The sequence below is a fragment of the Cellulomonas endophytica genome (assembly GCF_004123805.1).
GTDB classification, from domain to species: Bacteria; Actinomycetota; Actinomycetes; order Actinomycetales; family Cellulomonadaceae; genus Cellulomonas; species Cellulomonas endophytica.
The window spans coordinates 1-113,471 of the sequence record NZ_RWJX01000005.1 but is presented as its reverse complement, the minus strand read 5'-3'; the positions used below and the strand labels follow the sequence as shown (position 1 = coordinate 113,471).

The window sequence follows — 113,471 nt, the reverse complement described above, 5'->3', positions numbered from 1 at the left end:
CCCCGGCGGGGTGGGCGTCCCCCCGGGCCCGGGTGCGGCGGAGCGGCCGGGCGCCGTCGTCGCCGCCGGGCCGCGCGGCGGGACGGGGGCGGTGACGGCAGGACCGGGCGCGTCGGCCTCGTCCGGATCGTCGAACAGCGTCGCGACGCGTGCCGCCACGGGCTCGGCCGACGGGGCGGGCGGCGTGACGTCGAGCGGGCCCGGCGGCGACGCGGCGATCGCCGCCGACGTGCAGCGCGCGCTCGTCCGCAGCACCGCCCGGGCCAGCGCGAGGTCGTGGCAGCGCTCGACCCGGACCCCCGCGGCGAGCAGCGGCGGGTAGCGCAGCGTCGTCCGGTCCCAGACCCACCGCGGGGAGTCCCGGGCCTCGGTCGCCGCCACCTCCGCGGCGAGGGCCGCCGCGGGCACGTGCCGCCTGTCGAGGAGCGCGCCGGCGTCGTCCAGGCGCACGAGCGTCCAGCCGCCCGCCGGCCCGCCGGGAGCGCCGGGACCGCCGACGGGGGCGGCCGGAGCGCCGTCGGCACCCGGTGCGGTGCCGGTGCCGGCCGCGCCGCCGCCGGGTGCCGTGCCGGCACGGGGGGCCGGTACGGGGGCGAGGACGACGAGCACGGGCGCGCTCAGACCGTCAGGTCGCGCGCGTACGCGGCCGGGGTGGTGCCGAGGTGGGCGCGGAAGTCGCGGACGAGGTGGGCCTGGTCGGCGTAGCCCAGCTCCGCGGCCAGGTCCGACCAGACGACGTCCTCCCCGCGGGCCGCGCGGTCCGCGGCCTCGACGATGCGCCAGCGCCGCACGACCCACGCGGGACCGACCCCCAGGTGCGCGACGAAGAACCGCTGCAGCGTGCGCACCCCGACGCCGGCCGCTCGCGCCAGGTCCTCGACCCGGACCACGGACCGGTCGCGCTCGGCCAGCCCGACGACCGCCGTCACCTCCCGCGCCTGCGCGACGGCCTCCGCCGGCCGGTCCGCCAGCACCCGCTCGAGCAGGCCCCGCAGCACGGCGACGCGCGCCGGCTCGTCGGCCCCCTCCGCCACGGCCGCCGCGACGTCCCCGCCGCCGGGCACGGGCCCGAGCAGGGGCCCGAGAGGCCTCTCGGCGTCCGTGAGGGTCCGGGCGGGGAGCCCCGTGAGCACCCCGAGGCCGCCGGAGGCCTTGGCCGCGACCGTCCACCCCGTGCCGACGAGGCGCCGCTCGTCGAGCCGGCTGCGGACCCCGTACACGCGGGCGCCGGCGGGGTCGAGCACCCGGCCGTCGCCGCCGAGGGTCCCGACGGAGAGGTGCCCGGCCGGGTGCGTGAGGACGCGCTGCACGTGCACCGCACCGGGCGGCAGCCGCCACCCGACCGCCCAGAACCAGTCGACGACGCCCTCCAGCGCGGCACCGGCCGGGTAGCGCTCGAGCGTCGCGACCGCGCGCATCCCGCCCGGGTCGACGATGCCGCGCGTGTCGTCGGGCCCAGGCACGGCGTCCGGGACGGGCGGCAGGGGGGTCACGTCCCCCACGCTAGGCGCGCCGACCCACACCCACGGCCACCCACCGGCGTCCCGCCACCGGCCGGCCGACCCACCCCTCGTCGGGACCGGTGCCCCGCGCTCCGGCGGTGCCCGCGGCGGACCGGTCCCGCGCGCGCGGCCCCGGTGCCGGGAACGGGCGGGGCCCGTGTCGCGGATCTTCTACCGCCGGGGCCCGGGCGCTCCTAGCGTCGGGGGCATGAGCCACGACACCGACGACATCCCGTACTTCCCGGCGACCGCCCCCGCCGCCCTCGCCGACGCCGCCACCGCCCGCGGCCTGATCCGGCCGGTGCTCGACGACCTCGCGCTCCTCGTCGCCGCGGTCGGGCCGGAGGACCTGGGCCGGCCCACCCCGTGCCACGACTGGGACGTCGCGACCCTGCACGACCACGTCCTGGGCTGGGTCGACTTCTTCGGCGCGGCCTTCGCGGACCCGGCCCGGCGGGGTGAGCGGCCGGACCCCGTCGCGTTCCGGGCGGCGCAGGACCCTCGGGACCCGGCCGACGTCGTCCGTGCCGCGGCCGACCGGCTCGACGCGGCGCTCGAGGGCGGGGTGCTCGACGGGCAGGTCGTCGTGTCGCAGTCCCGCATGGACGGCCCGGCGGCGTTCGGCATGGTGCTCGGCGAGTACGTCGTGCACGGCTGGGACCTGGCCACGGCGCTCGGACGCCCGTGGGCGCCGCCGCCCGCGTCGGCGGAGCAGGCGCACGCGTTCTTCGGCGGCATGATCGCGCCGGAGTACCGCGGGGGCCCGGACGGCTTCTTCGGTGCCGAGGTCCCCGTCCCCGACGACGCCTCGGCCCTGGACCGGCTCCTCGGCTTCGCGGGCCGCGACCCCCACTGGTCGGCGGCCCCCCGCGACGCCGTCGTCTGACGTCCCCGGGGGGCGTCCGAGCGGCAGGACGGCGGCGTCGGGGCGAGCCGCGCGCCGGCCGGACCGTCGGCGAGGACGTCCTCCGGCGGCTCGACGGGACGCCCGGACCACCGGAGGGCGGTCTCGTCGTGGTGCGACGACGCCCGCCGGCCCCGGGGCGGGGACGGCGGGCGTCGGTGGCGGGTCAGGACTCGCGCAGGACCCGGACGGCGCCGGCGGGCACGACGAGGCCGTCGCCGGCCGGCGTGCCCGTCACGAGCTCGTGGCCCGTGACGGGCAGGCGCACCCCGTCGCCGGTGTGGTTGAGCACGACGAGCCACGAGCGCCCGTCCGCGCCGTGGCGGCGGACCACCTCGACGCCCGGCGCGGCCGGCACGTCGGCCCTGACGCCGGCCTCCGCCAGCACCGCGTCGGTGACGGCCTGCAGGCCGTCGGCGTCGACCCGGGTCGCCAGGTACCAGGCGGCGCCGTCGCGGCCCCCGCCCGCAGCCGCCGGGACCGTGCGCCGCGTGAGGGCCGGGCCGCCGGCGAGGTCGCCGTCGGCGAAGGTCCGCACCGCCTCCGTGCCCTCGGCCAGGTGCACCTTCTCCGTCCACAGGTCGGCGGACGTGCCGTCGTCGAGGGTGACCGTCTGCCCCTCGCCCAGGGCCCAGAACTCCTCCGTGCGCACGCCGAGCAGGTCGCGGAAGGCGCCGGGGTAGCCGCCGAGCCGGACGTGGTCGTGCTCGTCGGCGATGCCGGAGAAGTACGTGACCAGCACGGACGCGCCGCGCGCCGCGGCCGCGGCGACGTTGGCGGCCTCGTCGTCGGACAGGAGGTAGAGCGTCGGGGCGACGACGACGTCGTAGCCCGACAGGTCCGCCGACGGCTCGACGACGTCCACCGTGACGCCGCGCCGCCACAGGGCGCGGTAGTGGGCGAGCACCGTCGCGGGGTACGACAGCACGTTCGTCGGGTGGGAGTCGAGCTCCGCGCCCCACCACGCCGGGTAGCTGAACAGCAGCGCCACCCGCGCCCGGACCGTCGAGCCGCGCAGCTCCGCCACGGCCTTAAGGGTCCGCCCCAGCTCGACGGTGTTCCGCCACACGTCGGTGTCCGTGCCGCCGTGCGGCAGCATCGCCGAGTGGAACTTCTCCGCGCCCGCGGCGGACTGCCGCCACTGGAAGAACATGACGGCGTCGGCGCCGCGGGCGACGTGCTGGAAGGAGTTCCGCAGCATCTCGCCGGGCCGCTTCGTGCGGTTGCGCGGCTGCCAGTTCACCGCGGACGTGGAGTGCTCCATGAGGATCCACGGCCGCCCCGCGGCGATCCCGCGGGTGAGGTCGGCGCTGAACGCGAGCTCGACGTGGTCCTCGGGGTCGGCCGCGTCGAGGTAGTGGTCGTTGGCGATGATGTCGAGGTCGCCGGCCCAGGAGAAGTAGTCGAGCCACTTCGTGCGGGTCGAGGCCATGAGGTTCGTCGTCGTCGGGACGCCCGGCGTCACCTCGCGCAGCACGTCGCGCAGCGCGCGGTAGTGCTCGAGCCACGCGTCGGAGGAGTAGCGCGCGAAGTCGAGCTGCTGCGTGGGGTTCGCGAAGGTCGGCGCCGAGCGGGGAGGCAGCACCTCGTCGAAGGAGTCGTAGCGCTGCGACCAGAACGCCGTGCCCCACGCGGCGTTGAGCGCCTCGACGTCGCCGTAGCGGGCCTCGAGCCAGCGGCGGAAGGCGGCGGCGGCGTCGTCGGAGTGGTCGTGGGGGACGTGGCAGCCGAGCTCGTTGTCCACGTGCCACAGCGCCAGCGCGGGGTGGTCCCTGTACCGCTCGGCGACGAGGCGCGTCAGCCGCAGCGCGTGCTCCCGGTACACCGGCGAGGCGACGCGGTAGTGCTGGCGGCCCCCGGGCCACAGGACCGTGCCGTCGGCGAGCACCGGCAGGATCTCCGGGTGCTGGTGCGCCAGCCACGGCGGCGGGCTGGCGGTCGCCGTCGCCAGGGCCACCTGGACGCCGCCGGCGTGGAGGCGGTCGAGCGTCTCGTCGAGCCAGCCCCACTCGAGCGTGCCGGGGCGGGGCTCGATCTGCGCCCAGGAGAAGATCGCGACGGAGACGAGGCTGACGCCCGCCTCCTGCATGAGCGCGACGTCCTCGACCCGCACGCTCTGCGGCCACTGCTCCGGGTTGTAGTCCCCGCCGTAGGCGAGGCCCTCGACCCCGAGGGGCCAGGGGCGGTCGGTGGGCTGCGCGGTCATGCGGGTCCTCTCGGCGACGGTGACGACGGGCGTGCGGATCGTACGGGCGCGGTCCGGGCCGGCGCGGACGGGTCCGGCGCCCGCGGGTCGGGCACGGGCGGCGCCGGAGGGTCCTGGTCCGGTCAGGCCGGGGCGGCGGCGGGGCGCAGGTCCTCGACGCCGTCGAGGAAGCCGTCGCGCAGCGACGACCCCGGCGCGAGGTCGGCCTTCGTCACGGGCCGGCCCAGCGCCGCGGAGGCGTAGATCGCGGTGACGAGCTCGAGGGACCGGTAGGGCTCGGCGGCGACGGGCGGCAGCGGGGCCCCGGTGCGCAAGGCCTCGTAGACGGCCCGCAGGAGGGGGACGTGGCCGCTGGGCTCGTCGGCCTCCGGCAGCGCCCAGGCGGCGGGGGCGTCGGGGTGCGGCGCCCCCGTGCGGTCGGGCGCGGCGGTCAGGCGCCACGACGAGGCGTCGTGGCCGTAGAGGTGCTCCACCTCGACGGTGGCGCGCGTCGTGTCGACGCGGACGTAGCTGGTCTGCCGCGGGGACAGCGAGGTCGTCACGACGGACACGACGGCGCCGTTCGCGAAGCGCACCGTGGCCACGGAGGTGTCCTCGGTCTCGACGTCGCGGTCGAGGCGGAAGGCACGGGCGTCGACCTCGGCCCAGTCCCCGAGCAGGAACCCGAGCAGGTCGAGCTGGTGGATGCCCAGGCCGAGGAGTGGACCGCCGCCCTCGGTCGCCCAGCGGCCGCGCCACGGCACGGCGTAGTAGTCCTCCTGCCGGCGGTACCAGAGGGTGTGGCAGATCCCGACGAGTGGCCGGCCGAGCTCGCCGTCGGCCAGCAGGCGCTGGACGTGCGCGACCGCGGTGCCGGTGCGCTGCTGGAAGACCACGGCGTACTCGCGCCCCGCCGCGCGGGCGGCCTCGAGGACGGCGTCGAGGTCGGCGAGGGAGAGCACCGGGGGCTTCTCGCACACGACGTGCGCGCCGGCGCGCAGCGCCTCCACGGCCTGGTCGCGGTGCAGGCCCGGGGGCGTGCAGAGGTGGACGACGTCGACGGGCGGGGCGTCGGGCCCGGCGGCGTGCGCCCGCTCGCCGGCCAGCAGCGCCGTGAGGTCGTCGTAGGTGCGCGCGACGCCGTACTCGGCCGCGTAGGCGTCCCGCGCGGCCGGGACGGGGTCGGCGGCCGCCACGAGATCCGCGCCCGGGTCGAGGGCGAGGGCCTTCGCGTGGGCGTGCGCGATGGCGCCGGTCCCGACGATCGCCACGCGCAGCGGGCGGTCCGCGGCGAGGCCCGCCCCCGGCGGCGTGGAGGTGCTGGTGGGCTGGCTGTCCTGGCTCACGGCCGCTCCCTCGCGGTGGTGCTCCCGGTCGGTCCGGGTCGGTGCACCACCCTACTGGTAAGCGCTTGCCTGTCCAGGGCCCGGCGGTCTTGACCGGTGCCGCGGCGCCGTGCGAGCGTCCGGCCATGCCCCGCGTGTGCTTCCTCTCCCGCGTCCGCCCCGACCGCCTCGAGGAGTACCGGGCCCGCCACGCGGCGGTCTGGCCCGAGATGCTCGAGGCGCTGCGCGACACGGGCTGGCGCGACTACTCCTTGCACCTGTCGCCGGACGGGCTCCTCGTCGGGCACCTGGAGACGGACGACTACGCCGCGGCGCAGGAGGCCATGGCGCGGACCGCCGTGAACCCGCGGTGGCAGGCGGAGATGAGCGAGTTCTTCGTCGACCCCGGCAACCCCGACGAGGGGTTCCAGGTCCTCGACGAGGTCTTCCACCTCGAGGACCAGCTGCGCGCCGCGGGCCTGCCGACGACCCCGCAGGCCCCGACCGCCTGACCCGCCCCGCCGCCCGGCGGCCCGGCGACGACCCCTGCGCCGGGCCCTGTGCCGGGCCCTGTGCCGGGCCCTGTGCCGGGCCCTGTGCCGGGCCCTGTGCCGCGCGCCCGGGAGCCGTGCGCCGCGAGCAGGGCCCGCGCGCGGCGTACCGGTCTCGCCACCGGGCGGGCCCGGGACCCACCCACCCGACGACCGGGGCCGCCCGGAGGCCGCCCTCCGGCCCGGGCGTCAGCCCCGGGCGAGGGGGAGCAGGTCCGCCACGGCCGCGCGGACGGCGCCGCGGAAGCGGTCGTCGGCGGGCAGGTCCGTGCCGAACACGGGCGCCAGGGCCAGGACCCGGTCCGCCAGACCGGCCTCGTCGCCCGTGACGGCGTCGGCGATGGCGGGCGCCAGCGGGTCGTCGAGGGTCACCGGTCGCCCGGCGACGACGAGCCCGCCCCCCGCCGCCGCCCGCGCGTAGAGCGCCCACGCCGCCACCGCCGCGGCGGCCGCGGTGGGGGTCGCGCCGGCCGCCAGCCGGTCGCGCACGGTCCCGAGCAGCCGCTGCGGCAGCTTCTGGGAGCCGTCCATGGCCACCTGCACGGTCGTGTGCCCGGTCGCGGGGTTGGCGAAGCGGTGCAGCACCTCGTCGCGGTAGGCGCCCAGGTCCGTCCCGTCGGGGGCGACGAGCGTGGGCAGCACGTCCTCGTCGAGCAGCGCGCGCACCCGCCCCGCGAGCTCGGGGTCGGTGACGGCCTCGGCGATCGTCGCGTGCCCGCGCAGCGCGCCGGCGTAGGCCAGCAGGGAGTGCGAGGCGTTGAGGATGCGCAGCTTGGCGCGCTCGTACGGGGCGACGTCGCGCGTGAGGGTGGCGCCGGCGCGCTCCCAGGCGGGGCGCGGGCCGGCGAAGTCGTCCTCCACGACCCACTGCAGGAACGGCTCGGCGACGACGAGCCCCTCGTCGCGCAGCCCGAGCATCGCGGTGGCGCGGGCGCGGTGCGCGTCGGCGGTGGCGGGGGCGATCCGGTCGACCATCGTGGCCGGGAAGCGGACGTGCGCCTCGACGAACGCGCGCAGCTCCGCGGCCCCGGGCCGGCCCGCCACCGCGGGGGCCTCGAGCGCGCCGCGGACGAGGCGGGCGAGGACGGGGCCGTTGTCCGTGAGGTTGTCGCAGCAGACGACCGTGAGCGGCCCGGACCCGGCGCGGCGGCGGGCGGCGAGGCCGCGCAGCAGCAGGCCGACGGGGGTGCGGGCCGGGCGCGGCTCGGCGGGCGCGGCCGTGGGCGCGTCGAGCTCCTCCGCGAGGGCGGCGACGTCGGCGGCGAGGTCGGCGTCGGCGAGGTCGGGGCCGCCGTCGGGCCCGCGGCGGTAGCCCTTCTCCGTCACCGTGAGCGTGACGACGTGCGTGTCGGGCCCCGCGAGCGCCGCGAGCACCGCCGCGGTGTCCCGGCCCGGGAAGGACGCCGCCCGCAGCGACCCGACGAGGCGCAGGGCCGCCGTCTCCGCGCCGGCCGCGCTCTGTCCCAGCTCGAGGACGCCGTAGAGCCCGTCCTGCGGGGCGAGCTGCTCGGCGACGCGGGCGCTGCGCTGCGTGACGCCGTGGATGCCCCAGCGGTCGTCGCCGGTGGCGGCCGCGGCGTCCTCCGTGCAGACGGCCTGGTGGGCGCGGTGGAACGCGCCGAGACCGAGGTGCACGATCCCCGTGCGCAGCGCGGCGGGGTCGACGGCCGGGCCGCGCACGCCGTCGGGCAGGCCGCCACGCCGAGCGACGAGGGCCGCCAGGGTCGCGGCGGACAGGCGGGGGTCCTCGGGCGTGGCGGTGGTGCTCATGCGGGTTCCCTCCGGGGGGCGGGGCGGGCGTCCGGGCCGGACGCGGGGTCGAGCAGGCGGTCGGACGTGCGGTCGGGCGTGCGGTCGGGCCCGCGGTCGCGCGTGGGGTCGGACGTCCGGTCGGACGGGGGTCCGGGCGCGGCGTCCGGCGTCCGTCGGGACGGCGCGTGGTGCCCGTCGCCCGGCCGGGGCGCGGGTGCGGGTGCAGGTGCGGGCGCGGGCGCGGTGGAGTCGCGCACGACGAGCTCGACGGGCAGCCGCGTGCGGGGCGGGTCGGCGCCGCCCCCTGCCGCGCCACCCGCCGCGTCGAGCAGCAGGTCGACGGCGGCGGCCCCGAGCCGGCGCAGGGGTGCGGCGACCGTGGTGAGCGCGGGGGAGACGAGGGTGGCGGCGGGCACGTCGTCGAAGCCCACGACGGACACGTCCTGCGGCACGCGCACGCCGTGGTGGCGGAGGCGGTCGACCACGCCGAGGGCGACCAGGTCGTTGAACGCCAGCACCGCGGTGACGCCCGCGGCCACGGCGAGGTCGCCCGCCCCGGACCCGCCGGCGACGACCGGCCGCACGTGGCCCAGGTCGACGACCGTCAGGTCGGGCACCTCGGCGACGAGGTCCGCCAGCACCTCCCGGCGACGGGCGTCCGACCAGGACGTCGAGGGCCCGCCGACGTACCCCAGCCGCCGGTGGCCGAGCCGCACGAGGTAGTGGACCGCCTGCCGGACGCCGTCGGCGTGGTCGACCCCCACGGACGCCAGTCCCGGGGCCTCGCGGTTGACGAGCACCACCCGCCCGCCCGCCGCGCGTGCGGCGAGCGCCTCGGGGTCCATCCGCGGCGAGCACAGCACCACGCCGTCGACGCCCGCCTGCAGCCCGGCGACGACCTCGGCCTCGAGCTCGGGGTCCTCCTCCGCGTCGGCGACGAGGACCGCGTGCCCGCGGGCCCGGGCGCGGGCCTGCATGCCCTTGGCGACCGCGGCGAAGAAGGGGTTCTCCAGGTCGGGCACGACGAGCCCGAGCTGCCCGGTGCGTCCCGTGACGAGCTCGCGCGCCGCCCGGTGCGGGTGGTAGCCGAGGTCCCGGGCGGCGCGCAGGACGCGCTCGCGACGGGCGGTCGTGACGCCGTCGGGGCTGGCCAGGGCGCGGGAGGCGGTGGCGGGGGAGACCCCGGCGGCCCGCGCGACGTCGCGCAGCGTGATGGGCACCGGTCGCCTCCTCGTGCCTGCGGTGGTGCTGCGGTGGTCCTCGGTGGTCCTGCGGTGGCCCTGCCGTGGTCGCTGCGAGGTCGTCCCCCGTGGCGGCCGGTGGTGCACGACCTCCGGTCGGGGTCTTGGCCGGTGCGGTGCCGTGCGGCTAGGGTGAAAGCGATTGCAGCACGGCCATGGGCTGCGCGGCAAGCACCGGCGGCGCCGCAGGGCGACGTCTGCGATCGGAGCGTCGGGGCAGTGGTGCCCCGGCGTCCCGGGACCAGTGAATGCGTTTGCAGGCCGACGGGGGCCGGACGCTCGACGGAGGGCGACGACGTGACAGCGCTGCAGGGGACGACCACGGCCGCGGCGGAGGGCGACGGGGGGCGGTGGACGCTGCACCCCGAGCGCGGGCTGCCCGCCGACCCGGTGCTGCGCCCGCTGGCGCGCCGGGTCTACGAGCACGTCCGCGGGCTGCCGGTCGTGTCGATGCACGGGCACGTGGACGTGGGCCTCCTCGAGCGCGACGAGGCCTTCCCCGACCCGGCGACGCTCCTCGTCGTGCCCGACCACTACCTCGTCCGCATGCTCGTGTCGCAGGGCGTCCCGCACGACGCGCTGGGCGTCCCCCGTCGGGACGGCGGCGCCGTGGAGACCGACCCCCGCGAGGTCTGGCGCACCTTCGCCTCCCACTGGCACCTCTTCCGCGGCACGCCGACGCGGTTCTGGATGGAGCACGTGCTCGTCGAGGTCCTCGGCGTGACGCAGCGCCTCTCGTCGGCGACGGCGGACCGGGCCTACGACGAGATCGCCGCGCGGCTGGCCGCCCCCGGCTTCCGCCCCCTGGCGCTGCTCGACCGCCTCGGCATCGAGGTCCTCGCGACGACCGACCCCGCCGACGCGGACCTCGCCGCGCACGCGGCGCTCGCGGCCCGCGGCTGGGGCGAGCGCGTCGTCCCGACCTTCCGGCCCGACGCCGTGCTGCACGCCGACCGGCCGACGTGGCGCGCGGACGTGGCGCGGCTGGGCGAGCGCGCCGGCATCGAGGTGACCGGCCTGCGCAGCCTCGTCGCGGCGCTCGAGGAGCGGCGGCGGGCCTTCGTCGCCGCCGGCGCCCGCGCCACCGACCACGGGCACCTCACCGCCGACACGACCCCGATGGACCCCGCCGAGGCCGACCGCGTCGTCGTGTCCGCCCTGCGCGGGGAGGTGACGGCCGGGGCCGCGCACGCCCTGTCCGCGCACCTGCTGCTCGAGATGGCGCGGATGTCCACGGAGGACGGGCTCGTCATGCAGCTGCACCCCGGCGTGCTGCGCGACCACGACGCGGGCGTCTTCGGCGTGCGCGGACCCGACGTCGGCTACGACATCCCCGTCGCCACGGAGTACACCCGCGCCCTGCGCCCCCTCCTCGAGCGCTTCGGGCACCACCCGAACCTCTCGCTCGTGCTCTTCACCGTCGACGAGGACGCCTTCTCCCGCGAGCTCGCCCCGCTGGCCGGCGTCTACCCGTCCGTGCGGCTGGGCGCGCCGTGGTGGTTCCTCGACACGATGGAGGGGATGCGCCGCTTCCGCGAGGCCGTCACCGACACCGCAGGCTTCTACAACACGACGGGCTTCGTCGACGACACCCGGGCGTTCCTGTCCATCCCGGCCCGCCACGACATGTCCCGCCGCGTCGACGCCGGCCACCTGGCGCGTCTCGTCGCGGAGCACCGTCTCGACCTCGACGAGGCGCTCGAGGTCGCGACGGACCTCACCTACCGCCTCCCCCGCGCGGCCTACCCGCCCCTGCGCTGAGACCCCGCCCGGCCCGCCGGGCCCCCGCCCCCACGACGAGATGCCGGTTCCGGTCGCTCCGCTGCGCAGCCGAGCGGCCGGAACCGGCATCTCGTCGTGCACGAAGGGCCCCTGCCGTCACCTCGCGCTCCGTCGTGCACGACGAGCCATGCCGTCCCCTCGCCCTCCGACGAGATGCCGGTCCGGGTCGCTCCGCTGCGCGGGTGAGCGGCCGGGACCGGCTCTTCGTCGTGCACGAGTGGCCCCGGACCGGCACCTCGCCCTGCGACGAGGTGCCGGTCCGGGTCGCTCCGCTGCGCGGGTGAGCGGCCGGGACCGGCGTCTCGTCGTGCGGACGAGAGAGGGCGCCGGAGGCCCGGAGAGGGCGGGGCGAGCGGGGCCGCTCCCTGCGTCAGGTGACGGCGCCGAGCTGCCAGGGGACGAACTCGTCGGCGCCGAGGTCGAGCTCCTCGGACACGGTGGTCTCGCCCGAGGCGACGGCGAGGATGCGCTCGAAGAGCTCCTCGCCGACGGACTCGACGGTGGCGGTGCCCGTGACGATGCGGCCGGCGTCGAGGTCCATGTCCTCGCGCATCCGCTCGTAGGTCTCCGTGTTCGTGGCGACCTTGATGGACGGCGCCGGCTTGCACCCGAGCACGGACCCGCGACCGGTCGTGAAGACGACGACCGTCGAGCCGCCCGCGACGATCCCCGTCACCGACACGGGGTCGTAGCCCGGCGTGTCCATGAACGTCAGGCCCTTCTCGACGACGGGCTCGGCGTACTCGTGCACGGCGACGAGCTCGGCCGTGCCCGCCTTGGCGACCGCGCCGAGGGACTTCTCGAGGATCGTCGTGAGGCCGCCCGCCTTGTTGCCGGGGGAGGGGTTGTTGTCCATCGTGCCGCCGCCGGCCGCGGTGTACCCCTTCCACCAGTCGAGGCGGTCGAGCAGCCGCTGGCCGACCTCGCGGGAGACCGCCCGCCGCAGCAGCAGGTGCTCGGCGCCGAAGACCTCCGGGGTCTCCGCGAGGACGCTCGTGCCGCCCTGCGCGACGAGCAGGTCGGACGCGTGGCCCAGGGCCGGGTTGGCGGTGATGCCGGACAGGCCGTCGGAGCCTCCGCAGTTGAGGCCGAGCACGAGCGCGGACGCCGGTGCCTCCTCGCGGCGCAGCGCCTCGATGCCCGGGAGCATCTCCTGGATCGCGGCGACGCCGGCGCGGACCGTCGCGCGGATGCCGCCCGTCTCCTGGATGACGAGGCGCTGCACGGGGATGCCGAGGTCGTCGATCCCGTCGAGCAGGCCCTCGACCGGCAGCATCTCGCAGCCCAGCCCCACGACGAGGAGCCCGGCCATGTTCGGGTGGGTGGCGTAGCCCCGCAAGGTGCGGCGCGTGACCTGGGCGCCCTCGCTCGTCGGCACGAGGCCGCAGCCCGTGTCGTGCGTGAGCGCGACGACGCCGTCGACGTGCGGGTACGCCTCGAGCACGGGCCCGCGGAACTGGTCCGCGATGAGGCGTGCCGTCGAGGCCGAGCAGTTCACCGAGGTGACGATGCCGACGTAGTTGCGGGTGCCCCAGCGGCCGTCGGCGCGGCGGTAGCCCTGCCACGTGCGCGGCACCGCGGCCGGCGGCAGCTGCACGCGCGCCGTGCCGAACTCGTACGCGCGGTCGGAGTCGTCCATGCCGAGGTTGTGCGAGTGCACGTGCTGGCCGGGGACGATGTCGGCCGTCGCGCGCCCGATCGACTGGCCGTACTTGAGCACGGGGTCGCCGGCGGCGGCGGCGCGCACGGCGAGCTTGTGCCCCCGCGGCACGGTCGACCGCACGACGACCTCGGTGTCCGCGCCGCCGTCGGGATCGGCGACGAGGAGCCGCGTGCCGGTCCGCACGTCCTGCGTCGCGACCGCCACGGTGTCGCCCGGCCGCAGCCTCAGCGCCACGGCCGCGAGCGGGACGGGGCCGGCGAGCGCGGCGTCGGCCCCGGCGACGGGTGCCGCGGGACGGGTGCCCAGGGCGACGGCGACGGGCGTGCCGGGGGTGGGCTCGGCAGGGGCGGTCGGCATCGGTCGCGTCCTCGGCAGTGGCGTCCCGGTCGCGGCGGACCGGCCCGGCGCGGGGTGCGCCGGGTCCAAGATAGCGTTTTCTCAGCGCTCCTGACCAGGCCCCCGCCGGGCCTCGACGACGGTCCAGCGGTCCTCGGCCCGGCCCCGGCCGGCCACCGGTCCCAGCGCGACGCGCTCGCCGGCCCGCCAGGTGCCCCCGGCACCGGGGTCCCGGCGGACGGCCCGCCGCGACCCGTCCGCCGCCTCGAGCTCCCGGCCGTCCACGGCCACGCGGGCGGGGGCGAGCCGGCGCCCGGTGCGGACCTCGCACAGCACCACGGTGTCGCCCCCGCGCACCACGCGGCGTGGGTCGGCCGGCTCGCGGGTGAGCACCGGGGGCGGGGTGGCGTGGTGCGGGTGGACGAAGAGGCCGCGCCACCGGGCGCCGTTCGTCGCGGCCCAGCCCGTCGCCGCGTCGTCGTGGACGAGGCGCACCGTCCGGCCGGGGGAGTTCGGGTCGTGCACGAGGACGGTGGTCGTCGGGCCCCGCCGCTCCCACCCGAACGCGACCACCTGGTGGTTGTCGCCGGCACGGGGGAGCGCCCGGGCCACGACGAGCCCGAGGACCGCCGGGCGGCCGGCGTCCAGGAGCGCGACGAGGCGCGGCACCTCGTCGGCGACCGTCCGGCGCTCGACCCCCGCCAGCGGGCCGAGGTCGCCGTCCGGGAGCAGCGACCAGGCGAGGAAGCGCAGCGCGGAGGGGTGCGCGAAGGACCGCAGCTGGCGGCGCAGGACCGCGCGGGCGAGGACGTGCTCGTCGGGCGGTACGCGGGAGGGCGCCCACAGGTCGGCGGGGAGCCGGGGCGCGGGCACCCCGGCCACGAAGTGGTCGAGCGCGAGCGCCGCCATGCCGCCGCACCGCCCGGCCGTCGCCAGGCGGCGGCCGCCCGGCAGGCGCACGAGGACGTTGACGAAGGCGTTGGGGAAGGGTAGGCCGTGGACCGCGGGGTCGAACGCCGTGGTGCCGGCGCCGTCGGGCAGGGGGACGCGCACGTCAGGCTCCTCCGGGGTGGCCGAGCGCGCCCCACGCCGCGTAGGTGGCGACGGCCGCCGCGTTCGACAGGTTCATGGACCGGCGCCCGGGCAGCATCGGGATGCGGACGGCCGCCGTGATGCGCGGGTGGGCGAGGACCTCGGGCGGCAGGCCCGTCGGTTCCGGCCCGAACAGGAGCGCGTCGCCGTCGCGCCAGTCGACGGCGGTGTGCCACGTGGTCGCGGCGGTCGTGAACGCGTGCACCCGGGCCTCCGGCAGCCGCGCCAGGAGCGCCTCGAACGAGGGGTGCACCTCCACGTGGGCCAGGTCGTGGTAGTCCAGGCCCGCGCGGCGCAGGCGTGCCTCGTCGAGCGTGAAGCCCAGCGGCTCGACGAGGTGCAGGGCCGCGCCGGCCCCCGCGCACATCCGGATCGCGTTCCCGGTGTTGCCCGGGATCCGCGGCTCGTGGAGCACGACGTGGAGCACCCCCCGATCCTCCCACCGGTCGGCGCCCGCCGGCGGGCCCGCACCGCCCGGGGCCCGGGCCCTAGGGTCGTGGCGTCCGCGGCCCGTGGGCCGCCCCCTCGTGCGAAGGTGCCCGATGCCCGACCTGTACCGCCCCGACCCCGCCCGCTACGGCGCCATGACCTACCGGCGCACCGGCCGCAGCGGGCTCGACCTGCCCGCCGTGAGCCTCGGCCTGTGGCACAACTTCGGCGACGTGGACCCGTTCGAGCGCCAGCGGGCCACCCTGCGCGCGGCGTTCGACCTCGGCGTCACGCACCTGGACCTGGCCAACAACTACGGGCCGCCCTACGGCTCGGCGGAGGAGAACTTCGGGCGGCACCTCGCGCTGGACCTGCGGCCGTTCCGCGACGAGCTCGTCATCTCGACGAAGGCCGGCTACGACATGTGGCCCGGCCCCTACGGCGACCACGGCTCGCGCAAGTACCTGCTGTCCTCGCTCGACCAGTCCCTGACCCGCATGGGCCTCGACTACGTCGACGTCTTCTACCACCACCGCCCGGACCCCCGGACGCCGCTGGAGGAGACCATGGGCGCCCTCGCCCAGGCCGTCCGCTCGGGCAAGGCGCTGTACGTCGGCGTCTCGAACTACTCGCCGTCGCAGACCCGCGCCGCGCACCGGGTGCTCGCCGACCTGGGCGTCCCGCTCCTCATCCACCAGCCGAGCTACTCCATGTTCAACCGGCACGTGGAGCTGCCCGAGGACGGGACCGGCGAGTCCCTCCTCGACGTCGTCGGCGACCTCGGCGTCGGCACCATCGTCTTCTCGCCGCTCGCCCAGGGGCTGCTCACGGACCGGTACCTGTCCGGCGAGGTCCCGGCGGACTCCCGCGCGGCGACGAGCCGCTTCCTGTCGGCGGAGAAGATCTCGCAGACGTACCTCGGCCGCGCCCGGGCGCTGGCGGAGGTGGCCTCCGGCCGCGGGCAGACGCTCGCGCAGCTCGCGATCAGCTGGGTGCTGCGCGACGAGCGGGTCACCTCGGCGCTCGTCGGGGCGCGCTCCCCGGAGCAGCTGCGGGACACGGTCGCGGCGCTCGCGGCGGGCCGTCTGACCGACGAGGAGATCGCCGCGATCGAGCCGCACGCGGTCGACGGCACCGCGCGCTGACGCGGGGTCCGGGGTCGCCGCCCCGTCGGCGGCGACCCCGGCGCCCGTCGGCGCCGGGCCGGCGCTCAGGCCGGCGAGAGCTCCGCGTCGTCCGTGGCCGCGAGCGCCGCGAGGACCCCGTCGGCGTACCGGTCGAGCTTGGCGGCGCCGACGCCGCTGATCGTGCCGAGGGCGGCCCGGTCCGCCGGCCGCCGCTCGGCGATCTCGCGGAGCGTCGCGTCGTGGAAGACGACGTAGGCCGGGACGCCCGCCTCCTTCGAGGTGGCCGCGCGCCAGGCCCGCAGCGCCTCGAACCGCGTGCCCGCGGCCCCGTCGAGCCCCTCCGCCGCGCGCGGCGCACCGCCGGCGCCGCCGCGCCGCCCGCCGGAGGACCGGCGCCGGGCCTCCTCGCGGCGCAGCGGCACGGTCGTCCCCCCGCGCAGCACGTCGCCGCTGCCCTCCGTCAGCCGGAGCGTGCCGTAGCCCTCGCTGTCGACGCCGAGCAGCTCGCGCGCGAGCAGCTGCCGCACGACGCCCCGCCACTCCGTGTCGGACAGGTCCTCGCCGATGCCGAAGGTGCTCAGGGACGCGTGCCCCAGCTGGGTCACCCGAGGCGTGATCTTGCCGCGCAGCACGTCGACCACGTGGCCGACGCCGTAGCGCTGGCCCCGCTGCTCGAGACGGACCACCGTCGACAGGAGCTTCTGCGCCGCGACGGTGCCGTCCCACGTCTGCGGCGGGCTCAGGCACACGTCGCAGTTGCCGCAGTCCTGCGACTCCTCGCCGAAGTACGCGAGCAGCTGCCGCCGCCGGCAGGTGACCGCCTCGCACAGGCCGAGCATGGCGTCGAGGTGCTGGGTGAGCCGCCGCCGGTGGGCCGCGTCCCCGTCGGAGGTGTCGATGAGGCGCCGCTGCTGCACGACGTCCGCGAGCCCGTACGCGAGCCACGCGGTCGACGGCAGCCCGTCGCGCCCCGCGCGGCCGGTCTCCTGGTAGTAGCCCTCGAGCGACTTGGGCAGGTCCAGGTGCGCGACGAAGCGCACGTCCGGCTTGTCGATGCCCATGCCGAACGCGATCGTCGCGACCATGACCAGGCCGTCCTCGCGCAGGAACCGCGCCTGGTTCTCCTGCCGCACGCGGCGGTCGAGCCCCGCGTGGTACGGCAGCGCCGGGATGCCCTCGGCGGCGAGAGACGCGGCGGTCTGCTCCACCGAGTTCCGCGACAGGCAGTAGACGATCCCGCAGTCGCCGGCGTGCTCCGTGCGCAGGAGCTGCAGGAGCTGGGCCCGCGGGTTGTCCTTCGGCTCGATCCGGTAGCGGATGTTGGGCCGGTCGAAGCTCGCGACGACCTGCCGGGCGTCCTCGAGGCGCAGGCGCTGGGCGATCTCCGCGCGCGTGGCCGGGGTCGCCGTGGCGGTGAGGGCGACCCGCGGCACGTCGGGCCACCGCTCGTGCAGCACGGCGAGCTGGAGGTACTCCGGCCGGAAGTCGTGCCCCCACTGGGACACGCAGTGCGCCTCGTCGATGGCGAACAGCGCCACCGTGCCCGCGTCGAGCAGCGCCATCGTGTCCCGGGCCATGAGGCGCTCGGGCGCGAGGTAGAGCAGGTCGAGCTCGCCCGCCACGTAGGCGTCCTCCACCTCCCGCCGGGCCGCCGGGTCCTGGGAGGAGTTGAGGAAGCCGGCGCGGACCCCGAGCGCGGCCAGCGCGTCGACCTGGTCCTGCATGAGGGCGATGAGCGGCGACACCACGACGCCCGTCCCGGGCCGCAGCAGCGACGGGAGCTGGTAGCACAGGGACTTGCCGCCGCCGGTCGGCATGAGCACGAGCGCGTCCCCGCCCTCGACGACCGTGCGCACCACCTCGGCCTGCTCGCCGCGGAAGCTCTCGTACCCCCACACCTCGCGGAGCACGTCCACGGCGTCGCGCCCGACGTGACCGGAGGCCGCCGCGCGCGGTGCGCCGGCCTCCGGGGCCGGACGGGCGGGACGGGAGGGCCGTGCCGGGTCGGCGGTGACGGACGAGGGGGGCCGTCGGCCGGCGGCGGCGGGGGTGTCGTCGGCCGGGGGCGCCGACGCCTCGTCCGCCCAGGGGTCGCCCGGCGGCTCGTCGACCAGGAACGGCAGGTCGGCGTAGGGGTCGCTCGTCACCGCACCAGCGTAGGCGGCGCCACCGACGCGCCGGCCCTGCCGCCCACAGGCGCGACGACCGCCCGGGGCCGTGCCCCCGGTGGACGGGCGCGATGAGTCCGCGCCGCCGCCGCGGTCTGCACCCGCATGAGCATCGTGAGCGGGATCCAGAGCGTGTCCGTCGAGGTGCAGGACCAGGACGGGGCCCTCGCCTTCTACCGCGACGTCCTCGGGTTCGAGGTCCGCGCCGACGTGGAGGTGTGGCCGGGGGCCCGCTGGCTCGAGGTCGCGCCGCCGGGCTCGCCGATCGGCGTCGCGCTCCTCACCCGGGCGAGCGGGCTGCCGATCGGCGTGCGCTACCGCACCGAGGACGCCGCCGCGGCGCACGCGACCCTCACCGACGCCGGCGCCGCGCCCGACGAGTACCTCGTCACGGACTTCGCCCCGCCGATGTTCACCCTCGCGGACCCCGCCGGCAGCACGCTCGTCCTCGTCGAGGACACCCCCTCCTGACGGCGGCCCCGGCCGGTCGTCCAGGACTCGACCGCCCGGCCCGACGGTCCCCGCCCGCGGACCCATCCGCGCGGCCGCTGGCCCCCAACCCTGACGAGATGCCGGTCCGGACCGCTCCCCAGCACCGCACGCCGTTCGCAACCGGCATCTCGCCGCACAGCAGGAGCGCGGGGCGACGAGGAGCAGGGCCCGGCAGCGCTCGGCCAGCGCGGCGAGCGGGTCCGGCGCGCTCGCGGCGGCGGCGCGGGTCCCGCGGACGGGCGCCGTCAGGTCCGACCGCCGCAGGCGCGCAGCGGGGACACCGGCGCTGACCGCGTCGGCGCTGCGGAAGGGTCCGGGCAGGAGATCGGCGGGAAGGGGCGCAGGTCGTCGCACGCACCGATGGGACCTCGGTGCGGCCCGCACCGTGCGGTCGCCGACACGTCCGCACGAGGCGCGGACGACCCCGCGGGTCTGTGGTCGCCCCGACGTCGCGACCCCCGACGAGGTCCTCGTGGTCGCCCCGACGTCGCGACCCCCCGACGAGGTGCCGCTTCGCGTCGGGTACGGCGGTCTACGAGCAGCCGGAACAGGCATCTCGTCGGGAGGGAGGGGCGGGGCGGCGGGCGTCGGGCCGGGCGGGTACCGGTCCGTGGCCGGACGGCCCTGACCCGACGAGGTGCGTCCTCGCGTGGGATACGACCGGGGGCGAGCGGCCGTGACCGGCATCTCGTCGGGGAGGGAGACGTCGGCTCCGCGGGGGACGACGACGGCCCCGGCACGGTGTGCCGGGGCCGTCGTCACGCGCGGGGCGTCACTGCACGTCGTCGTCGACCCAGTCGAGGGTCTTCTGGACGGCCTTCTTCCACAGGCGGTACTGGCGGTCGCGGTCCGTCGGGTCGATGTCCGGCGTCCAGCGCTTGTCCTCCGCCCAGTTGTCGCGGACGTCCTGCTCGCCGCCCCAGAAGCCCACGGCGATGCCCGCGGCGTACGCGGCGCCCAGGGCGGTCGTCTCGGCCACCTTCGGACGCACCACCGGCACGTCGAGGATGTCCGCCTGGAACTGCATGAGCAGGTTGTTGGCGGTCATGCCGCCGTCGACCTTGAGCTCCTTCAGCGCCACGCCGGAGTCGGCGTTCATGGCGTCGAGGACCTCGCGGGTCTGGAACGCGGTCGCCTCGAGGGCGGCACGGGCCAGGTGGTTGCGGTTGACGTACCGCGTGAGGCCGACGATCGCGCCGCGGGCGTCGGAGCGCCAGTACGGGGCGAACAGGCCCGAGAACGCCGGGACGATGTACGCGCCGCCGTTGTCCTCGACCTTCGAGGCCAGGTACTCGACGTCCTGGGCCTCCATGAAGAAGCCGAGGTTGTCGCGCAGCCACTGCACGAGCGAGCCCGTCACGGCGATGGAGCCCTCGAGCGCGTACACCTGCGGGGCGTCGCCGATCTTGTAGGCGACGGTCGTCAGGAGGCCGTTCTTCGAGGGGACCGGCTCCGTGCCCGTGTTGAGCAGCATGAAGTTGCCGGTGCCGTACGTGTTCTTGGCGGTGCCGACCTCGAAGCAGGCCTGGCCGAAGGTGGCCGCCTGCTGGTCGCCGAGGATGCCCGCGATCGGCACGCCCGGGACCATGCCGCCCTGACGCCCGTGCCCGTACACCTCGGAGGAGGAGCGGATCTCCGGGAGCATGGACAGCGGGACGCCCATCTCCGCGGCGATCTCCTCGTTCCACGTGAGGGAGTCGACGTTCATGAGCATGGTGCGCGAGGCGTTGGTGACGTCGGTGACGTGCACGCCGCCGTCGACGCCGCCGGTCATGTTCCACAGCACCCAGGCGTCCGTGTTGCCGAACGCCAGCTGGCCCTTCTCGGCCTTCTCGCGGGCGCCCTCGACGTTGTCGAGGATCCAGCGGATCTTCGGGCCCGAGAAGTACGTGGCCAGGGGCAGGCCCACGCGCTCCTTGTAGCGGTCGTTGCCGCCGCCGAGCGCCGCCAGGTCGTCCGCGATCTTCTGGGTGCGGGTGTCCTGCCAGACGATGGCGTTGTAGACGGGCTTGCCCGTCGTGCGGTCCCAGACGACCGCGGTCTCGCGCTGGTTCGTGATGCCCACGGCGGCGATGTCGTGGTGCGTCTTGTTCGCGCGGGTGAGGGCGAGGGCGACGACCTCGCGGACGTTGTTCCAGATCTCCTCGGCGTCGTGCTCCACCCAGCCGGCGCGCGGGAAGATCTGCGCGTGCTCCTTCTGGCCCACGGAGACGATGGAGCCGCTGTGGTCGAAGAGGATCGCCCGGCTGCTCGTCGTGCCCTGGTCGATGGCGATGACGTACTGCTCGGCCATTCGTGCCTTCTTTCGTCGTCGGTGTCGAGAGAGGGGCGTGCGGGTCAGGCGGGGATGTACCAGCGGGCGACGAGGCCCGCGAGGATGCCACCCACGGCGGGGCCGGCGACCGGCACCCACGCGTACGCCCAGTCGGACGTGCCCTTGCCCTTGATGGGCAGGAAGGCGTGGGCGATGCGGGGGCCGAAGTCACGGGCGGGGTTGATGGCGTACCCCGTGGGGCCGCCGAGGCTCGCGCCGATCGCGACGACGAGCAGGGCGACCGGAAGGGCGCCGAGCTGGGCGGGGTTCTGCGAGAACGCCAGCACGACGAACACGAGCACGAAGGTGCCCAGGACCTCCGTGACGAAGTTCCACCCGTACGAGCGGAGCTCGGGCCCGGTCGAGAACACGCCGAGCTTGACGGCCGGGTCGGCGTCCTGGTCGAAGTGCTTCTTGTAGGCGAGGAAGGCCAGGACGGCGCCGACCATGGCGCCGAGGACCTGCACGACCACGTAGAGGAAGCCGTTGGCGACCGTGACGGGCACGCCCTCGGCGAAGGTCTCCGCGCCGCTGGCCCAGATGCCCAGCGTCACGGCGGGGTTGAGGTGGGCGCCCGACTTGAACGCCACGTACACGCCGGCGAACACGGCGAGGCCCCACCCGAAGTTGATGAGCAGCCAGCCGCCGCCGAACCCCTTGGTGCGGGGCAGGATCACGTTGGCGACCACGCCGGCTCCGAGGAGCAGGAGCATGGCGGTGCCGAGGAACTCGGAGACGAGTGCGTCCCCGATGCTGATGGAGTCCATCGCAGGCCCTTCTGTCGACGTCGTTGTCCGTGCACGCCCCGGGCGGCAGGTCCGCGGGGCGGTGGTGCCCGCCGGGACCGCTCCCACGCCGGGCGTGGGGCGGTGCGGCGGTGGTCGGCGGACGGGAGGGGACGTCCACCGGCCTCGGGCCGGCCGGCGGCCTCACCCGGACGCGGTGCGCGCGTCCGACGGGGCCGCCGGCCGGCCGGGTCTAGGTGCCGACCGGGGTGGCGGTGCCGCGCCCGGGCGGGGACCCGGGCTTGAGGCCGGCCCCGGGGTTGCCGCCGGGGCCGTCGGTGCCGCCCAGGGGCAGGAGCGGCGTGATGTCGTCGGCGGCGAGCCGCACGCGCTCGGCGGTGGCGTCGTCGGGCTGCTGCGCGGCCCGGTCCTCGGCCTCCGCACGGGCGACGTACGCGTCGATCTCCCGCTGCCGCGTCGCCGCGTCCCACCCGAGCACCGGCGCGACGAGGTCGGCGATCTGCTCGAGCGCGCCCACGCCCTTGTCCGCCTGCTCGTAGTTGAGGCGGGTGCGGTGCATGAGCACGTCGTCGAGGTGCAGCGCGCCCTCGTGGCTGGCGGCGTAGACGATCTCCGCGCCGACGTACGCCGGGGCGTGCTCGAGCGGCAGGGCGAGCGAGGGGTCCTCGTCGCACAGCTCGAGCAGCTCGGGCAGCAGGGACCCGTACCGGTGCAGCAGGTGGTCCATGCGGAACTTGTCCCAGCCGTACCGGTCCCCGATGGCCTTCGAGCGGCGCTGGAAGACCGACAGGCCCTCCGCGCCGACGAGGGGCAGGTCGTGCGTGAGCGAGGGGAGCGTGGTGGCGCGGGAGCCGATCGCGAAGTCGACCGCGTCCTTGGCCATCACCCGGTACGTCGTGAGCTTGCCGCCGGCGATGACGGTCAGGCCCGGCGTCGGCGACGCGACGGTGTGCTCGCGCGAGACCTTGGCCGACGAGGTGCCCTCCTTCGTCCCCGGCTGGAGGAGGGGCCGCAGCCCCGCCCACGTGCCGATGACGTCCTCGCGGGTGAGGGGCCGCGCCAGCACGGTGTTCGCGTGCTCGATGACGTAGTCGATGTCCTCGGAGGTGGCGACGGGGTGCGTCAGCTCCTGCTCCCACGGGGTGTCCGTGGTGCCGATGACCCAGTAGCGCGACCACGGGATGATGAAGAGGACCGACTTCTCGGTCTGCAGGATCAAACCGGTGTTGCCCGCGATGCGCGAGCGCGGCACGACGATGTGGATGCCCTTGCTCGCGAGCACGCGCAGCCCGCCGTCCGTGCCGGCGAGCTCCTCCGTCTGCTCCGTCCACACGCCCGTGGCGTTGATGACCGCGCGGGCGCGCACGTCGAGGTGCTCGCCCGTCTCGAGGTCGACGAGCTCGGCACCGGTGACGGCGCCGGCCTGCGTCGTGTGCATCTTCACGACCTGCGTCCGCGACGCGGCGTGCGCGCCGTAGGAGACCGCGGTGCGCACGAGCGTCTCGACGAGGCGGGCGTCGTCGACGCTGGCGTCCCAGTACCGGACGGCGCCGATCGCGGCGTCGTGGCGCAGGTCGGGGAACAGGCGCTCCATGCCCTTGCGGGTGAGGTGGCGGTGGATCGGCATGGCGCGCTTGGCGCCGTTCACCGAGGCGAGCGTGTCGTACAGCGCGACGCCGGCGCCGACGTAGGCGCGCTCCCAGACCCGGTGCTCCAGCGGGTAGAGGAAGGAGACGGGCTTGACCAGGTGCGGGGCGATGCGCTGGATGAGCAGGTCGCGCTCCGTCAGCGCCTCGCGGACGAGGTGGAAGTCGAGCATCTGCAGGTAGCGCAGGCCGCCGTGGACGAGCTTGGACGAGCGCGAGGAGGTCCCCGCCGCCCAGTCCTGCCCCTCGACGACCGCGACGGACAGGCCGCGGCTGACCGCGTCGAGCGCGATGCCCGCACCGGTCACGCCACCGCCGACGACGAGGACGTCCAGCTCCGCGTCCTTGTCCGTGCTGCGGCGGAGCCGGTCCAGGGCGTCCGTGCGGGCCTGCTTCGTGAGCGGCGCAGTTCTCATGCGGGTCCTCTCGTCGTGCGTCGTCGCACCGGTCGGGCCTGGGTCCGCGCCGTCCGGGTGCTCCCCGGGGGCGCGAGGCGTCGTGGGGCTCGCCTGGCGTCGTGCTCGACGCGTATCGTCGCGATGTCGCGAACGTTCGCGCAACTGCGATGAACAGACGTGCAGCGGTGGCGCCGGGACGGGGGATGGCTACCGTCGTGCACGGTGGACGTCCGTGCAGCGCGGCACGGTCGAGGGCGAGGGGGTCGGGCCCGTGAGCGGAGTGGAACGCGAGCAGGACGTGCTCCGTGCCGCCTCGATGTACTACCTGCAGGACCTGAAGATGGAGGTCATCGCCCGGCACCTCGGCACGTCGCGCTCCACCGTGTCCCGCCTCATCAAGCGGGCGCGCGAGACGGGGCTGGTCGAGATCACCCTGCGGCCGGCGAGCACGCGTGCGCCCGGCCTGGGGCGGACGATCACCGCGACCTTCGGCATCGACGCCTACGTGGTGCCCGTGCCGGACTCCGCGGGCCAGGTGGAGCGCCTGGACCAGGTGTCCATGACGGCCGCGCGGCTCCTGTCGTCGTGGTTCGACTCCGACATGGTGCTGGGCGTCGCGTGGGGGACCACCCTGGCGACGGTGTCCCGCTTCCTCGTGCCCAAGCCCACCCGGGGCTCGGCCGTGGTCCAGCTCAACGGCGCCGCCAACATGCGCACGTCCGGCGTCGAGTACGCCAGCGACCTCATCTCGAGCTTCGGCTCCGCGTTCGGCGCCGCCGTGCACCACTTCTCCGTCCCGGCGTTCTTCGACTTCCCGGCGACGAAGCGCGCCATGTGGCAGGAGCGCTCCGTGCTCCGGGTCCTGGACATGCAACGACGTGCAGACATCGCGCTGTTCAGCGTGGGTGCGGTGGCCGGCGCGGTGCCCTCGCACGTGTACGCGGCGGGCTACCTCGACGAGCAGGACGTCGCGACGCTGCACCAGGAGGGCGTCGTGGGGGACGTGTGCACCGTGTTCCTGCGCGCCGACGGGTCGTGGCGCGACGTCCGCCTCAACGCCCGCGCCACGGGCCCCACCCCCGAGGAGCTCGTGCGCGTCCCGCGGCGCGTCTGCGTCGTGGCCGGGGACAACAAGGTCGCGCCGCTGCTGGCCGCGCTGCGCGCCGGGGTCGTGACGGACCTCGTCATCGACGAGCTCACGGCGACCCGGCTCCTGGAGCACGCGCAGCCGCGCGCGGCGGGCCGGGGCCGGGCGGCGCCGGCGCGCACCGGCACCGCGGGCTGAGCCGGAGCGCGACGGGCGGCGCCCGCACCGGGGGTCCGCGCGGGTCCGGGCCCCCCGGCCCGGCGGCGCCGCCCCGCGCGTGACGGTTAGGGTCGGCGGCCGTGAGCCCGTTCCACGTCCGCCCCGCCCGGCCCGCCGACGTGCACGCCATCCACGACCTCGTCGAGCCCTACGCCACGGACCGCATCCTGCTGGCCAAGGAGTGGGTCGGCCTCTACGAAGCCGTCCAGGAGTTCCTCGTCGCCGAGGGGCTCCCCGAGGGCGGGGCCGGGTCGTCGGGCGCCACGGCAGGTGCACCGGCCGCCGGGCTGCTCGGCTGCGGGGCCCTGCACGTCATGTGGTCGGACCTCGCCGAGATCCGCACGCTCGCGGTGGCACCCTCGGCACGCCGGCAGGGCGTGGGGCACGCGCTCGTCGACGCCCTCCTCGCGCGGGCGCGCGGCCTGGGACTGTCGCGCGTCTTCTGCCTCACGTTCGAGGTCGACTTCTTCCGCACCCACGGCTTCCGCGAGATCGCCGGCACGCCGGTGACGCCCGAGGTCTACGCCGAGCTGCTGCGCTCGCACGACGACGGGGTCGCGGAGTTCCTCGACCTCGCGCGCGTGAAGCCCAACACCCTGGGCAACACGCGGATGCTCGTCGAGCTGTAGGCGCCGCCGGGCCGCCGCCGGATCGCCGCCGAGCCGCCGCCGCGCCGGTGGTTCAGGACGGCAGCGCGTAGGCGGGCGGGTCGTCGTCGCCCGGCCCGGGACGCCCGACGACGAGGCCGTCGGCCACCAGGGCGGCCAGGCACCGGCGCAGCTGGGCGCCGTCGGGCCAGACGCCGGCGACGACGTCCTCGGGGACCGCGCCCGGCGCCTCGCGCAGCAGGGCCATGACGCGCCCCCGCACCTGCCGGTCCGACCCGGTCCAGGACTGGACGCGCCGCCGGTGGGCGTGCGCGTCGGCCGGGCGGCCGGCGGTGCGCCAGGCGCACAGGTGCTCGACCGGGCAGTCCCCGCAGCGCGGCGCCCGCGCGGTGCACACCAGGGCCCCCAGCTCCATGGACGCGGCGGCCCAGGCGGCGGCCCCGGCGTCGTCGTCGGGCAGCAGCGCCTCCGCCGCCCGCGCCTCCGACGCCGTCAGCGCCGGGGCCGGCAGCGCCTGCCCGCCGAGCGCGCGCGCGACCACGCGGCGCACGTTGGTGTCGAGGACGACGGAGCGCCGCCCGAACGCGAAGGCGAGGACTGCCCCGGCGGTGTACGCGCCGACGCCGGGCAGCGCCAGGAGCTCCTCGGGCGTGCCGGGCACGCGTCCGCCGTGCCGCTCGACGAGCGCCCGGGCGCACTCCTGCAGCCGCAGCGCCCGGCGCGGGTAGCCCAGGCGGTCCCAGGCGCGCAGCACGGCGTCCGTCGGGGCGGCGGCGAGGTCGGCCGGCGTGGGCCATCGGTCCATCCACGCCGTCCACGCCGGCTCGACGCGCGCCACCGGCGTCTGCTGGAGCATCACCTCGCTGACGAGGACGCCCCACGGCGTGCGGTCCGCGGCGCGCCACGGCAGGTCCCGCCGGTGCTCGCCGAACCACGCGACGACGAGCCTGCGCACCTCCGCGACCGTCCGGTCCGCGGGCGCGGGGGCGGGCGCGGCGGCGGCCGGCACGGAGGGCGCGGGCGGAGGCACCGCGTCATCCTGCCCCAGCCCGCCGACCCGGCCGACCCTCCCGACGGTCCCGATGGTCCCGACGGTCCCGACGGTCCCGACGGTGCGTCGGGTCCGTGCGGGTCGCGGCCAGCGCCGGGTCGTGAGGCGCCCGCCCGCCCCGCGAGCCCGCCCCGCGAGCCCGCCCCCCATGCCCTTCGGCCGGCGGATCGCGTCGGGACGGAGGTGGCGCGGCGTGCCCCCGTCGTCGGCGGTCCCCGCGGCCCTACCGTGGTCCGCGCCGGGACGGGGCCCGGCGGGACCGGCGCCCGGCACGGGGCGCGACGAGGGACGGAGGCCTGCCGTGGGAGCACCCGCACGTCCGCTGCCCGCGCGCGTCTACTGGGTGCGCCGCGCCGTCGTCCTCGGCCTGCCGCTGCTGCTCGTCGCGGTGCTCGTCGTGTGGCTCGCCACCGCCGGGGCCGACCCGGGCGCGCCGGAGCGGGGCGGCGGTGCCGAGGGGCCGGCCGCACCCGCCGCCGGGGGCACGACCGGCGACGCCGACCCCGCGGGCGCGGGCGCGGCGGCCACGCCGACGGCACCCCCGCCGACCCCCAGCCCCAGCCCGACCACCGTCGGCGGTGTCGCCGTCTGCGCACCCGCCGACCTCGCGGTGACGCTCACGCCCGCCGCGCCCGAGTTCCCGGCGGGTTCCGACCCGACCTTCGAGATCGGTCTGAGGAACACCGGCGACGCGCCGTGCCTCGTCGACGCCGGCGAGGCCCACCGCGAGCTCGTGCTCACCAGCGGCACGGACCGCGTCTGGTCGAACAAGGACTGCGCGCCCGCGGACGACAGCCGCCCGCTGCTCCTCGCCGCCGACGCCGTGGACACCTCGACCCTCGCCTGGCCGCGCGAGCGGTCCGCGGCCGGGTGCCCCGGCGGGCTGCCCTCGCCGGGGGCGGGGACCTACGCCCTCACGCTGCGGGTCGGCGGCGTGGACGCGGCACCCGCGGTCTTCACCCTCGGCTGAGCGCGTCGAGGACGGGCGCCGTCAGACGTAGCGCTCGAGGATGCTCGACTCGGCGAGGCGGGACAGCCCCTCGCGGACGGCCCGGGCCCGCTGCTCGCCGACGCCCTCGACGGCCATGAGGTCGTCGATGCCCGCCGCGAGCAGCTTCTGCAGCCCGCCGAAGTGCGTGACGAGCCGGTCGACGATCGTGCCCGGCAGGCGCGGCACCTTGGACAGCAGGCGGTAGCCGCGGGGCCCGACGGCGGCGTCGAGCGCGTCGCCGCCTCCCGGGAGCCCGAGCACGCGGGCGATGAGGGCCATGTCCAGCAGCTCGGTGGAGGTGAGCCCCGCGAGCGCGTCGAGCACGGACGCGGCGTCCGTGCGCGTGAGGTCGAGGTAGTCGCGGGCCACGAGCTCGCGGTCGGTGCTGAGGCCGCCGACGAGCTCGTCGAGCTGGAGGGTGAGCAGGCGCCCGTCGGTGCCGAGCTCGACCGTGTAGCCCTCGATCTCCTCGGAGATGCGCCGGACCATCTCCAGGCGCTGCACCACGGCGGAGACGTCCCGGACCGTGACGAGGTCCTCGATCTCCAGCGCCGACAGGGTGCCGCTGACCTCGTCGAGACGGCTCTTGTAGCGCTCGAGGGTGGCGAGGGCCTGGTTCGCGCGGGAGAGGATCGTCGTGGAGTCCTCGAGCACGTACCGCTGGCCGCTGACGTACAGCGCGACGATGCGCATGGACGCCGACACGGTGACGACGGGGAAGGCCGTCTGCTTCGAGACGCGCTCCGCGGTGCGGTGCCGGGTGCCCGACTCGGACGTCTCGATGGAGGCGTCGGGCAGCAGCTGGACGTTGGCGCGCACGATGCGCGAGATGTCCCGGTCGACGACGACCGCGCCGTCCATCTTGCACAGCTCGCGCAGGCGGGTCGCCGAGAACTCGACGTCGAGGACGAAGCCGCCCGACGACATGGACTCCACGGTGCGGTCGAAGCCCAGCACGATGAGCGCGCCCGTGCGGCCGCGCAGGATGCGCTCGAGGCCGTCGCGCAGCTCGCTGCCGGGGGCGACGGCGACCAGCGTCGAGCGCAGGAGGTCGTCCGTGCCGGGGGCTGCCACGCGTGCATGGTACGGGGCCGGTCCACCGCGACGGAGGGCCTGCTCGTGACCGCTACCGGCCGCTGCCGGCCCCGGCCGTGGCGTCCCGGTCGAGGCCGAGGCCCACGACCGCCGCGGCCAGGTCCGCCACCGGCAGCACGGTCAGCCCCTCGGGCGGGGTGAGGCCGTCGGTGCCGTGCGCGGGCACGACCGCCCGCGTGAAGCCGAGGCGGGCCGCCTCCGCCAGGCGCCGGCCCAGCCCCGAGACGGTCCGGATCTCCCCGGCCAGCCCGACCTCGCCGACCGCCACGAGCCCGCGCGGCAGCGGCAGGTCCTCGCGCGAGCTCAGCGCGGCCAGCGCCAGGGCGAGGTCGGCCGCGGGCTCGACGGCGCGCGCGCCCCCGACGGTGGACAGGTAGACGTCCTGGTCGGCGAGCCGGGTGCCGAGTCGCCGCTGCAGCACGGCCAGCACCATGGCCAGCCGCGAGGCGTCGACGCCGGACGTGGTCCGGCGCGGGTTGGGCGTCATGCTCGGCGCGACGAGCGCCTGGACCTCCGTCGCCAGGGGCCTCCGGCCCTCGAGGCTGACCGTGAGGCAGGTGCCCGGCACGTGGTGGAGCGCCTGGGAGACGAACAGGCCGCTGGGGTCGGTCAGCCCGACGATGCCCTGCTCCGACAGGTCGAAGCAGCCGACCTCGTCCGTGGGGCCGTAGCGGTTCTTCGTCGCCCGCAGCAGCCGCAGGCGCGAGTGGCGGTCCCCCTCGAACTGGCACACCACGTCCACGAGGTGCTCCAGCGTCCGCGGCCCGGCGACGGCGCCCTCCTTCGTCACGTGTCCGACGAGCACGACGGGCATGTCGCGCGACTTGGCGGCGGCGATGAGGGCGGCCGCGACCTCCCGCACCTGCGCCACGCCGCCCGGTGCGCCCTCGACCTGGGCCGAGGCGATCGTCTGGACGCTGTCGACCACGAGGAGGTCGGGGTCGCTCGCGGCCACGTGGCCCAGGACGGTCGCGAGGTCGGACTCCGCCGCCAGGAGCAGCCCCGGGTCGAGCGCCCGGATCCGGCCGGCACGCAGCCGGACCTGCCCGGCCGACTCCTCCCCGGTCACGTAGAGCACGCGCCGCCCGGTGCGGGCGGCCCGGGCGGCGACGTCCAGCAGCAGGGTCGACTTGCCCACGCCGGGCTCGCCCGCCAGGAGGATGACGGCGCCCGGCACGAGGCCGCCGCCGAGCACGCGGTCGAGCTCGTCGACGCCCGTGGGGCGCGCCCGGGCGGTCTCGACATCCACCTGGTCGATCGGCAGGGCCGGGGTGCGCGAGGGCGCCACCGCCTGGGTCCGGGGTCCGGCCGAGGGCGCGTCCTCGACGAGCGTCCCCCACGCCTGGCACTCGCCGCAGCGCCCGGCCCACTTGCCCGTGCCCCACCCGCACTCCGTGCACCGGAAGGCGGGACGCCCCGTCCGGTCGGCCCGCCGCACGCCCGCTGCTGTCATGCGGCGCAACCTACGGCCCGCCACCGACACGCCCCGCCCGCCGCCCCGCCCGCCGCCACGCCGGGCGCGTCCGGGCGGGGTCCGGGGCCCGGGACGGCGGCGTCGCTAGGCTCGCCCGCGCCCGGACGACCACGCCGCGGCGGGAGGCGGAGGGGCACGTGACGGACAGCGACCCGGGTGCGTCGGGCACCACGGCACCGGCACCGGTGTGGCGGCGTCCGCCCGTGCTCGTGGCCGCGGGGGCCCTCGTCGCCGCCGGGCTCGTCGCGGCGGTGGTGCTGCCCGGTCGCGGCGGTGACGTCCCCGCGGCCGCGCCGCAGCCGACGGTGACCCTCGTCGCCCCGCTGCCGACCCCGACCCTGCCGCCCGCGGCGCGCCCCGCCGGCACGGCCCTCACCGCCGTGCTGCCGGCCACGGTGCTGGCGTACGCGCTCACGGGCTCGGCCCCCGACGGCGAGTGGCCCCTGCGCGGCGCCCTCGAGGCGTGGCAGGACACCCTCTCCGACGGGGCGTCCACGGCCACGGTGCGCGTCGGCCAGTGGCGCACGCCCGAGGAGGCGGCCGCGGTCGCCGGGGAGCTGGCGGCGGGGGTCGCCGCGGCGGGCGGCACGGTGGCCGCGCCCACGGAGGTCCTCGTGGGCGGGGCGCCCGCCGGCACGCGCACGGACGGCACCGCCGCCGACGGCTCGGGGGTCGCCGTGTGGTCGAACGGCACGGTCGTCGTCCTGCTCACGGGCCCGGCGGCGGACGTCGCCGCGCTCGCCGACGCCTACCCGCTCTGACGCACCCGCCACCCGGCTCCCGGGTCGCGCGGTCCTCAGGTCGCGGGGCGCAGCACGTAGCCGACGCCCCGCAGCGTGTGCAGCATGGGCGTCCGCCCGCGGTCGATCTTGCGGCGCAGGTAGGACACGTACAGCTCGACCACGTTGCCGCGGCCGGGGGTGTCGTCGCGCCACACGCGGTCGAGGATCTGCGTCTTGGACAGCACCCGGCGGGGGTTGGCCATGAAGTAGCGGAGCAGCTCGCGCTCCCGCCGCGTCAGGCGGATCTCCTCCCCGTCGCGCTCCACGCGGCCCGCGGCCTCGTCGAGCCGCAGCCCCCCGACGACGAGGACCTCGCCGCCGTCGGTCCCGTCGGCCAGGGGGTCGTCGGACCCGGGACGGGAGGTGCGGCCCGGGGCGTCCGCGCCGTCGGGGAGGGGCGCGGCGCCGGGGCGCCCGGTCGTCGTCGTCATGCCCCCACCCTCGGCGGCGACGCTGGGGAGCGGCTGACGCGGTCCTGGGCGTTCCCTGGGACGCGGGTCCGCCGCACCGCTGCGCCACCCGGGAGCGGTCCGCCGACCGGGTGAGGCCGCCCCGGTCCGGTCAGGTCCGGCGGCGCGCGGCCGACAGGACGGGGGACGTGCCGACCCCTCGCCCCCCGGAGCCCTCCCGATGAACCTCGACCCGCGCCGCTCGCTGCGCGCCCGCCTCCTCGCCGCCTTCGTCCTGGTCTCGGTGCTGACCGTGGGCCTGGGGGCCTACGCCGTGTCGAGCATGCGGACGCTGGACCAGCGCGCCACCGACGTGCAGACGCTCGGCGCCGTGCCGACGGACGCCGTCCGCGCGGTCGAGGTCGGGTACTGGCAGGCGCAGGCCGCCTCGGCGCGGGCGGGCCTGCCGGGGATGCCGGAGGAGGAGGCCGCCCGCCTGGGGGCGGAGGCCGCCGAGCTCGGCGCCGCGATGCGGGAGGACCTCGACGCGGCCCTGGCGCTGCCGCTCACGGCCGCGGCGCAGGACGCGCTCGAGACCTTCGGCACCCTCGTCGACGAGCGGGACGCCGCCGTCGCCGAGCTCACCGCGGCGGCCGCCGCCGGGGACGTGCAGACCTTCCGCGAGAGCGTCGCGACCGTCGGCTCCCTCGAGCAGCGGATGGGCGAGAGCCTGCGCGACGCCGCCGGGGCCTCCCGGGCGCAGGCGTCCGCGACGGCCGAGCAGGCGCACGCCGCCTACCGCGCCGGCCTCGTGACGACGGTGCTCGTGGTCGTCGCGCTCACCGTCCTGTCCCTCGCCCTGGGCGCGGTCGTCGCCCGCCGCGTCGGGGCGCCGCTGCGCCGGTTCGTCGCCGTCCTGGACGCCATGGCGGCCGGGGACCTGTCCGCCCGCGCCGACGTCACGGGCTCCGACGAGATCGCCGGCATGGGCGAGGCCCTCAACCGCGGCCTGGAGGCGATGTCGGACGTGGTCCGCGTCGTCGCACGCTCCGCGGACCGCCTCGGCGGCGCCGCGCAGGGCCTCACCGCGTCCACGGGCACCATCGTCGAGAGCCTCGCCGACGCCTCCGAGCGGGCCGACGTCGTCGCGGGCGCGGCCGACCAGGTCAGCCGCAACGTGCAGACCGTCGCCTCCGGCGCCCAGGAGATGGGTGCCAGCATCCGCGAGATCTCCCGCAACGCGAACGAGGCCGCCACCGTCGCCGCGCACGCCACGGAGCGCGCGCTGGCGACGAACGGCCAGATCGAGCGGCTCGGCGCCTCGAGCCAGGAGATCGGCAACGTCGTCAAGACGATCACCTCCATCGCGGAGCAGACGAACCTGCTGGCGCTGAACGCGACCATCGAGGCCGCCCGCGCGGGCGAGGCCGGCAAAGGCTTCGCCGTCGTCGCCGGCGAGGTCAAGGAGCTCGCCTCCGAGACCGCCCGCGCCACGGAGGACATCGCCCGCCGCGTCGAGGCGATCCAGGCCGACACGGCGAGCGCGGTCGACGCCATCGCCGAGATCAGCGAGGTCGTCGCCCGCATCAGCGACTACCAGACGACCATCGCCTCCGCCGTGGAGGAGCAGACCGCCACGACCCAGGAGATGACGCGACACGTCGGGGAGGCGGCGGGCCGCTCCTCCGAGATCGCGGGGAGCATCTCCGGCGTCGCCGAGGCCACGCAGCGCTCGAGCGCGGGCGCGGGCAGCGTGGAGGGGTCGGCCCGGGACCTGCTCGCGATGAGCGGGGAGCTCCAGCAGGCCGTGCGGCACTTCGTCCTCTGACGCCTCGGGCGGGCGACGCCGGAGCCTGGTCCGCCGTCGTCCGCCGTCGGCCGGGACCGTCCCCGGCGGGGGCGCCGTGCACCGGGTGTGAGCATCCCGTGGAGCCCCGGCCCCGGCACGGGCGGGTGACCTACCGTGGGCGCGTGACGTCCTCGCCCCCGACCCGGACCCGCGCGGGACGCCCGCGCGGACCCGTCGGGGTGCCGCGCGCCGGGGCCCCGGGCGGGCCCGGCGACGGCACGGCGTGGTCGCTGCCGCCGTCGCAGGAGGACCGGCCCGCCCGGCGCTCGCGGCCGGGTGTCGCGGCGCTCGCGCTGGCGCTGGCGCTCGCCGCCGCTGCAGCCGTGTGGGCGTCGTGGTGGGCCTTCGTCACGACGACGACGGGCCAGGCGGTCGACGAGGCCGCGTTCCGGGGCGCGACGTTCGGCCGGTCGCGGCTGTGGACGGTGGCGAGCGACGTGCTCGAGGTCGTGTCCGTCGGCTCCGTGGCCGCGGTGCTGCTCGGCGCCGCGGCGATCGCGCTCGCCCGTCGTCGGTGGGGCCTCGCGGTCCAGGTGGCGCTGCTCATGGGCGGCGCCAACGTCACCACGCGGCTGCTCAAGCACGTCGTCCTCGAGCGGCCCGACCTCGGCGTCTCCTACGCCGGCGCCGAGAACGCGCTGCCCAGCGGGCACACGACCGCCGCCGCCTCCGTCTCCGCCGCCCTGCTCCTCGTCGTGCCCCCGCGGGTGCGTCCGTGGGCGGCCCTGCTCGGTGCGGCCTTCACCGCCGCCACGGGCTTCTCCGTGCTCGTCGGGCAGTGGCACCGGCCCTCGGACGTGGTGGCGGCGCTCGCGGTCGTCCTGGTCTGGGGCGCGGCCGCCTGCGCCCTCGTCGCGCTCGCCCCCCGCCGGGTGGAGCCGCCGGCCGTCGGCCGGGCCGACACCGCGGCGGTGCCCCGGGCCGACCTCGCGACCGCCGGCGCCGGGCGGGGCCGCGGCGTCCGCCGCGCGGTGACGGGCCTGCTGCTCGTCGCGGGCCTCGTGCTCGCCGCGGTGGGTGCCCTCGCGCTGGCGCGCACGGCGGAGGTCGTCCGCACCGCGGGCGCCGTCCCCGACGGGCGCGCCGACCTCGTGACGTCCTACCTCGGGGCGGGCTCCGGGGTCGTGGGCGCGAGCGCCCTGACGTTCGCCCTGCTGCTGGCGCTGCGCCAGGCGGCGGGCGAGCGGCCGCCCCGCCGGGGCTGAGGGCGGCCCGTCGTCCCCCGGCCCGGGCGGGCGTCGGAGCCGGGCGCCGGGCAGCGTAGGGTCGGGCCGCACCGCGGCACCGGCCGGGCACGGCCGGCGGCGCCGGTCGCCGGAGGGCGGACCCCGCCCGCCGGCAGGGGACGACGTGGGCAGGGACGGGACCGACAGATGGCGGCAGGACGCAAGCTCGTGATCGTGGAGTCGCCGGCGAAGGCGCGCACGATCGCCGGGTACCTCGGCGAGGGCTTCGACGTCGAGGCGAGCGTGGGGCACATCCGCGACCTGCCCCAGCCGTCGGAGCTGCCGGCCGACATGAAGAAGGGCCCGTTCGGCAAGTTCGCGGTCGACGTCGACCACGGCTTCGAGCCCTACTACGTGGTCGACGCGGACAAGAAGAAGAAGGTCGCGGAGCTCAAGCGGGCCCTCAAGGAGTCCGACGAGCTCTACCTCGCCACCGACGAGGACCGCGAGGGCGAGGCCATCGCCTGGCACCTGCTGCAGGAGCTCAAGCCCAAGGTGCCCGTGCACCGCATGGTCTTCCACGAGATCACCCCCGAGGCCATCCAGCGCGCGCTGGGGGCCACCCGCGAGCTCGACGAGCGCCTCGTCGACGCGCAGGAGACCCGGCGCATCCTCGACCGCCTCTACGGGTACGAGGTGAGCCCCGTCCTGTGGCGCAAGGTGGGCAAGGGCCTGTCCGCCGGTCGCGTGCAGTCCGTCGCCACGCGCATGGTCGTGGAGCGCGAGCGCGAGCGGATGGCCTTCGTCGCCGCGGACTACTGGGACGTCACGGGGACCTTCGCGGTGGCCGACGCGGCCGAGCCGACGTTCGGTGCACGGCTGACCTCGCTCGGCGGGCGCCGGGTGGCCTCGGGCCGCGACTTCGACGACCGCGGCCGTCTCCGGACCGCCGAGGCGGTGCAGCTCGACGAGGGCGCGGCGCAGGCCGTCGTCGCCGGGCTCGCGGACGCGCAGGTGAGCGTGCAGAGCCTGGAGACGAAGCCCTACTCCCGCCGCCCGGCCGCCCCCTTCACCACCTCGTCGCTGCAGCAGGAGGCGGGGCGCAAGCTGCGCATGTCCGCGCGGCAGACGATGCGCACGGCGCAGGGCCTGTACGAGAACGGCTACATCACCTACATGCGGACGGACTCGCCCGCGCTGTCGACGCAGGCGATCGACGCCGCGCGGCGCCAGGCGGCCGAGCTGTACGGCTCGGAGTACGTCCCGGACACCGCCCGCATCTACACGAGCAAGGCCAAGGGCGCCCAGGAGGCGCACGAGGCCATCCGGCCGGCGGGGGACCACTTCCGCACGCCCGCCCAGGTGGCGCGCGAGCTGTCGGGGGACCAGTACAAGCTGTACGAGCTCATCTGGAAGCGGACCGTCGCCTCGCAGATGGCGGACGCGAAGGGCCAGACCGCCTCCGTGCGCCTCGCGGCCACGGCGGCCCTCGCCGACGGCCCGACGACGGCCGTGTTCTCCGCGTCGGGCACCGTCATCACCTTCCGCGGCTTCCTCGCCGCGTACGAGGAGAGCCGCGACGTCGACCGGTACGACGCCGGGGCCGCCGAGGCGGCGCCGGCCGAGGGCAAGGGCGAGGCGCGCCTGCCGCGCATGGCGGAGGGCGACCCGCTCACCGCGACGGACCTCACGGCCGACGGCCACCGCACCTCCCCGCCGCCGCGCTACACGGAGGCGAGCCTGGTGAAGGCGCTCGAGGAGCGCGAGATCGGCCGCCCGTCGACGTACGCGGCGACGATCTCCGTCATCCAGGACCGCGGCTACGTCACGAGCCGCGGCCAGGCGCTCGTGCCCTCGTGGCTCGCGTTCGCCGTGGTGCGGCTGCTCGAGGAGAACTTCGAGCGGCTCGTCGACTACGACTTCACGGCCGCGATGGAGCAGGACCTCGACGAGATCGCGGCCGGGAGCCGCGACCGGAGGGCCTGGCTCGAGCAGTTCTACTTCGGCGACCGCTCGGGCACGCCGGAGGCCGGGGGCCTGCGCGGGCTGCTGGAGAACCTCGGCGACATCGACGCCCGCGAGGTCAACACCATCGAGATCGGTGACGGCGTCGCCCTCCGGGTCGGGCGGTACGGCCCCTACCTGGAGGACACCGCGGGCGTCACCGGGAGCACCGCGGACGGCACGCCCCGCCGCGCCGCCGTGCCCGAGGAGCTCGCCCCCGACGAGCTCACGCTCGAGAAGGCGCTGGAGCTGCTGCGCACGGAGCCCGAGGGCGACCTCGTGCTCGGGGAGGACCCCGCGACGGGCACGACGGTCGTGGCGAAGAACGGCCGCTACGGCCCCTACGTCACCGAGCTCCTGCCCGAGCCCGAGCTCGACCCGGGCCTCTCGGCGGCCGCGCGGAAGAAGGCGCTGGCGGCGGCGCCCAAGCCCCGCACCGCGTCGCTGTTCAAGTCGATGAACCTGCAGACGGTGACCCTCGAGGACGCCCTGCGGCTGCTGTCCCTGCCGCGGGTCGTCGGCGCGGACCCCGAGACCGGGCAGGAGATCACGGCGCAGAACGGCCGCTACGGCCCGTACCTCAAGCGGGGCACGGACTCGCGGACGCTCGCCTCGGAGGAGGCGCTCTTCGACGTGACGCTCGAGGAGGCGCTGGCCATCTACGCCCAGCCCAAGCGCGGCCGCGGCGCCACGGCCGCCCCGCCGCTCAAGGAGCTCGGGGAGGACCCGACGAGCGGCAAGCCCATCGTGGTGAAGGAGGGCCGCTTCGGCGCCTACGTCACCGACGGCGAGACGAACCGCACGCTGCCGCGCGACGCGACGCCCGAGTCGCTGACCCGCGAGCAGGCCGTGGAGCTCCTCGCGGAGAAGCGCGCGGCCGGCCCCGCCAAGAAGAAGACCCCGGCCCGACGCACGACGACGCGGGCCAAGGCGGCGTCGAAGTCCTGACCGGCGCGGTCACCCGCCCGCGCCCGCCCCGGCCGGGCGCTAGGTTGGCGACCATGGCACTCACCGAGGACCCGCGCTCCGCCCCGCCCGTCCGCTGGGGGATCATCGGCACCGGCGGGATCGCGGCCGCGTTCGCCGACGCCGTCCGGGCCCACACGCGGGCGCAGATGGTGGCCGTCGGCTCGCGCCACCGCGACCGCGCCACCCGCTTCGCCACCGCGCACGGCATCCCGACGGTGCACGTGGGGTACCGCGACCTCGTCGAGGACCCGCAGGTCGACGTCGTGTACGTCGCCTCCCCGCACTCGGAGCACCGCGAGCACGCGCTGCTCGCGATCCGGGCGGGCAAGCACGTCCTCGTCGAGAAGGCGTTCACGCGCAACGTGGCGGAGGCGGAGGAGGTCTTCGAGGCCGCCCGCGCCGCCGGGGTCTTCGTCATGGAGGCCATGTGGACGCGCTTCCTGCCGCACGTCGCCGCGATGCACCAGGTCATCGCCGCCGGTGAGATCGGCGAGATCGTCTCCGTCCGCGCCGACCACGGGCAGTTCTTCGCGCACGACCCGAAGAGCCGGCTCTACGCCCCCGAGCTGGCCGGCGGCGCCCTCCTCGACCTCGGCGTCTACCCCGTGTCCTTCTCCCACGACGTGCTCGGCGTGCCCGACCGTGTCACCGCGGTCGGCGCCCTGACGTCCACGGGCGTCGACGGGCACCTGACGATCGCGCTGGGCTACGGCGAGAAGGCGCAGGCCACCCTCTCGACGACGCTGTGGGCCCGGACGCCGACGACGGCCTCCGTCGCGGGCACGGAGGGCTACATCGGCATCGCCGGTCCGTTCTACGCGCCGACGTCGTTCAAGGTCTCCCGCCGCGACGGCCGCGAGTGGACGTTCGACCAGAAGCTCGCGATGGGCCTGCAGTACGAGGCGGCCGAGGTCGCGCGCTGCATCGACGCCGGCGTCACCGAGAGCCCGCGGATGACGTGGGCCGGCACGCTCGACGTCCTGCGCACGATGGACGAGGTGCGCCGCCAGGTCGGGGTCGCCTACCCGGGCGAGGCGCCGACCGCCTGACAGGAGTCCCCGGCGCCCGGGGGACGGGCGCCGGGGCGTGTCACCGGTCGCGGCTACTGTGACGCCGTGCCCCTCGCCGACGCCCCCGCGCCCCGCCGGGGGCTGTTCGTGTCCTTCGAGGGCGGGGACGGCGCGGGCAAGTCGACGCAGGTCGCGCTCCTGGGGGAGCGCCTGGCGGCGGCGGGCCACGAGGTCGTGCTCACGCGCGAGCCCGGGGGCACGGCGCTGGGGCGCACGCTGCGCACGGCAGTGCTGCACGGCGAGCACCTCGACGCCCGCACCGAGGCGCTGATCTACGCCGCGGACCGCGCGCACCACGTGGCCAGCCTCGTCCGGCCCGCCCTCGCCCGCGGGGCCGTCGTCGTCACCGACCGCTACCTCGACTCCTCCGTCGCCTACCAGGGCTCGGGCCGGGACCTCGGCGCCGACGAGGTCGAGCGCCTCTCCCTCTGGGCCGTGGACGGCCTGCTGCCCGACGTGACGGTGCTGCTCGACCTCGACCCGGACGTCGGGCGCGGGCGGCTGACCGGCGAGCCCGACCGGCTGGAGAGCGCGGGGGACGACTTCCACCGCCGCACGCGGGAGGCGTTCCTGGGTCGCGCGGCGGCGGACCCGGGCCGCTGGCTCGTCCTCGACGCCACGCGCCCGGTGGCGGAGCTGGCCGCGGCCGTCGGTGAGCGCGTGGGGGCGGCGCTGGCCACGGCGGTGCGGTCGTGAGCGTCTGGTCGGACCTCGTCGGGCAGGAGCCCGCCGTCGAGGTGCTGGCGGAGGCCGCGGCCGACCCGGCGCGCATGACCCACGGCTGGCTGCTCACGGGCCCGCCCGGGTCGGGCCGGTCGAACGCGGCCCGCGCCTTCGCCGCGGCGCTGCAGTGCACGCAGGGCGGCTGCGGGGTGTGCCACGACTGCACGACCACCCTCGCCGGTCGCCACCCCGACCTCGAGGTGGTCGCCACGGAGGGCGTCGTCATCCGCGTCGACACCGTGCGCCCCCTCGTGCAGCTCGCGCAGCGGGCCCCGGCGCAGGGGCGGTGGCGCGTCCTGCTCGTCGAGGACGCCGACCGGCTGAACGACTCCAGCGGCAACGTGCTGCTCAAGGCGATCGAGGAGCCGCCGCCGCGCACGGTCTGGGTGCTGTGCGCCCCGAGCCCGCAGGACGTGCTCGTCACGCTGCGCTCCCGGGTGCGGCACGTGGCGCTGCGCGTCCCGCCCGTCGACGCGGTCGCGGGCCTCCTCGTCGCGAGGGACGGCGTCGACCCCGCCGTGGCCGAGAGCGCGGCGCGGGCCGCGCAGAGCCACGTCGGCGTGGCGCGCCGCCTGGCACGGGACCCCGAGGCGCGGGCCCGCCGGGCGGCCGTGCTGAGCATCGCGGCGCGCATCCGCGGCGTCGGGGACGCGGTGCTGGCGGCGGGGGAGCTCGTCGAGACGGCGCAGGCCGACGCGGCCGCCGCCACGGGGGAGCGGGACGCGGCCGAGCGCGCCGAGCTGCTCCGGGTGCTCGGGGCGGACCCGGACGCGCCGACGGTGCCGCCGGCGGTGCGCGGCCAGGTGCGTGCCCTCGAGGAGGAGCAGAAGCGCCGGGCCACCCGGGCCCTGCGGGACGTGCTCGACCGCGCGATGGTCGACCTGCTGTCCCTCTACCGCGACGTGCTCGTGGTGCAGCTCGGCGCCGGCGTCGACCTCGTCAACGTCGATCACGCGGCCGACGTGGCGGCGCTGGCCGCCGCCGGCACGCCGGAGCAGACCCTGCGGCGCATGGACGCGGTCGGCACGGCCCGGACCCGGCTGGAGGGCAACGTCGCGCCGCTGCTGGCCGTGGAGGCGATGGCCGTCGCGCTGCGGCCGCAGGGGTGACGCACGCCGTCCCACCAGGCCGTCGTCCCTCGAGCCCGCCGCCGCGGCCGTCGTCACCTCCGACGACCTGAGCCGGGGCGTGGGCGACGGCCGGCCCCCGGCGGGCCTCCGGTTACCGTGAGGCATGCTCTCGCGCGCCTCGCGGGTCGCCGTCGCGGCGCTCGCCCTCCTCGCCCTCGTCGCCTGCTCGGCCCCCGTGCGGCAGACGACCGTGACGCAGGCCCCGAGCGCCGCGGCCCCCGCGACCGGCACGGGCGAGCTCACGGAGCAGGTGCCCGCCTGGGCGGCGTGCGGCGACCTCGAGTGCGCCACGGTCGAGGCGCCCCTGGACTGGGCGGACCCGGAGGGCGGGCGGATCACCCTCGCGCTCGCACGCCATGCCGCGACGGGGGAGAGGAGGGGGACGCTCTTCGTGAACCCCGGCGGCCCGGGCTCCTCCGGCGTGGACTTCGTCCCGCAGGCGGTGCAGACGTTCAGCCCCGAGCTGCTCGAGGCCTACGACCTCGTCGGCTTCGACCCGCGGGGCGTGGGGGCCTCCACCCCGGTGCGCTGCGTCGACGGGCCCGAGCTCGATGCGATCACGGCCGCGGACGTCGACCCGTCCGACGCCGGGCTGGCCCGGGCCGCCGAGACGTGGGCGCGGGTGGGCGCGCAGTGCCTGGAGCGCACGGGCGAGCTGCTGGGGCACGTCGACACGGTCAGCGCCGCGCGCGACCTCGACCTGCTGCGCACGCTCGTCGGCGACGAGACGCTCACCTACCTCGGGTACTCCTACGGCACGTCCCTCGGCGCGACCTACGCGGCGCTCTTCCCGGACCGCGTCGGGCGGCTCGTGCTCGACGGGGCGCTCGACCCCACGCTCACCTCGACGGAGCTGTCGGCCGGCCAGGCGGCGGGCTTCGAGGGCGCGCTGCGCGCCTACGTCGCCGACTGCCTCGGGACGGACGGCTGCCCGCTGGACGGGGACGTCGACGACGGCATGGCCCAGATCCGCGAGATGCTGGACCGGGCCACCGCGGGGCCGCTGCCCACGGGCACCGACCGGCGCCTCACCGGCGCGCTGGCCTTCTCCGGCATCGCGGTGACGCTCTACGTGCAGGCGGCCTGGCCGACGCTGACCGAGGCCCTGCGGGCGGCGCTGCTGCGGGGGGACGGCTCGCTGCTGCTCACGCTGTCCGACGCGTACTACGGCCGCGAGGCCGACGGCACGTACCCGAGCAACATGTTCGAGGCGTTCTGGGCCATCGGCTGCGCCGACGGGCGCGCACCGTCCGACCCCGCGACGATGCGGGCCGACGCGGCGGCGGTCGAGGCGGCGGCGCCCACCGTCGGCCCGTGGTTCTCCTACGGCGGTGTGACGTGCGCGCAGTGGCCGACCCCTGCCGCCGAGCCCCTGCCGTCCTACGCCGCCGAGGGTGCGGACCCGGTCCTCGTCGTCGGCACGACGAACGACCCGGCGACCCCGTACGTCTGGGCCGAGCGGCTGGCCGAGACCCTGTCGTCGGGCGTCCTGCTCACCTACGAGGGCGAGGGGCACACGGCCTACAACCGCTCCCGCCCGTGCGTGGCCGGGGTCGTCGACGCCTACCTGCTCGAGGGCGAGGTGCCCGCGGAGGGCACCCGCTGCTGACGTCGTCGCCGGCCTCGCGGGGGACTCCCGGGTGACGCGCCGCGCTCGCTTTGGAGCCTGGCAGGACCTCCGGGTACAGTGGGCGCGCTCGCGGCGCCCCGGTGCCGCGACGCCGCCTTAGCTCAGTCGGCAGAGCGTCTCACTCGTAATGAGAAGGTCAAGAGTTCGATTCTCTTAGGCGGCTCCACCACGAAGGCCTCGTGACCTGCAGAGATGCGGTCACGGGGCCTTCGTCGTACCGGCCCGACCGGGGTCTCGAGAGCCCGGTGATGCCGAACTCGGAGCCGACGGTGGTCGTGGTCGGTGAGAAGGTCGACGAGACGTCCCTGGTCTCCGTCCCGATCGGCCTCCGGGGTGAGCGCGGAGCGGTGACCCGCTCGTGGCGGTCGTGCTCCCGGACCAGCCGCTCGACGAGCAGCCCCTGCAGGACCAGCAGGTCCCCCGCCTCGTCCCCGCCGTCACGACCTGGTCCGCTCACTGCCGACGAGTGCGATGCACGCGGGGCCTCGAGCCCGAGGGAAGGAGCGCTTGACGGGCCGCGACTAACGCGCGTAATCTCCCCCTCAAGCGACCACCTAACGCGCGTTAGCAGGCCGCGGAGCTCACCGACACGGGCTGAGCGCCACCCACCGAAGAGTCGATGTCGACAGGAATGGTGTGCCATGGCCGGCGATGGAGCGAGGGCGGTCCGCATGGGCGACATCGCCCAACGAGTCGGTGTGTCGCGGACGGCCGTGTCCTTCGTCCTGAACAACCGCGACGACACGAGCGTCTCCCCTGCCACCCGTGCGCGGATCCTGCGAGCCGCCGAGGAGCTCGGGTACCGGCCGCACGCAGCCGCGCGGGCGCTGGCTGCTCAGCGGTCCGGACTGGTGGGTCTGGTGACGGAGATCGTCACGAGCCCGTTCGGCATGGAGACGGTGAAGGGAGCGCAGGACCGGTCGTGGCGGGAAGGGAAGTTCCTCCTGATCGCGGCGACGGAAGGCAATCCCGAGTTCGAGCAGGCGGCGATGGAGAAGCTGCTGGAACAGCGTGTGGAAGGCCTGATCTACGCCTCGGGCTCCCATCGCGAGGTGACGCTGCCACCGATCGCCCTCGACGTACCGACGATTCTCGTCCACTGCTTCGACGCGCACGGTCGTCTGCCGTCGATCGTCCCCGACGAGGAGGGCGGAGGGCACACGGCGACGCGCCACCTGATCGAGGCCGGTCACCGACGGATCGGGTTCATCAACCTGGAGCCCGACACGGCGGCAGCGCGGGGCCGGCTCGCCGGCTACCGCCGGGCCCTGACCGAGGCGGGCGTCGTGCCCGAGGACGGCCTCGTGGTGTCGGTCGACTCGTCCGCGGACGGCGGCTACCTGGGTGCGTGCGCCCTGCTGGACCTCGCCGACCGCCCCACGGCGTTCTTCTGCGGCACCGACCGCATCGCCATGGGTGCCTACGACGCCATCAAGGAACGTGGCCTGTCGATCCCCGCCGACGTCGCCGTCGTCGGGTTCGACAACCAGGAGCTGATCGCCGCCTACCTGCGGCCGAAGCTCACCACGGTCGCGCTGCCCTTCCACGAGATGGGCACACGCGGTGCCGAGATGCTCGGCACCGCTCTCGCAGCAGGGCAGCCGATCGTCCCCGGACAGGTGACGGTCGGCTGCCCGCTGGTCGAACGCTCGTCGGTCTGAGGTCCAGTCAGCCGACGAGCTCTCTCCCACCCCTTCGCTCGCAGCAGAGAAATGGAAAAGCGCAACATGATGACACGCTCCTTGATGTCCCGCCGGGGGCGCGCGCTCGGCGCGCTCGCCCTGGTGGGCGCCCTCGCCCTGACCGGGTGCGCCGCCGGCACCGACGCCACGGCCACCGCCGACGGCACCCAGCTCCTGCAGATCCCGCGGGAGGACATGGCGACCTTCACCCGGAACTTCAACCCGTTCTCGCCCAACGCCGCACCCATGACGCAGCAGGCGATCTACGAGCCGCTGCTGGTCTTCAACCCCAACGACGGCACGACCACGCCGTGGCTCGCGACCGGGTGGACCGCCGCGCCCGACGGCACGGGTCTCACCTTCACGCTCCGCGACGGCGTCCAGTGGTCGGACGGCGAGCCCTTCACGGCGGCGGACGTCGCCTTCACGTTCGGGCTGCAGAAGGACGTCGCCGGCGGCTACGAGTACCTCGACACCGTCACGGCCGACGACGACCGCACGGTGACGTTCTCGTTCACCAGGCCCTTCGCGCCGGCGCTGTACGAGCTCGGCCGGCAGGTGATCGTGCCCCAGCACGTCTGGGAGGGCATCGACGACGCGGCGCTGGAGACGAACGAGACCCCCGTCGGCACCGGCCCGTACACGGAGGTCGCCAGCTTCCAGAGCCAGGCCTACAGCCTCACGAAGAACCCGCACTACTGGCAGCCGGACAAGCAGAAGATCGAGGGCGTGCAGATGCTCGCCTTCGCCGGCAACGACCCCGCGAACCTGGCGACGACCAACGGCGAGACGGACTGGGCCGACCAGTTCATCCCCGACATCGAGAACGCCTTCGTGGCCGACGACCCGGAGAACCGGCACTTCTGGTTCCCCGCGACCGACGGCGTCATCAACTGGCAGCTGAACACGACGAAGCCCCCCTTCGACGACGTCCGGGTGCGCAAGGCGCTGAGCATGGCCGTCGACCGCGAGTCCGTCACCGAGGTGGCGATGCAGGGCTACACCCACCCGGCCGACTGCACGGGGCTGTCCGACGGGTACGACGCCTGGCGCGACGACGCCGTGGCGGGGGGCTGCGACTGGACCGAGCGTGACGTGGACGGCGCCAACGCGATCCTCGACGAGGCGGGGTACGCCCGCGGAGCGGACGGGACCCGGACCATGCCCGACGGCTCCCCGCTGTCGTTCGACATCTCCGTCGGGGCGACGTCGTCGGACTGGCTCTCGGCGGCGAACATCATCGACCAGAACCTCGACGACGTCGGCATCGACGCCACCGTGAACGCGCCGGACTGGTCCGCCGTGGTCGCCGGCTACGAGGACGGCAGCTTCGACACCGGCATCGTGTGGAGCAACATGGAGCCGACCCCGTACCAGTTCTACCGCGGGGTGATGTCCACGGAGACGGCCGTGCCCGTCGGTGAGCCGGCGACGCAGAACTACCACCGGTTCGGCCTGCCCGAGGCGGACGCGCTGCTGGCGACCTTCGCGGCCGCCACGGACGAGGAGAGCCAGCACAGGGCGATCGACCAGCTCCAGGTCCTCTTCGACGAGAACGCACCGGTCGTCCCCCTGTTCCCCGGCCCCCGGTGGGGCGCCTACAACACGACCCGCTTCACGGGCTTCCCCACCGAGGAGAACCCGTACGCGACCCTGTCGACCCGGAGCGCCACCACCGTCCTGGTGCTGACCACGCTCGAGCCGGTCGTCGCCCCGTAGCTCTCCCGCCTCCTGGGCAGCTGGACACCCGACGGCGCCTGCGCCGGCCCGCGCGCGGGCGCCGCCGGGTGCGCCGCACCGACACAACGGAGTGAATGCCATGCGATTCGTCGTCAGGCGCCTGGGCTTCTACCTGGTCGCGTTCTGGGTATCGGTCACCCTCAACTTCCTGCTCCCCCGCTTCATGCCCGGCGATCCCGTCTCGCGGATGCTCAGCCAGTCCCAGGGGCGGATGACGCCGGAGCAGGTCGACCAGATGCGGGTCCTGTTCGGGCTGGACCAGCGCCCGGTCTGGCAGCAGTACCTCGGCTACTGGCACAGCGTCTTCACCGGCGACATGGGGGTCTCGATCTCCCGGTTCCCCACCCCGGTGACCGAGGTCATCGCCAGCCAGATCGGCTGGACGGTGCTCCTCGGCGGCACCGCTCTGCTCATCGCCGTCGTGATCGGCAACGCCCTGGGCATCCTCGCCGCCTGGCGACGCGGCGGGGTGCTCGACTCGGTCCTGCCCCCGGTCCTGGTCTTCGTGGGGTCCTTCCCCTACTTCTGGCTCGCCATGGGCGCGCTGTACCTGTTCGGGGTCACGCTCGGCTGGTTCCCCCTGCGGCACGCGTTCACCGCCGGACTGACCCCGTCCGGGTCGCCGGTGTTCCTCTCCGACGTCGCCGCGCACCTGGTCCTGCCGGCCGCGACGATCGTGCTGGTGTCCATCGGCGGCTGGATGCTGGGCATGCGCAACACCATGATCGCCACGAACTCCGAGGACTACATCGTCATGGCGGAGGCCAAGGGGCTGCGACCGGCACGCATCATGCTGCGCTACGCCGCCCGCAACGCGACCCTGCCGGCGGTCACCTCGTTCGGCATGGCCATCGGCTTCGTCGTCGGCGGCGCCCTGCTCACCGAGGTCGTCTTCGCCTATCCCGGCGTGGGGTACCAGCTCCTCGGCGCCGTCTCCGCCCTGGACTACCCGTTGATGCAGGGCATCTTCCTGACCATCACGGCCGCCGTGCTGGTCGCGAACTTCCTCGTCGACATCGTCTATGTCCGCCTCGACCCGCGCGTGCGGGTCTCCTGACCCGGGAGGAGGAGTCCTCATGTCTGCCACAGACCCCACCGAGGTGCCGCTGCTGGTCGCCACCGACCACCGCGGGACCCTGAGCGGCCCCACCGCACCGGCGGCGCCGGACCTCCTGCCGCGGCGCCGGGCCCGTCAGGGCCTCGTCCACAGCCTCGTCGCGAACCGCAAGGCGCTGACGGGGATGATCCTGCTCGCGCTCTTCGTCGTCGTGGCGCTGCTCGCCCCCCTCCTGGCCCCGGGCGACCCGTCGACGATCACCTCGCTCGGCGCCCAGCCGCCCTCGGCGCAGCACCTGCTCGGCACCACCCCCAAGGGGCAGGACGTGCTGGCCCTGACCATGTGGGGGGCGCGCAGCTCCCTGCTCGTGGGCTTCGTCGTGGGCCTCGCGGCCACGGCGATCGGGCTGCTCGTCGGACTGTCCTCGGCCTACTTCGGGGGCCGCGCCGACAACGCGCTGTCCCTGCTCACCAACGTGTTCCTGCTCATCCCGGGCCTGCCGCTCCTGGTGATCCTGGCGGCGTTCCTGCCGACGGGGATGGTCACGGTGATCCTGGTCCTGACGTTCACGGGCTGGGCCGGGTCGGCCCGGGTGCTGCGGTCCCAGGCCCTGTCGATCCGCGGGAAGGACTTCGTGGCGGCGGCGATCGTCACCGGTGAGCGCCCGGCCTGGATCATGTTCCGCGAGATCCTGCCGAACATGGCGTCGATCGTGATGATCACGCTCATCGGGTCGGTCATCTTCGGCATCGGCGCCCAGGCCGGCCTGGAGTTCCTCGGGCTGGGCGACGTCAGCGTGGTCAGCTGGGGCACGAACCTGTACTGGGCGAGCAACGACGGCGCGCTCATGTCCGGCACGTGGTGGGCGTTCGTCCCCTCGGGTGCGGCCATCGCCTTCGTCGCGTTCGCGCTGGCGCTCATCAACTACGGCGTCGACGAGGTCACGAACCCGCGGCTGCGGGCCACCCGCCGCACGACGAGCGCCCGTCGACGGGCGCTCCGCCCCGCCACGCACCCGGAGGTGAACCGATGAGCACGCACCCGTCGCGGGACGACGCACCGGTCCTGGAGGTCACGGACCTGTCCGTCGAGTACCACGGCGAGCACCGCACGGTGCGCGCGGTCGACCGGGTCAGCTTCACGATCGGCCGGGGGGAGATCTTCGGGTTGGCCGGGGAGTCCGGGTGCGGCAAGAGCACCGCCGCGAACGCGGTCATGCGGCTGCTGCGCGAGCCGGCCGCGATCACGGGCGGAACCATCCGGTTCCAGGGACGGGACGTCCTGGCGCTCGATGCCGAGGAGCTGCGCACGCTGCGGTGGCGGGAGGTGGCGATGGTGTTCCAGTCCGCCATGAGCTCCCTCAACCCCGTCATGACCGTCGGCGACCAGATCGTCGACATCTTCACCACCCACGAGCGCCTGCGGAAGTCCGTGGCGCGGGAGCGGGCGGCCGAGCTGCTCGAGCTCGTGCGCATCGACCCCGGGCGTCTGAGGTCCTACCCCCACCAGCTGTCCGGCGGCATGCGCCAGCGCGTGGTGATCGCCATGGCGGTCGCCCTGCGGCCGCAGCTGCTCATCATGGACGAGCCGACGACCGCGCTCGACGTCGTCGTCCAGCAGGAGATCATGGCGCAGATCGCGGAGCTGCAGCGCTCGCTGGGGTTCTCCGTCCTCTTCATCACCCACGACATGTCGCTCATGATCGAGCTCTCGCACCGGATGGCCGTCATGTACGCCGGCCGCTTCGTCGAGACGGCCCCGGCCCGGGACCTGTTCGCCCACCCGCGGCACCCCTACACCCGCGCCCTGATCAACGCCTTCCCGCCGCTGTCCGGCCCGAACACCCCGCTGGTGGGCCTGAGAGAGGGCGTGCGGTTCACCGACATCCCGGACCTGCGGGAGGAAGCGCCCGGCCACTGGGTCGCGCCCGTGCCGGTGGGCACCGTCATCGATGGAGGACGAGCATGAGCACCGCAGCGCCGGCCACGAGCACGAGGACCGACCCCCCGGCGGCGCCGGACGCCGTCATCAGCCTCCGGGGGCTGAGCGTGGACTTCCCGGTCGGCGGCCTGTTCTCGCGCACGGTCGTACGGGCGCTCCGCTCGGTCGACCTGGACGTCGAGCGCCGGGAGATCATGGCGCTGGTCGGCGAGTCGGGCAGCGGCAAGAGCACGATCGCGCGCTGCATCGCGCGGCTGGAGAAGCCGACCGCGGGGCAGATCCTCGTCGACGGCGTCGACGTGCTCCGCAGCGAGCCGCGACGCGCGTCGAGGGCGTACCGCCGCAAGGTGCAGATGATCTTCCAGGACCCGTTCGGCTCCCTGAACCCGGCCCACCGCGTCCACCAGTTCCTCGAGCGCGCCGCCCGGCTGCACGGTCGGGCCACGGGCGCCGAGCAGATGCGCGAGCTGGTCGAGGAGCTCATGGCGACGGTCGACCTGCCCGCGGAGATGCTGGAGTCGCGCGCGTTCGAGCTCTCCGGTGGCCAGCGTCAGCGTGTCTCCATCGCCCGCGCGCTGGCCGTGGGGCCCGAGGTGATCCTGGCCGACGAGCCCACGTCCATGCTCGACGTCTCGGTCCGCATCGGCGTGCTCAACCTCATGCGCCGGCTGCGCGACGAGCGCGGCATCTCGATGCTCTTCATCACGCACGACCTCGCCTCGGCCCGGTACGTCGCCGACCGGACGACCGTCATGTTCGCCGGCGAGCTCGTCGAGAGCGGCGCGTCCATGGCGCTCATGGCCCGGCCGGCCCACCCGTACACGCAGCTGCTGCTGTCGGCCGTGCCGGACCCGTCGCGGGCCGGCAGCTACGACCCCGCCGAGCGGGCGAGGCTGCGCGCCGCCGTGCTCGAGGCGGACTCCTGCCCGTTCGACGGGGACCCGGGCCCGACCTGCAGCCGCACGGAGCCTGTCCGGCACGACGTCGGGCCGGCCGCTGACCGGCACTGGGTCCGCTGCCACCTCTACCGGCCCGCCGCGGACGTCGCCTCGCGTGCCCTGGCCGTGGACACGGTGGACCCGACCGACCCCGCCGCCCGCTGACCCGCTCCCGCACCGATCGACGCCCCACCCGCTCCAGACCCTCAGGATCCTCGTGAACCCGACTCCCACCGCGCCGGCGCCCGGCGCCGAGCCGCTCGCCGCGGCCGCCACCCCGCACCTGCGACCCGTCGCCCACTTCACCGCACGGGACACCTGGCTGAACGACCCGAACGGGCTGCTCCACCACGCCGGGGTCTACCACCTCTTCTTCCAGAACAACCGCGAGGGGAGCACCTGGGGCCCCATGTCGTGGGGGCACGCCACCTCGACCGATCTCGTCACGTGGTCCGAGCACGAGGTCGCGATCCCGAACACCCCCGAGGAGAACGTGTTCTCCGGCAGCGCCGTGGCCGACGTGCGCAACACCGCCGGCTTCGCGGGCCCCGGGCAGACCGCGCTCGTGGCCGTCTACACCAGCGCGTACACGAGCGCGTCGAGCCGTCCCGGGATCCAGGCGCAGTCCCTCGCCTACAGCCTCGACGACGGCCGGTCCTGGACCCGGTACGCGGACAACCCCGTGCTGGACACCGGGTCCTCGGACTTCCGCGACCCGAAGGTCTTCTGGTACGGCGGCGACGACGGCCACTGGGTGATGGTCGCGGTCCAGGCCGTGGACCGCCAGGTCGTCGTCTACAGTTCGACGGACCTCCTGCACTGGGCGCCGGAGTCCACGTTCGGACCGGCCCACGCGGTGGAGGGCATCTGGGAGTGCCCCGACCTGTTCCCGCTCGCCGTCCCCGGGACCGACGACACGAAGTGGGTCCTCGTGGTCAGCCTGAACCCGGGCGCGGTCGCCGGCGGGTCAGGCACCCAGTACTTCCTCGGGGACTTCGACGGCTCCACCTTCACCGCGGACCGCCTCTGCGACTCCACCGAGCCGGCCGACCACGACTGGCTGGACTACGGCCGCGACTACTACGCGGCGGTCTCGTTCAACGACGCCCCCGACGGTCGTCGGCTGACGATCGGGTGGGCGAGCAACTGGGACTACGCCAACGACACCCCCACGCACCCGTGGCGGTCCGCGATGTCCCTCGTCCGCGAGCTGCGACTGGTCCGGTGCCCGGACGGGCGCCTGCGCGTCGCGCAGCACCCCGTGCTCCCGCAGGCCCCGAGCGCGGTCCGCGTGTTCGACCTGGAGGTCCCTTCGGCTCCGGGCGACCGGACCGAGGTCGTCCTCAGCTCGGGTGACCCGGACGGCGGCACGCTGACCATCGCCCTCGACGGCGACGAGCGCACGGTCACCCTCGACCGCACCCGGTGCGGCGCGGTGGACTTCCATCCCGCCTTCCCGTCCGTCGACGCCGCCCCGCTGATCGGCGGCGACGGGGCCACCACCCACCTGACGATCGTCGTCGACGGTTGCATCGTCGAGGTCTACGTCGACGGGGGCCTGGCCACCCTGACCCAGCAGGTCTTCCCCCACCAGCCGCTGACCACGCTGCACCTGGAGCCGTCCCCCGCCCGGTGACCGCCGACCGGGAGTGCAGCCCGCAGCGACATCCCTGTGAACAGGAGCAGCATGCCGTCGCCCATCCCCACCGGTGAGCTCCTCGTCATCGGGGAGGTCGTCGCCGACATCGTCCAGCCGCTCGCCGGCCCGCCGGCCACCCACCCCGGCGGAAGCCCGGCGAACGTCGCCCTCGGGCTGGCGCGCCTGGGCGACGACGTGACGCTGCTGACGCAGATCGGCGACGACGCCCACGGCGACCTCATCCGTGCTCACCTCCGTGGGAACGCGGTGCAGGTGCTCACCGCGCCGGCTCCCGGGCCGGGCCGTGCTGCCACGCCGTCCGCCATCGCCCACCTCGACCACACCGGCGCCGCGACCTACACCTTCGACATCACCTGGACGCTGCCGGTGATGGCTCCGCCGCGTGCGCCCCTGCACGTCCACACCGGATCCGTCGCAGCGCTGATGGCGCCCGGCGCCGACGCCGTCCGGTCGTTGGTCGAGCAGATGCGCGGCCGGTGCAGCATCAGCTTCGACCCCAACATCCGTCCCGCGCTGGTGCGCGACCACGGGGACGGCGTCGCCCGGGTCGAGCAGCTGGTGGGGCTGAGCGACGTCGTCAAGGCCAGCGACGAGGACATCGCCTACCTCTACCCCGGCACCGACCCGGTCCGGATCGCGCAGGACTGGCTGCACCGTGGACCCGCGGTCGTCGTGGTGACGCTCGGCGGCGAAGGGTCCGTGGTGGCGACGCGTGCCGGTGTGGTGCGGATCGAACCGACCGTGGTCACGGTGGCGGACACCGTCGGCGCGGGTGATGCGTTCATGTCCACCCTCGTCGACGGGCTCGGTCGGAGCCGGCTGCTGGGGGCCCGGCAACGCGCCGAGCTGAGCGGCATCGGCACCGAGGTCGTGCAGCGGGTGGCGCGGCGGGCGTCCCACGCGGCCGCCATCACCGTCGCCCGCCCGGGCGCCGCGCCACCGTTCCTGCACGAGCTCGACGAGACCGAGGCCCACGCCCGGTAGACCGCGGCGGGGACCTCGACCTGCAGGCCCCGTCCGTCGGACGGGGCCTGCGTCGTCCCGGGCCGGCGTCGCCCCGGACCCGCGTCGTCCCGGCCCTCCGTCGCGCCGCGCCCGCCCGACGAGGTGCGCGGCGGGCGTCGGGGGAGGACCGTGGTCCGCGGCGGACCGGCGACGGGGGACGGTGGGGCATGGGCGGCAGCGACCGGCGGCAGGCGGCGCTCGTGGCGGCGGCGGTCCTGGCGGCCTACGCCGCGGCGACGGCCGCGGTCGTCGCGGTCGCCGAGCGGTGGGAGCGCCGCGCGGACCGCTGACGCGTCCGGCGCCGCGCGGAACGCCGACCCGGTCGTCGACGTCGGCCGCCCGGGTCAGGCGCCGGCCGCGCCGCCGGTCACCAGCGCCTGGATGGCCGTGACGGCGCCGCCGCGGGCCCACTCCGTCCGGTCGTGCCCGCGCACGACGAGCGGCACGGGCGCGGCGTCGGGGTCGCGGTGCTCGGCCAGCCCCGCCGCCACGGCGTCCGCGGCGACCTCCGCGAGCCGCACGCCCTCGCCACCGAGCACGACCGTCCGGGCCAGGGTGAGGTTGGCGACCGTCGCCACCAGCAGCCCCAGCGCGCGGCCCGCGTCGCGGACGGCCTCGGTCGCGCCCGGAGCACCGGCCGCCGCGAGGTCCAGCGCCTCGTCGTAGCCGACCCAGCGCCCCACGGCGGCGGACACCTGGCCCTGCACGCCCCACAGGGACAGCAGCGCGGAGGCGCACCCGCGGTGGCCCTCGGAGCAGCGGGGGCCGGCGGCGTCGAGGGGGTGGTGCCCGACGAGCCCGAGGCCGGAGTCGGGACTCGTGACGAGGCGCCCGTGCACCACGAGCCCCATGCCGACGCCCGCGCCGATCGTCACGAGGGCGAAGGTGTCGTGCTCGCGCCCGGCGCCGAACCAGCGCTCGGCCTCCGTGCGTGCGACGAGGTCGTTGTGCACGACGACGGGCAGCCCCGTGCGCGCCGCGAGGGCGTCCCGCAGCGGCACGTCGGCCCAGTGAGAAGGGGGCGCGCGTCACCACCGCGCCGTCGCGGACGTTGCCGCCGACGCTGACCCCCACCCCGTCGACGGGGCGCCCGCCGGCACCGGCCGACAGCTCGTCGACGAGGACCGCGACGGTCGCGACGACGGCGTCCGGGTCGGTCGCGGGCAGCGGGCGGGAGCGGGAGGCGAGGACCGTCGCCCGCAGGTCGGTGAGGACGGCGTGCGCGCTGTCCCCGGTGACGTTGACGCCGACGAAGCGGTGGGCGTCGGCGGCGACGTCGAGCGGCTGGACCGGGCGGCCGCGGGCGCCGGCGGAGGCGGGCAGGGTCGCGGGGTCGACCTCGACGAGCAGGCCGCTCGCGAGCAGCGGCTTGGTCAGCCGCGTGAGGCTGGCCTGGGACAGGCCGGTGCGGCGCGCGAGCTCCACCCGTCCGAGCGGGCCGTGCAGGAGCACCTCGAGGGCGACGGCCTGGGCCGACCCGTCGAGCGGGGACCACGTCGTCGCCACGCGCACTTCCTTCCGCCTCGGTAGGGCCGCTCCCGGCGGAGCCGCCGCGGCGCGGGCTGCTCGTGACGCCCGTCACCCGTCTTGACGTTCTTTCCTTGCAGCGCAAAACTAAAGCCGTCGCCCCGCGGTGTCCATCGTCGACCACCGCCCGCCGCCCCGACGAAGGAGTCCACCGGTGACCACCCCTGCCCCGACCGCCGCGCCCGCGACGGCCCCGCCCGACGCCGGCGACGCGCTCCAGCTCCGCGCGGCCGGCGTGGCGCTCGTGCTCGACGTCTCCGGCGACCGGTTGCCCCGCGTCCTGCACTGGGGTCCGGACCCCGGCCCGCTGACGGCCGAGGACGTCGCCGCCCTGCGGCTGGCCCTCACCCCCGGCACCGCGTCGGCGCAGGTCGACGTCGTCGTGCCGCTCTCGCTCGTCGCCGAGCAGTCCGCCGGCTGGATGGGGACGCCCGGGCTCACGGGCCACCGCGACGGCCGCGACTTCTCCACGCGGTTCGCCGTCGGCGGGGTCGAGCACGAGAGGCCCGCCGCCGACCCCGTCGTGGCGCACCGGGTGCGGGTGGCCGCCGCCGACGACGTCGCCGGCCTGGCGCTCGAGCTCGTCGTCGAGATGCTGGTCTCGGGCCTGGTCCGCCTGCGCGCCGCGGTGACGAGCACGGGTGCCGGCGTGTTCGACCTCGCCTCGCTCGAGGTGAACCTGCCGGTGCCGCTCGAGGCCGACGAGGTCCTCGACCTCACGGGCCGGCACCTGCGCGAGCGCACGCCCCAGCGCCACGCCTTCACCCTCGGCACGCACCTGCGCGAGACGCGGCGCGGGCGCGGCCACGACGCGAGCCTGCTCGTCGCCGCGGGGCGGAAGGGCTTCGGCTGGCGGGGCGGCGAGGTGCGCGCGGTCCACGTCGCGTGGCCGGGCAACACCCGCACCTACGCGGAGCGGAACAACACCGCGGTGAGCCTGCTCGGGGGCGGGGAGCTGCTCCTCGCCGGCGAGGTGCGCCTGGCCCAGGACGAGCGCTACGAGGGCCCGTGGGTGTACGGCTCGCTCGGCGACGGCCTCGACGACCTCGCGAGCCGCTTCCACCGGTTCCTGCGCGCCCGCCCCGAGCACCCCCGCGCCGCGCGACCCGTGCTCGTCAACGTGTGGGAGGCCGTGTACTTCGACCACGACCTGCCGCGCCTGAAGGCCCTGGCCGACCTCGCGGCGTCGGTCGGCGTGGAGCGGTACGTCCTCGACGACGGGTGGTTCGGCTCCCGGCGCGACGACACCTCCGGCCTGGGGGACTGGGTCGTGTCCGACGAGGTCTGGCCCGACGGCCTCGGCCCGATCGTCGACCACGTCCACGGCCTCGGGATGCAGTTCGGGCTGTGGTTCGAGCCCGAGATGGTCAACCCCGACTCCGACGTGGCCCGCGCGCACCCCGAGTGGATCCTCGCGCCGGGGGAGCGCCTGCCGGTGCCGAGCCGGAACCAGCAGGTGCTGAACCTGGCGCACCCCGGGGCCTACGCCCACGTCCGCGACCAGATGCTCGCGGTCCTGGGCGCCTACGAGATCGACTACGTGAAGTGGGACCACAACCGCGACCTCGTCGAGGCCGGCCACCGCTCCTCGGGACGTCCGGCCGTCCACGAGCAGACCCTCGCCGCCCTGCGGCTCCTGGCCGAGATCAAGGCGGCCCACCCGGGGCTGGAGATCGAGTCGTGCTCCGGCGGCGGGGGCCGGGCCGACCTCGGCATCCTCGCGCTGACGGACCGGGTCTGGACGTCGGACTGCATCGACCCGCTCGAGCGCCAGCAGATCGAGGCGTACACCTCCCTCCTGCTGCCGCCGGAGCTCCTGGGCTCGCACATCGCCTCGCCCGTGTCCCACACGACCGGCCGGGCGCACGCGCTGGACTTCCGCGCCGGCACGGCGTTCTTCTCCCACCTCGGCATCGAGTGGGACATCACGACGGCGACCCCGGAGGAGCTCGACCGGCTCCGGGAGTGGGTCGCCGCGCACCGGCGGCACCGGGCGCTCCTGCACACCGGCACGGTCGTGCACGACGAGCGGCCCGACGGCGCCCACGCCGTGCGAGGGGTCGTCGCGCCGGACGGCAGCGAGGCGGTGTACGCCCTCGTCGCGCTGACGACGAGCGTCATGGCCCCGCCCGGGGCCTTCCGCCTCCCGGGTCTGGACCCGGCGGCCCGCTACCGGGTGCAGCCGCTGGCCCCCGGCACCACGCTGGGGGGACGCACCTCCAGCGCCATGACCACGCCGCCGTGGTGGTCGACCGGGGTCACCCTCCCCGGCGCCCTCCTGGCCTCCGCCGGGGTCCAGGCCCCCGGCCTGCACCCCGAGCAGCAGGTCCTGCTGCACGTCACCCGCGTCGACGACGACACGAGCACCGCCCTCACCACGAGCACCGTCCTCACCGAGGAGGCACCGTGAACCGCCCACCCACCCGCCCACCCCGACGACGAGGACGTGCCGCCGCCGGTGCGCTCCTCGCGACCGCGCTCGTCGCCCTGGCCGGCTGCGCCGGCTCCGGCGGCGGCCGCACCGAGATCACGTTCTTCCAGTTCAAGTCCGAGGCCGTCACCTACTTCGAGGACCTGGCGGCGCAGTTCGAGGCGGAGAACCCCGACATCCGCGTCGTCGTGCAGAACGTCCCCGACCCGGAGACGGCGCTGCGGACGCGGCTGGTCAAGGACGACGTCCCCGACGTGCTGACGCTCAACGGCAACGGCACCTTCGGCGAGCTCGCCTCGGCCGGGATCTTCACGGACTTCTCCGAGGACCCGCTGCTGATGAGCATCAACCCGGCGTACGTCGAGGTCGTCCAGGCGCTCGGCCAGAGCACGCCCGGCGCCGTCAACGGCATCCCCTTCGCCGCCAACGCCTCCGGGGTGCTCTACAACGTGGAGCTCTTCGAGGCCCAGGGCGTCGAGGTGCCGACCACGTGGGAGGAGCTCGTCGCGGCCGCCGAGACGTTCCAGGCCGCCGGCATCACCCCGTTCTACGGGATGCTCGGCGACGCGTGGACCGCGCAGTCCCCGCTCGCGCCGCTCACCGCCCAGGACGCGCCGGAGGACTTCTTCGAGCAGCGGTTCGCGGGGGAGACGACCTTCGCGGAGGGCTGGCGGCAGCCGCTGGAGAAGCTGGCGACGCTGTACGGGTTCACGCAGCCGAACGCCGGCGTCGTCGGCTACCAGGACGGCACCCGTGCCTTCGCCGAGGGCGAGTCGGCGATGCTCCTGCTCGGCTCCTACGCCGTGCCGCAGATCCGCTCCTTCGAGCCGGCCTTCACCGTCGGGTCCTTCGCGTTCCCGGCGACGGACGACCCGGGGCGCACCACGCTCGTGTCGGGCGTGGACGTCCTCGTCACCACCGGTGCCGACGCGCCGCACCCGGAGGAGGCGCAGCGGTTCGTCGAGTTCCTCCTCCAGCCCGACGTGGTGCAGGAGTACTCGGAGGACCAGGTCGCCGTCCCGGCGATCGCCGGCGCGAGCAACCCCGACCCCGCCCTGGAGGGCGTCCAGGAGTACATCGACTCCGGGCGGATCCAGGGCTTCACGGACCACCAGTTCATCCCCGCGATCCCGCTCCCGAACGTCCTCCAGCAGTACCTGCTGGACGGCGACCTCGAGGCGGCGCTCGACGGGCTCGACAGCAGCTGGGACCGCGTCGCGCAGCGACGCACCTGGGGACTCGGGGCGGTGCAGTCATGAGCACGACGACAGGCGGGTCGACCGCGGTGGGGCAGACCCCCGACCGCTCGCGCGGCGGGGCGGGTGCGCCGCCCTCCGGCCGGGGGACGCGGGGGCGCGGCTCGCGCGCCTACCTGTGGATGGTGCTGCCGGCATTCCTCCTGTTCTTCGCCTTCCACACCTTCCCGGTGCTCCAGGGCGTCTTCTTCAGCTTCACCGACTCGCCCGGCTACGGCGAGTGGGGCTTCGTGGGGCTGTCGAACTACACCGCCCTGTTCACGGACCCGCGCATCGGTCACGCCTACCTGTTCACGGCGCAGTTCGCGGTCGTGGCGACGATCCTCACGAACGTCCTCGCCCTCGCGATCGCGGTGGGGCTCAACGGGAAGATCAAGTTCCGCACCACGCTGCGCGCGGTCTACTTCATCCCCTACGTGCTGGCGATCCTCGTCGTCGGGTACGTCTTCCAGTACCTGTTCACGTTCTCCATCCCGGCGATGGCGGAGGCGCTCGGCGTCGAGGCCCTCACCACCTCGATCCTCGCGGACGAGAGCTGGGCGTGGGTGGCGATCGTCGTCCTCGCCGTCTGGCAGAGCACGGCCTTCAGCATCGTGCTCTACCTCGCGGGCCTGCAGACGGTGCCGGCCGAGCTCTACGAGGCCGCCTCGCTCGACGGCGCCAGCGCCGCCCGGCGGTTCCGGTCCATCACGTTCCCGATGATCTTCGGGTTCTTCACCATCAACATGGTGCTCTCGCTCAAGGGCTTCCTGCAGGTCTTCGACCACATCTTCGCCCTCACGGCCGGCGGGCCGGGCACCGCGACGGAGTCCGTCGGCGTGCTCATCTACCGCGGCGGCTTCCAGGGCGGCGAGTACGGCTACCAGCTGGCCAACGCCGTCCTCTTCATGATCGTCATCATCGCGTTCGCCGTGTTCCAGCTGCGCGTGCTGCAGGGCCGGGAGGAGCAGGCATGAGCACCCAGACCATCGGCGGGGCAGGACCCCGTCCCGGCGCCGGGCTGCCGCCCGAGGGCACCGACGGGCCGCGCCGCTCCCTGCTGCGCCGCCGCCCCCGCGAGGGCGAGGACGCCGGCCCCGCGAACCCGTGGCTCACGGCGCTCCTCGTCGTGCTCGCGCTCACCGTGTTCGTGCCGCTGTACTTCGCGGTGGTCACGGCCCTGAAGACGCCCGCGCAGCTCGGCGGCACGGGCTTCGGCCTGCCGACGGAGATCCGCTGGGCCAACTTCTCCGACGCGTGGCGGCTGACGGACTTCCCGCGGGCGGCGCTGAACTCGGCCGTCATCACCGCGGGCACCCTCGTCCTGACGCTGCTGACGAACTCCATGGTCGCCTACGCCATCTCCCGGAACATGCACCGGCGGGGCTACAAGGCGCTGTTCTTCTACTTCATCTCGGCGCTGTTCGTGCCCTTCCCGATCCTCATGCTGCCCATCGCGAAGCAGACGGCGATCCTCGGCCTGGACAACCAGGTCGGCCTCATCCTGCTGTACACGGTCTACGGGCTGAGCTTCAACGTCTTCGTCTACGTCGCCTACATCCGCTCGATCCCCATCGAGCTGGAGGAGGCCGCGCGCATGGACGGGGCGTCCACCTGGACGGTCTTCTGGCGGATCATCTTCCCGCTGCTGTCGCCCATGAACGCCACCGTCGGCATCATCACCTGCGTGTGGGCGTGGAACGACTTCCTGCTCCCGCTCGTGATCGTCTCCGACCCGGGGGCGGCGACGCTGCCCCTGCAGCAGTACGTGTTCCAGAGCCAGTTCAGCCAGAACTACCCGGTCGCCTTCGCGTCCTACCTCATGGCGATGCTCCCCCTGCTCGTGGTCTACGCGGTCGCGCAGCGCTGGGTCATCTCCGGGGTGACGCGCGGGTCCGTGAAGTGAGGACGCCCGTGACCCCGAGCACGACGAGCACGACGAGCACCACGAGCACGACGAGCGGCAGCACCCCCGTCGCGGCGGGCGCCGCCGCGGCGGGGGGCTCGGGCGGGGCCGGCAGCGCCCCCGCCTGGTGGACCCGCGCCACGGTGTACCAGGTCTACCCACGGTCCTTCGCCGACTCCGACGGCGACGGCCTGGGCGACCTCGGCGGCATCCGCGCGCACCTGGACCACCTCGAGGCGCTCGGCGTCGACGTCGTGTGGCTCTCGCCGGTGTACCGGACGCCGCAGGACGACAACGGCTACGACATCAGCGACTACCGCGACGTCGACCCCGCGTTCGGCACCCTCGCCGAGCTCGACGCGCTCATCGGCGACCTGCACGCGCGCGGCATGAAGCTCGTCATGGACCTCGTCGTCAACCACACCTCCGACGAGCACGCGTGGTTCGTGGAGAGCGCGTCCTCGCCGGACAGCCCGAAGCGGGACTGGTACTGGTGGCGCCCGCCGCGCGACGGCATGGCCCCGGGGGACCCCGGGGCGGAGCCGACGAACTGGCGCTCGTTCTTCTCCGGCCCGGCATGGGAGCTCGACCCGGCGTCGGGCGAGTACTACCTGCACCTGTTCAGCCGCAAGCAGCCGGACCTCAACTGGGAGAACCCGGAGGTCCGCGAGGCGGTCTACGACATGATGCGGTGGTGGCTCGACCGCGGGGTCGACGGCTTCCGCATGGACGTCATCAACCTCATCTCCAAGCACGTCGGTGCCGACGGGTCGCTCGCGGACGGGCCGCCGATCGCCGGGGGACCGCTCGGCGACGGGTCCGCGGAGTACACGTGCGGGCCGCGCATCCACGAGCTCCTCGCCGAGATGCACCGCGAGGTGTTCGCCGGCCGGGACGCCGAGCTCCTCACGGTGGGGGAGATGCCCGGCGTGACGGTCGAGGACGCGCGCCTGTTCACCGACCCGGCGCGTGCCGAGGTCGACATGGTCTTCCAGTTCGAGCACGTCGGGCTCGACCACGGCCCGGGCGGCAAGTTCGACGTCCGGCCCCTGCGGCTCACCGACCTCAAGGCGTCGTTCGGGCGCTGGCAGGCGGGCCTGGCCGAGGTCGGCTGGAACAGCCTCTACTGGGACAACCACGACCAGCCGCGGGTGGTGTCCCGCTTCGGCGACGACTCCGACGCGCACCGCGTCCGCTCGGCCTGCTGCCTGGCCACCCTGCTCCACCTGCACCGGGGGACGCCGTACGTCTACCAGGGCGAGGAGCTCGGGATGACGAACGCGCCCTTCGCCGGCATCGGGGACTTCCGCGACATCGAGTCGCTGAACTTCCACGCGGAGGCGCTGGCGGCCGGGGCCGACGAGGCCGAGGTGCTGGCCGGGCTGCGCGCCATGGGCCGGGACAACGCCCGCACCCCCGTGCAGTGGGACGACTCCGAGCACGCCGGCTTCACCACCGGCACGCCCTGGATCGCCGTGAACCCGAACCACACCACGGTCAACGCCGCGGCGGCCCGCGCGGACGAGCGGTCCGTGTTCCACCACCACCGCCGGCTCATCGCGCTGCGGCACGAGAGGGCGGTCGTCGCCCTCGGCGACTTCACGATGCTCCTGCCCGACGACGAGACGGTCTACGCGTTCACGCGCCGGCTCGGCGACGAGACGCTGCTCGTCGTGTGCAACGTCTCGGGCGGGCCGGCGCGTGCCGCGGTGCCCGACGCCGCCGCGTGGGCGGGGGCCGAGGAGCTCAGCGGGACCTACTGGCCCGACGAGGACCCGTCCCCGGACGTGGAGGCGGCGCTCGCGGCCGGGGCGCTGGCCCTGCGCCCGTGGGAGGCGCGCGTCCTGCGCCGACGCGGCTGACGGGACCGGCGGGGGCCGGGGAGGGGCGAGGGCCCCGTCCCCGGCACTCCCCGTGAAGGGATGCTGCCGTGGCCGGGCGCCACGCCGCCGAGCGGGCCCGGCGCACGGGATGCCGTCCCGCCGCTGCAGCATCCCTTCCGGGAACGGGTGGCATGGGGGAACGGGTGTCCTGGGGCGACCGGGGCGGGGCGTTGCTGTCGTCGTCGCCGCCGGCGTCCTAGCCTGGGGCCCGTGATCGGCTCCCTCGAGGGTGTGGTGCTCGACTGCCCCGACCCGCGCGCCCTGGCCCGCTTCTACGCCGAGCTCGTCGGCGGCGAGATCGTGCGCTTCGGCGAGGACTGGGCCGAGGTGGTGCCCCCGGTCGAGGGTCACCGGCCCCTGCTTACCTTCCAGCGGGTCGACGGGTACCGGCCACCGGCGTGGCCGGGCCAGGACGTGCCGCAGCAGGTCCACCTCGACGTGAAGGTGGCGGACCTGGACGCCGGCGAGGCCGCGGTGCTGGCCATCGGTGCGACGGCGACCGGCTCGACGACGCCGACCTTCCGCGTCTACCTCGACCCCGCCGGCCACCCGTTCTGCCTGGTCCGGCCGCAGGACTGACGGCGCCCGCCCGGCCGGGCCCCGTGCGCGCGGGGCGCCGGCCGCCGCACGGGGCGTGGCAGGATCGGCGCGTGCGGACGGCGGGCGGCTGAGTGGGGGCCGTCCTCGCGGCGCTCGGCACGATCGGGGCGGTCATCGCGCTCGGCGCCCTCGTGGCCCGCCTCGGCGTGCTGGGGGAGCACGCGGCACCGGTGCTGGCGCGGACGGTCTTCACCGTCGCCACCCCGTGCCTCATGGTCACCACCGTCGCCCACGCCGACCTCGCCGCCCTCGTCTCGCGCTCGGCCGTCGTCGTCTGGGGCAGCACCGCGCTCGTCGCGGTCGTCGCGGCGCTCGTGCTCCGGCTCGCCCTGCGCCGGGACGCCGCCGACGTCACGGTCGGCACGCTGGCCGCCTCGTACGTCAACGCGGGCAACCTCGGCCTGCCCCTGGCGGTGTACCTGCTGGGGACGCCGCTCGCGGTGGTGCCGACCCTGCTGTTCCAGCTCCTCGTGCTCGCGCCCGTGGGTTTCGCCGTGCTCGACGCCCACCGGGCCCGGGGCGCCGCGGCGGCCGGCGGGGTGCGGCCGCCGTCCGGGCCGCGGGCGCTCGTGCGGCGCACGTTCAGCAACCCGATCATCGTCGCCACGCTCGTCGGCCTCGTGCTCGCCGCCCTGCCCTGGGACCTGCCCGAGACGGTCTACGCGCCGTTCGCGCTGGTGGGGCAGGCCGCGGCGCCGGTCGCGCTGCTGACCTTCGGCCTCTCGCTCGGCGCGCCCCGCGGCACGGGCGCCGGGACGCCACGGGCGGACCTCGCCCTCGTCGTCGTGCTGCGGTCCGTGGTCCACCCGCTCCTCGCGGCGGGTCTGGCGCGGCTCGTCGGGCTGGACGACGGCGAGACCCTCGCGGTCGTGGCGATGGCGGCGCTGCCCACGGCGCAGAACGTCCTCGTCTACGCGCTGCAGTACGGGCGGGGCCAGCCCCTCGCGCGCGACGCCGGGCTCGTCACGACGGTCCTGGCCGTCCCCGTGCTCCTCGTCGTGGCGGCCGTCCTGGGCTGAGCCGCGCCCCGGCGGCGCGCCGTCGGGAGGGTTCACCCGGACGGGGTCCGAGCCGCGCCGGGCGCGACCGTCGGCCAGGGACCCACGTCCCGGGACCGCGGGGTCCGGGAGCGCGAAGGTCGCCCGGTGGGCAGAGGGAGAGCGGCGGCGAGCCGGGGCGGACGCGTCGCAGGGGCGACCCCGTGAGCGCCGTCCTCCAGGCCCTCGGCGTCCTCGGGGCGGTCATCGCCGCCGGGGCGGTGCTCGGCCGGCGCGGGACGCTCGGCCCGCACGCCCCGGCGGTGCTCTCGCGCGCGGTCTTCACCGTCGCGACGCCGGCCCTCATGCTCACGACCGTCGCCCACGCGGACCTGCACGTGCTGCTGTCGCGCGCCACCGTCGCCACCTGGGGCAGCACGGGGCTCGTCGCCCTCGCCGGGGCGCTCGTGCTGCGGCTCGTGCTGCGGCGCCCGGCCGCGGAGACCGTCGTCGGCACGCTGTCCGCGTCCTACCTCAACGCCGCGAACCTCGGCCTGCCGCTGGCCGTCTACCTGCTCGGCAGCCCGCTCGCGGTCGTCCCGACGATGCTGTTCCAGCTCCTCGTCCTGGCGCCCCTGTCCTTCGCGGTGCTCGACGAGGCGCAGGCCCGGGCGGACCGCCGGCGCCCCGCACCCGTCCTCGAGACCGTCGGCGGACGGACGACGGGCGTGACGGGCGCGAGGGGCACGGCGACCGCGACGAGCACGCCGGGCGCCGCCGCCGCAGGTGCCGACGCCCCCGCCGGCGCCCCGCGTCCCCGCGCGGGTGCGGTGCTGCGCCGCACGCTGAGCAACCCGGTCAGCCTCGGCGCGCTCACCGGTCTGGTGCTCGCGGCCCTGCCCTGGCGCCTGCCGGAGGTCGTCCTCGAGCCGTTCGCGCTCGTCGGGGCGGCGGCCGCACCGCTGGCGCTGCTGAACTTCGGCCTGTCGCTGGGGGCGCGCCGGGTCGCCGGGGACCGCGCGCCGCGGGCCGACCTGGCCCTCGTCGTCGGGCTGCGCCTGCTCCACCCGCTGGTGGCCGCCGGGCTGGCGACGCTCGTCGGGCTGGAGGGGCCCGCGCGGCTGGCGGTCGTCGCGATGGCCGCGCTGCCCACGGCGCAGAACGTGCTCGTCTACGCGGTGCAGTACGGCCGCGGCCAGCCCGTCGCGCGCGACGCCGGCCTGCTCACGACCCTGCTGGCCGTCCCCCTGCTCCTCGTCGTGACGACGCTCCTGAGCTGACCCCGGGGGCCTGCGCCGCCGGCGGGCGCGCGGCCTCCGCCGACCCCGGCACCCCGAGCGCGGCGACCACCGCGCCGGCCAGCATCAGCCCCGCGCACACGAGCATCGCGGTCCGGTGCGCCGGCGCCAGGACCGCCGGGTCCGTCAGCCCGCTGCCGACCCCGGACACCAGCGGCAGCACCGCCACGGCGAGCAGCCCGGCCACGCGCGCCACCGCGTTGTTCACGCCGGAGGCGGTCCCGGCCAGCGCGTCGGGCGCGGCGGCGAGGGCCGTCGTCGTGAGCGGCGCGACGAGGGTCGTCATGCCCAGGCCGACGAGCAGCACGCCGGGCAGCACGCCGGCGAGATACGTGGTCCCGACCCCGACGGGCGCCAGCAGCACCAGCCCGACGGCGCACAGCAGCGGCCCGACCGTCATCGGCAGCCGCGGCCCGAGGCGGGTGCCCAGCGACCCGGCGGTGGGCGAGAGCACGAGCAGCAGCAGCGTCATGGGCAAGGACGCGAGCCCGGCGGCGAGCGCGCTCCACCCGACGACCACCTGCAGGGTCGTCGTGAGGAAGAACCCGAGGCCGGTGATCGCGGCGTAGACCACGAGGGTCGCGGCGTTCGTGGCCGCGAAGGGCCGCCAGGCGAAGAGCGCGGGCGGCACGAGCGGGTCGGCGGCGCGCCGCTCGACGACGACGAGGAGGCCGAGGAGCGCCACCCCGGCGACGAGCCCCGCCAGCGCGTCCGTCGTCACCCGGCCCGTGTCGCCCCACCGCGTGAAGCCCCACGTGAGGCCGGCGAGCCCGAGCGCCCCCACGACGGTGCCGGCCACGTCGAGCCGCCCCCCGCGCGGGTCCCGCGACTCGGGCACGTGCCGGAGGGTGGCCAGCACGACGAGCGCCGCCAGCGGCAGGTTGACGGCGAAGATCCAGCGCCACGACACGGAGTCGACGATCCAGCCGCCGAGGAACGGGGCGATCGCACCGGCGATGGCGCCCAGGCCCGACCACGCCCCGATGGCACGGGCGCGGTCCTCGCCGGCGAACGTGGACTGCAGCAGGGCGAGGGAGCCCGGGGTCAGCAGCGCGCCGCCGACGCCCTGGAGCACGCGGGCGGCCACGAGCGCGCCGCTCGTCGGCGCGAGCGCGCACGCCAGCGAGGCCACCGCGAACCACACGACCCCGACGAGGAACACGCGCCGCCGGCCGAGCCGGTCGCCGAGCGAGCCCGCGAGCAGCAGGAACGCGGCGAGCGTGAGGCCGTAGCCGTTGATCGTCCACTGCAGGTCGGCGGTGCGGGCGCCGAGGTCCTCGGCCAGGCGGGGCAGGGCGACGACGACGACGGTTGCGTCGACGAACGCCAGCGCCGAGCCGAGGACCGTGGCGGCGAGGACCCACCGGCCGGGGCCGGAGCGCAGCGGGATCGGGGTGGGGAGGGGCACGGGCACACTGTCCTCCCTCGCCCGTCCCGGCGTCAGGGGTCCGGCTCGGGACCCGGCCGCAGGACCTCAGCGCGGGGCGACGGGCAGGACGAGGCGGACGCGCTCGCCGCGCAGGTCGGCGCGGAAGCCGTCGTCCTGCACGACGACGCGCTCGAGCCGCAGGCCCTCCGGGAGCCCCTCGATCCCGTGCTCGACGGTGACCAGCCGGCGCACGAGGGCGCCGAGGGGGCGCGCCAGGAACGACGGCCCGCCGAGGTCGACCGAGGTCGGCTCGACGACGAGCCGCCCGGCGACGACCTCGACCGTGCCGCTCGCCACCACGTCGAGGCGCCGGCCGGCGACGACGACCGTGCGCTCGACCACCGCCTCCCCGCCGGCGCCGGCGCGCAGGACGACGTCGTCGCCGAGCTCGGCCGCGACCACGGCGAACGGCACGGTCCCGGACACGGACATCGCCGCCGCGACGAGCCCGTCCGCGCCGGTGCGCACACCACGGCCCGAGGCGGTGACGTCGGTGAGCGTCGAGCCGGGCAGCGCCACGGTGCCGGCGTCGAGGGCCAGGTCGCCGAACCAGAGCTCGCCCTCGACGAGGTCGGACGGCGGCACCCCGGCGCCTCCGGACGGACCGGCGGTCGCCCCCGCCCCGGGGGAGGGCAGCGCCCCGGGCGCGCGGCCGGCGTCCGCGGGCGAGGTGACCGCCCAGAAGGTGACCACGAGGGCGACCACCAGCAGCAGGGTGGCGGCGGCCGCCCCGAGGAGTCCGTCGCGGACGCGGGGGTTCATGGCGCCAGCGTGGCCCCCTCCGCGCCGGCCCGCCGGGCGGTGCCCCCGCCGGGCCGGTAGGAAGGGCGCATGGCTCCCGTCCTCGGCTTCCACGCCTCGCACGAGCAGCTCCACCCCTCGGTCCTGCTGCGCGCGGTCCAGCGCGCGGAGCGGGCGGGCTTCGACGCCGCCATGTGCTCGGACCACCTGGCCCCCTGGAACACGCGGCAGGCGCACTCGGGCTTCGCGTGGGCGTGGCTCGGCGCCGCGCTCGCGACGACGGACCTGCGCTTCGGCGTCGTCAACGCCCCCGGCCAGCGCTACCACCCGGCGATCATCGCCCAGGCGATCGGCACGCTCGGCGCCATGTTCCCCGGCCGCTTCTGGGCGGCGCTGGGGTCGGGGGAGAACATGAACGAGCACGTCACGGGCGAGCAGTGGCCGCCCAAGGACGTGCGTGACGCCCGCCTGCGCGAGTGTGTCGACGTCATCCGCCGCCTCCTGGCCGGCGAGGAGGTCAGCCACGACGGCCTCGTCACCGTCGACCGGGCGCGGGTGTGGACGCTGCCCGACCCGGTCCCCGCCCTCGTCGCGCCGGCGGTCACGGTCGCGACGGCCGAGCGGGCCGCGGAGTGGGCCGACGGCCTCGTCACCATCAACCAGCCGATCGAGGTGCTGACGGACCTGGTCGCCGCCTACCGCGGCGCCGGCGGCCGCGGGCCCGTCGCCCTCCAGGTGCACCTGCAGTGGGGCCCCGACGAGGACACCGCGCTGCGCGTGGCGCACGAGCAGTGGGGCTCCAACGTCCTGCAGCCGCCGCTGTGCTGGGACCTCGACGGCCCGGAGGCGTTCGAGCAGGCGACCGCGTTCGTCCGGCCGGAGGACGTGCGCAAGGGCGTCGTGATCTCCGCCGACCTCGACGAGCACGCCGACCAGCTCGTCGAGTACGCCTCGCTCGGCTTCGACGAGATCTACCTGCACCACGTCGGACCCGAGCTCGACGCCTTCGTCGACGCGTTCGGCGAGCGGGTCCTGCCGCGGGTCCGCGAGGAGGCGCCGTCCGCCGGCGTCCCCGCCACGGGCGGGCCGACGACCGGGCGCACGGCGATCGACGCCGAGCAGGCCGGGACGCAGGTGCGCGCGTGAGGATCACCGAGACCGGCGACCTGTGGTGGAAGAACGCGGTCGTCTACTGCCTCGACCCCGAGACGTTCTTCGACTCCGACGCGGACGGCGTCGGCGACCTCGCCGGCCTCGCCCAGCGGATCGACCACCTCGCCGAGCTGGGCGTCACGTGCCTGTGGCTCATGCCGTTCTACCCGACGGCGGAGAAGGACGACGGGTACGACATCACCGACCCCTACGGCGTCGACCGGCGCCTCGGCAGCCCCGGGGACCTCGTCGAGCTGGTCCGCACCGCCCGCGACCGCGGCATCCGCGTCATCGCGGACCTCGTCGTGAACCACACCTCCGACCAGCACCCGTGGTTCGTCGCCGCGCGCTCGTCGAAGGACAGCCCGTACCGCGACTTCTACGTGTGGCGCTCCGACCCGCCGCCCGACACCTCGGCCGAGGTGGTGTTCCCCGACCAGGAGGACTCCATCTGGGAGCTCGACGAGGGGACCGGCGAGTGGTACCTGCACCGGTTCTACAAGCACCAGCCGGACCTCAACATCGCCAACCCGCTCGTCCGCGACGAGATCGCCAAGCTCATCGGCTACTGGCTCGAGCTGGGGCTGTCGGGCTTCCGGGTGGACGCGGTGCCGTTCATGATCGAGGCGACCGGTCTCGACGAGGAGGAGGCGGCGGCCTACGGCGACCCGCACGAGTACCTGGCCTCCCTGCGCCAGCTGCTCAGCCGCCGCTCGGGCAGCGCGGTGCTCCTCGGCGAGGTCAACCTGCCCTACCCCGACGCCGTGACGTTCTTCGGCGACGGGCACGGCGACGAGCTGACGATGCTGTTCGACTTCGTCGGGAACCAGGCGATGTACCTGTCGCTGGCCCGCGAGGACGCCACGCCGCTCGTCGACGCCCTGCGCGCCCGCCCCGAGATCCCGAAGGACGCCCACTGGGCGACCTTCGTCCGCAACCACGACGAGCTGACGCTGGACAAGCTCTCCGAGGACGAGCGCGCCGAGGTGTTCGCCGCCTTCGGCCCCGACGAGGACCTGCAGCTCTTCGGGCGCGGCCTGCGCCGGCGCCTGCCCCCGATGCTCGACGGCGACCCGCGCCGCCTGCGCCTGGTGTACTCCCTGCTCTTCGCCCTGCCCGGCACGCCGACGCTGTTCTACGGCGAGGAGATCGGGATGGGCGAGAACCTCGACATCCCGGGCCGGCTGTCCGTGCGCTCGCCCATGCAGTGGAGCGACGAGGCCAACGGCGGCTTCTCCACCGCCGACCCGGCGGACCTGGTGGCACCGCTGACCACGGGCGGGTACGGCCCCGAGCACGTCAACGTCCGCGCCCAGCGCCGCGACCCGGACTCGCTCCTGGCGCACGTGACGCGGCTCGTGCAGCGCTACCGCGAGTGCCCCGAGCTGGGCTGGGCGCCGCTGCACGTGCTGGAGCAGCCGCACGCGGCGGTCCTCGCGCTGTGCAGCACGGTCGACGGCGAGACGGTGGTGACCCTGCACAACCTGGGCCCCGACGCCGTCACCGTGCCGGTCGACCTGTCGGACCGCGGCAGCGACCGGCGGCTCCTCGTCGACCTGCTGGCCGACGGCGAGGTGCACCTGGACGACGGGGCCCGCGCCGACGTGCCCCTGGACGGCTACGGCTACCGGTGGCTGCGCCTGGCCGGCCCGGGCATGCAGCGCTTCCTGTAGCGGCGTTCCCCCCGGTGGCGGGAGCCGACGTCGCCTCTCGCGGGGTCGACGCCGGTCGTCGGGAGCCCTCGTCGCCGGCGGACCGGAGGTCCTAGGGTCGGGAGATGGACGGTGCCGTTCGGAGCGTCGACGCGTGGCGGGTCGCGCCGCTGGGCCCCGTGACGTGGGACCTGTTCGCCGGGCTCGCCGAGCGCCACAACGGCGTGTTCGGGGGGTGCTGGTGCACGTACTTCCACCTGCTGCCGGACCCGCCGGAGCGCCGGGAGATCGGCCACCGCGAGCTCAAGCGGCGTCTCGTCGAGCAGGGCCGGGCGCACGCGGCGCTCGTCCTCGACGCGTCCGGGCCCGACGGGGCCGACGAGGCGGTCGCGTGGGCCGAGTTCGGGCCCGTCGAGGAGCTCGCGAACATCCACCACCGCAAGCAGTGGGAGAAGGAGACCGTCGTCCGGCCGGACTACCGGATCACGTGCCTGTTCGTCGACCGCCGCTACCGCCGCACGGGGATGGCGGCCGTCGCCGTGCGTGGCGCGCTCGCGCTCATCGCCGAGCAGGGCGGAGGGCTCGTCGAGTCCTACCCGCACGACCTGCCGCCGGGCAAGAAGACCTCGTCGTCGTTCCTCTACAACGCGACGCGGACGATGTACGAGCGGCTCGGGTTCACGTACCTGCGCCCGAAGGGCCAGGGCAACTGCGTCATGAGCTCGATGGTGGCGAGCACGACCGGGACGCCGGCGGCCTGAGGCGCTTCGGGGTGGCCGGTCCGCCCATCCCTCAGCGGCGGGCGCCGCGGGGGAGGGTGCCCAGCTCCTCGGCGAGGACGAGCGCCGCGGCGCCGACGGCGGCGGCGTCGGCCAGGTGGCGGGAGAGGGCCACGGCCACGCCGTGCCGCTCCGCCGCCTGGAACTCGGCGTCCAGCCGCCGCTCGACGACCTGCGCGTAGAGGGACCCCGCCGTGCTGAAGGACGGGCCGGCGAGCACGAGGGAGTCCAGGTCGAGGAGGTTCGCCAGCGTGACGGCGGCGTCCGCGACGTGCTCGGCGGACTCCTCGACGAGGGCGAGCGCGAGGGCGTCGCCCTGCACCGCGGCGGTCGCCAGCGCCCCGAAGTCGGCGTAGGGGTCACCCGTGGCGGAGAGGCGGGCGCTCGTCGTGGCCCCGGCGGCGACGGCGGCGCGGGCCCGGGCGACGACGGCGCGCGGGGCGGCCAGCTCCTCCAGCACGGGGCCGGCGCCGGCCGCGTCCCGGCGCAGGCGCATGAGTCCGAGCGGGCCCGTGTTGCCGCTCGCGCCGCGCAGGACCGCACCGCCGACGACGACGCCCGCCCCGATGCCGGCGCCCATGTAGAGGGTGCAGTGCGCGGCCGTGCCCGCGCCGGCGCCGCCCCAGTACTCGCCGATCGCGGCGGCGGTCGCGTCGTTGTCCAGCACCACGGGCAGGCCGACGGCCTCGGCGAGGGCGTCCCGGACGGGGAAGCCGTGCCACCGGCCGAGCGTGCCCGAGCCGAGCACCGCGCCCGCGTCGAGGTCGAGCGTCCCGGGGACGGCGAGCCCGACGCCGACGACGCGCTCCGGGGGCAGGCCGGCGACCCGCAGCAGCGTCCGCACGTGGTGGGCCACCGCGGCGACGACGTCCGGCGGTGCGTCGTCACGCGCCCCGCGGACCCGTGTGCGGGCGACGACGTCCCCGCGGGCGTCCGTCACGACGACGACGAGCCAGTCCTCGCCGAGCTGGACGCCGACGCCGCACCGGGCGGCCGGGTCGATCGTGAGCATGACCCGGGGCTTGCCGCCGGTCCACTCCTTCGCGCCGGACTCGCGGATCAGGCCCTCGTCGAGGAGTGCGCGGACCGCGTGCGAGATGGCGGCCTGCGTCAGGCCCGTGAGGCCGGCGAGCTCGACGCGGCTGATCGGGCCGCGCGTGCGGACGAGGTCGAGCACGAGCGTGCGGCTCGAGCGCGTCCGCCGGGGCGGACGCGCGTCGTCCCGGACCCCGTGCACAGGGGCGAGCATCCCACGCGGCCGGGGCGCCGCCGCGTGCCCCGCCGTCCCCCGCGCGGACGTCACCCGGCGGGGGTGGCGGCGCGCCCGGAGGATAGCCCGCCGGACGGCTCCCGCCCCGGGTCGCGGCGTGCCATGCTGCCGGGCGTGAGCGCCGTCGACGAGGACCGCGAGGCCGCCGCCGTGCGTGTGGGGGTGGCCCTGCTCCCCGCCGACGAGGCCGGCGCGCTGGAGCCCTTCTACGCCGACCTGCTCGCCGGCATGGAGGAGCGGCTCGACGGTGCCGGCGCCAGCGTGGTGCTCGTCGTCGTCCCCGAGGTCGCGGACCAGGTGCGCGCGTACCGCCGGTGGGCCGCGGACGGCCTCGTCGACGCCGTGCTCGTCTCGGACCTCGTCGACGCCGACCCGCGGGGCGCGGCCTGCGCGGAGGCGGGGCTGCCGGCCGTGGTGCTCGGGGGCGAGCCGGGCTCGGGGTGGGTCGTCGACTACGACAACGCCGGGGCGATGCGGACCGCGGTGGGGTTCCTCGTCGGGCTGGGGCACCGGCGCCTCGGGCGGGTCTCCGGGCCCCAGCGCCTGCGGCACACCCGCGCCCGCGGGGAGGCGTTCCGATCGGCGCTCGACGAGGCCGGCGCGGAGGGCACCTGCGTCGAGGGCGACTACGGCACGGGCTCCGGCCGGGCGGGGACGGCGGCGCTCCTCGACGCCGCCGCGCCGCCGACGGCGATCGTCTACGACAACGACCTCATGGCGCTCGGCGGCCTGGAGGAGGCGGCCCGGCGTGGCCTGCGCGTGCCCGAGGACCTGTCCCTGCTCGCCTGGGACGACTCGGCGCCCAGCCGCACCGCCCACCCGCCGCTGTCCGTCGTGAGCCGGGACGTCCACGAGCTCGGCGCGCTGACCGCGGAGGTCCTGCTGGGGGCCGTGGCGGGGGAGCCGCCGCAGGCCCGCCGCGCCCCCGGGGCCCGGGTCGTGGCGCGCGGCTCGACGGCACCCCCGCCGCCGGCCTGACGGCCGGCCGCCCACCCGGACCCGTCAGAGGGCCGTCGCGTGGACGACGAGCGCCTGCGCCGGCCACAGCACGGGCGGCTGCAGCCCGACCGTGGCGAGCACCCGTCCGGGCAGGACGACCTCGCCGCGGGACAGCCACGGCGGCGTGATCCACCCCCACCGCGCGGGCCCGACCTCGTCGCGGACGCGCACCCGGTAGCGGCGGTCGGGGTCGAGGCCGTGGAGCCGGACGGGCTCGGGGCGCGCGTCCTCCAGGCTCGCCACCGTCGCGATCGTCCAGACGCCGGCGGACCGGTCGGGGGCGACGACGCCCGTGACACGCAGGGCGGGGTCCCGCACGTCGGCGTGCACGAGCGTCCCCGTGTGCAGGAGGGGGCGCAGCTCCGTGTAGAGCCGCGCGAAGGCCTGCAGGCGCGCGACCTCGTCGGCGTCGCAGCCGAGCAGGTCCCACTCGAACCCGGCGGAGCCCATGAGGCTCGTGGCGAGACGGAAGGACAGGTCGACCGTGCGGCCGGAGCTGTGGGCGGTCGGAGGGCCGACGTGCGCCCCGACGAGCTCCAGCGGCAGCAGCAGGGTCGTCCAGCGCTGCACGTCCTGGCGCTCGACGGCGTCGTTGGAGTCGCTCGCCCACACCCGGTCGGTCACCTCGAGGACGCCGAGGTCCGCGCGCGCGCCGCCCGACGAGCACGACTCGATCTCGAGCCCGGGGTGCCGCTCGCGCAGCGCGGCGAGCAGCCCCAGCGTCGCCCGGGTCTGGGCGTGCACGCCCGGCCGGCCCGCGTGCCGCGCGTCGACGAGGTCCCGGTTGTGGTCCCACTTGAGGAAGTCCAGGCGCAGGTCGGTGACGAGGGCGTCGAGCCGCTCGAGGACGTGGGCCGCGGCCTCGGGGTGCGCGAGGTCGAGGACGTGCTGCGTGCGCCACGACAGGTGCGGCGCGGGCGGGACCTGCCGGGGGTCGTGCAGGAGCCAGTCGGGGTGCGCCCGGGCCAGGTCCGAGTCGAGGGAGACCATCTCGGGCTCGACCCACAGGCCCATCTGCATCCCGAGCGCGTGGACGCGGTCGGCCAGGGGCGGCAGCCCGTCCGGCCACACGTCCGTGTCGACGGTCCAGTCGCCGAGGCCCTGCGTGTCGTCGCGGCGCCGCAGGAACCACCCGTCGTCGAGGACGAAGCGCTCGACCCCGACCTCGGCGGCGCGCTCCGCCAGGCGCAGGACGGTGGCCGGGTCGTGGTCGAAGTAGACCGCCTCCCAGGTGTTGAGGACGAGAGGCCGCGGGGTGCGCGGGTGGTGGGGGCGGGCGCGCAGGTAGGTGTGGAACCGGGCGGTGAGGCCGTCGAGGCCGGACCCCGACCAGGCGAACCAGGCCGTGGGCGCGGCGTAGGTCGCGCCGGGGGTCAGGTCGACCTCGCCCGCGCGCAGGTGCTCGCCGGCGCCGAGCACGACGGGCTGGTCGGGCAGCCGGTCCGTGCGGTACGTGACGTCGGCCGGCCACGCGAGGTGCACGGCCCACAGCTCGCCGTCGCGGTCGCGCGGGTCGGTCGCGGAGAGCGCGAGGAGCCAGGGGGCGTCGTGCCCGCCGCGCCCGCGCCGCGTCTGGCGCGCGACGGGCCCGTGCGGCAGGTCGGCGGTGGCGGGCGCCTTCTCCCGCGTCCACCGCCCGTGGAACGTCGTGGTCCGTGCCACGAGGGCCGGCACGGGCAGGGTCGCCTCGAGGGCGTGGACCCCCACGGGTGCGGGGGCGCCGGCGTCCAGCGCGACGGCGTGGTCCACGCCGAGCAGGCCGCCGGCCTCGAGGTGGAGCCGGGCGGTGAGGGTCAGCCCGAGCGAGGTGTCACGGGCGGTGACGGTCACGGCGGTGCCCGCGGGGTCGGCGTCGACGGCGACGGAGGACCAGAGGGCGGTCACCGCGACCCCGTGGCGCGCGAGCACCAGGCCGGGCCGGCCCGACCAGCCCTCCGCCTCCTGCGGCACGAGCGCGGGCAGCCAGGCCGCGTCGAGCGTGCCCGGGGGCGTCTGCCGGGCGGTGGCGAGCGCGAGGGCGGCGAGGTCGGCGTCCGTCAGCCCGCCCAGGTCCGCGCCCCAGTGGTGCACGACGGGCAGACCCGCCCGGGCGTGGGCGAGCACGAGGGCGACGCCGTCGCGGCGCAGGACCGTCCAGGCGGGCGGGTCGGTCGGGTCGTCGCCGGCGGGGCCGAGGTGGCCCCGGGCGGCGTCGGACGGGGACGGGGTGCGGGACGGCAGGGTCGTGGTCACGGGGCGGGCTCCGGAGGGATGAGGGTGGGCAGGGGACGGGGACGCGGTGCGCGCGGGTCAGGCGGGGGTGAGCGCCCGGGGGGCGGGCAGGGCGGCGCGGCCCAGCGGGGACCGCAGGACGACGAGGCCCGCGCCCGTCGCGGCGGCGGTCGTCGGGGCGGCGGACAGACGGACGGACACCGGCCGCAGGAGCCGCGCCAGCGCCCCGCGCTCGGCCGCGCGCCCGACCTCGCGGGCGTACAGCTCGCCCGCGGCGGCGAAGGCGGGGCCCCCGAGCACGACCGTGGCGACGTCCACGAGGTTCATCATCGTGACGACGGCGTCGCCCAGGCGGCGGGCCGAGGCGAGCAGGAGGGCCTCCGCGGCGCGGTCGCCGGTGGTCGCCGCGCGGCCGACCCGCCCGAACTCCTCCAGGGTGGCGTCCGGGTCGCCGGTGAGGCGCAGGCGCACGGCGAGCGCCGGGTCGGCGCGGGCCTGCCCGACGACGGCGGCCGGGCCGGCGGTGGCCTCGGCGCAGCCCCGGTTGCCGCAGGGGCAGGCGGCACCGGCGGGATCGAGCGGCAGGTGCCCGATCTCGCCCGGGTTGGCGGCGCCGCCGCGGTAGACCTGGCCGTCGACGACGAGCCCCCCGCCGATGCCCTCCGCCATGTAGAGCACGCCGAAGGTGGCGGTGCCCAGGTCGGCGACCGCCTGCTCGCCGAGGGCGGCGGCGGCCGCGTCGTGGTCGAGGAGCACGGGCAGGCCCAGGCGGCGGGCGAGGGTCGTCGCCAGCGGGAAGTCGCGCCAGTCCGGGGTCGGGCGGCCGACGCGGACGACGCCCCGGGGGCGGTCCTGCGGGCCGTGGGTGACGAGGCCGACGCCGAGCACGCGCCCGCGGTCGACGCCGCTGGCGAGCAGGGTGCGCTCGACCTGCGCCGCGACCTCGTCGAGCACCGCCCCCGGCGCGCGGTCCCCGGTCCCCGGTCCCCGGGCGTCGGCCAGGCGGCGCCCCGCGAAGTCGAGGACGACGACGGTCGAGCCGCAGCGGTCGAGCTGCACCCCGACGGCGGCGCGGGCCCCGCCGTCGAGCGCGAGCAGCCGCCGGGGCGAGCCGACCGCGGCGCGCACCCGCCCGACCTCCCGCACGAGCCCCTCCGCGACGAGCTCGCGGACGGCGTGGGTGATCGTCGCCGGCGTCAGCCCGGACCGGGCGGCGAGCTCGACGCGGCTGACGGTGCCGTGGGTGCGCAGGAGGTCGAGCACGAGCGCGCCGGTGGCGGCCCGCGGCGGCGCGGGCGGGCCGGCCGGCGCCGGGCGGACGGCGCTCGGCGCGACGGCGGGCAGGGCGGCGGGCAGGGCGGCAGGCAGGACGCCGGGCACGGCGAGGGGGCCGGGGTGGGACATCGACGTCCTCTCGGTCGGGGCCGCCTCGGTGCGGCACATCCAGCACCCTACCTATCTTGACAGCCTTAATTTAAGTCCGTAACGATATCGCCGAGCCGCAACGCAGCGGCGTGGACCAGTCCGCCGGCGGGGACGCCGGCGGGCGCGGGAAAGGACCAGCGATGCTCCTCAGGTCAGGCCACACCCAGCCGCGGCGCCGTGCGACGGTCCTGCGGGCCCTCGCCGGCGCGGCGGCCGTCACCCTCCTCGCCGCGGCCTGCGGCGGGGGCGGCGGCTCCGGCGCCGCGTCCTCCGGCGCGTCCGGCGCCGCCACGCTCGTCGCCTACACGGGCCAGTCGGGCGACTACCAGATCAACTTCAACCCGTTCTCGCCGTCGTCGATCGGCGGCATCGGGACGATCTACGAGCCCCTCTTCTTCATCAACAAGGCGCAGGAGGGCGAGCCCGTCCCGCTGCTCGGCACGGAGTACGCCTGGAACGAGGACGGCACGCAGCTCGACGTGACGCTCCGCGAGGGCGTCACCTGGTCGGACGGCGAGGCCTTCACGGCCGACGACGTCGTCTTCACCTTCGGCCTGCTCAAGAGCACGCCCGCCATCAACAACATCGGCTTCGACGGCGACGTGACCGCGACCGACGACACCCACGTCCGCTTCACGTTCCCGGCCCCGGCGTTCGTCCTCGGCCCGGGCATCCTCACCGGCGTCGTCGTGCCCGAGCACCTGTGGGCGGACGTCGACCCGACGACCTTCGTCAACGAGACCCCCGTCGGCACCGGCGCGTACACGCTCGACGACTTCAAGCCGCAGGCCTTCACCTACGTCGCGAACCCCGACCACTGGGGCGGCGAGCCCGCGGTGAAGGGCATCCGCTTCGTCTCCCTCTCGGGCAACACGGCGGGCGCGGACGCCATCGCCAACGGCACGGTGGACTGGCAGACGGGCCCGGTGCCCGACATCCAGAACGTGTCGACGAACTTCCCGGACTACGACACCCTCACCGCCAGCCAGAACCAGATGGTGCTGTCGACCTGCTCGAACGCCGAGCTCGGCTGCACCGGCCCGCAGACGGACCCCGCCGTCCGGCACGCCCTCTACCTCGCGATGGACCGCACGCAGCTCAACGCGCTGGCGTTCGAGCAGACGGCGTCGGAGATCTCGCCGACGTTCGCGCTGACCTCGAGCCAGACCGCGTTCATCACGGAGGCGCTCGACGAGCCCGTGGCGCCCGAGAAGGCCGACCCGGCGGGCGCCGGCGAGGTCCTCGAGGCCGCCGGCTGGGCGAAGGGCTCCGACGGCATCTACGCCAAGGACGGGGAGCCGCTGCGGCTCACGGTCGAGGTCGTCACGGGCTGGACGGACTACATCACGGCGCTCCAGACCCTCACGGAGCAGGTCCGCGCCGCCGGCATCGACCTGCAGGTGGCTCAGTCGTCGTGGAACGAGTGGACGGAGAAGAAGGGGCAGGGCAGCTTCCAGCTCGCCATCGACTCCCTGTGGCAGGGCCCGGCGCCCGACCCGTACTACCTCTACTCCTACTTCTTCACCTCGACGAACACCGCCCCCGTCGGCGAGGCGGCCGGCAACAACTACAGCCGGTTCTCGGACCCCGAGGTGGACGCGGCGCTCGACGAGCTGCAGGCCCTCCCGCTCGACGACGCGGCGGCGCGGCAGCCGATCTTCGACCGCATCCAGGCGCGCGTCGTCGAGGAGATGCCCTACGTGCCGATCCTCACCGGCGGCACCACGAGCGAGTGGAACACCGCGCGCTTCACGGGCTGGCCGACGGAGGACGACATGTACGCGTTCCCGGCGGTGTGGTCCGCGCTCGACGCCGCGCAGATCTTCAAGACGCTGGAGCCCGCGCAGGGCTGACGCCGGGCCGGCGGGGCGGGCACGTGCCCATCACCCCCGCCCCGCCGGCCGACGTCCCCGCCCGTCCCCGTGGCCCGGCGCGCCCCCGCGCCGCCGCCGCGCCCACCCCGGGAGCCGCTCGTGAACTACGTCCTGCGCAAGCTCGCCTTCTACGCCGTGGCCCTGTGGGCGGCGGTGACCCTGAACTTCCTCATCCCACGGCTGCTGCCCGGCAACCCCGTCGACATCCTGCTGGCCAAGCTCCAGCAGCGCGGCGGGACGGTCACGCCCGAGACGCGCAAGGCCTACGCCACCCTGCTCGGCGGCGACACCGACAGCCCCCTGCTCGAGCAGTACGCCGGCTACCTGCGGAACCTGCTGACGGGCGAGCTGGGCACCTCCGTCACCTACTACCCGACGCCCGTGTCGGAGGTCATCGGCACCTCCATCGCGTGGACGATCGTCCTCGTCGGCATCGCGACGGTCATCGCCGCGATCGTCGGGGTGGTGCTCGGCGGGCTCGTCGGGTGGCGCCCGGGGACGTGGCTCGACTCGCTCGTCCCCATGACGACCCTGCTCGCGGCCGTGCCGTACTTCTGGCTCGCGCTCGTGCTGGTCTACCTGCTCTCCCGGATCCTCGGCCTGTTCCCCTCCCAGGGCGGGTACGACGTGGTGCTCGACCCGGGCCTCAACGGCCCCTTCCTGGCCTCGGCCCTGGAGTACGGGTTCCTGCCGGCGCTCACCATCGTCATCGCGTCCGTCGGCGGCTGGCTGCTGGGGATGCGGAACATGATGGTCTCGACGCTCTCGGAGGACTACGTCCTCACCGCCCGCGCGAAGGGCCTGCCCGAGGGCCAGATCCTGCGCCGCTACGCCGCGCGCAACGCCGTGCTGCCGTCCGTGGCGGGCTTCGCGATCTCGCTGGGCTTCGTCGTGGCCGGCTCCGTGGTCACGGAGCAGGTCTTCTCCTACCCCGGCATCGGCTCGAAGCTGCTGGCCGGCGTCACGAACAACGACTACGCCCTCATGCAGGGCGTCTTCCTCTTCATCACCCTCGCGGTCCTCGGCGCCAACCTCGTCGTGGACCTGCTCTACGGGCTCGTCGACCCGCGCACGCGGGCGCGGACCTGAAGGAGGACGACCCGTGACGAACCTGCGTCCCGAGACCACCCTGCCCCTCGGCCCCGTGGCCGACGAGGGCGCCGCGCCCGCCGGCGCGGGGGCCCCACCGGCCGCCGCCGCCCCCGGCCCGGCCGCCGCCCGGCCCCGCGCCGCCTGGCGGCTCCTCCTGCCGACGATGACGCCGTGGCTCGCGGTGGGCCTCGTGCTCATCGGCCTCATCACCCTGCTCGGGGTGGTCGGGCCCTGGCTCGTCGGGGACCCCGCGACGATCCGCGACATCGGCCTGACCGGGCCGTCCGGGGACCACTGGCTCGGCACGACCCAGACGGGTCAGGACGTGCTCGCCCAGCTCGCGCACGCCACCCGCGGCTCGCTGCAGATCGGCCTCATCGTCGGGGTCCTGGCCACGGTGCTCTCGGCGTTCTTCGGCATCTACGGCGCGTACCTCGGCGGGGTCGCCGACGAGGCGTTCTCGCTGCTGTCCAACGTCTTCCTCGTCATCCCGGGGCTGCCGCTCGTCATCGTCATCTCCGGCTTCGTGCCGCGGGAGAGCCGGGGGCTGTGGACCATCGCGGTCGTCCTCGCGCTGACGAGCTGGGCGGCCTCCGCCCGCGTGCTCCGCGCGCAGACGCTGTCCGTGCGCTCCCGCGACTACGTGGCCGCGTCACGGCTGTCCGGGGAGCGGCCGTGGCGGGTCATCGTCGTGGAGATCCTGCCCAACCTCCTGCCCGTCCTGGCCTCCCAGCTCGTCTACGCGATCATCGCCGCGGTGCTCGGCGAGGCCGGCCTGTCGTTCCTCGGCCTCGGCGCCTCGAACTCCTCGACGCTGGGCACGATGCTCTTCTACGCGCAGAACGGCTTCGCGCTGCCGCTGGGGGCGTGGTGGTGGTTCGTCCCGCCGGGCCTGGTCATCGCGCTGCTGGGCATGGGGCTCTCGCTCGTGAACTTCTCCATCGACGAGATCATCGACCCGCGCCTGAGGAACGCCCGGACCGCGCGCCGCCGCACCCGGCAGGCCGCCCGCCGCGACCGCGCCGCCGGCCGCCGCGGCACGGGTGCCACCGCCCCCGCCGACCCCGCCGCCGTCCCCGCTCCCGCCGAGGTGATCCGATGACCGCGACCGCCTCCCGCCCGGCGAGCCTCGTCGAGGCCGTCCCTCCGGCCGCCGGCCCCGCCCGTGAGCCCGTCCTCACCGTCCGCGACCTCACCGTCGTGTACGAGACGGAGCAGCCCGTCACCGCCGTGCGCTCCGCGAGCCTCCAGCTCGGCCGTGGCGAGATCCTCGGCCTGGCGGGGGAGTCCGGCTGCGGCAAGACGACCCTGGCCTACGCGATCAACCGCCTCCACCAGCCGCCCGCGCGCATCGCCGGCGGGTCCGTGGTCTTCCACGACCGCGACGGCACGGACCTCGACCTGCTCGCGCTGCCCGACGCCGCGCTGCGCCGGTTCCGGTGGTCGAAGCTGTCCATGGTCTTCCAGGGCGCGATGAACTCCCTGAACCCGGTCATCACGATCGGCGCGCAGCTCGACGACACCCTGCGCGCGCACGACCGGCGGACGGGGCGCGCGCAGCGGCGGGAGCGCTCGGCGGAGGTGCTGCGCCGCGTCGGCGTCGACCCGGTCCGGCTGAGGTCGTACCCGCACGAGCTGTCCGGGGGCATGCGCCAGCGCGTCATGATCGCCATGGCGATGCTGCTGGAGCCGCAGATCATGATCATGGACGAGCCGACGACCGCGCTGGACGTGGTGGTCCAGCGCGACATCCTGCGCGAGCTCGTCCGGCTGCGCGACGAGCTGGACTTCGCGGTCGTCTTCATCACGCACGACCTGCCGCTGCTGCTCGAGATCAGCGACCGCATCGCCGTGATGCTGCGCGGCGAGGTCGTCGAGCTCGACACCGCCGAGCGCCTGCGCCTCGGCGCGGCGCACCCGTACACGCGCCGCCTGCTCGGCTCGTTCCCCAGCCTGTCGGGGGAGCGCGGCGCCTTCATCCGCTCGGGCGTGGGCGCCGACGCCCCCGCCACCACCCCCGGGGAGCCGGCATGACCAGCGTGCACGTGACGAACCTGACCAAGGACTACGCGCTGCGCGACGGGCTGCGCCGGCGGACGCTGCGCGCGGTCGACCGCGTCTCCTTCGACCTCGTGCCGGGCCGCACGGTGGCGCTCGTCGGGGAGTCGGGGTCGGGCAAGTCGACGATCGCCAAGCTCCTCACGCGGCTGGAGCGCCCCTCGTCGGGACGGGTGGACGTGCTGCTCGACGACCGCACGCCCGTGCGCGGGTCGGTGTACCGGCGGCACGTGCAGATGGTGTTCCAGGACCCCTTCGCCTCGCTCAACCCCTTCCACACCGTCGAGCACCACGTGGCCCGGCCCCTGCGGCTGCACGGCCGCACCCACGACGCCGCCGCGACCCGCGCCCGGGTGCTGGAGATGCTCGAGCGGGTCAACCTCGACCCGGCCGAGGCCATCGCGGCGCGCCGGCCGCACGAGCTGTCGGGCGGGCAGCGTCAGCGCGTCGCGATCGCGCGGGCGCTGGCCCCGGGGGCGCAGGTGCTCGTCGCCGACGAGCCCGTCTCCATGCTCGACGTGTCCATCCGCCTCGGCGTGCTCAACCTGCTCGGGCGGCTGCAGCGGGAGGACCGCCTCGCGGTCCTCTACATCACGCACGACCTGGCCACGGCGCGGCACTTCTCCGACGAGATCCTCGTCCTCTACCGCGGCCGGGTGGTCGAGCGGGGGCCGGCGGACGCCGTCATCCTCGACCCGCACCACGACTACACGAAGCTGCTCGCGCTCGCCGCGCCCGACCCGGACCGCGCCACGTCCCTCGTCCGGACGGAGACGCCCGACCGCAGCGGCATCGACAACAGCGTCTGCTACGACCACGGGCTCGGGGCGTGGGTGCACGTCGACGAGGCCGAGGCGGCCGCCGCGCAGGCGCACGCCCCGGTGGCGAGGGCCGTCGGTGCCTGAGCCGTCGGCCGCCACCGCCGTCGTCGCCGCCACCCCGGCGCCCGGCTGGGGCGACGACGGGTGGCCGCTCGTCGCCGCGTCCGCCCCGGCGGGGGAGGCCGTGCCGGCCCCTGTGTCGCGCGGCAGCGCCGGGGAGGCGATCGCGGCGGCCGCCGCGGCCCGTGCGGGGCGGCCGCCCCTGCGCCTCGTCGACGGCCTGGCGTTCGGGGGCGACTACAACCCCGAGCAGTGGCCGCGGGAGGTGTGGCACGAGGACGTGCGGCTCATGCGCGAGGCCGGCGTGACCGTCGTGACGCTCGGCGTCTTCGCGTGGGGCACGGTCGAGACGTCCGACGGCGTGCGGGACTGGGCGTGGCTCGACGAGGTCGTCGACCTCCTGCACGCGCACGGCGTGGCGGTCGACCTCGCGACGCCCACCGCGGCGCCGCCCTCCTGGCTGCTCGCGGCGCACCCGGACATCGCCCCCGTGCTCGCCGACGGCTTCCGCGAGCCGCCTGGCGGCCGCAACGCCTGGTGCCCGAGCCACCCCGTCTACCGCCGGTACGCGCTGCGGCACGTCGAGGCGCTCGCCCGGCGGTACGGCCGGCACCCCGCGGTCCGGCTGTGGCACGTGGGCAACGAGCTCGGCGGCGGCAACGCCCGGTGCTTCTGCGACCGCTCCGCGGCGGCGTTCCGGGGCTGGCTGGAGCAGCGGCACGGGTCGCTCGAGGCGGTGAACGCCGCCTGGGGCACCCAGCAGTGGGGCCACCGCTACGGCGCGTGGGAGGAGGTGCTGCCCCCGCGGGGCCGCCACGGCGCCCCCAACCCCGGCCTCGCGCTGGACTTCGAGCGCTTCTCCTCCGACGCCCTCCTCGGCCAGTACCTCGCGGAGAGGGCGGTGATCGGGCGGCACTCCGACGCGCCTGTCACGACGAACCTCATGGTCGGCGCGGGGGCGCAGGTCGTCGACTACGCCCGCTGGGCGCCGCACCTCGCCGTGGTGACGAACGACCACTACACGCTCGTCGACGACCCCGACCGCGCCCAGGACCTGGCGTTCGCCGGCGACCGCGTGCGCGGCATGTCGCCCGGCCGTGCGCCCTGGCTGCTCCTCGAGCACTCCACGGGCGCGCCGAGCTGGCAGCGGCGCAACCGCGCGAAGGACCCCGGCGAGATCGTCCGCGACGGCCTCGCGCACGTGGCCCGCGGCTCCGACGGGGCCATGTTCTTCCAGTGGCGGGCCTCGACCGCGGGGGCCGAGCAGTTCCACTCCGCGATGGTCCCGCACACCGGGACGCGCTCGCGGGTGTGGCGGGAGGTCGTCGAGCTCGGCGGGCACCTGCGCGCGCTCGCGCCCGTCGCCGGCTCCCGGGTGGAGCCCGCCCGGGTGGCCTTCGTCGTCGACGACGAGGCCGGCTGGCACCTGCAGGGAGGTCTCAAGCCGCACCGCGACCTGCGCTACGGCCGCGAGCTGCGCGCCTGGTACCGCCCGCTGTGGGAGCGGCAGGTCCTCGTCGACGTCGTGCCGCCGGGCACGGACCTCGACGGCTACGCGCTCGTCGTGGTGCCGGGCCTGCTCGTCGTGGACGACGCGGAGGCCGCGAGCCTGGCCGCCGTCCCCGCGCGCGGCGGGTCCCTCGTCGTGACGTACCTGTCCGGGGTCTGCGACGCGCGCGCGCAGGTGCGCACGGGCGGGCACCCCGGTGCCTTCCGCGACGTCCTCGGCGTGTGGTCCGACGAGTTCCTGCCCCTGCAGGTCGGCGAGCGCGTCGCGCTGGACGACGGCGGGCACGTGGAGGACTGGACGGAGCGCGTCGAGCTCGACGGGGCCGAGGCCGTGGTCAGGGTGGCGGACGGCGTGCTCGCCGGGCTGCCGGCCGTGACGCGGCGGTCGGTCCCGGCGGCCGGACCAGCGGCCGCTGACGGTGCGGCCGGCGCCGCCTGGTACGTCTCCGTGCCGCTGCCGCGCGCGTCCGTCGACCGGGTGGTGGAGCGTCTCGTCGCCGAGGCCGGGCTGCCGCGCGTCGCCGAGGGCCCCCCGGGGCTCGAGGCCGTCCGCCGCGTCGGCGGCGACGCGGCCTGGCTCTTCCTCCTCAACCACACCGACGCGGACGTCACGGTCGCCGCCGACGGCACGGACGCCCTCGACGGGTCGCCCGCCGGCCCGTCGGTGCGCGTCCCCGCCCGTGGCGTGCGCGTGGTGCGCGAGGGGCGGACCGTGTCCCCCTGACGGCCGCCCGCACGCCTCACCCCGCGCCGCTGCACCGGCGGCGCCGCCACGTCATCCGCCCCCGCCTCCGGCACCCGCCCCGAGCCCCTGGAGCCCCCGTGCAGCGCCTCACCCTCGTCGACGGCTGGACCGTCGTCCCCACCGCCGGCCCCGTGCCCGACGCGATCACCGCGGCGGGACCGGTCCCCGCGGCCGTCCCCGGCTGCGTCCACACGGACCTGCTGGCCCTGGGGCTCGTCCCCGACCCCTACCTCGACGCCCACGAGCACGACCTGCGCTGGGTGCACACGACGGACTGGCGCTACGCGCGGGCGCTGCGCCTGGACCGGGCCGCCGACGACGAGCGCGTGGACCTCGTGCTCGAGGGCGTCGACACCGTCGGCACGGTCGCGCTCGGCGGGACCGTGCTGGGGGAGACGGCGAACATGCACCGCTCCTACCGCCTCGACGTCCGTGCGCTCGCCGACGGGACGGAGCGGCCGCTCACGGTGGACCTGCGCTCGGCGACGGCGTACGCCGACGAGCTGCGCGACCGGCTCGGCCCGCGGCCCAGCGCGTACGCCGACTCGCCGTTCAACTTCGTGCGCAAGATGGCGTGCTCCTTCGGGTGGGACTGGGGACCGGACCTGCGCACCGCCGGGCTCTGGAAGCCCGTGCACGTCGAGCGGTGGCGCACCGCGCGCCTGGCCGCCGTCCGGCCGCTCGTGGGCGTCGACCCCGACGGCACCGGCCGCGTCACGCTCCACGTGGAGGTCGAGCGGTCGGGCCTCGTCGCCGACGGGCCGCTCGCGGTGCGGGCCCGGGCGCACGGGGTCGCCGTCGAGGGCGTCGTCGCGGCCGGGGAGAGCGGGACGGTGCTCGTCGTGGAGGTGCCCGACGCGCCCGTGTGGTGGCCGGCCGGGTACGGGGGGCAGCCCCTCGTCGAGCTGGTGGTGGAGCTCCTCGCCGGGGACGGGGCGGAAGAGCCGCTGGCCACCTGGTCCCGGCGGATCGGGTTCCGCACGGTCGCGCTGGACACCTCCGACGACGAGCACGGCAGCCGGTTCACGGTCGTCGTCAACGGGCGGCCCGTCGCGGTCCGCGGTGCGAACTGGATCCCCGACGACCACTTCGTCACGCGGCTGACGCGCGAGCGGGTGGCCCGCCGCCTCGACCAGGCGCTCGGGGCGCACCTCAACCTCCTGCGGGTGTGGGGCGGCGGCGTCTACGAGAGCGAGGACTTCTACGAGCAGTGCGACGAGCGCGGGCTGCTCGTCTGGCAGGACTTCCTCCTCGCGTGCGCCGCGTACCCGGAGGAGGAGCCGCTGCGCTCGGAGCTCGAGGCCGAGGCGCGCGAGAACGTCGTCCGGCTCATGCCGCACCCCTCGCTCGTGCTGTGGAACGGCGGCAACGAGAACCTCTGGGGGCACGAGGACTGGGGGTGGAAGGACCGCCTCGGCGACGCCACCTGGGGCCGCCTCTACGCCACGGAGCTGCTCCGCGACGTCGTCGCCGAGCTCGACCCCACGCGGCCCTACAGCGACAACAGCCCCTTCACCCCCCGCCGCGACCCCGCGGAGGTGCACCCGAACGACCCGGACCACGGCAGCCACCACCAGTGGGAGGTGTGGAACCGTGTCGACCACACGCACTACCGCGACGAGGTGCCGCGCTTCTGCTCCGAGTTCGGCTACCAGGGCCCGCCGGCCTGGCGGACGCTGCAGGAGTGGGTGCACGCCGCGGACGGCGGCCCGCTCGAGGCCGCGCCGTACCCGCAGGAGGACCCCGTCTTCCTCGTCCACCAGAAGGCCGACGACGGAAACGGCAAGCTCGCGCGCGGCATGGCGCCGCACCTGGGCGTGCCCGAGGGGTTCGTCGACTGGCACTGGGCCACCCAGCTCCAGCAGGCCCGCGCCGTCCGGTACGCCGTGGAGCACTACCGGTCGTGGTGGCCGCGGACGGCGGGCTCGATCGTGTGGCAGCTCAACGACTGCTGGCCCGTGACGTCGTGGGCGGCGGTCGACTCGCAGGAGCGCCCGAAGCCGCTGTGGTTCGCCCTGCGGGACGCGCACGCGCCGCGGGCGGTGTCCGTCGTGGAGCGCGAGGGCCGCTGGGTGCTCGCCGCCGTGAACGACACGGACGAGGCCTGGTCCGGCACGGTCGCGCTGCGCCGGGAGACGCTCGACGGCGCGGTGCGGGCCGAGGCCGTCGCGACCGTGGAGGTGGCGCCGCGGGCGGTGGCGGTCGTCGCCCTCGAGGACGCGCTCGTCGTGCCCGCGGACGCCGCCGACGAGGTGCTCGTCGCCGAGCTCGACGGCCTGCGCGTGTGCCGGACCTTCGTGGAGGACCTCGAGCTGCGGCTGCGGCCCGACGCCCTCGAGGCCACGGCCGAGCGCACGGCGGAGGGGTACCGGGTGCACGTCGTCGCCCGCTCCTACGCCGGCGACGTCACGCTGCACGCGGACCGGGTGGCCGCGGACGCGACCGTCGACCGCGCGCTCGTGACGCTGCCGGCCGGGGCGTCGACGACCTTCACCGTCCGGACCACGGCCGACGTCGACCCGGCCGTGCTCGTCGCCGCGCCCGTCCTGCGGTCCGCGAACGACCTGCGGCCGGCGGTGGCCCCGGCGACCCCCTGAGCCCGTGGGCCGCCCGGGGCGTCGTGCCCCGGGCGGCCGGTGGGTCCGTGGGGGCCTCTCAGGCCGCGGGGGCCGCGCCGTGCAGGAGGAGGAACCCGAGGGGGCGGAGCTCGACCGCGAGGGCCCCGTCGGTCGCGGTGAGCGCCCCCTCGACGCGCGCGAACCGGTCCGGCGCCGCCGGGTGCGCCCGGCGGTCGACCGGGTGGTCGCCGAGGTCCACGGTCCGGAACGTCGCACCCGCCCCCTCCGGCAGGCGGACCACGACCGTCCGGGGCGCCGCGCCGTCGCGGTTGACCAGCGAGAGGGACAGGCCGCCGTCGGCACGGCGGACGGCCAGCACGTCGACGAACGGGATGTCGCTCTCGGCCAGCGCGACGTCCATGGGCTGGGGCACGTCGTAGGTCGGGCCGTCCAGGTCCACCCTCAGGACGGTCCCGCCGACGAACGTCTCGTACAGGCCCATGACGTCGATGCCGGGGTCGGCGTAGACGACGCCGGCGCCCTTCTTGTACGAGTTGCCGTGCATGAAGCCGTTCGGGCTCGCGATGGTCACGCGGTCGCTGCAGCGCGCGAGGGTGTTGAGGCAGGCGGCCGCCCAGGCGGCCCCGCCGACGTTGTCCGGCATGATCCGGTCCGCCGGACGCCCGGACGGAGCGCCGACCGGCGTCCACTCGGTCATCGCGATCTCCACCGGCGGCAGGTCCGGCCGGCGCTCCGAGCGGTCGAAGACCTCCGCCAGCGCCGGCAGGAACCGGCGCTCGGCGGAGACGAGCAGGCCCATGAGCGCACGGTCGACGGTCTCGTCGGACGCCGGGTCCTCGGGGAAGTCGCCGGCGATCGCGACCCAGTGCACCGAGACGAGGTCGACCTCGTCGGCGGCCTGGCGGGCGAGCTCCGCGTGCCAGAACCCGTCGGCGGACACGTCGTGGTGGCGCGGGTGGTCCACGTCGAGCAGGTCGAACCAGTTGCCCTGCGCGAGCAGCCGCAGCGGGATCGGCGACGCCGCCCGCATGGCGTGCGCGAACTCGACGAAGCGCCGGGCGTTCTCCTCCGACCCGAAGTTCCCGCCCTGGAACTCGCCCCAGGGCTCGTTGCCGACCTCCCACAGCGTCACGCCGAAGGGCTCGGGGTGGCCGTTCCGCGCCCGGAGCGCGCCCATGGGCGTGGACGCGTCGCCGTTGCAGTACTCGACCCAGGCCGCGGCCTCCTCGGCCGTGCCGGTCCCGGCGTTCACGGTGATGTGCGGCGCGGCCCCGATCTGCCGGCACAGGGAGACGTACTCGTGCGTCCCGATCAGGTGGTGCTCCAGCCCGCCCCAGGCCTGCACCTCGAGCGCCGGGCGCAGCTCGACGGGCCCGATGCCGTGCCGCCAGTGGTGGTAGCTGACGAAGTTGCCGCCGGGCCAGCGCAGCTGCGGCACGTGCCCGCGCGCGATCGCCACGACGTCGGGGTCGATGCCGTCCACCGCGTCGACGGGCAGCAGGGACACGCGGTCGAGCCCGAGGTCGACGTCCGTCCCGGCCAGCCACCGCACGACGAGGTCGAGCGGCTCCCGGCGTGCGACGGCGCCCTCGGCGGTCTCCAGGGTCGCCTCCAGGTCGGTCCACCGCCGGCTCGCCAGCGGCAGGCGCGCGACGGCCAGCACCTCGCCCCGCGGCCCCGCCGCCGTGGTGTGGCGGCGCAGCAGCTGCACCTCCACCTCGCCGCCGGTCTCGCGGGTCGCGCGCGCGACGACGGCCAGGCGCAGGCGGCGCTCGCGGTGCGCCGGGACGAGGACGACCTGGCGCACGCCGGACGGCCCGGCCGCCAGGTCCGTGACGCCGGCCTCGCGGCTGCCGCCGAAGAGCCGGACCGCGTGCCCGATCCGCCCGACGCTCGCCAGCACCCGGCCGGCGCCGACCCGCGCCCAGGGCAGCGGGATCCCGGCCGCCGTCTCGTCGTCGAACAGCGCCATGCCCCAGCCGCTCACGCCCTCCGGCGGCCACCAGCGCTCGAACGGCGCGTCGCTGCCCGTGGCGGCGGCCTCGTCGACGACCGCGCCGTTCGCCAGCAGCGGCTCGAGCTGGCCCTCGCGCAGGAACGCCTTCCGCGCGAACGTCGGGTTCATCACCACCTCGGCGGCCACCCCGCCGGAGGTCGCGCCCGCCATGTGCTCGAAGAAGTTGGACAGCAGCGCGGCGGGGACCACGACGCCGGTCGGCCCCCCGACCACGGCATGGGTGGGCCGGTCGTCGGGCGCGTCGGCCGGGCCGTCGGTCGTCGGGTCGGTGCGGGTGCTGGACGTCATCGTCGCTCTCCTGCGGTCGGGACCGTCGGCGATTCCATCGTTGGAACCGCGCGGTCCACGGTAGCGGGTGCGCCGCTCGTCCCCGGGCGCGAGGTCGTCGCGAGGTGCCGGCTGGCCCCTCCGACGAGATGCCGGTCCCGGTCGTCGAGCCGCGGCGGGTGGCGACCGGACAGGGCATCTCGTCGGGAGGTGGCGAGGAGGGGTGCGGTGGTGCCGGGACCGGAGGGGGAGCACCATCCGGGGATGGCCGTGGTGACGGAGCCGGGACCGGGTCGCACGGGGCTCGACCGCGACGAGCACCTCGCGCTCGTGCCCGAGGTCGAGGCGCTCGTGCGGCGGTGGGTCACGGCGGCGGCCGGGCACCCGGTCGACCCCGCCGCGGAGCGGCTCGCGGACCTCCTCGCCGACCCCGACGGGCTGACGTTCGCGGTCGGCTTCGTCGACGGGGTGGTCCGGCCGGAGGACGACCGGGCCGCCGCCCGGGCCCTCGCGCGCCTCGCGCCCGGGGTGCCGGCGTTCCTGCCGCCGCACCTGCGGGCCGCGGTGCGGGTCGGCGGTCGGGTGGCGCCCGTGCTCCCGCACCTCGTCGTGCCCGTCGCGCGGCGCGTGCTGCGGGGGATGGTCGGGCACCTCGTCGTCGACGCGGACGGGCCGCGGCTGGGTGCCGCGCTCGAGCGGCTGCGCGCCGAGCCCGGCGTCCGGCTCGACGTCAACCTGCTCGGGGAGGCGGTGCTCGGGCGGCGCGAGGCCGACCGGCGGCTCGCGGCGATCCGGCGGCTCGTCGAGCGGCCCGACGTCGACCACGTGTCCGTGAAGGTGTCCGCGGTCGAGGGGCCGCACAGCCCCTGGGCGTTCGACGAGACGGTGGCGCAGGTCGTCGAGCGGCTCGCCCCCCTGTACGCGGCGGCCGCGACCGCGGACCCGCCCACCTTCGTCAACCTCGACATGGAGGAGTACCGGGACCTCGACCTCACGCTGACCGCGTTCGAGCGGCTCCTCGACCGGCCGGAGCTGCTCGGGCCGACGGCGGGGGTGGTGCTGCAGGCCTACCTGCCCGACGCCGTCGCGGCGATGCAGCGCGTGCACGCCTGGGCGGCCCGGCGGTGCGCGCGCGGGGGCGCCCCGGTGAAGGTCCGGCTCGTCAAGGGCGCGAACCTGCCCATGGAGCGCGTCGAGGCCGAGCTGCACGGGTGGCCCCTGGCGACCTGGGGCACGAAGCGGGAGACGGACACGCAGTACAAGCGGGTGCTCGACCTCGCGCTGCGGCCCGAGCACGCCGCCCACGTGCGCGTCGGGGTGGCCGGGCACAACCTCTTCGACGTCGCGCACGCGTGGCCGCTGGCCGGCCGGCGCGGGGTCCGGGACGCCGTCGACGTCGAGATGCTCCTCGGCATGTCGCCCGGGCAGGCCGCCGCCGTCCGCGCCGACGTCGGCCGCCTCCTGCTCTACACGCCCGTCGTGGCGCCGGAGAGCTTCGACGTCGCGATCGCGTACCTCGTCCGGCGGCTCGACGAGGGCGCGTCGACGGACAACTTCCTGTCGGCGGCCTTCGCCCTGCAGGACGACGAGGGGCTCCTCGCGCGCGAGCGGGACCGGTACGTCGCGTCCGTGGAGGCGCTCAAACGACGCCGTGCCGTCCCCGCACCGGGGCGTCGACCGCTACGCCGCGACCGGCCGACCCGGCCCCGGGTGCCCTGTCGGCACGCCCGACACGGACCCGGCCGTCGCGGCGCACCGGGCCCGGGCGCGGGACGTCCTCGTGCGCGTGCCCGGCTCCCGCCTCGGGGTCGACGAGGTGCGGGCGGCCCGGGTCGCCGACGCGCACGCCCTGGACGCGCTCCTCGTCGGGGCCGCCGAGGCCGGACGGGACTGGGGCGCGCGTCCCGCCGCCGAGCGGGCTGCCCTGCTGCACCGCGCCGGCGAGGTGCTCGAGGACCGCCGCTGGCAGCTGCTCGAGGTCATGGCCGCCGAGGCCGGCAAGACGCTCGACCAGGGCGACCCCGAGGTGTCCGAGGCCGTGGACGTCGCGCACCACGTGGCGAGGCTGGCCGTCGGGCTCGAGGCGGTGGACGGGGCGCGGCCGGTGCCCGTCGCGCTCACGCTCGTCACGCCGCCGTGGAACTTCCCCGTGGCGATCCCCGCGGGTGGCGTGCTGGGCGCGCTCGCGGCGGGGTCGGCCGTGGTCCTCAAGCCCGCGCCGCCGGCGGAGCGGTGCGGGGCGCTCGTCGCGCAGGCCCTCTGGGACGCCGGCGTGCCGCGCGAGGTGCTGCGGCTGGTCCAGGTCGACGAGGAGACGCTCGGCCGGCGGCTCGTCGCGCACCCCGCGGTGGAGCGGGTCGTGCTCACGGGCGCGTGGGAGACCGCCGGGCTGTTCCGCTCCTTCCGGCCCGACCTGCCGCTGCTGGCCGAGACGAGCGGCAAGAACGCGGTCGTGGTGACGCCGAGCGCCGACCTCGACCTCGCGGTGAAGGACGTGGTCGCCTCCGCCTTCGGGCACGCGGGGCAGAAGTGCTCGGCGGCGTCGCTCGTCGTGCTCGTCGGGCCCGTCGGGCGCTCGCGGCGGTTCCGGGACCAGCTCCTCGACGCCGTGGCCTCGCTCGTCGTCGGGACGCCGGAGGACGTGACCGTGCAGATGGGGCCCCTCGTCGAGCCGGCCGCCGGCAAGGCTCTCGCCGGGCTCACCGCACTCGGGCCGGGGGAGCGGTGGGCCCTGCGGCCGCGGGCGCTCGACGCGACCGGCCGTCTGTGGAGCCCGGGCGTGCGGTCCGGTGTGCGGGCGGGCTCGGCCTTCCACCGCACGGAGCACTTCGCCCCCGTGCTCGGCGTGATGACGGTCGGGACGCTCGACGAGGCGCTGGCCGTCGTGAACGGGGTCGACTACGGGCTGACCTCGGGGCTGCACACGCGGGACGCCGACGACCTCGAGCGCTGGCTCGCCGGGGCGCACGCGGGCAACCTCTACGTCAACCGCGGCACGACCGGGGCGGTCGTCGGGCGGCAGCCCTTCGGCGGCTGGAAGCGCTCGGCGGTCGGACCCGGCGCCAAGCCCGGCGGCCCGGACCAGCTGCTGCCGCTCACGGGCTGGGCCGACGCCCCGGCGACGACGGGCCGCCCGGTGACGCACCCGGCGGTGCGGGGACTCGTCGCCGCGGCCGCACCCCTGCTGGACGCGGCCGCGCGCGCCCGGCTCGAGCGCTGCGTCCGCCAGGACGCGCTCGTGGCGGCCGAGCACCTCGCGCCCGTCGACCTCGCCGGGCTGCGCGCCGAGCGGGACGTCCTCCGGCACCTGCCCGTGACGGCCGCCCGGGGCGGCGGGCCCGTCGAGGTGCGCGCGGGGGCGGCGGCGCCGCTCGTCGACGTCGTGCGCGTCGCGGCGGCGGCGCTCCTCGTCGGGGCACAGGTCTCCCTCTCCGTGCCGCACCCGCTCCCCGGGGCGGTGGTGGCCGCCCTCGCCCCCGGGGCGGCGATGCGGGTCGAGGGCGGGGCGGACTGGGCGTCGCGGGTGGCGGCCCGCGGGGGCGTGCGCGTCCGGCTCGTCGGTGACGGGGACGGGGCGCTGGCCCGTCGGCTCGTCGCGGCGACCGAAGGGCGGCCGGAGGTGACGCTCTGGTCCGGGCCGGTCGCGGAGTCCGGGCGGCTCGAGACGCGGCCCTTCGTGCTGGAGCAGTCCGTCAGCCTCACCGCCCACCGCTTCGGCACGCCGGACCCGCTCGCGCGGGACGCCCGCCTCTGACGGGCGCCGGGAGCGGCACCGCCGGCGGTCGACCGCGGGGGCGTCGCCGCCGAGGGGCGGCGCCGCAGCCGCCGTGGTGCGATGGCGACGTCGAGGGGCGGGGACCAGGGGGTACGGGTGCCGGGGACGCGGGGCGGGCAGGGCGGGGACGGGCCCCGGGTCTCGGTGCGCGCGGGCCTGCCGATCGGCATCGGCGTCATGGCGGCCGTCGACGAGATCGTGTTCCACCAGGTGCTCGCCTGGCACAGCTTCTACGACCGCGGCACCCCCGAGCTCGGCCTGCTCACCGACGGGCTGCTGCACGCGGCCGAGCTCGTGCTGCTCGTCGCCGGGGTGTTCCTCGTCGCGGACCTCGCGCGCCGGGGGCTGCTGGTGGGGCGGGCGGCCGTCGGCGGGGCGCTGCTCGGGGCCGGTGCCTTCCAGCTCTTCGACGCCGTCGTCGACCACAAGGTCCTGCGCGTCCACCAGGTCCGCTACGGCGTCGACCCTCTGCCGTACGACCTGGCGTGGACGGCGTCGGCGGTCGTGCTCCTCGTCGCGGGACTGCTCGTCGTGAGACACCGGTCGCGGGTGCGCGGCGGCGGCCCGGGGGCCGGCGGCACGGACGCGCGATGAGCGGCCTGTGGGCGCCGGCGCTCCTCGTCGTCGTGCTGGGGGGCGCGTACGCGGTCGCGCTGGCCCGACGGCCCGCCGGACGACGGGCGTGGGGCGCGGCCCGGCCCCTCGCGTGGGCGGCCGGCGTCCTCGTCGCCGCGGCGGCCGTCAGCCCGCCGCTCGTCGCGCTCGCGGCCCAGGACCACCGGGCGCACATGGCCCAGCACCTGCTCCTGGCGATGTACGCGCCGCTCGGGCTCGTCGTCGGGGCGCCCGTGACGCTGCTGCTCGGGTCCCTGCGGCCCCCGGCGGCGCGCCGGCTGGTCCGCGTGCTGCGCAGCGGGCCCGTCCGGGTGCTCACGCACCCCGCCGTCGCGGCGGTGCCCGCGACCGGCGGCCTGCTCGTCCTGTACGGCACGCCGCTGTACAGGGTGACCCTGTCCTCGCCGCCCGTGCACGCGCTCGTCCTGGCGCACCTGCTCCTGGCGGGGTGGCTGTGGACGTGGTCGGTCGCCGCCCCGGACCCGGTCCCGGGGCGCCCGGGCACCCGGGTGCGGCTCGCCGTGCTCGTCGTCGCGGCCGGGGTGCACGCCTGGCTGGCCAAGCACCTGTACGCGGGGGCGACGAGAGCCGGGTCGGACGGGGCCGCCGCCGGTCCCGCCGATCACGCTCACCACGCCGGTGCCGGGACCGCCGCCGCCGTCGAGCCCCTGACCGGGCACGGGGCGGAGGCCCTGCGCGAGGCCGCGCGCCTCATGTACTACGGCGGCGACGTCGCGGAGCTGCTCCTCGTCGTCCTCGTGCTCCTCGCCTGGTGGCGGCGCCCCGACCGCCGGGCCGGCGCCCCTCAGGCCAGCAGCGGCAGGCGCCCGACGATCTTGTCGACCCGGTTCCGCGGCCCGACGATGCTCACCGCGTGGTACTCCAGGCTCTCCGGAGGCGACCCGGCCACGGCGGCCAGGTACTCGTCGTAGACCCGGGTGGTCTGCGCCGCCACGGGCATGTCGGCGACGAACACCCCGAGCGACGCCGCCGCCCGGTCCCGCACCTCGCGCAGCCGCCCCGCCGGCGCGGCGAGGACGGAGCAGCCCGCCCACGGCAGGCCCGGGTGCCGCGAGCCCCCGGCGTCGGTGCCGTCCGGCCCGAGCAGGCCGGTGACCCCCGCGGCCGTCGCCGCCGTCACGCAGGCCGCCGCGTTGACGGCCCGGCCGGCGGGCAGCGCCTCGTCGACGACGACCACCCACTTCAGCCGCGCCGAGCGGGTCGGCTCGTCCGTGCGCACCTCGTCGGGGGCGAACCCGACCGCCGCCGCGCCGTCCAGCGCCGGGTCGCCCGGCCCGCGCCCGGCCTCCCCGCGCGCACCCCGGCCGCCCTGCGCCGTCCGTCCGTCCTGCACGTCCTGCACGCTCATGTCCCGTCCCTCCGACGTCCGTGAGGCGCGACCATAGGTGCCGGGACGGGCCGTGAAGGACGGATCCGTACGACGTACGGCGAGAGGTGGCGGACGGTGGAGCTGGACGATCTGGATACGGCGATCCTGCGCGAGCTGGGGGTCGACGCACGGCGGACGAACCGGGACGTGGCGGCGGCGGTGGGGGTCGCGCCGACGACCGCCCTGGACCGCACGCGGGCCCTGCGGGAGCGCGGCGTCATCCGCGGGGCGCTGCTCGACGTCGACCTCGCGGCGATCGACCGGCCGGTGCAGGCGCTCGTGGCCGTGCGGATCCGGCCGCCGTCGCGCCGGGTCATCGAGGCCTTCCGCACCTGGGTGGCGGCGCTGCCGGAGACCGTGGGCGTCTTCGTCACCAGCGGCAGCGACGACTTCCTCGTCCACGTCGCCGTGCCGGACAACGAGCACCTCTACGCGTTCGTCATCGACCGGCTCACGGAGCGGCCCGAGGTCGCGGACGTGCGCACCTCGGTCGTGTACGAGCACCTGCGCAACCCGGTGGTCGTGCCGCCGCGGCGCGGGGCGTCGCGGGCGGCCGCGCGCCGGCCCGGTCCCCGCGGCGCCGGGCGGCCCTGAGGGGCCGCGGCGGATCGCCGGGGCCCGGAGCGGCCGCGGGAGCCGCCGGCTCCGACCCGTCGCCCCTGGCGCTGCTCGCCGTCGGGGCGGCGCGTAATCAGTCGGCGGCCGGCTTGCGGGCGCGGCTGGGCTGCACGCGCGGGGGCTCGCCCGGCATCTTCGGGTACTCCGGGGGGTAGGGCAGGTCGCCCAGCCCCTCGTCGTGCTCCTGCCGGTCCGCGAGCTCGAGGGCGGAGTCGAGCCGGTGCCGCACCGGCGCCCCGGCGACGAGGGGCGCGAACAGGTCGCCGACCTCGGCGAACCGCGCGGGCATGGTCGTGACGTCGACGTCGTCCGGGTGCACGTCGGCCACCTCGTCCCACCGCAGCGGCGCCGAGACGGTGGCGCGGGCGTTGGCGCGCACGGAGTAGGCGCTGGCGATCGTGCGGTCCCGCGCCATCTGGTTGTAGTCGACGAAGATCCGCTCGCCGCGCTCCTCCTTCCACCACCTCGTCGTCACGGCGTCGGGCAGCCGGCGCTCGAGCTCGCGGCCCAGCGCGATCGTCGCCCGACGGGCCTGCGTGAAGGTCCACTCCGGCTCGATGGGCACGAACACGTGCAGGCCGCGCCCGCCCGAGGTCTTGGGGTGCCCCTCGAGCCCGTGCTCGGCGAGCAGCTCGCGCAGGTGGGGCGCCACCCGGGCGGCGTCGGAGAAGTCCGTGCCGGGCTGCGGGTCGAGGTCGATGCGCAGCTGGTCGGGGTGGTCCACGTCCTCGCGCGTCACGGGCCAGGGGTGGAAGGTCAGGGTGCCGAGGTTGACGAGCCACGCGACGACGGCGAGCTCGGTGGGGGCGACCTCGTCGGCCGTGCGCCCGCTGGGGAACCCGATCCGGGCCGTCTCCACGTACGGCGGCGCCCCCTGGGGCAGGCGCTTCTGGTAGAAGGCGTCGCCCGTGCTGTCGGACCGCGTCGACAGGCGCGCGCCCTCGAACACGCCCTTCGGCCAGCGCTCCAGCGTGGTGGGCCGGTCGCGCAGCGCCCCGAGGAACCCGTCGCCGACGGCGAGCACGTACTCCATGACGTCCCGCTTCGTCAGCCCCCGGGCGGGGAAGACCACCCGGTCCGGGGAGCTGAGGCGCACGGTGCGCCCGCCCACCTCGAGCTCGACCGCTGCGCCCTCCGACGTCGCCATGGCGTCACGCTCCCACGGCGGAGGGGCCTGGACCAGGGGTGACGCGCGGGTGGGCCGCCGTCCCGGAGCCCGGTGCCGTGCCGGGGTCGGGTCCGGGGGCGGACCAGGGGATCCCCCGATGTCGGCGGGCGCCCCGGCGCGGCAGGCTGGGGTCATCGACGACCGCGCGGGACACACCCGCGCAGGAGAGGACGGACCATGTCCGGCTACGGCTACCAGGCGCCCCTCGGACGGCAGGGGCTCATCCGCCCCCGCCACGGGCGCCTCCTCGGCGGGGTGTGCGTCGGGCTGGCGCACCGCTTCGGGATGAGCCCCGCGCTCATGCGCGTCATCTTCGTGGCGACGCTCTTCCTCATCCCGGGGAGCCAGATCCTCGTGTACCCGATCCTGTGGATCCTCATGCCCAGCGAGTCCTCCGTCTGGCGTCCGGCCGCCCCGCGCGGGTACTGACGGGCCCGGCCGTCGGGACGGGCTCCGGGACGGGTTCCGGGACGGGCGAAGGTCGACTGCAGGACGGGCGCCGGACGGGTCCGCACGGACGCGGACGGGGCCCCACGGGCACGGCCGGGGCCTGAGGCGAGCGGGCGCCGGCGGCGGCCCTGCCGGGCGGATCCGGCCGGCATCGGGCACCCTGGTCGGCGTGGGAGACGTCCGGGACCTCAGGAGCGCGGCCAGCCTGCGCCGTCGGCGAGGGCCCGTCGTCGCCGACCAGGTCGTGCTCCCGCCGGCCACCACCTCGCCGCGCGTCGCCCGGCACTGGGTCATGCACCGCGTGGCCGCCGCGGGCGTGCACGGGGTCGCGAACCAGTACGCCGAGCTGCTGACCGGCGAGGTCGTGGCGAACGCGGTCGTGCACGGCCCGCCGGAGGGCTCGGTCCTCGTCGAGCTCAGCCTCGACGCGACGAGCCTGCGGGTCTCCGTCACCGACGAGGGCCACGGCCACCCCGTCCCGCAGCACCCCGAGCCCACCGCGACGAGCGGGCGAGGCCTCGCCATCGTCGAGGCGCTGTCGACCGCGTGGGGCACGAACACCGCGTCCTCCGGCGGCACGACGGTGTGGTTCGAGCTCGAGATCGACTAGGTCGGGGGCGGTCCGGCCGCTCGTGGCGCCCACCGGGCGGGGGTGCGGAGGCGCGCCCGGGGCCGGTCGCGGCGTAGGTTCGTCCCCCGGAGCACCCGGCCGACGACCGGCGGGTGCGCACCCGGACGACGAGAGGGACGCATGAGCACGGGCACGACGACGGGCCCCGGGGCGGGCGGCGAGGGCGCCGCGGCCCCCGTCCGCGCACGGCTGCGGCCGGACGGCACGGGCGAGCTGACCATCGCCGGCACGGTCGAGCCCCTCCAGGGGGCCGACCTCGCGGCGGTCGGCGCGGCGGTGACGGAGCGCGTCGCGCGGCTCGCGGCGGTCGAGGGGCGCCCCGTGCCCGTCGAGGTCCGCGACCCGGACGGCCTCTGGTGGCTGCTCGTGCACCCGGACGGCCGGGTCGACGAGGCGCCGACCCCGCCCGGCCCCGACGCCCCGCCCACCCCGGCCCCGCGCGCGGCCGGCGCCGGTGCCAGCCGGCACTCCGGGCCCGCCACCGGCACCGCGGCGGCGGGCGCCCGCCCGTCCGGCCGGCGCGAGCAGGACCTGCCGACGCTCGACGACCTCCTGGCCCAGCGGCGCTCGGAGGCCACCGGCGGCGCCGAGTGGGGCTGGCGCCGCGCGGTCCGCACCGTCACCGGCGGCCGGGTCGCCCCCGGCCCGGGCCGCGCCGAGCGGCGCCACCGCGACGCCGTGGCGTCGGTCCGGCGCCACCTCGACGGCCCGCGCACGGTCGTCGTCGTGAACCCCAAGGGCGGCGCGACGAAGACGACCGCGACGCTGCTGCTGGCCGCGACCTTCGGCCTGCACCGCGGCGGCTCGACCCTCGCCTGGGACAACAACGAGACCCGCGGCACCCTCGGCTGGCGCTCCGCGCACGAGGGGCACACGCGCACGGCGGTCGACCTCCTGCGCGACCTGCCGGGCCTGACGCGGAGCCGCAACCTGCGCCTCGGCGACCTCGACGGCTACGTGCGCAGCCAGCCGCGCATGCAGTTCGACGTGCTCGCCTCCGACGAGGACGCCGCCTCCGCCGCGTCCGTCGACGCCGACGCGTTCCACGCCCTGCACGCCGTGCTCCAGCGGTACTACCGCGTGACGGTCGTCGACACGGGCAACAACATGCGCGCCTCGAACTGGCAGGCCGCCGTGGAGGTGGCCGACCAGATCGTCGTGGTGTCCACCGTCCGGGAGGACACCGCGCAGTCGGCCGCCTGGGCCCTGGACGCCCTGCGGGCCACCGGCCACGACGAGAAGGTCCGCCAGGCCGTCACCGTCCTCGCCGCGCCGGCCGCGACCGTCGACCGCGACCTGCGCGACCGGCTGCGCACCCACTTCGGCGCGCTCACCCGCGCGGTCGTCGAGGTCCCGCACGACGAGGCGCTCGTCTCCGGCGGCCCCCTGCAGTGGGACGCGCTGCGGCGGCCGACGCAGGACGCCTGGCTGCACGCGACGGCCGTCGTCGCCGAGGGCCTCTGACCGGTCCGGGCACCGGGTCGCGGAGGGGGCGCGGGATGGACGCCGACGAGGTGCTCCGCGTCCTCGACGCCCTCGCCGCGGCGGGCGCCCGCGCGTGGGTGTCCGGCGGCTGGGGCGTCGACGCGCTCGTCGGCCGGCGCACGCGACCTCACCGGGACCTCGACCTCGCGCTCGACGCCGCCGACGAGGCCCAGGCGCTCACGGCGCTGGCGGCCCTGGGCTACGCCGTCGAGACCGACCACCGCCCCGTGCGCGTCGAGCTCGCCGCGACCGGCCAGCGATGGGTCGACCTGCACCCGGTGGCCTTCGCCGCCGCCGCTGATGCCGACGCCCGTGCCGGTGCCGGCGCGTCGCCCGGCGACGGCGTCCAGGCGGGGCCGCCCGGGACGGTGTTCCTCTACCCGGCCTCGTGCTTCGTGACCGGCACGGTCGCCGGGCGCACCGTCGGGTGCCTCGACGTGGCGCAGCAGCTGCGCTTCCACTCGGGCTACCCGCCCGGCGCGGTCGACCTCCACGACCTCGCCCTGCTGCACGCCCTCGCGGAGGACCGTCCGCCCGCACCGCCCTGACCATTCCCGCCCTCGCGTCGCCCGGTCGTCCGGCTCACGACCCCGTGATCCGGTGGCTCCGCCACGCGCGCGCACCACCGGATGACGTGCTCGCGCTGCCGGCCGGCCGTCCGGCGGGACGTTTCGGCGCCGTCATCCTGCGGCTGGAGTTGCCGGCGCAGCGGTCGGATGGCGGCGCCACTGCGGCGATGACGCAGCCGGGGGACGGTCAGACGGCGTCGAGCTCGGCCCAGGCCGTGCGGAGGCGGGCGCGGGCCCGGCTGAGGGCCGCCTCGGCACCGCCGGTCGAGACGCCGAGGACGGCGCCCAGCTCGGCGCCGGTCAGGCCCTCCCACGCGTGCAGCAGCAGCACCTGGCGGTCCCGCGGCGAGAGGCGCAGCAGGGCGCGGCGGACGGCGTCGTCCGTGACGGCGAGGTGGGCGGGGTCGTCGTCGACGGGCTCGTCCGGCACGTCGGCGACCGGCACGGGGCGGTGCCGACGGCGGTGGTTCGCCAGCACGAAGCCCGCCGTCCGGTACAGCCACGGCAGCTCGGCGCCCTCCGGCACGTCGCCGCGGCGGCGCCACGCGACCGTGAGCACCTCCGCGGTGAGGTCCTCCGCCTCGTCGCGGGCGCCCCGGCGCAGCAGGTAGCGGTGGACCGCCGGCAGGTGCGCGGTGACGAGGGCCTCGAACCACGCCTCGCCCCGGTCGGCGGGGGGAGCGGCGGGAGCCGTCCCGGGATCGGGGCCGTCCGTGCCGACCTCGTCCTCGCGGTCGTCGGGCTCCGGCCGCATCGTTCCGGGAGGGTCGACGAGGTGCCCGCGGACGCTCACCAGCCGCGGCCGGGCGGGACCCCCGGCCGCCCGGGTCGGTGCCGCGGCCGGCGGCGGCGCGTCGTGCGCGGCGGCGCCGGCCGGTGCGGCCGCGGTCCTCGGGTCGTCTCCCACACCTGCACTGTGTCGGGGGGCGACCCGTCCTTGCACGGGTGCGCCACATCCGTCGTCGAACCGTGACCGCGCCGACCCGGGCGCGGGCGGCGCGGTGGGGTGCAAGGGCGGGCTGGGTCGCGACACAGAGGGGGTGGACGGCCGGGCACCCCGGTCGACGCGTGTCACGAGGAGACGACGGTGGACGGGACGACGAGGGGGACCGGGCCGGACGGCGCCGTGCCCGAGGACCGCAGGGGCGGTCCGGGCGGCGACGGGCCGGGCGCCGGGCAGGACGACGGGCAGGGCGCCGTGCGCGGCGACGAGCCGGGCGCCGGGTACGGCGACGAGCCGGGCGGCGCGCCGAGCGGCGACGGGCGCGACGACGGGCCGGTCGAGGGCGAGGAGCTCGTCCGGCTGCGCGCGGCCGACCCGGCACGGGGGACGCCGGTGCCGGAGGCCGCCGTGCGTGAGCGGGTCGCGGACCGCACGGGGGTGCCGCTCGCCGGCACGTCCCCGGCCGCGGCGACGTCCGGTCCCGACGACCCGACCTCCGCGGGCACCGACCCGCACGGCGTCGTGCCGCTGGCGCCGCGCCGGCGGCGGCGGGTCTGGCTGCCGGCGGCGGCCGCGGTCGCGGGAGCGCTCGTCGTCGGGGGAGGGGGGTACGGGATCGGCGTCGCGCAGGGGGGTGACGGCGGCACCGTGATCACCGCCGCCCCCGCGCTGACGCTCGGCGACGCCTCCGCCGCCGGCGGGCAGGACGCGGCCGCGGGCTCCGCGGCGCAGGTCGCCCCCGCCGGCCCGGCGACGGGCGGGGCGGCGCCCGAGCGGCTCGCCGTGGCCGGCGCGGACGCCGCGATGATGCCCTGGGGCGGTGGCCGCACCGTGTTCACCGGCTCCGGCCTCGGGGACGCGACGGGCTCCGCGCCGGCCTGGGCCTACGACGCGAGCGGCGTCGTCGACGCGGCGACCGCCGAGCGGGTCGCGGCGGCGCTCGGCGTCACCGGGACGGCGACGGCGCAGTACGGCACGTGGATGGTCGGCCCGACGGACGGCTCCGGCCCCAACGTCATGGTCTGGGACGGCGGGTCGGTCGGCTTCAACCGGCCGGTCGACGAGGGCTGCCTCGACCCGGCGGCCGCCGGCGGCGAGGCGTGCCCGGCCTCCGACCCGGACGCCTCGGCGCAGGCCCTGCGGGACGCGATGCGCGCGGTCGGCCTGGACCCCGACGGCTGGGCGGTCACCGCCACGTCCGACGGCACCGGCGTGACCGTGCAGGCGTTCCGGGTCGTCGAGGGCCGGCAGGTCGGCGACCCGTGGTCGGCGTGGGCGGTCGGCGGCGAGCTCGTCAACCTCTCGGGCTCCCTCGCGGCGCTCGCCCCGCTCGGCGACTACCCGACGATAGGCGCGCAGGAGGGCGTCGAGCGCCTCAACGACCCGCGGTTCGGGTCGGGCGGGCCGGTGTGGGCGGCCGACGCCGGGGTGGCCCAGGAGGGCGCGGGCGCCGGCGACGCGGCGACCTCGTCGGTCGTCGGGCCCGACGAGACCACCCCGCCCTCGGCGGCCCCCGTGCCGGAGGCCGGCGCGCCGGTGCCGTGGTCGGTCCGCACGGTGGACCTCACCTCGGCCGAGCTGACGTGGGCGACGACCTGGACCCCGGACGGCGGGGCGCTGCTCCTGCCGACCTGGGCGTACACGGACGCCGACGGCGCCACCTGGACGGTCCTCGCGGTCGCGGAGAGCGCGCTCGACCTGGGCTGACGCATCGGCGGACCCCGGCCCGGCGACCCGCGCCGGGGCAGGGGGCCCGGAGGGGGGACGCGGCCGGCGACGGTCGCGTCCCCCCTCGTCGTGGGCGCGCGGTGCCACACTCCTCGGGTGACCGACGACCGGGGCCGGCTGCTCCTCCTCGACAGCGCCTCCCTGTACTTCCGTGCGTTCTACGGGGTGCCGGACTCCGTGAGGAGCCCGGACGGGGTGCCGGTGAACGCGGTGCGCGGCTTTCTCGACATCGTCGCCCGGCTCGTGCTCGACCGGCGGCCGACCCGGCTCGTCGCGGCCTGGGACGACGACTGGCGGCCCGCCTTCCGGGTCAGGGCGATCCCCTCCTACAAGGCGCACCGCCTGGCCGACCCGGCCGCAGCGGCGGGCGACGGCGCGGAGGAGGTGCCCGACGGCCTGACGCCGCAGGTGCCCGTCATCGTCGAGGCGCTGGAGGCGCTGGGCATCGCGCGCGTCGGCGTGCCCGGGTACGAGGCCGACGACGTCATCGGCACCCTCGTCGCCCGCGAGAGCGCGCGCCCCGCCGGCGCCCGGGCGGCGGTCGACGTGGTCACGGGCGACCGCGACCTGTTCCAGCTCGTCGACGACGAGGTCCCGGTTCGCGTCCTCTACACGAACCGGGGGATCAAGGACCTCGAGGTGGTGGACGTCGCCCGGCTCGCCGAGCGGTACGCGGTCGCGAGCGGCCAGGCCTACGCGGACATGGCGGCGCTGCGCGGCGACCCCTCCGACGGCCTGCCGGGCGTGCCGGGCATCGGGGAGAAGACGGCGGCGGCGCTCGTGCGGCGCTACGGCACCCTCGCCGGGGTGCTCGCGGCGCGCGACGCCGGGGACCCGGGCCTGACGGCGACGCAGCGGCGCCGGCTCCAGGACGCGGCCGACTACCTGGACGTCGCGCCGACGGTCGTGCAGGTCGCCCGGGACGCCGCCGTGCCCGAGCACGACGACCGCCTCCCGGCGACGCCCGCGGACCCCGAGCGGCTCGTCGCGCTCGCGGAGCGGTGGGGGCTGTCGTCCAGCGTGCGGCGCGTCGTGGAGGCGCTGACGGAGGTCGGGCGGGGCTGACGCCCGGCACCCGACGCCCGACGGCCGACGGCCGACGGCCGGCGGACCGCGTCAGCCGGCGGCGCGCGCCGGTCGCAGGCGGACGGCGGTGACGGCCAGGCGCACGGCCGCGTCGGCCAGCCAGGCCTCCGGGGCGCGGCCCCACGCGTCCTCGAGGACGGACAGCAGCGGCACGACGACCTCCCCGGCGACGTCGGCGACGACCACGGGCGGCAGGACCACGGGCGCGAGGGTCGGGCCCTCGGGGAGCGTGCCCTCGTCGAGGGGTGGCACCTCGTCGCCCGACCCGTACCCGTCGACGAGGACCGCCCAGCGCAGCGCGACCCCGTGCCGGGCGGCATGGCGCACCACGAGGTCGCCGAGGGCGACGGCGAAGGCGTCGAGCAGCACCGTGGCGTCCCCGCGGTCGCCGTGCCCGAGCCAGCGGGCCTGCGTGCGGTCGAACAGGTCGGCGAGCGCGTCGGCGTCGGTCGCGCCGTCGCCGAGGTCGGCCAGGACGGCCCGGTGCCCGGCGAGCAGCGCCTGCGCGAGCGGCCCGAGGGTCAGCAGCCGCTCGTCGGCGGCGCGGCGGCGGGCGGTGGGCAGCGGGGGCGCGTAGGCGGGGACGGGGGGCGGGGCGTCGGGCACGACCGCCTCATCGTCGGGGCCGCCCCGCCCGGTGAGGGGTGCTGGTCCGGACCCCTCGTCCGGGACGCGGCAGGGGCCGCCGGACGGGTGAGTCCGACGGCCCCTGCGGGCCCGGGCCGGTGGCCCGGGGGTGGTGCGGCCGCTACGCGGCGGACTGCTGCGCCGCGGCGAGCACCCGGAACGACGTGGTCGTCGTCGCCGGGGCGAGGTCGGCGGTGCCCGCGTAGGACACCGTGACCGCGTGCTTGCCCACGGGCAGGTCGTCCGGGAGGACGACCTCCGCCGTCGCCGTCCGGCCGGTGCCGGCGAGCTCGGCGCTGCCGAGGACCGTGTCGCCGAGGCGGACGGTCACGGTGCCGGTCGGGTCGACGTGGCTGCCGCGGACGGTCACGTCGAGCACGGGCGAGGTGCCGGCCTCCACCCGGTTCTCCTCCGGCGTCGCCCGCACCGAGGACGGCGAGGGCGCGAGGGAGAACAGGGCCGGGGCGCTCGTCGAGGACGCGTACGCACCCTGCTCCGGCGTGAAGACGGCGGTGACGGAGTGCTCACCGGCGCCGAGCGTCGTGGTCAGCTGCGCGGTCCCGTTGCGGCCGACGGGGGCGGTGCCGATCGTCGTGCCGCCGTCGACGAACGCCACCGTGCCGGCGGCGCCCAGGGGCCGGACCTGCGCCGACAGCGTCAGGCGCTGCCCCGCGTAGTCCCGGTCCTGCACGGAGAGCGTGGTCGTCGTGGCGACGGCGTCGGGCACCGTCACCTCCACGACCTCCGCGCGCTCCACCGGGCTCGCGTCGAGGTGCTGGAGCACCAGGACCCGGGCGTCCGTGACGTCCGCGCGGCGGTGCACCGGCAGCTCCACGCCGTCCTCGCCGAGCGAGGCCAGCACGCCGACCTCGCCGATGTTGGACTCGAACCACAGCGGCGGGTCGTACGGGTCCACCGTGAAGGGCGGGACCTCGTCGCGGATGCCGCTGGGGTCCGGACCGTCGTAGCTCGTGGTGTAGACCGAGACCGTCGGGGTGTCGCCGGGCTCGATGCCGACCGCCGCGAGGTTCATCGGCAGGACGACGACGCTGCTGTCGAAGGCGCCGTTGTCCACGGACCCGGCCAGCCCGTTGAGCAGCTGGGTGTCCAGGACGTCCCCCGTCGCGAGGTCCACGGTCCAGACGATGGTGATGTCCGTGCCCGTGAGCTTCTCGGCGTAGGTCTCGAGGTCGGCCGTGCCGTCGCCGTCGACGTCCGTGTCGACCACGAGGTACGAGGCCCCCGTGCCGAGCGCGGACCAGTCGCCGTCGACCGCGATGCCGATGCCGAGCGTGGCGTCGTCGGGGTCGCCGCCGGCGGCCTCGATCGCCTTCGCGTCGGACGCCCAGCCCACGTACCGCAGGTCGGCGGCGGCGCGGGTGGAGGGGCTCTGCGGGTCCTCGGGCTCGTCCTCGAGCTTGGGGCTCTCGGCGGCGAGCACGAGCGGCGTCACCAGGGAGAACCAGCCGCCCTGGGCGACCCCGCGGCCCGTGAGGGGCAGCGCGGCCTCGGTGCTGCCGGCGTCCGCGAAGGTGACGTCCCCGGCCTCGAGGTCGGCGACGAGGCGCGGTGCGGCCTGGACCGGGACGCGGAGCTCGGTGTCGCCCGAGGTGAGGACGAGCCGGCCGGAGACCGTCGGCACGTACTCGCGCGGGATGCCCTGCTGGAGCGTGTCCGACGTGGGGTCGAGGTCGCGCTCGAGCGTGTCCGGGTCGGCCGTGAGGGTCAGCGTCACGAGGCCCGTGCCGCCCGCAGGGACGGTGAGGCGCTCGGGGGTCGCGGTGATCGTCGCGCCGCCGGCCGTGGTGGCCGAGGTGACGTCCGTGGTCCACGAGGCGGCGGTGCTGCCCGTGTTCTCCACCGTGACGGTGCGCTGGAGCGTGACGGCGTCCGCGGCGACGTCGACGACGCCGAACGACACGGAGGTCGCGTCCGGGGACGCGCTGTTGTAGGCCAGGGTCGTGGCGGTGACGGCGTCGAGGCCGTCGACGCGGCCCGCGCCGACCCGCTCGGGCGCGTAGGTCTCGCCCTGCCGGTCCGGGTCGGTGTAGACGTCGTGCGTCGCGGTGTTCACGACGGCGGCCTTCACCTGGTACGGCTGCCAGCCCGGGTGCGCGCTGCGCACGAGGGCGGTGATGCCGGCCACGTGCGGGGAGGCCATGGACGTGCCGCTGTTGTTCGCGGACGCCGTGCCGCCGCCGGCGCGGGCGGACAGGATGCCCTGCCCGGGCGCCGCCACGTCGGGCTTGCTCCACCCGAGCGAGCCGTGCACGCCGCGGGACGAGAAGCTCGAGAGCATGTCGCCCGTGCCCTCGTCGACGACGATGGACGAGGCGCGCTCCGGGCCGATCCGCAGGGTGAGCGTCTCGGCCGTGATCTCGGGGAGCAGGGCGTCGGTGATGGTGGCCGTCATCTGCACCATGGGAATGTCGGCGGTGCCGGAGATGCCGGCGGCGAAGACGGGCTCGTCGGTCGGCAGCAGCGTGCCCGCCGCGCCGGCTGCGGCGGCGTTGGCGTTCCGGGCGGCCGAGCCGCACTCGCGGGTGGCGTCGTCGTCGTCCCACCACAGGTAGGCGATCTTGCCGGCGACCTCGGCCGCCTGCTCCGCCGTGAAGGGGAGGCAGCCGTCGAACGTCGGGCCGACGTACGCGACGGGGGCGGTGACGTCCGGGCCCGTGTACGGGATGGAGTTCTGCGCCGGGTGCAGCCCGACGAGGGACGCGTCGGCGGCCTCGACGACCTCGAGGGCGTCGAAGGTCTGCGGGCTGCTGATGGAGGAGGCGACGGCCAGGCCGGCGGCGGTGTTGCCGGGGCTGCCGCCCGTGTCGGTGAGGTCGCCGTTGTTGCCGGCCGACATGACGACGCTCGTGCCGAGGGCCGTCAGGGCCGTGACGACCTGGTTCTCCACGTCGTCCGCGGGCCCGTAGTCGGACCCGAGCGACATGTTCACCACGTCGAGGCGGTCGGAGAAGTCGCCGTCGCCGTCCGGGTCGGCGGCCACGTCGAGGGCCAGCGTCGTCAGGTCGGTCGAGCCGCCCTCGTCGCCGAACACCTTGAGCGCGTAGATGCCGGCCCGCGGCGCGGTGCCGGGGCCGACGCGCCAGTCGGCGACGCTCTCGAGGGCGGTGTGGTCGCCGTCGAAGGTGGTGCCGTCGGACAGGACGCCGTAGCCGGCGGCCGTGCCGGCGACGTGGGTGCCGTGGCCCCCGCCGACCTCCTCCGTGGAGTCGATCGGGTTGGCGTCGGGCGCCGGGACGGGCTGGTAGGACTCGGAGGTGGTGTCGGCGTTGTACGTCGGGCCGGCGAGGTCGATGCCGCCGAGGAACTTCGCCGGGTCGTACAGGCCCTCGGGGACGGGCCCCGTGCCGTCGGTGCCGTAGGCGGCCGCGAAGGCCTCCTCCGTGCCGGGGCCGCCGAAGGCCGCGTGCGTGTAGTCCAGGCCCGTGTCGACGACGCCGATGGACACGCCCTCGCCGGTCTGGCCCGTCTGCTGCCAGGCCTGCAGCGTCCGCGTGAACTCGACCGCGGCCGCGTTGTGCAGGGTCCGGGGCGTGATGCGCCGGACGGAGACGACGTCGGGGGAGTCGGCGAGCGCGCGCAGCGTCGCGGCGTCGCCGGTGACGAGGGAGCCGGCGACGAGGTTCGTCAGCGTGGCGACCCGGGTCGGGGCGGCGGCGGCCGACCGCGCGGCGACGCCGCCGCGCTGCGGCACCACGGCCTCCGCGACCGCCTCCGTCCGCGCGGCGGCGGCCTGCACGGCCGCGGGGGAGCCGCCGGCGGCGGCCACCTCCACGCCGGGCGCGGCGGTGTACTCGACGAACGCGGTGACGGGGCCGGTGGCGGCGGCGAGGGCGCCGTCGACCTTGGCGTCGGCCGGGAGCGAGGCCGCGGCGCTGCGTGCGCGCTGGGCCGCCTCGAGCAGGGCGGCGGGCCCGCCGGCGGGGTCGGTGGGGGCGGCGGCGGCCGAGGCGCCGAGGGCCGCGGACACGAGGGTCATGGAGAGGGCTGTCAGTGCGGCGATCGCTGGGCGACGCGTCATGGGGGCTTCCCGGTGGTCGACGAGGCGGTGGGGCGGGCGTGCGGGTGGGGCGGCCGTGCGTGCGGTGCGGCGGTGCGTGCAGGGGTGGCGGCAGGGGCTCGCGAGAGCCGGTGGGCGGGGCGTCCGGCCGGGCGCCGGCGGCCGGCCGGGAGCAGCCCCGGCGGCACGCGCGACGACGGTGCTGGTCACGGGCCATGGCCGGTGCACAGGTTCACCCGCACCGTACTGACGGGTAGCCCGATTCGTCACCCTTCCGGGCGGTTCTGTCCGGAGGCGGTCACGGCGCGCCACCGCCGTCCGCGGCCCCTCCCGCCCCGGCCGCCCGGGGCCGCGCGCCTCGGCGCGCTCCCGGCGCCACCCCGTCCGTCCTCGACCGTGCCCGCCTGGCGCACCCGGGGTCGCGCTCCTAGCCTGACGGGCGTTCCCCGGGGCCGTGGACCGCTCGGTCCCCGACAGGCCCACCACCGCACGGAGAGGCACCGACATGCCCACTCGCACCGCCCGCACCGCCTGGAACGGCACGCTCGAGGACGGCGGCGGCCAGGTCGAGCTCAGCAGCTCCGGCGTCGGCACCTACGACGTCTCCTTCCCCAGGCGTGCCGCCGACGAGGCCGGCGGCACGACGAGCCCCGAGGAGCTCGTCGCCGCCGCGCACTCCTCGTGCTACGCCATGCAGTTCTCCGCCCTCGCCGCGGCGGCGGGCGGCACGCCGCAGGCCCTCGAGGTCACGGCCGACGTCACGCTCGCGCCCGACCCCGCCGGCGGGTTCCGCATCTCGACGATCCACCTCACGGTGACGGGCGAGGTCGAGGGGCTCGACGAGGAGCAGTTCCGCAAGGTCGCCGACGACGCGAAGGCCACCTGCCCGGTGAGCAAGGCGCTCACGGGCACGACGATCACCCTGGACGCCCGCCTGGAGTCCTGAGCCGTCCGGTCGGGGCGCCGTGCCGCCGACGGCACGGCGTCCGGACCGCCGGCGCCCCTCCCCGCGCGGCCGGGGCTGGCAGCCGGCTGCGGACGGCCGCCCCGCGGTGTCGGGGGCGGGTGCGAGACTGCGCGCGTGAGCGCAGGGACCACCGAGAGGCGCCCGGACGTGCGGTCCGGCGGCGCCGACGTGCCCGAGGTCGTCGCGCGGCTGCGCCGGGCGGTCCGCGGGGAGGTCGACGACTCGTCCCGGCGCCGGGCGGAGTACTCCACCGACGCGTCGAACTACCGCGTCGTGCCCTCCGTCGTGGTCGCACCCCGGGACACGGACGACGTGCTGGCCGCCCTCGAGGTCGCCCGCGAGACGGGCACGCCGCTGACGTCGCGCGGCGGCGGCACCTCCGTGGCCGGCAACAGCGTCGGCACGGGCATCGTGCTCGACCTCTCGGCCCACCTGCACCGCGTGCTCGCGCTCGACCCCGAGGCCCGGACCGCGCGCGTCGAGCCGGGCGTCGTGATGTCCGCCCTGCAGCGCGCCGCCGCCCCGCACGGGCTGCGCTTCGGGCCCGACCCGTCGACGCAGGACCGGGCGACGCTCGGCGGCATGATCGGCAACAACGCCTGCGGTCCCCACGCGGTGGCCTACGGCCGCACGGCGGACAACGTCGTCGCGCTCGACGTCGTCGACGGCCGGGGGCGGCGCTTCGAGGCGGGCGCGGGCGCCGGTGCGCTGGACGCGGTGCCGGGGCTGGACGGCCTCGTCCGTGAGCACCTCGACGTGCTGCGCACGGAGCTCGGCCGCTTCGGGCGCCAGGTGTCGGGCTATTCGCTGGAGCACCTGCTGCCCGAGCGCGGCACCGACCTGGCCAAGGCGCTCGTCGGGACGGAGGGCACGCTCACGACGACCCTGGCCGCCACCGTCCGGCTCGTCCCGGTCGCCGCGGCGCCCGTCCTCGTCGTGCTCGGCTACCCCGACATGGCCACGGCCGCGGACGCCGTGCCCGCGCTGCTCGCCCACGGCCCGCTCGCCGTCGAGGGGCTGGACGCCCGGCTCGTCGACGTGGTCCGCCGCCACCGGGGCGCCTCGGCCGTGCCGCCGCTGCCGGCCGGCGGCGGCTGGCTCATGGTGGAGGTCGGTGGCGACTCGGTCGACGAGGCCCTGGCGCGGGGCCGCGCGCTGGCCGCCGACGCCGGGACCACCGCCGTCGGCGTCTTCCCCCCGGGGCCGCAGGCCTCCGCGCTGTGGCGCATCCGCGCGGACGGCGCCGGCCTCGCCGGGCGCACCCCCGCGGGCGAGCAGGCCTGGCCCGGGTTCGAGGACTCCGCCGTCCCGCCGGAGCGGCTCGGCGCCTACCTGCGCGAGCTCGAGGCGCTCATGGCCGGGCACGGCGTGGACGGCCTGGCGTACGGGCACTTCGGCGACGGCTGCGTCCACCTGCGGCTCGACATCCCGATGGCCCACTCGGGCGACCCCCTGCGGGCGTTCATGGAGGACGCGGCGCGGCTCGTCGTCGCCCACGGCGGCTCCATGTCCGGGGAGCACGGGGACGGGCGGGCGCGCTCGGAGCTGCTGCCCCTCATGTACTCCCCGCGGACGATCGCGCTCTTCGGCGCCGTGAAGGACCTGTTCGACCCGGCGGACGGGCTGAACCCGGGCGTGCTCGTGCGGCCCGCGCCGCTCGACGCCGACCTGCGCCGGCCCGCCGCGCGTCCCCTGCTGCCGACGACCGGCTTCTCCTTCCGCCACGACGGCGGGGACATGACCAACGCCGTGCACCGCTGCGTCGGCGTGGGCAAGTGCCGGGCCGACACCTCCGCCGCGGGCGGCTTCATGTGCCCGTCGTACCGGGCGACGCAGGACGAGAAGGACGTCACGCGCGGCCGCGCGCGGGTGCTCCAGGAGATGGCCAACGGCACGCTGGTCTCGTCGGGCTGGTCCTCGGAGGAGGTCCACGAGTCGCTCGACCTCTGCCTGAGCTGCAAGGCGTGCTCGTCGGACTGCCCCGCGGGCGTCGACATGGCGCAGTACAAGTCCGAGGTGCTGCACCGCACCTACGAGGGCCGGCTGCGCCCCGTGGACCACTACGCGCTGGGGTGGCTGCCGCGGTGGGCGCGCCTGGTGACGGCGGTGCCGGCGCTCGCCCGCGCCGCGAACGCCGTGCTCGGCGTGCGGCCGGTGGCCCGGCTCGTGCTGCGGGCCGGCGGCATGGACCCCCGCCGCTCCATGGTGCGCTTCGCGCCCGAGCCGTTCCGCCGCTGGGCCCGGACGCAGGGGGCGGCCTCGGTCCGGCACGCGACGACCGCCGAGCCCACCGCGGCCTCGCGCTCCGCGGAGGTCGCCGCAGGCCAGGCGCCGCCGACCCCCGTGGCCGGCGGCTCCGGGCGTCCGCCCGTCGTGCTGTGGACCGACTCCTTCTCCGACTCCCTCGCGCCGGACGTCGCGCGCGCCGCCGTCGCGGTGCTCCGGGACGCGGGCTACGAGGTGCTCCTGCCCGAGCAGGAGGCGTGCTGCGGCCTCACGTGGATCTCGACGGGCCAGCTCACCGGCGCGAAGGAGCGGCTGACGCACCTGCTGGGGGTGCTGGGGCCCTTCGCGGTGAACGGCATCCCCATCGTCGGGCTCGAGCCGTCCTGCACCGCGGTGCTGCGCTCGGACCTGCAGGACCTGCTGCCCGACGACCCTCGGGCGGCGGCGGTGGCGCGCGCCACGCACACCCTCGCCGAGCTCCTCACCGCGCCCGCCCCGGTGGGCCCCGGTGAGCGCTGGACCGTGCCCGACCTGTCGGACGTCACCGCGGTGGTGCAGCCCCACTGCCACCACCACTCCGTCATGACGTGGTCGGCGGACCGGCGGCTGCTCACGGACGCCGGTGCGCGGCTCGACGTGCTCGCCGGGTGCTGCGGCCTCGCCGGCAACTTCGGCATGCAGCGCGGCCACTACGAGGTGTCGGTCGCCGTGGCGGAGCAGGCCCTGCTGCCCGCCCTGCGCGAGCGCGCCCCCGGCACGCTCTACCTCGCCGACGGGTTCTCGTGCCGCACGCAGGCCGAGCAGCTCGCCGGCGCCGACGACGGGCAGCACCTGGCGCAGCTGCTGGCCGCCCGCGTCGCCGCGCGCGCGGGCTGAGGCGCGGGCCGACCCGGCCGCCTCGGCGCTCGGCGCGGCGGGGCCGGCGGGGCCGGGCGGCGGGCCGTCGCGGCGCCGGGTGCTCGGTCTGGCAGGGTGAGGGCATGCTCGTCGCCTTCTCCGTCGCGCCGCTCGGTGCCGGTGAGTCCGTGTCCGAGGCCGTCGCCGACGCCGTGCGGATCGTGCGCGGCTCCGGCCTGCCGCACCGCACGGACGCCATGTTCACGACCCTCGAGGGCGAGTGGGACGAGGTGATGGACGTGGTGCGCCGCGCGACAGAGGCCGTCGGACGGCACGGGCACCGCGTCTCGCTGGTGCTCAAGGCCGACATCCGGCCCGGCTGGACGGGGGAGCTCGACGCCAAGGTCGAGCGCGTCGAGAGGGTCCTCCGCCGCGAGGGCTGAGGCCCCCGACGCGGGCCCGGCCCGGGTGCGGGCCGTGGTCCGACGCGCGGCGTGGCCGGGTCCGCCGCGCCCCCGTCCCGCACCGCGGGCAGGGGCCGGAGGGCCCGGAGGCCTGTGCGAGAGTAGGCGGGGCCCGGCGCACGGGCCGCGGGTCGAGGGGCGCGGGGCATCCCCGCCGCCCGGAGGGGCGGGCGCATGCCGATCTTCGAGCTCGACGAGGGCGACGCCCGCCTCGTCCAGCCCATGCAGCCCGTCACCGGCCTCTTCGCGCAGGAGAGCGCCGCGCTGCTCGACCGCCACCTGGCCGAGGTCGTCGGGGAGGCGCTCTTCCCGGTCCGGACGCGGGCCGGCGACGAAGACGGCGGCCCCGCCGCGGTGGCGCTGGACGGCTCGGGGCGTCCCGTCGTCGTCGAGGTCGCGCAGGTGCTCGACGAGGCCGCGGTGATCGCCGCCCTCCGGCACGCCGGCCAGGTGAGCCGCTGGTCCGTCGGCGACCTCGCCCGGGCGTTCAGCGCCGACCCGCACCGCTTCTCCTCCGAGTACGCCGCCTTCCGCGAGCGGGTGCCGTGGCTGGCGCGCCAGGACGCCGACCGCGGGGTGCGGGTGGTGCTGCTGTGCGCCGACGTCCCCGCCGACGTCGAGGACACCCTGGCGTTCCTGCGGTCCTCGGGTCGCGACGTGCGCGTCCTGCGCCTCGGCGTCGTGCACGGCGCGGGGGACCGGCGCCTCGTCGAGGTCGCGCCCCACGTCGGCCCGGAGGAGCGCCGCCGGCCCGTGGAGCCGCCGCTGCGCCTCGTCCCCTCGCCGCCCGGCTCCGCGCCGCGCCCGCTGGGCACCGTCGGCACGTACCCGCCGCCCGTCGCGGTGCCGACGCCGCCGGCCGGCACCCCGTCCCCGGCGGCGGTGACCGCCCCCACCGCCGTCGTGACCCCCATCGCGCCCGGCGCGGACGCCCACCGCCACGCGGCCGCCGCCCCGCCCACCGCCGATGCCACGGCCCCGGCCGACGCGGACACCCCGCGCCCGGCCGACTCGGACACCCCGCGCGCCGCCGGCCAGGACGACCCCCGGCACACGGGCGCCCACGCCACGGACGCGGCCCCGGACGCACCGGGAGCACCCGAGGGCACGGCCGACGTGCCCGACGCGCACCCCGCGCTCGCCGCCCTGGGGGCCGGGGCCGGCGAGGCGCAGGAGCTCGTCTGGGTCCGGGCCCGGCGGGGGCAGCGCCTCGTCGTGACGCTGCGGGTCGACGGCCTGCTCGCCCTCCCCGACGGCAGCGTCCACGCCGACCCCGACCACGCCGCCGCGCGCGCCGCGGACACGGAGCACGTCCCCGACGGCTGGGGCTCCTGGCGCCTCGGCGACGGCGGCCCCACCCTCCGCGAGGCCACCCTCCCGCGCTGACCCACGACGCCCGGCCCCGCCCCACCCGACGAGGTGCC

At 76.5% G+C, this 113,471-nt stretch carries 85 protein-coding genes, 1 tRNA gene and 4 pseudogenes; 61 read left to right on the top strand and 29 right to left on the bottom strand.

Going from position 1 to position 113,471, the window contains the following annotated elements; genetic code table 11:
• Both EJA20_RS03010 and EJA20_RS03005 read right to left on the bottom strand, forming a co-directional pair.
• A pseudogene (locus EJA20_RS03010) lies at positions 1-609 on the bottom strand (hypothetical protein); the annotation flags it as partial.
• Positions 610-617: 8 nt separating this feature from the next.
• Entirely contained in the window at positions 618-1,493 is an 876-nt protein-coding gene (locus EJA20_RS03005) for a helix-turn-helix domain-containing protein (RefSeq protein WP_129336691.1), read from the bottom strand.
• 217 nt (positions 1,494-1,710) lie between these two features.
• On the opposite strand from EJA20_RS03005, the gene EJA20_RS03000 reads away from it, so the two are divergent.
• Positions 1,711-2,388 (top strand): TIGR03086 family metal-binding protein, encoded by a 678-nt coding sequence (locus tag EJA20_RS03000; protein ID WP_164983812.1) that lies wholly within the window; start codon positions 1,711-1,713, stop codon positions 2,386-2,388.
• A 184-nt stretch (positions 2,389-2,572) separates the two neighbouring features.
• Here EJA20_RS03000 and EJA20_RS02995 read toward each other — a convergent pair whose 3' ends face one another.
• Both EJA20_RS02995 and EJA20_RS02990 read right to left on the bottom strand, forming a co-directional pair.
• Positions 2,573-4,612 carry a beta-galactosidase gene (locus tag EJA20_RS02995; RefSeq protein ID WP_129336689.1) on the bottom strand — a complete coding sequence of 680 codons (2,040 nt, stop codon included), beginning with the start codon at positions 4,610-4,612 and terminating at the stop codon, positions 2,573-2,575.
• 122 nt (positions 4,613-4,734) lie between these two features.
• Positions 4,735-5,937 (bottom strand): Gfo/Idh/MocA family protein, encoded by a 1,203-nt coding sequence (locus tag EJA20_RS02990; protein ID WP_129336688.1) that lies wholly within the window; start codon positions 5,935-5,937, stop codon positions 4,735-4,737.
• 125 nt (positions 5,938-6,062) lie between these two features.
• Here EJA20_RS02990 and EJA20_RS02985 point away from each other — a divergent pair, with 125 nt between their 5' ends.
• The gene (locus tag EJA20_RS02985; RefSeq protein WP_129336687.1) at positions 6,063-6,428 is read left to right on the top strand and encodes an L-rhamnose mutarotase; all 366 of its coding nucleotides are present in this window, start codon (positions 6,063-6,065) and stop codon (positions 6,426-6,428) included.
• A gap of 228 nt (positions 6,429-6,656) precedes the next feature.
• Here EJA20_RS02985 and EJA20_RS02980 read toward each other — a convergent pair whose 3' ends face one another.
• Positions 6,657-8,237: a mannitol dehydrogenase family protein gene (locus EJA20_RS02980; protein WP_129336686.1), complete on the bottom strand. Its 1,581-nt coding sequence runs from the start codon at positions 8,235-8,237 to the stop codon at positions 6,657-6,659.
• Complete coding sequence (locus EJA20_RS02975) at positions 8,234-9,439, bottom strand: LacI family DNA-binding transcriptional regulator (protein ID WP_129336685.1); 1,206 nt, start codon at positions 9,437-9,439, stop codon at positions 8,234-8,236. Before EJA20_RS02975 ends, EJA20_RS02980 begins: the two co-directional genes overlap by 4 nt.
• Positions 9,440-9,766: 327 nt before the next feature.
• On the opposite strand from EJA20_RS02975, the gene uxaC reads away from it, so the two are divergent.
• Positions 9,767-11,221 (top strand): glucuronate isomerase, encoded by a 1,455-nt coding sequence (uxaC, locus tag EJA20_RS02970; RefSeq protein ID WP_129336703.1) that lies wholly within the window; start codon positions 9,767-9,769, stop codon positions 11,219-11,221.
• 391 nt (positions 11,222-11,612) lie between these two features.
• Here the strand turns inward: uxaC and EJA20_RS02965 are convergent, their stop codons facing one another.
• The 3 genes from EJA20_RS02965 to EJA20_RS02955 all read right to left on the bottom strand — a co-directional run bounded on the left by EJA20_RS02965 (position 11,613) and on the right by EJA20_RS02955 (position 14,760).
• Positions 11,613-13,262, bottom strand: coding sequence for a UxaA family hydrolase (locus EJA20_RS02965; RefSeq protein WP_129336684.1), 1,650 nt, complete (start codon positions 13,260-13,262; stop codon positions 11,613-11,615).
• Between the two features lie 81 nt (positions 13,263-13,343).
• Positions 13,344-14,294: a hypothetical protein gene (locus tag EJA20_RS02960; protein ID WP_129336683.1), complete on the bottom strand. Its 951-nt coding sequence runs from the start codon at positions 14,292-14,294 to the stop codon at positions 13,344-13,346.
• A gap of 1 nt (position 14,295) precedes the next feature.
• Entirely contained in the window at positions 14,296-14,760 is a 465-nt protein-coding gene (locus EJA20_RS02955; protein ID WP_129336682.1) for a tRNA (cytidine(34)-2'-O)-methyltransferase, read from the bottom strand.
• A gap of 115 nt (positions 14,761-14,875) precedes the next feature.
• Here EJA20_RS02955 and EJA20_RS02950 point away from each other — a divergent pair, with 115 nt between their 5' ends.
• Positions 14,876-15,907 carry an aldo/keto reductase gene (locus EJA20_RS02950; protein WP_164983811.1) on the top strand — a complete coding sequence of 344 codons (1,032 nt, stop codon included), beginning with the start codon at positions 14,876-14,878 and terminating at the stop codon, positions 15,905-15,907.
• Positions 15,908-15,972: 65 nt separating this feature from the next.
• Here EJA20_RS02950 and recQ read toward each other — a convergent pair whose 3' ends face one another.
• On the bottom strand, positions 15,973-18,036 hold the full coding sequence (gene recQ, locus EJA20_RS02945) for a DNA helicase RecQ (RefSeq protein ID WP_129336681.1): 2,064 nt from the start codon (positions 18,034-18,036) through the stop codon (positions 15,973-15,975).
• 135 nt (positions 18,037-18,171) lie between these two features.
• Between recQ and EJA20_RS02940 the strand changes: the two genes are divergently transcribed.
• Positions 18,172-18,528 (top strand): VOC family protein, encoded by a 357-nt coding sequence (locus EJA20_RS02940; RefSeq protein ID WP_205687331.1) that lies wholly within the window; start codon positions 18,172-18,174, stop codon positions 18,526-18,528.
• A gap of 793 nt (positions 18,529-19,321) precedes the next feature.
• On the opposite strand, the gene glpK is transcribed toward EJA20_RS02940, so the two are convergent.
• From glpK to EJA20_RS02925, 3 genes are all read right to left on the bottom strand, one after another.
• A complete protein-coding gene (glpK, locus tag EJA20_RS02935) occupies positions 19,322-20,842 on the bottom strand; it encodes a glycerol kinase GlpK (RefSeq protein WP_129336679.1) in 1,521 nt (506 codons plus the stop codon).
• Between the two features lie 44 nt (positions 20,843-20,886).
• Positions 20,887-21,630 (bottom strand): MIP/aquaporin family protein, encoded by a 744-nt coding sequence (locus EJA20_RS02930; protein WP_129336678.1) that lies wholly within the window; start codon positions 21,628-21,630, stop codon positions 20,887-20,889.
• 211 nt (positions 21,631-21,841) lie between these two features.
• Positions 21,842-23,671, bottom strand: a complete 1,830-nt coding sequence (locus tag EJA20_RS02925; protein WP_129336677.1) for a glycerol-3-phosphate dehydrogenase/oxidase — start codon at positions 23,669-23,671, stop codon at positions 21,842-21,844.
• A 262-nt stretch (positions 23,672-23,933) separates the two neighbouring features.
• Between EJA20_RS02925 and EJA20_RS02920 the strand changes: the two genes are divergently transcribed.
• Complete coding sequence (locus tag EJA20_RS02920) at positions 23,934-24,938, top strand: sugar-binding transcriptional regulator (RefSeq protein ID WP_164983813.1); 1,005 nt, start codon at positions 23,934-23,936, stop codon at positions 24,936-24,938.
• 101 nt (positions 24,939-25,039) lie between these two features.
• Positions 25,040-25,588, top strand: a complete 549-nt coding sequence (locus EJA20_RS02915) for an amino-acid N-acetyltransferase (RefSeq protein WP_129336675.1) — start codon at positions 25,040-25,042, stop codon at positions 25,586-25,588.
• A 52-nt stretch (positions 25,589-25,640) separates the two neighbouring features.
• On the opposite strand, the gene EJA20_RS02910 is transcribed toward EJA20_RS02915, so the two are convergent.
• Positions 25,641-26,576 carry an HhH-GPD family protein gene (locus EJA20_RS02910; protein WP_420836397.1) on the bottom strand — a complete coding sequence of 312 codons (936 nt, stop codon included), beginning with the start codon at positions 26,574-26,576 and terminating at the stop codon, positions 25,641-25,643.
• Positions 26,577-26,919: 343 nt separating this feature from the next.
• On the opposite strand from EJA20_RS02910, the gene EJA20_RS02905 reads away from it, so the two are divergent.
• Entirely contained in the window at positions 26,920-27,588 is a 669-nt protein-coding gene (locus EJA20_RS02905; RefSeq protein WP_129336673.1) for a hypothetical protein, read from the top strand.
• Between the two features lie 21 nt (positions 27,589-27,609).
• Here the strand turns inward: EJA20_RS02905 and disA are convergent, their stop codons facing one another.
• Positions 27,610-28,683: a DNA integrity scanning diadenylate cyclase DisA gene (disA, locus tag EJA20_RS02900; RefSeq protein WP_129336672.1), complete on the bottom strand. Its 1,074-nt coding sequence runs from the start codon at positions 28,681-28,683 to the stop codon at positions 27,610-27,612.
• 52 nt (positions 28,684-28,735) lie between these two features.
• The gene (radA, locus tag EJA20_RS02895) at positions 28,736-30,157 is read right to left on the bottom strand and encodes a DNA repair protein RadA (RefSeq protein WP_129336671.1); all 1,422 of its coding nucleotides are present in this window, start codon (positions 30,155-30,157) and stop codon (positions 28,736-28,738) included.
• 158 nt (positions 30,158-30,315) lie between these two features.
• Here radA and EJA20_RS02890 point away from each other — a divergent pair, with 158 nt between their 5' ends.
• Positions 30,316-30,939: a hypothetical protein gene (locus EJA20_RS02890; protein WP_129336670.1), complete on the top strand. Its 624-nt coding sequence runs from the start codon at positions 30,316-30,318 to the stop codon at positions 30,937-30,939.
• Positions 30,940-30,974: 35 nt separating this feature from the next.
• Here EJA20_RS02890 and EJA20_RS02885 read toward each other — a convergent pair.
• Positions 30,975-31,271 (bottom strand): annotated as a pseudogene (locus EJA20_RS02885) (winged helix-turn-helix domain-containing protein); the annotation flags it as partial.
• 319 nt (positions 31,272-31,590) lie between these two features.
• Here EJA20_RS02885 and EJA20_RS02880 point away from each other — a divergent pair.
• The 17 genes from EJA20_RS02880 to EJA20_RS19680 all read left to right on the top strand — a co-directional run bounded on the left by EJA20_RS02880 (position 31,591) and on the right by EJA20_RS19680 (position 52,203).
• Entirely contained in the window at positions 31,591-33,177 is a 1,587-nt protein-coding gene (locus EJA20_RS02880; RefSeq protein WP_205687330.1) for a methyl-accepting chemotaxis protein, read from the top strand.
• 143 nt (positions 33,178-33,320) lie between these two features.
• On the top strand, positions 33,321-34,403 hold the full coding sequence (locus EJA20_RS02875; RefSeq protein ID WP_240674946.1) for a phosphatase PAP2 family protein: 1,083 nt from the start codon (positions 33,321-33,323) through the stop codon (positions 34,401-34,403).
• Between the two features lie 168 nt (positions 34,404-34,571).
• Positions 34,572-37,316, top strand: coding sequence for a type I DNA topoisomerase (gene topA / locus EJA20_RS02870; RefSeq protein ID WP_129336668.1), 2,745 nt, complete (start codon positions 34,572-34,574; stop codon positions 37,314-37,316).
• A 53-nt stretch (positions 37,317-37,369) separates the two neighbouring features.
• Complete coding sequence (locus tag EJA20_RS02865; RefSeq protein WP_129336667.1) at positions 37,370-38,386, top strand: Gfo/Idh/MocA family protein; 1,017 nt, start codon at positions 37,370-37,372, stop codon at positions 38,384-38,386.
• A gap of 66 nt (positions 38,387-38,452) precedes the next feature.
• Complete coding sequence (tmk, locus tag EJA20_RS02860; RefSeq protein WP_129336666.1) at positions 38,453-39,103, top strand: dTMP kinase; 651 nt, start codon at positions 38,453-38,455, stop codon at positions 39,101-39,103.
• Positions 39,100-40,239: a DNA polymerase III subunit delta' gene (locus EJA20_RS02855; protein WP_129336665.1), complete on the top strand. Its 1,140-nt coding sequence runs from the start codon at positions 39,100-39,102 to the stop codon at positions 40,237-40,239. Before tmk ends, EJA20_RS02855 begins: the two co-directional genes overlap by 4 nt.
• 124 nt (positions 40,240-40,363) lie before the next feature.
• Positions 40,364-41,869 (top strand): alpha/beta hydrolase, encoded by a 1,506-nt coding sequence (locus EJA20_RS02850; RefSeq protein ID WP_129336664.1) that lies wholly within the window; start codon positions 40,364-40,366, stop codon positions 41,867-41,869.
• A 111-nt stretch (positions 41,870-41,980) separates the two neighbouring features.
• Positions 41,981-42,056, top strand: a tRNA-Thr gene (locus tag EJA20_RS02845).
• 505 nt (positions 42,057-42,561) lie between these two features.
• Positions 42,562-43,551, top strand: a complete 990-nt coding sequence (locus EJA20_RS02840) for a LacI family DNA-binding transcriptional regulator (protein ID WP_240674945.1) — start codon at positions 42,562-42,564, stop codon at positions 43,549-43,551.
• 51 nt (positions 43,552-43,602) lie between these two features.
• Complete coding sequence (locus EJA20_RS02835; protein WP_240674944.1) at positions 43,603-45,291, top strand: ABC transporter substrate-binding protein; 1,689 nt, start codon at positions 43,603-43,605, stop codon at positions 45,289-45,291.
• Positions 45,292-45,391: 100 nt separating this feature from the next.
• Entirely contained in the window at positions 45,392-46,369 is a 978-nt protein-coding gene (locus EJA20_RS02830; protein ID WP_129336662.1) for an ABC transporter permease, read from the top strand.
• Positions 46,370-46,388: 19 nt separating this feature from the next.
• The gene (locus tag EJA20_RS02825) at positions 46,389-47,402 is read left to right on the top strand and encodes an ABC transporter permease (RefSeq protein WP_129336661.1); all 1,014 of its coding nucleotides are present in this window, start codon (positions 46,389-46,391) and stop codon (positions 47,400-47,402) included.
• Complete coding sequence (locus tag EJA20_RS02820; RefSeq protein WP_129336660.1) at positions 47,399-48,337, top strand: ABC transporter ATP-binding protein; 939 nt, start codon at positions 47,399-47,401, stop codon at positions 48,335-48,337. Before EJA20_RS02825 ends, EJA20_RS02820 begins: the two co-directional genes overlap by 4 nt.
• Positions 48,334-49,413 carry an ATP-binding cassette domain-containing protein gene (locus tag EJA20_RS02815; RefSeq protein ID WP_129336659.1) on the top strand — a complete coding sequence of 360 codons (1,080 nt, stop codon included), beginning with the start codon at positions 48,334-48,336 and terminating at the stop codon, positions 49,411-49,413. The genes EJA20_RS02820 and EJA20_RS02815 overlap by 4 nt, the downstream gene beginning before the upstream one ends.
• 52 nt (positions 49,414-49,465) lie before the next feature.
• Positions 49,466-50,884: a glycoside hydrolase family 32 protein gene (locus EJA20_RS02810; RefSeq protein ID WP_129336658.1), complete on the top strand. Its 1,419-nt coding sequence runs from the start codon at positions 49,466-49,468 to the stop codon at positions 50,882-50,884.
• A 51-nt stretch (positions 50,885-50,935) separates the two neighbouring features.
• Positions 50,936-51,892: a carbohydrate kinase family protein gene (locus EJA20_RS02805; RefSeq protein WP_129336657.1), complete on the top strand. Its 957-nt coding sequence runs from the start codon at positions 50,936-50,938 to the stop codon at positions 51,890-51,892.
• Positions 51,893-52,080: 188 nt separating this feature from the next.
• Positions 52,081-52,203, top strand: coding sequence for a hypothetical protein (locus EJA20_RS19680; RefSeq protein WP_276319518.1), 123 nt, complete (start codon positions 52,081-52,083; stop codon positions 52,201-52,203).
• Between the two features lie 54 nt (positions 52,204-52,257).
• Here the strand turns inward: EJA20_RS19680 and EJA20_RS19315 are convergent, their stop codons facing one another.
• Positions 52,258-52,914, bottom strand: coding sequence for an ROK family protein (locus tag EJA20_RS19315; RefSeq protein ID WP_240674941.1), 657 nt, complete (start codon positions 52,912-52,914; stop codon positions 52,258-52,260).
• Between the two features lie 217 nt (positions 52,915-53,131).
• Between EJA20_RS19315 and EJA20_RS19310 the strand changes: the two genes are divergently transcribed.
• The 9 genes from EJA20_RS19310 to EJA20_RS02760 all read left to right on the top strand — a co-directional run bounded on the left by EJA20_RS19310 (position 53,132) and on the right by EJA20_RS02760 (position 63,752).
• Positions 53,132-53,443 (top strand): hypothetical protein, encoded by a 312-nt coding sequence (locus EJA20_RS19310; RefSeq protein WP_240674938.1) that lies wholly within the window; start codon positions 53,132-53,134, stop codon positions 53,441-53,443.
• Between the two features lie 151 nt (positions 53,444-53,594).
• Entirely contained in the window at positions 53,595-55,850 is a 2,256-nt protein-coding gene (locus EJA20_RS02795; protein WP_205687329.1) for an alpha-galactosidase, read from the top strand.
• Positions 55,847-57,130, top strand: a complete 1,284-nt coding sequence (locus EJA20_RS02790) for an ABC transporter substrate-binding protein (protein WP_164983810.1) — start codon at positions 55,847-55,849, stop codon at positions 57,128-57,130. Before EJA20_RS02795 ends, EJA20_RS02790 begins: the two co-directional genes overlap by 4 nt.
• Positions 57,127-58,083, top strand: coding sequence for a carbohydrate ABC transporter permease (locus EJA20_RS02785; RefSeq protein ID WP_129336655.1), 957 nt, complete (start codon positions 57,127-57,129; stop codon positions 58,081-58,083). The genes EJA20_RS02790 and EJA20_RS02785 overlap by 4 nt, the downstream gene beginning before the upstream one ends.
• On the top strand, positions 58,080-59,012 hold the full coding sequence (locus tag EJA20_RS02780; protein ID WP_129336654.1) for a carbohydrate ABC transporter permease: 933 nt from the start codon (positions 58,080-58,082) through the stop codon (positions 59,010-59,012). Before EJA20_RS02785 ends, EJA20_RS02780 begins: the two co-directional genes overlap by 4 nt.
• A gap of 143 nt (positions 59,013-59,155) precedes the next feature.
• Positions 59,156-60,874, top strand: a complete 1,719-nt coding sequence (locus EJA20_RS02775; protein ID WP_240674947.1) for a glycoside hydrolase family 13 protein — start codon at positions 59,156-59,158, stop codon at positions 60,872-60,874.
• Positions 60,875-61,105: 231 nt separating this feature from the next.
• On the top strand, positions 61,106-61,474 hold the full coding sequence (locus EJA20_RS02770) for a VOC family protein (RefSeq protein ID WP_240674936.1): 369 nt from the start codon (positions 61,106-61,108) through the stop codon (positions 61,472-61,474).
• Positions 61,475-61,566: 92 nt separating this feature from the next.
• The gene (locus tag EJA20_RS02765; RefSeq protein ID WP_129336652.1) at positions 61,567-62,514 is read left to right on the top strand and encodes an AEC family transporter; all 948 of its coding nucleotides are present in this window, start codon (positions 61,567-61,569) and stop codon (positions 62,512-62,514) included.
• Between the two features lie 182 nt (positions 62,515-62,696).
• On the top strand, positions 62,697-63,752 hold the full coding sequence (locus EJA20_RS02760; RefSeq protein ID WP_129336651.1) for an AEC family transporter: 1,056 nt from the start codon (positions 62,697-62,699) through the stop codon (positions 63,750-63,752).
• Here EJA20_RS02760 and EJA20_RS02755 read toward each other — a convergent pair.
• Complete coding sequence (locus EJA20_RS02755; protein WP_129336650.1) at positions 63,697-65,178, bottom strand: MFS transporter; 1,482 nt, start codon at positions 65,176-65,178, stop codon at positions 63,697-63,699. The two genes, EJA20_RS02760 and EJA20_RS02755, sit on opposite strands and share 56 nt — an antisense overlap.
• A 66-nt stretch (positions 65,179-65,244) precedes the next feature.
• A complete protein-coding gene (locus EJA20_RS02750; protein ID WP_129336649.1) occupies positions 65,245-65,961 on the bottom strand; it encodes an LmeA family phospholipid-binding protein in 717 nt (238 codons plus the stop codon).
• A 69-nt stretch (positions 65,962-66,030) separates the two neighbouring features.
• Here EJA20_RS02750 and EJA20_RS02745 point away from each other — a divergent pair, with 69 nt between their 5' ends.
• From EJA20_RS02745 to EJA20_RS02735, 3 genes are all read left to right on the top strand, one after another.
• A complete protein-coding gene (locus EJA20_RS02745) occupies positions 66,031-67,086 on the top strand; it encodes a TIGR03885 family FMN-dependent LLM class oxidoreductase (protein ID WP_129336648.1) in 1,056 nt (351 codons plus the stop codon).
• Entirely contained in the window at positions 67,083-68,765 is a 1,683-nt protein-coding gene (locus EJA20_RS02740; protein ID WP_129336647.1) for an alpha-amylase family protein, read from the top strand. Before EJA20_RS02745 ends, EJA20_RS02740 begins: the two co-directional genes overlap by 4 nt.
• A 104-nt stretch (positions 68,766-68,869) precedes the next feature.
• Positions 68,870-69,505 (top strand): GNAT family N-acetyltransferase, encoded by a 636-nt coding sequence (locus EJA20_RS02735; RefSeq protein WP_129336646.1) that lies wholly within the window; start codon positions 68,870-68,872, stop codon positions 69,503-69,505.
• Positions 69,506-69,536: 31 nt separating this feature from the next.
• Here EJA20_RS02735 and EJA20_RS02730 read toward each other — a convergent pair whose 3' ends face one another.
• Positions 69,537-70,760 (bottom strand): ROK family transcriptional regulator, encoded by a 1,224-nt coding sequence (locus tag EJA20_RS02730; protein ID WP_164983808.1) that lies wholly within the window; start codon positions 70,758-70,760, stop codon positions 69,537-69,539.
• A 147-nt stretch (positions 70,761-70,907) separates the two neighbouring features.
• On the opposite strand from EJA20_RS02730, the gene EJA20_RS02725 reads away from it, so the two are divergent.
• The gene (locus EJA20_RS02725) at positions 70,908-71,771 is read left to right on the top strand and encodes a LacI family DNA-binding transcriptional regulator (RefSeq protein ID WP_164983807.1); all 864 of its coding nucleotides are present in this window, start codon (positions 70,908-70,910) and stop codon (positions 71,769-71,771) included.
• 24 nt (positions 71,772-71,795) lie between these two features.
• Here the strand turns inward: EJA20_RS02725 and EJA20_RS02720 are convergent, their stop codons facing one another.
• Together EJA20_RS02720 and EJA20_RS02715 are read right to left on the bottom strand one after the other, a co-directional pair.
• Positions 71,796-74,024, bottom strand: a complete 2,229-nt coding sequence (locus EJA20_RS02720; protein ID WP_240674932.1) for an alpha-galactosidase — start codon at positions 74,022-74,024, stop codon at positions 71,796-71,798.
• A gap of 57 nt (positions 74,025-74,081) precedes the next feature.
• Entirely contained in the window at positions 74,082-75,407 is a 1,326-nt protein-coding gene (locus EJA20_RS02715; protein WP_129336643.1) for an ROK family transcriptional regulator, read from the bottom strand.
• A gap of 161 nt (positions 75,408-75,568) precedes the next feature.
• On the opposite strand from EJA20_RS02715, the gene EJA20_RS02710 reads away from it, so the two are divergent.
• The 7 genes from EJA20_RS02710 to EJA20_RS02680 all read left to right on the top strand — a co-directional run bounded on the left by EJA20_RS02710 (position 75,569) and on the right by EJA20_RS02680 (position 86,184).
• Complete coding sequence (locus EJA20_RS02710) at positions 75,569-77,281, top strand: ABC transporter substrate-binding protein (RefSeq protein ID WP_129336642.1); 1,713 nt, start codon at positions 75,569-75,571, stop codon at positions 77,279-77,281.
• A gap of 120 nt (positions 77,282-77,401) precedes the next feature.
• Positions 77,402-78,391, top strand: coding sequence for an ABC transporter permease (locus EJA20_RS02705; protein WP_129336641.1), 990 nt, complete (start codon positions 77,402-77,404; stop codon positions 78,389-78,391).
• Between the two features lie 13 nt (positions 78,392-78,404).
• The gene (locus EJA20_RS02700; protein WP_240674931.1) at positions 78,405-79,496 is read left to right on the top strand and encodes an ABC transporter permease; all 1,092 of its coding nucleotides are present in this window, start codon (positions 78,405-78,407) and stop codon (positions 79,494-79,496) included.
• Positions 79,493-80,428, top strand: coding sequence for an ABC transporter ATP-binding protein (locus EJA20_RS02695; protein WP_129336640.1), 936 nt, complete (start codon positions 79,493-79,495; stop codon positions 80,426-80,428). Before EJA20_RS02700 ends, EJA20_RS02695 begins: the two co-directional genes overlap by 4 nt.
• Positions 80,425-81,357 (top strand): ABC transporter ATP-binding protein, encoded by a 933-nt coding sequence (locus EJA20_RS02690; RefSeq protein WP_129336639.1) that lies wholly within the window; start codon positions 80,425-80,427, stop codon positions 81,355-81,357. The genes EJA20_RS02695 and EJA20_RS02690 overlap by 4 nt, the downstream gene beginning before the upstream one ends.
• Complete coding sequence (locus EJA20_RS02685) at positions 81,350-83,566, top strand: beta-galactosidase (RefSeq protein ID WP_240674929.1); 2,217 nt, start codon at positions 81,350-81,352, stop codon at positions 83,564-83,566. Before EJA20_RS02690 ends, EJA20_RS02685 begins: the two co-directional genes overlap by 8 nt.
• A 98-nt stretch (positions 83,567-83,664) precedes the next feature.
• Entirely contained in the window at positions 83,665-86,184 is a 2,520-nt protein-coding gene (locus tag EJA20_RS02680; RefSeq protein ID WP_129336638.1) for a glycoside hydrolase family 2 protein, read from the top strand.
• Positions 86,185-86,242: 58 nt separating this feature from the next.
• Here EJA20_RS02680 and EJA20_RS02675 read toward each other — a convergent pair whose 3' ends face one another.
• Positions 86,243-88,471, bottom strand: a complete 2,229-nt coding sequence (locus EJA20_RS02675; protein ID WP_129336637.1) for a hypothetical protein — start codon at positions 88,469-88,471, stop codon at positions 86,243-86,245.
• On the opposite strand from EJA20_RS02675, the pseudogene EJA20_RS19815 reads away from it, so the two are divergent.
• From EJA20_RS19815 to EJA20_RS19295, 4 genes and pseudogenes are all read left to right on the top strand, one after another.
• Positions 88,400-89,953: pseudogene (locus tag EJA20_RS19815) on the top strand (proline dehydrogenase family protein); the annotation flags it as partial. The gene EJA20_RS02675 and the pseudogene EJA20_RS19815 overlap by 72 nt on opposite strands.
• Positions 89,954-90,101: 148 nt before the next feature.
• Positions 90,102-92,204 carry an aldehyde dehydrogenase family protein gene (locus tag EJA20_RS19300; RefSeq protein WP_240674928.1) on the top strand — a complete coding sequence of 701 codons (2,103 nt, stop codon included), beginning with the start codon at positions 90,102-90,104 and terminating at the stop codon, positions 92,202-92,204.
• A gap of 117 nt (positions 92,205-92,321) precedes the next feature.
• Positions 92,322-92,819 (top strand): DUF2243 domain-containing protein, encoded by a 498-nt coding sequence (locus EJA20_RS02665; protein WP_240674926.1) that lies wholly within the window; start codon positions 92,322-92,324, stop codon positions 92,817-92,819.
• Positions 92,816-93,607, top strand: a pseudogene (locus tag EJA20_RS19295) (cytochrome c oxidase assembly protein); the annotation flags it as partial. The gene EJA20_RS02665 and the pseudogene EJA20_RS19295, both read left to right, overlap by 4 nt.
• A gap of 38 nt (positions 93,608-93,645) precedes the next feature.
• Here the strand turns inward: EJA20_RS19295 and EJA20_RS02655 are convergent.
• Complete coding sequence (locus EJA20_RS02655; protein ID WP_129336635.1) at positions 93,646-94,209, bottom strand: DUF2000 domain-containing protein; 564 nt, start codon at positions 94,207-94,209, stop codon at positions 93,646-93,648.
• A 96-nt stretch (positions 94,210-94,305) separates the two neighbouring features.
• Here EJA20_RS02655 and EJA20_RS02650 point away from each other — a divergent pair, with 96 nt between their 5' ends.
• On the top strand, positions 94,306-94,824 hold the full coding sequence (locus tag EJA20_RS02650; RefSeq protein WP_240674925.1) for an Lrp/AsnC family transcriptional regulator: 519 nt from the start codon (positions 94,306-94,308) through the stop codon (positions 94,822-94,824).
• 97 nt (positions 94,825-94,921) lie between these two features.
• Here the strand turns inward: EJA20_RS02650 and ligD are convergent, their stop codons facing one another.
• Positions 94,922-95,995, bottom strand: coding sequence for a non-homologous end-joining DNA ligase (ligD, locus tag EJA20_RS02645; RefSeq protein WP_129336634.1), 1,074 nt, complete (start codon positions 95,993-95,995; stop codon positions 94,922-94,924).
• Positions 95,996-96,193: 198 nt separating this feature from the next.
• On the opposite strand from ligD, the gene EJA20_RS02640 reads away from it, so the two are divergent.
• The 4 genes from EJA20_RS02640 to EJA20_RS02625 all read left to right on the top strand — a co-directional run bounded on the left by EJA20_RS02640 (position 96,194) and on the right by EJA20_RS02625 (position 99,130).
• Positions 96,194-96,445 (top strand): PspC domain-containing protein, encoded by a 252-nt coding sequence (locus EJA20_RS02640; protein WP_129336633.1) that lies wholly within the window; start codon positions 96,194-96,196, stop codon positions 96,443-96,445.
• Between the two features lie 190 nt (positions 96,446-96,635).
• Positions 96,636-97,076 carry an ATP-binding protein gene (locus tag EJA20_RS02635; protein WP_240674923.1) on the top strand — a complete coding sequence of 147 codons (441 nt, stop codon included), beginning with the start codon at positions 96,636-96,638 and terminating at the stop codon, positions 97,074-97,076.
• 141 nt (positions 97,077-97,217) lie between these two features.
• Positions 97,218-98,561 carry a MinD/ParA family ATP-binding protein gene (locus tag EJA20_RS02630; RefSeq protein ID WP_129336632.1) on the top strand — a complete coding sequence of 448 codons (1,344 nt, stop codon included), beginning with the start codon at positions 97,218-97,220 and terminating at the stop codon, positions 98,559-98,561.
• 35 nt (positions 98,562-98,596) lie between these two features.
• Positions 98,597-99,130 (top strand): nucleotidyltransferase domain-containing protein, encoded by a 534-nt coding sequence (locus tag EJA20_RS02625; protein WP_129336631.1) that lies wholly within the window; start codon positions 98,597-98,599, stop codon positions 99,128-99,130.
• A gap of 208 nt (positions 99,131-99,338) precedes the next feature.
• Here EJA20_RS02625 and EJA20_RS02620 read toward each other — a convergent pair whose 3' ends face one another.
• Complete coding sequence (locus EJA20_RS02620) at positions 99,339-100,058, bottom strand: RNA polymerase sigma factor (protein ID WP_338068788.1); 720 nt, start codon at positions 100,056-100,058, stop codon at positions 99,339-99,341.
• Between the two features lie 180 nt (positions 100,059-100,238).
• Here EJA20_RS02620 and EJA20_RS02610 point away from each other — a divergent pair, with 180 nt between their 5' ends.
• Positions 100,239-101,801, top strand: coding sequence for a hypothetical protein (locus tag EJA20_RS02610; RefSeq protein ID WP_129336629.1), 1,563 nt, complete (start codon positions 100,239-100,241; stop codon positions 101,799-101,801).
• Between the two features lie 117 nt (positions 101,802-101,918).
• Positions 101,919-102,887 (top strand): 5'-3' exonuclease, encoded by a 969-nt coding sequence (locus EJA20_RS02605; RefSeq protein WP_129336628.1) that lies wholly within the window; start codon positions 101,919-101,921, stop codon positions 102,885-102,887.
• 51 nt (positions 102,888-102,938) lie between these two features.
• Here EJA20_RS02605 and EJA20_RS02600 read toward each other — a convergent pair whose 3' ends face one another.
• Positions 102,939-103,514: a hypothetical protein gene (locus EJA20_RS02600; RefSeq protein WP_129336627.1), complete on the bottom strand. Its 576-nt coding sequence runs from the start codon at positions 103,512-103,514 to the stop codon at positions 102,939-102,941.
• 142 nt (positions 103,515-103,656) lie between these two features.
• On the bottom strand, positions 103,657-107,532 hold the full coding sequence (locus tag EJA20_RS02595; protein WP_276319517.1) for a S8 family serine peptidase: 3,876 nt from the start codon (positions 107,530-107,532) through the stop codon (positions 103,657-103,659).
• Positions 107,533-108,058: 526 nt separating this feature from the next.
• Here EJA20_RS02595 and EJA20_RS02590 point away from each other — a divergent pair.
• From EJA20_RS02590 to EJA20_RS02575, 4 genes are all read left to right on the top strand, one after another.
• Positions 108,059-108,499, top strand: a complete 441-nt coding sequence (locus EJA20_RS02590) for an OsmC family peroxiredoxin (RefSeq protein WP_129336625.1) — start codon at positions 108,059-108,061, stop codon at positions 108,497-108,499.
• 135 nt (positions 108,500-108,634) lie between these two features.
• Positions 108,635-111,622: an FAD-binding and (Fe-S)-binding domain-containing protein gene (locus tag EJA20_RS02585; protein WP_240674921.1), complete on the top strand. Its 2,988-nt coding sequence runs from the start codon at positions 108,635-108,637 to the stop codon at positions 111,620-111,622.
• Positions 111,623-111,726: 104 nt separating this feature from the next.
• Entirely contained in the window at positions 111,727-112,026 is a 300-nt protein-coding gene (locus EJA20_RS02580; protein ID WP_129336624.1) for an MTH1187 family thiamine-binding protein, read from the top strand.
• Between the two features lie 195 nt (positions 112,027-112,221).
• Complete coding sequence (locus EJA20_RS02575; protein WP_129336623.1) at positions 112,222-113,433, top strand: hypothetical protein; 1,212 nt, start codon at positions 112,222-112,224, stop codon at positions 113,431-113,433.
• Positions 113,434-113,471: the final 38 nt, after the last annotated feature.

Coding starts and splice junctions, on each gene's coding strand:
- EJA20_RS03000 (WP_164983812.1), top strand. CDS start 1,711: ATGAGCCACGACACCGACGACATCCCGTACTTCCCGGCGACCGCCCCC.
- EJA20_RS02995 (WP_129336689.1), bottom strand. CDS start 4,612: ATGACCGCGCAGCCCACCGACCGCCCCTGGCCCCTCGGGGTCGAGGGC.
- EJA20_RS02985 (WP_129336687.1), top strand. CDS start 6,063: ATGCCCCGCGTGTGCTTCCTCTCCCGCGTCCGCCCCGACCGCCTCGAG.
- EJA20_RS02980 (WP_129336686.1), bottom strand. CDS start 8,237: ATGAGCACCACCGCCACGCCCGAGGACCCCCGCCTGTCCGCCGCGACC.
- EJA20_RS02965 (WP_129336684.1), bottom strand. CDS start 13,262: ATGCCGACCGCCCCTGCCGAGCCCACCCCCGGCACGCCCGTCGCCGTC.
- EJA20_RS02950 (WP_164983811.1), top strand. CDS start 14,876: ATGCCCGACCTGTACCGCCCCGACCCCGCCCGCTACGGCGCCATGACC.
- glpK (WP_129336679.1), bottom strand. CDS start 20,842: ATGGCCGAGCAGTACGTCATCGCCATCGACCAGGGCACGACGAGCAGC.
- EJA20_RS02930 (WP_129336678.1), bottom strand. CDS start 21,630: ATGGACTCCATCAGCATCGGGGACGCACTCGTCTCCGAGTTCCTCGGC.
- EJA20_RS02925 (WP_129336677.1), bottom strand. CDS start 23,671: ATGAGAACTGCGCCGCTCACGAAGCAGGCCCGCACGGACGCCCTGGAC.
- radA (WP_129336671.1), bottom strand. CDS start 30,157: ATGACAGCAGCGGGCGTGCGGCGGGCCGACCGGACGGGGCGTCCCGCC.
- EJA20_RS02880 (WP_205687330.1), top strand. CDS start 31,591: ATGAACCTCGACCCGCGCCGCTCGCTGCGCGCCCGCCTCCTCGCCGCC.
- topA (WP_129336668.1), top strand. CDS start 34,572: ATGGCGGCAGGACGCAAGCTCGTGATCGTGGAGTCGCCGGCGAAGGCG.
- EJA20_RS02865 (WP_129336667.1), top strand. CDS start 37,370: ATGGCACTCACCGAGGACCCGCGCTCCGCCCCGCCCGTCCGCTGGGGG.
- EJA20_RS02850 (WP_129336664.1), top strand. CDS start 40,364: ATGCTCTCGCGCGCCTCGCGGGTCGCCGTCGCGGCGCTCGCCCTCCTC.
- EJA20_RS02840 (WP_240674945.1), top strand. CDS start 42,562: ATGGGCGACATCGCCCAACGAGTCGGTGTGTCGCGGACGGCCGTGTCC.
- EJA20_RS02835 (WP_240674944.1), top strand. CDS start 43,603: ATGGAAAAGCGCAACATGATGACACGCTCCTTGATGTCCCGCCGGGGG.
- EJA20_RS02830 (WP_129336662.1), top strand. CDS start 45,392: ATGCGATTCGTCGTCAGGCGCCTGGGCTTCTACCTGGTCGCGTTCTGG.
- EJA20_RS02825 (WP_129336661.1), top strand. CDS start 46,389: ATGTCTGCCACAGACCCCACCGAGGTGCCGCTGCTGGTCGCCACCGAC.
- EJA20_RS02820 (WP_129336660.1), top strand. CDS start 47,399: ATGAGCACGCACCCGTCGCGGGACGACGCACCGGTCCTGGAGGTCACG.
- EJA20_RS02815 (WP_129336659.1), top strand. CDS start 48,334: ATGAGCACCGCAGCGCCGGCCACGAGCACGAGGACCGACCCCCCGGCG.
- EJA20_RS02805 (WP_129336657.1), top strand. CDS start 50,936: ATGCCGTCGCCCATCCCCACCGGTGAGCTCCTCGTCATCGGGGAGGTC.
- EJA20_RS19680 (WP_276319518.1), top strand. CDS start 52,081: ATGGGCGGCAGCGACCGGCGGCAGGCGGCGCTCGTGGCGGCGGCGGTC.
- EJA20_RS02785 (WP_129336655.1), top strand. CDS start 57,127: ATGAGCACGACGACAGGCGGGTCGACCGCGGTGGGGCAGACCCCCGAC.
- EJA20_RS02780 (WP_129336654.1), top strand. CDS start 58,080: ATGAGCACCCAGACCATCGGCGGGGCAGGACCCCGTCCCGGCGCCGGG.
- EJA20_RS02750 (WP_129336649.1), bottom strand. CDS start 65,961: ATGAACCCCCGCGTCCGCGACGGACTCCTCGGGGCGGCCGCCGCCACC.
- EJA20_RS02745 (WP_129336648.1), top strand. CDS start 66,031: ATGGCTCCCGTCCTCGGCTTCCACGCCTCGCACGAGCAGCTCCACCCC.
- EJA20_RS02735 (WP_129336646.1), top strand. CDS start 68,870: ATGGACGGTGCCGTTCGGAGCGTCGACGCGTGGCGGGTCGCGCCGCTG.
- EJA20_RS02715 (WP_129336643.1), bottom strand. CDS start 75,407: ATGTCCCACCCCGGCCCCCTCGCCGTGCCCGGCGTCCTGCCTGCCGCC.
- EJA20_RS02710 (WP_129336642.1), top strand. CDS start 75,569: ATGCTCCTCAGGTCAGGCCACACCCAGCCGCGGCGCCGTGCGACGGTC.
- EJA20_RS02695 (WP_129336640.1), top strand. CDS start 79,493: ATGACCGCGACCGCCTCCCGCCCGGCGAGCCTCGTCGAGGCCGTCCCT.
- EJA20_RS02690 (WP_129336639.1), top strand. CDS start 80,425: ATGACCAGCGTGCACGTGACGAACCTGACCAAGGACTACGCGCTGCGC.
- EJA20_RS02675 (WP_129336637.1), bottom strand. CDS start 88,471: ATGACGTCCAGCACCCGCACCGACCCGACGACCGACGGCCCGGCCGAC.
- EJA20_RS02655 (WP_129336635.1), bottom strand. CDS start 94,209: ATGAGCGTGCAGGACGTGCAGGACGGACGGACGGCGCAGGGCGGCCGG.
- ligD (WP_129336634.1), bottom strand. CDS start 95,995: ATGGCGACGTCGGAGGGCGCAGCGGTCGAGCTCGAGGTGGGCGGGCGC.
- EJA20_RS02640 (WP_129336633.1), top strand. CDS start 96,194: ATGTCCGGCTACGGCTACCAGGCGCCCCTCGGACGGCAGGGGCTCATC.
- EJA20_RS02630 (WP_129336632.1), top strand. CDS start 97,218: ATGAGCACGGGCACGACGACGGGCCCCGGGGCGGGCGGCGAGGGCGCC.
- EJA20_RS02625 (WP_129336631.1), top strand. CDS start 98,597: ATGGACGCCGACGAGGTGCTCCGCGTCCTCGACGCCCTCGCCGCGGCG.
- EJA20_RS02595 (WP_276319517.1), bottom strand. CDS start 107,532: ATGACCCTCGTGTCCGCGGCCCTCGGCGCCTCGGCCGCCGCCGCCCCC.
- EJA20_RS02590 (WP_129336625.1), top strand. CDS start 108,059: ATGCCCACTCGCACCGCCCGCACCGCCTGGAACGGCACGCTCGAGGAC.
- EJA20_RS02580 (WP_129336624.1), top strand. CDS start 111,727: ATGCTCGTCGCCTTCTCCGTCGCGCCGCTCGGTGCCGGTGAGTCCGTG.
- EJA20_RS02575 (WP_129336623.1), top strand. CDS start 112,222: ATGCCGATCTTCGAGCTCGACGAGGGCGACGCCCGCCTCGTCCAGCCC.